The 112,234-nt window shown below is 68.8% G+C and carries 102 protein-coding genes (2 of these 102 cut by a window edge); 51 read left to right on the plus strand and 51 right to left on the minus strand.

Annotation, left to right across the window (positions count from 1 at the left end; all coding sequences use genetic code 11):
- Both AC3FMM_RS20550 and AC3FMM_RS20555 read left to right on the plus strand, forming a co-directional pair.
- Positions 1-211, plus strand: partial view of an arsenate reductase/protein-tyrosine-phosphatase family protein gene (locus tag AC3FMM_RS20550; RefSeq protein WP_115682084.1) — the final stretch only. It extends 293 nt beyond the left edge of the window; 211 of the gene's 504 nt are visible here — the last part of the coding sequence; its start codon lies beyond the left edge, outside the window; it ends in the stop codon at positions 209-211.
- Complete coding sequence (locus AC3FMM_RS20555; protein WP_116313723.1) at positions 208-2,457, plus strand: polysaccharide biosynthesis tyrosine autokinase; 2,250 nt, start codon at positions 208-210, stop codon at positions 2,455-2,457. The genes AC3FMM_RS20550 and AC3FMM_RS20555 overlap by 4 nt, the downstream gene beginning before the upstream one ends.
- A gap of 917 nt (positions 2,458-3,374) precedes the next feature.
- Here AC3FMM_RS20555 and AC3FMM_RS20560 read toward each other — a convergent pair.
- The 3 genes from AC3FMM_RS20560 to AC3FMM_RS20570 form a co-directional block, all read right to left on the minus strand.
- Positions 3,375-5,186 carry an alpha/beta hydrolase gene (locus tag AC3FMM_RS20560; RefSeq protein WP_488687376.1) on the minus strand — a complete coding sequence of 604 codons (1,812 nt, stop codon included), beginning with the start codon at positions 5,184-5,186 and terminating at the stop codon, positions 3,375-3,377.
- Positions 5,187-5,307: 121 nt separating this feature from the next.
- Entirely contained in the window at positions 5,308-7,650 is a 2,343-nt protein-coding gene (locus AC3FMM_RS20565) for a polysaccharide biosynthesis tyrosine autokinase (protein ID WP_115711787.1), read from the minus strand.
- A gap of 111 nt (positions 7,651-7,761) precedes the next feature.
- Positions 7,762-9,339: a mannose-1-phosphate guanylyltransferase/mannose-6-phosphate isomerase gene (locus AC3FMM_RS20570; RefSeq protein WP_116313726.1), complete on the minus strand. Its 1,578-nt coding sequence runs from the start codon at positions 9,337-9,339 to the stop codon at positions 7,762-7,764.
- Between the two features lie 392 nt (positions 9,340-9,731).
- On the opposite strand from AC3FMM_RS20570, the gene AC3FMM_RS20575 reads away from it, so the two are divergent.
- On the plus strand, positions 9,732-10,784 hold the full coding sequence (locus AC3FMM_RS20575) for a DUF1839 family protein (RefSeq protein ID WP_488687377.1): 1,053 nt from the start codon (positions 9,732-9,734) through the stop codon (positions 10,782-10,784).
- A gap of 58 nt (positions 10,785-10,842) precedes the next feature.
- Here the strand turns inward: AC3FMM_RS20575 and AC3FMM_RS20580 are convergent, their stop codons facing one another.
- The 12 genes from AC3FMM_RS20580 to AC3FMM_RS20635 all read right to left on the minus strand — a co-directional run bounded on the left by AC3FMM_RS20580 (position 10,843) and on the right by AC3FMM_RS20635 (position 19,730).
- On the minus strand, positions 10,843-11,565 hold the full coding sequence (locus tag AC3FMM_RS20580) for a Crp/Fnr family transcriptional regulator (protein ID WP_012354880.1): 723 nt from the start codon (positions 11,563-11,565) through the stop codon (positions 10,843-10,845).
- Between the two features lie 434 nt (positions 11,566-11,999).
- A complete protein-coding gene (locus AC3FMM_RS20585; protein WP_240987746.1) occupies positions 12,000-12,227 on the minus strand; it encodes a hypothetical protein in 228 nt (75 codons plus the stop codon).
- Positions 12,176-12,466: a hypothetical protein gene (locus AC3FMM_RS20590; RefSeq protein WP_488687378.1), complete on the minus strand. Its 291-nt coding sequence runs from the start codon at positions 12,464-12,466 to the stop codon at positions 12,176-12,178. The genes AC3FMM_RS20585 and AC3FMM_RS20590 overlap by 52 nt, the downstream gene beginning before the upstream one ends.
- 66 nt (positions 12,467-12,532) lie before the next feature.
- Positions 12,533-13,513, minus strand: coding sequence for a DUF1839 family protein (locus AC3FMM_RS20595; RefSeq protein ID WP_111520823.1), 981 nt, complete (start codon positions 13,511-13,513; stop codon positions 12,533-12,535).
- Positions 13,514-14,515 (minus strand): amino acid--[acyl-carrier-protein] ligase, encoded by a 1,002-nt coding sequence (locus AC3FMM_RS20600; protein ID WP_326346287.1) that lies wholly within the window; start codon positions 14,513-14,515, stop codon positions 13,514-13,516. It lies immediately after the preceding gene.
- Positions 14,516-14,525: 10 nt separating this feature from the next.
- Positions 14,526-14,654 carry a hypothetical protein gene (locus AC3FMM_RS20605; protein ID WP_277343557.1) on the minus strand — a complete coding sequence of 43 codons (129 nt, stop codon included), beginning with the start codon at positions 14,652-14,654 and terminating at the stop codon, positions 14,526-14,528.
- Positions 14,651-14,902 (minus strand): acyl carrier protein, encoded by a 252-nt coding sequence (locus tag AC3FMM_RS20610; protein WP_012354876.1) that lies wholly within the window; start codon positions 14,900-14,902, stop codon positions 14,651-14,653. The genes AC3FMM_RS20605 and AC3FMM_RS20610 overlap by 4 nt, the downstream gene beginning before the upstream one ends.
- 112 nt (positions 14,903-15,014) lie before the next feature.
- Positions 15,015-16,418, minus strand: a complete 1,404-nt coding sequence (locus AC3FMM_RS20615) for an undecaprenyl-phosphate glucose phosphotransferase (protein WP_115711782.1) — start codon at positions 16,416-16,418, stop codon at positions 15,015-15,017.
- Between the two features lie 96 nt (positions 16,419-16,514).
- Positions 16,515-17,186, minus strand: coding sequence for a phosphatase PAP2 family protein (locus AC3FMM_RS20620; RefSeq protein ID WP_488687379.1), 672 nt, complete (start codon positions 17,184-17,186; stop codon positions 16,515-16,517).
- Between the two features lie 495 nt (positions 17,187-17,681).
- Positions 17,682-17,996, minus strand: coding sequence for a hypothetical protein (locus AC3FMM_RS20625; RefSeq protein WP_116313728.1), 315 nt, complete (start codon positions 17,994-17,996; stop codon positions 17,682-17,684).
- A gap of 95 nt (positions 17,997-18,091) precedes the next feature.
- Complete coding sequence (locus AC3FMM_RS20630; protein WP_488687380.1) at positions 18,092-18,637, minus strand: DNA-binding response regulator; 546 nt, start codon at positions 18,635-18,637, stop codon at positions 18,092-18,094.
- Between the two features lie 250 nt (positions 18,638-18,887).
- Positions 18,888-19,730, minus strand: a complete 843-nt coding sequence (locus AC3FMM_RS20635) for a helix-turn-helix transcriptional regulator (protein ID WP_115711779.1) — start codon at positions 19,728-19,730, stop codon at positions 18,888-18,890.
- Between the two features lie 527 nt (positions 19,731-20,257).
- On the opposite strand from AC3FMM_RS20635, the gene AC3FMM_RS20640 reads away from it, so the two are divergent.
- Positions 20,258-21,859, plus strand: coding sequence for a phage integrase family protein (locus AC3FMM_RS20640; RefSeq protein WP_488687381.1), 1,602 nt, complete (start codon positions 20,258-20,260; stop codon positions 21,857-21,859).
- Between the two features lie 99 nt (positions 21,860-21,958).
- Here the strand turns inward: AC3FMM_RS20640 and AC3FMM_RS20645 are convergent, their stop codons facing one another.
- Positions 21,959-22,975, minus strand: coding sequence for a ParB/RepB/Spo0J family partition protein (locus tag AC3FMM_RS20645; RefSeq protein ID WP_115711774.1), 1,017 nt, complete (start codon positions 22,973-22,975; stop codon positions 21,959-21,961).
- 2 nt (positions 22,976-22,977) lie between these two features.
- Positions 22,978-23,637 (minus strand): AAA family ATPase, encoded by a 660-nt coding sequence (locus tag AC3FMM_RS20650; RefSeq protein ID WP_012354867.1) that lies wholly within the window; start codon positions 23,635-23,637, stop codon positions 22,978-22,980.
- A gap of 377 nt (positions 23,638-24,014) precedes the next feature.
- Here AC3FMM_RS20650 and AC3FMM_RS20655 point away from each other — a divergent pair, with 377 nt between their 5' ends.
- Positions 24,015-24,218 (plus strand): cold-shock protein, encoded by a 204-nt coding sequence (locus AC3FMM_RS20655; protein WP_006159056.1) that lies wholly within the window; start codon positions 24,015-24,017, stop codon positions 24,216-24,218.
- A 113-nt stretch (positions 24,219-24,331) separates the two neighbouring features.
- On the opposite strand, the gene AC3FMM_RS20660 is transcribed toward AC3FMM_RS20655, so the two are convergent.
- Positions 24,332-25,426 (minus strand): replication protein RepA, encoded by a 1,095-nt coding sequence (locus tag AC3FMM_RS20660; protein WP_012354866.1) that lies wholly within the window; start codon positions 25,424-25,426, stop codon positions 24,332-24,334.
- 1,580 nt (positions 25,427-27,006) lie between these two features.
- Positions 27,007-27,210, minus strand: a complete 204-nt coding sequence (locus tag AC3FMM_RS20665; protein WP_010811149.1) for a cold-shock protein — start codon at positions 27,208-27,210, stop codon at positions 27,007-27,009.
- Between the two features lie 426 nt (positions 27,211-27,636).
- Between AC3FMM_RS20665 and AC3FMM_RS20670 the strand changes: the two genes are divergently transcribed.
- The 3 genes from AC3FMM_RS20670 to AC3FMM_RS20680 all read left to right on the plus strand — a co-directional run bounded on the left by AC3FMM_RS20670 (position 27,637) and on the right by AC3FMM_RS20680 (position 31,632).
- Complete coding sequence (locus AC3FMM_RS20670; RefSeq protein WP_488687382.1) at positions 27,637-29,001, plus strand: NCS2 family permease; 1,365 nt, start codon at positions 27,637-27,639, stop codon at positions 28,999-29,001.
- Between the two features lie 667 nt (positions 29,002-29,668).
- Positions 29,669-30,139: a hypothetical protein gene (locus tag AC3FMM_RS20675; protein ID WP_115714172.1), complete on the plus strand. Its 471-nt coding sequence runs from the start codon at positions 29,669-29,671 to the stop codon at positions 30,137-30,139.
- A 125-nt stretch (positions 30,140-30,264) separates the two neighbouring features.
- On the plus strand, positions 30,265-31,632 hold the full coding sequence (locus AC3FMM_RS20680; protein WP_116313731.1) for a sigma-54 dependent transcriptional regulator: 1,368 nt from the start codon (positions 30,265-30,267) through the stop codon (positions 31,630-31,632).
- Positions 31,633-31,777: 145 nt separating this feature from the next.
- On the opposite strand, the gene AC3FMM_RS20685 is transcribed toward AC3FMM_RS20680, so the two are convergent.
- The 3 genes from AC3FMM_RS20685 to AC3FMM_RS20695 all read right to left on the minus strand — a co-directional run bounded on the left by AC3FMM_RS20685 (position 31,778) and on the right by AC3FMM_RS20695 (position 33,143).
- On the minus strand, positions 31,778-32,194 hold the full coding sequence (locus tag AC3FMM_RS20685; protein ID WP_240987748.1) for a hypothetical protein: 417 nt from the start codon (positions 32,192-32,194) through the stop codon (positions 31,778-31,780).
- Positions 32,195-32,293: 99 nt separating this feature from the next.
- The gene (locus AC3FMM_RS20690) at positions 32,294-32,515 is read right to left on the minus strand and encodes a hypothetical protein (RefSeq protein ID WP_240991384.1); all 222 of its coding nucleotides are present in this window, start codon (positions 32,513-32,515) and stop codon (positions 32,294-32,296) included.
- Between the two features lie 430 nt (positions 32,516-32,945).
- A complete protein-coding gene (locus AC3FMM_RS20695; protein ID WP_240987750.1) occupies positions 32,946-33,143 on the minus strand; it encodes a hypothetical protein in 198 nt (65 codons plus the stop codon).
- Positions 33,144-33,347: 204 nt separating this feature from the next.
- On the opposite strand from AC3FMM_RS20695, the gene AC3FMM_RS20700 reads away from it, so the two are divergent.
- Together AC3FMM_RS20700 and AC3FMM_RS20705 are read left to right on the plus strand one after the other, a co-directional pair.
- Positions 33,348-34,316: a YihY/virulence factor BrkB family protein gene (locus AC3FMM_RS20700; protein ID WP_414249250.1), complete on the plus strand. Its 969-nt coding sequence runs from the start codon at positions 33,348-33,350 to the stop codon at positions 34,314-34,316.
- Between the two features lie 219 nt (positions 34,317-34,535).
- Entirely contained in the window at positions 34,536-36,137 is a 1,602-nt protein-coding gene (locus AC3FMM_RS20705) for a peptide chain release factor 3 (protein WP_488687383.1), read from the plus strand.
- 85 nt (positions 36,138-36,222) lie between these two features.
- On the opposite strand, the gene AC3FMM_RS20710 is transcribed toward AC3FMM_RS20705, so the two are convergent.
- On the minus strand, positions 36,223-38,400 hold the full coding sequence (locus AC3FMM_RS20710; RefSeq protein ID WP_488687384.1) for a TonB-dependent receptor family protein: 2,178 nt from the start codon (positions 38,398-38,400) through the stop codon (positions 36,223-36,225).
- A 321-nt stretch (positions 38,401-38,721) separates the two neighbouring features.
- Between AC3FMM_RS20710 and AC3FMM_RS20715 the strand changes: the two genes are divergently transcribed.
- The 3 genes from AC3FMM_RS20715 to AC3FMM_RS20725 all read left to right on the plus strand — a co-directional run bounded on the left by AC3FMM_RS20715 (position 38,722) and on the right by AC3FMM_RS20725 (position 42,305).
- Positions 38,722-39,969 (plus strand): MFS transporter, encoded by a 1,248-nt coding sequence (locus tag AC3FMM_RS20715; protein ID WP_115682062.1) that lies wholly within the window; start codon positions 38,722-38,724, stop codon positions 39,967-39,969.
- A gap of 181 nt (positions 39,970-40,150) precedes the next feature.
- Positions 40,151-41,029: a helix-turn-helix domain-containing protein gene (locus tag AC3FMM_RS20720; protein ID WP_115714168.1), complete on the plus strand. Its 879-nt coding sequence runs from the start codon at positions 40,151-40,153 to the stop codon at positions 41,027-41,029.
- 316 nt (positions 41,030-41,345) lie between these two features.
- The gene (locus AC3FMM_RS20725; RefSeq protein WP_115714167.1) at positions 41,346-42,305 is read left to right on the plus strand and encodes a mechanosensitive ion channel family protein; all 960 of its coding nucleotides are present in this window, start codon (positions 41,346-41,348) and stop codon (positions 42,303-42,305) included.
- On the opposite strand, the gene edd is transcribed toward AC3FMM_RS20725, so the two are convergent.
- The gene (edd, locus tag AC3FMM_RS20730; RefSeq protein ID WP_116313736.1) at positions 42,302-44,149 is read right to left on the minus strand and encodes a phosphogluconate dehydratase; all 1,848 of its coding nucleotides are present in this window, start codon (positions 44,147-44,149) and stop codon (positions 42,302-42,304) included. The two genes, AC3FMM_RS20725 and edd, sit on opposite strands and share 4 nt — an antisense overlap.
- A 217-nt stretch (positions 44,150-44,366) precedes the next feature.
- Between edd and zwf the strand changes: the two genes are divergently transcribed.
- From zwf to AC3FMM_RS20760, 6 genes are all read left to right on the plus strand, one after another.
- Complete coding sequence (gene zwf, locus AC3FMM_RS20735; RefSeq protein ID WP_115682058.1) at positions 44,367-45,824, plus strand: glucose-6-phosphate dehydrogenase; 1,458 nt, start codon at positions 44,367-44,369, stop codon at positions 45,822-45,824.
- 34 nt (positions 45,825-45,858) lie between these two features.
- Positions 45,859-46,539: a 6-phosphogluconolactonase gene (gene pgl, locus AC3FMM_RS20740; RefSeq protein WP_488687385.1), complete on the plus strand. Its 681-nt coding sequence runs from the start codon at positions 45,859-45,861 to the stop codon at positions 46,537-46,539.
- A gap of 45 nt (positions 46,540-46,584) precedes the next feature.
- Positions 46,585-47,598 (plus strand): glucokinase, encoded by a 1,014-nt coding sequence (gene glk, locus AC3FMM_RS20745; protein ID WP_488687386.1) that lies wholly within the window; start codon positions 46,585-46,587, stop codon positions 47,596-47,598.
- Positions 47,599-47,600: 2 nt separating this feature from the next.
- Complete coding sequence (locus AC3FMM_RS20750) at positions 47,601-48,314, plus strand: response regulator transcription factor (RefSeq protein WP_326346294.1); 714 nt, start codon at positions 47,601-47,603, stop codon at positions 48,312-48,314.
- Positions 48,314-49,639: a sensor histidine kinase gene (locus AC3FMM_RS20755; protein WP_488687387.1), complete on the plus strand. Its 1,326-nt coding sequence runs from the start codon at positions 48,314-48,316 to the stop codon at positions 49,637-49,639. Before AC3FMM_RS20750 ends, AC3FMM_RS20755 begins: the two co-directional genes overlap by 1 nt.
- Positions 49,640-49,997: 358 nt before the next feature.
- Positions 49,998-50,453 carry a YccF domain-containing protein gene (locus AC3FMM_RS20760; protein ID WP_115682052.1) on the plus strand — a complete coding sequence of 152 codons (456 nt, stop codon included), beginning with the start codon at positions 49,998-50,000 and terminating at the stop codon, positions 50,451-50,453.
- 4 nt (positions 50,454-50,457) lie between these two features.
- Here the strand turns inward: AC3FMM_RS20760 and AC3FMM_RS20765 are convergent, their stop codons facing one another.
- From AC3FMM_RS20765 to AC3FMM_RS20775, 3 genes are read right to left on the minus strand one after another with little or no spacing between them, the layout of a single operon-like run.
- Positions 50,458-50,931, minus strand: a complete 474-nt coding sequence (locus AC3FMM_RS20765) for a MarR family winged helix-turn-helix transcriptional regulator (RefSeq protein WP_414249256.1) — start codon at positions 50,929-50,931, stop codon at positions 50,458-50,460.
- Entirely contained in the window at positions 50,928-51,152 is a 225-nt protein-coding gene (locus AC3FMM_RS20770; RefSeq protein ID WP_414249257.1) for a hypothetical protein, read from the minus strand. Before AC3FMM_RS20770 ends, AC3FMM_RS20765 begins: the two co-directional genes overlap by 4 nt.
- Complete coding sequence (locus AC3FMM_RS20775) at positions 51,142-52,830, minus strand: FAD-dependent oxidoreductase (RefSeq protein ID WP_414249258.1); 1,689 nt, start codon at positions 52,828-52,830, stop codon at positions 51,142-51,144. Before AC3FMM_RS20775 ends, AC3FMM_RS20770 begins: the two co-directional genes overlap by 11 nt.
- A gap of 191 nt (positions 52,831-53,021) precedes the next feature.
- On the opposite strand from AC3FMM_RS20775, the gene AC3FMM_RS20780 reads away from it, so the two are divergent.
- The 3 genes from AC3FMM_RS20780 (at position 53,022) to AC3FMM_RS20790 (ending at position 56,704) form a co-directional block, all read left to right on the plus strand.
- Positions 53,022-54,815 carry an OPT/YSL family transporter gene (locus AC3FMM_RS20780; RefSeq protein WP_488687388.1) on the plus strand — a complete coding sequence of 598 codons (1,794 nt, stop codon included), beginning with the start codon at positions 53,022-53,024 and terminating at the stop codon, positions 54,813-54,815.
- Positions 54,816-54,943: 128 nt separating this feature from the next.
- The gene (locus AC3FMM_RS20785) at positions 54,944-56,101 is read left to right on the plus strand and encodes an acyl-CoA dehydrogenase family protein (protein ID WP_115699299.1); all 1,158 of its coding nucleotides are present in this window, start codon (positions 54,944-54,946) and stop codon (positions 56,099-56,101) included.
- A gap of 30 nt (positions 56,102-56,131) precedes the next feature.
- A complete protein-coding gene (locus AC3FMM_RS20790) occupies positions 56,132-56,704 on the plus strand; it encodes a hypothetical protein (RefSeq protein ID WP_115682046.1) in 573 nt (190 codons plus the stop codon).
- Positions 56,705-56,815: 111 nt separating this feature from the next.
- Here AC3FMM_RS20790 and AC3FMM_RS20795 read toward each other — a convergent pair whose 3' ends face one another.
- Complete coding sequence (locus AC3FMM_RS20795) at positions 56,816-57,190, minus strand: PHA-granule associated protein 4 (RefSeq protein ID WP_115682045.1); 375 nt, start codon at positions 57,188-57,190, stop codon at positions 56,816-56,818.
- Positions 57,191-57,374: 184 nt separating this feature from the next.
- Complete coding sequence (locus AC3FMM_RS20800) at positions 57,375-60,227, minus strand: M16 family metallopeptidase (RefSeq protein WP_116313742.1); 2,853 nt, start codon at positions 60,225-60,227, stop codon at positions 57,375-57,377.
- 119 nt (positions 60,228-60,346) lie between these two features.
- On the opposite strand from AC3FMM_RS20800, the gene AC3FMM_RS20805 reads away from it, so the two are divergent.
- Genes AC3FMM_RS20805 through thpR form a run of 3 tightly spaced genes read left to right on the plus strand, consistent with a single transcriptional unit; the run spans position 60,347 to position 62,923 of the window.
- Positions 60,347-61,828: an AlkA N-terminal domain-containing protein gene (locus tag AC3FMM_RS20805; protein ID WP_115714157.1), complete on the plus strand. Its 1,482-nt coding sequence runs from the start codon at positions 60,347-60,349 to the stop codon at positions 61,826-61,828.
- Positions 61,825-62,325 (plus strand): methylated-DNA--[protein]-cysteine S-methyltransferase, encoded by a 501-nt coding sequence (locus AC3FMM_RS20810; protein ID WP_115682042.1) that lies wholly within the window; start codon positions 61,825-61,827, stop codon positions 62,323-62,325. Before AC3FMM_RS20805 ends, AC3FMM_RS20810 begins: the two co-directional genes overlap by 4 nt.
- 16 nt (positions 62,326-62,341) lie before the next feature.
- Positions 62,342-62,923: an RNA 2',3'-cyclic phosphodiesterase gene (thpR, locus tag AC3FMM_RS20815; RefSeq protein ID WP_116313743.1), complete on the plus strand. Its 582-nt coding sequence runs from the start codon at positions 62,342-62,344 to the stop codon at positions 62,921-62,923.
- On the opposite strand, the gene AC3FMM_RS20820 is transcribed toward thpR, so the two are convergent.
- Entirely contained in the window at positions 62,907-63,530 is a 624-nt protein-coding gene (locus tag AC3FMM_RS20820) for a LysE family transporter (protein WP_488687389.1), read from the minus strand. The genes thpR and AC3FMM_RS20820 overlap by 17 nt on opposite strands.
- 132 nt (positions 63,531-63,662) lie before the next feature.
- Between AC3FMM_RS20820 and AC3FMM_RS20825 the strand changes: the two genes are divergently transcribed.
- The 3 genes from AC3FMM_RS20825 to AC3FMM_RS20835 all read left to right on the plus strand — a co-directional run bounded on the left by AC3FMM_RS20825 (position 63,663) and on the right by AC3FMM_RS20835 (position 66,765).
- Entirely contained in the window at positions 63,663-64,544 is an 882-nt protein-coding gene (locus tag AC3FMM_RS20825; RefSeq protein ID WP_116313744.1) for a LysR family transcriptional regulator, read from the plus strand.
- 208 nt (positions 64,545-64,752) lie between these two features.
- Positions 64,753-65,505, plus strand: a complete 753-nt coding sequence (locus tag AC3FMM_RS20830) for a flagellar brake protein (RefSeq protein ID WP_240991383.1) — start codon at positions 64,753-64,755, stop codon at positions 65,503-65,505.
- Positions 65,506-65,589: 84 nt separating this feature from the next.
- Complete coding sequence (locus AC3FMM_RS20835) at positions 65,590-66,765, plus strand: NAD(P)/FAD-dependent oxidoreductase (protein WP_473704212.1); 1,176 nt, start codon at positions 65,590-65,592, stop codon at positions 66,763-66,765.
- Between the two features lie 25 nt (positions 66,766-66,790).
- On the opposite strand, the gene AC3FMM_RS20840 is transcribed toward AC3FMM_RS20835, so the two are convergent.
- The 4 genes from AC3FMM_RS20840 to AC3FMM_RS20855 form a co-directional block, all read right to left on the minus strand.
- The gene (locus tag AC3FMM_RS20840; RefSeq protein ID WP_115682036.1) at positions 66,791-67,639 is read right to left on the minus strand and encodes an IclR family transcriptional regulator domain-containing protein; all 849 of its coding nucleotides are present in this window, start codon (positions 67,637-67,639) and stop codon (positions 66,791-66,793) included.
- A 94-nt stretch (positions 67,640-67,733) separates the two neighbouring features.
- Positions 67,734-68,159: a DUF6691 family protein gene (locus tag AC3FMM_RS20845; protein WP_115714151.1), complete on the minus strand. Its 426-nt coding sequence runs from the start codon at positions 68,157-68,159 to the stop codon at positions 67,734-67,736.
- Positions 68,160-68,162: 3 nt separating this feature from the next.
- Positions 68,163-68,597, minus strand: a complete 435-nt coding sequence (locus AC3FMM_RS20850; RefSeq protein ID WP_473704213.1) for a YeeE/YedE family protein — start codon at positions 68,595-68,597, stop codon at positions 68,163-68,165.
- Positions 68,598-68,835: 238 nt separating this feature from the next.
- Positions 68,836-71,133 carry a patatin-like phospholipase family protein gene (locus tag AC3FMM_RS20855; protein ID WP_116313747.1) on the minus strand — a complete coding sequence of 766 codons (2,298 nt, stop codon included), beginning with the start codon at positions 71,131-71,133 and terminating at the stop codon, positions 68,836-68,838.
- Positions 71,134-71,381: 248 nt separating this feature from the next.
- Here AC3FMM_RS20855 and AC3FMM_RS20860 point away from each other — a divergent pair, with 248 nt between their 5' ends.
- From AC3FMM_RS20860 to AC3FMM_RS20870, 3 genes are all read left to right on the plus strand, one after another.
- Positions 71,382-71,603, plus strand: a complete 222-nt coding sequence (locus AC3FMM_RS20860; protein WP_488687390.1) for an oxidoreductase-like domain-containing protein — start codon at positions 71,382-71,384, stop codon at positions 71,601-71,603.
- 11 nt (positions 71,604-71,614) lie between these two features.
- Positions 71,615-72,487 (plus strand): NAD-dependent protein deacetylase, encoded by an 873-nt coding sequence (locus AC3FMM_RS20865; protein WP_326346525.1) that lies wholly within the window; start codon positions 71,615-71,617, stop codon positions 72,485-72,487.
- 379 nt (positions 72,488-72,866) lie between these two features.
- Positions 72,867-73,775 (plus strand): DMT family transporter, encoded by a 909-nt coding sequence (locus AC3FMM_RS20870; protein WP_473704214.1) that lies wholly within the window; start codon positions 72,867-72,869, stop codon positions 73,773-73,775.
- A 47-nt stretch (positions 73,776-73,822) separates the two neighbouring features.
- On the opposite strand, the gene AC3FMM_RS20875 is transcribed toward AC3FMM_RS20870, so the two are convergent.
- The 3 genes from AC3FMM_RS20875 to AC3FMM_RS20885 all read right to left on the minus strand — a co-directional run bounded on the left by AC3FMM_RS20875 (position 73,823) and on the right by AC3FMM_RS20885 (position 75,203).
- Complete coding sequence (locus AC3FMM_RS20875; RefSeq protein ID WP_115714328.1) at positions 73,823-74,377, minus strand: DUF1439 domain-containing protein; 555 nt, start codon at positions 74,375-74,377, stop codon at positions 73,823-73,825.
- A gap of 102 nt (positions 74,378-74,479) precedes the next feature.
- On the minus strand, positions 74,480-74,683 hold the full coding sequence (locus AC3FMM_RS20880) for a SlyX family protein (protein WP_115682029.1): 204 nt from the start codon (positions 74,681-74,683) through the stop codon (positions 74,480-74,482).
- A 94-nt stretch (positions 74,684-74,777) separates the two neighbouring features.
- Positions 74,778-75,203, minus strand: coding sequence for a VOC family protein (locus tag AC3FMM_RS20885; protein WP_012357054.1), 426 nt, complete (start codon positions 75,201-75,203; stop codon positions 74,778-74,780).
- A 247-nt stretch (positions 75,204-75,450) separates the two neighbouring features.
- Between AC3FMM_RS20885 and AC3FMM_RS20890 the strand changes: the two genes are divergently transcribed.
- The gene (locus AC3FMM_RS20890) at positions 75,451-76,398 is read left to right on the plus strand and encodes a LysR family transcriptional regulator (protein WP_116313750.1); all 948 of its coding nucleotides are present in this window, start codon (positions 75,451-75,453) and stop codon (positions 76,396-76,398) included.
- Positions 76,399-76,421: 23 nt separating this feature from the next.
- Here the strand turns inward: AC3FMM_RS20890 and AC3FMM_RS20895 are convergent, their stop codons facing one another.
- The 3 genes from AC3FMM_RS20895 to AC3FMM_RS20905 are packed head-to-tail and all read right to left on the minus strand — an operon-like array spanning position 76,422 to position 79,381.
- Positions 76,422-77,198 (minus strand): enoyl-CoA hydratase, encoded by a 777-nt coding sequence (locus AC3FMM_RS20895; RefSeq protein WP_488687391.1) that lies wholly within the window; start codon positions 77,196-77,198, stop codon positions 76,422-76,424.
- A gap of 15 nt (positions 77,199-77,213) precedes the next feature.
- On the minus strand, positions 77,214-78,173 hold the full coding sequence (locus AC3FMM_RS20900; RefSeq protein WP_115714142.1) for a Bug family tripartite tricarboxylate transporter substrate binding protein: 960 nt from the start codon (positions 78,171-78,173) through the stop codon (positions 77,214-77,216).
- Positions 78,174-78,217: 44 nt separating this feature from the next.
- On the minus strand, positions 78,218-79,381 hold the full coding sequence (locus AC3FMM_RS20905) for a CaiB/BaiF CoA transferase family protein (RefSeq protein ID WP_488687392.1): 1,164 nt from the start codon (positions 79,379-79,381) through the stop codon (positions 78,218-78,220).
- 335 nt (positions 79,382-79,716) lie between these two features.
- Between AC3FMM_RS20905 and argG the strand changes: the two genes are divergently transcribed.
- The 4 genes from argG to AC3FMM_RS20925 all read left to right on the plus strand — a co-directional run bounded on the left by argG (position 79,717) and on the right by AC3FMM_RS20925 (position 84,475).
- Positions 79,717-81,042 (plus strand): argininosuccinate synthase, encoded by a 1,326-nt coding sequence (gene argG, locus AC3FMM_RS20910; RefSeq protein WP_063237605.1) that lies wholly within the window; start codon positions 79,717-79,719, stop codon positions 81,040-81,042.
- A 232-nt stretch (positions 81,043-81,274) separates the two neighbouring features.
- Positions 81,275-82,630, plus strand: a complete 1,356-nt coding sequence (locus AC3FMM_RS20915; protein ID WP_488687393.1) for an MFS transporter — start codon at positions 81,275-81,277, stop codon at positions 82,628-82,630.
- 17 nt (positions 82,631-82,647) lie between these two features.
- Entirely contained in the window at positions 82,648-83,241 is a 594-nt protein-coding gene (locus AC3FMM_RS20920) for an RBBP9/YdeN family alpha/beta hydrolase (RefSeq protein WP_115714139.1), read from the plus strand.
- 70 nt (positions 83,242-83,311) lie between these two features.
- Complete coding sequence (locus AC3FMM_RS20925) at positions 83,312-84,475, plus strand: porin (protein WP_116313752.1); 1,164 nt, start codon at positions 83,312-83,314, stop codon at positions 84,473-84,475.
- Positions 84,476-84,540: 65 nt separating this feature from the next.
- Here the strand turns inward: AC3FMM_RS20925 and AC3FMM_RS20930 are convergent, their stop codons facing one another.
- Positions 84,541-85,545, minus strand: coding sequence for an AraC family transcriptional regulator (locus AC3FMM_RS20930; protein ID WP_488687394.1), 1,005 nt, complete (start codon positions 85,543-85,545; stop codon positions 84,541-84,543).
- Between the two features lie 117 nt (positions 85,546-85,662).
- Between AC3FMM_RS20930 and AC3FMM_RS20935 the strand changes: the two genes are divergently transcribed.
- The 3 genes from AC3FMM_RS20935 to AC3FMM_RS20945 are packed head-to-tail and all read left to right on the plus strand — an operon-like array spanning position 85,663 to position 87,955.
- Complete coding sequence (locus tag AC3FMM_RS20935) at positions 85,663-86,721, plus strand: beta-keto acid cleavage family enzyme (protein WP_092315018.1); 1,059 nt, start codon at positions 85,663-85,665, stop codon at positions 86,719-86,721.
- A 57-nt stretch (positions 86,722-86,778) separates the two neighbouring features.
- A complete protein-coding gene (locus tag AC3FMM_RS20940; protein ID WP_115682020.1) occupies positions 86,779-86,970 on the plus strand; it encodes a DUF1289 domain-containing protein in 192 nt (63 codons plus the stop codon).
- A gap of 10 nt (positions 86,971-86,980) precedes the next feature.
- On the plus strand, positions 86,981-87,955 hold the full coding sequence (locus tag AC3FMM_RS20945; RefSeq protein WP_115714136.1) for a Bug family tripartite tricarboxylate transporter substrate binding protein: 975 nt from the start codon (positions 86,981-86,983) through the stop codon (positions 87,953-87,955).
- A 67-nt stretch (positions 87,956-88,022) separates the two neighbouring features.
- On the opposite strand, the gene AC3FMM_RS20950 is transcribed toward AC3FMM_RS20945, so the two are convergent.
- The 3 genes from AC3FMM_RS20950 to AC3FMM_RS20960 are packed head-to-tail and all read right to left on the minus strand — an operon-like array spanning position 88,023 to position 91,538.
- On the minus strand, positions 88,023-89,669 hold the full coding sequence (locus AC3FMM_RS20950; protein ID WP_488687395.1) for a fatty acid--CoA ligase: 1,647 nt from the start codon (positions 89,667-89,669) through the stop codon (positions 88,023-88,025).
- 15 nt (positions 89,670-89,684) lie between these two features.
- Positions 89,685-90,533 (minus strand): TauD/TfdA dioxygenase family protein, encoded by an 849-nt coding sequence (locus AC3FMM_RS20955; RefSeq protein ID WP_488687396.1) that lies wholly within the window; start codon positions 90,531-90,533, stop codon positions 89,685-89,687.
- Between the two features lie 24 nt (positions 90,534-90,557).
- Positions 90,558-91,538: a quinone oxidoreductase family protein gene (locus AC3FMM_RS20960; RefSeq protein ID WP_115714133.1), complete on the minus strand. Its 981-nt coding sequence runs from the start codon at positions 91,536-91,538 to the stop codon at positions 90,558-90,560.
- Between the two features lie 204 nt (positions 91,539-91,742).
- On the opposite strand from AC3FMM_RS20960, the gene AC3FMM_RS20965 reads away from it, so the two are divergent.
- Positions 91,743-92,741: an AraC family transcriptional regulator gene (locus AC3FMM_RS20965; RefSeq protein WP_488687397.1), complete on the plus strand. Its 999-nt coding sequence runs from the start codon at positions 91,743-91,745 to the stop codon at positions 92,739-92,741.
- A 12-nt stretch (positions 92,742-92,753) separates the two neighbouring features.
- Here AC3FMM_RS20965 and AC3FMM_RS20970 read toward each other — a convergent pair whose 3' ends face one another.
- Both AC3FMM_RS20970 and AC3FMM_RS20975 read right to left on the minus strand, forming a co-directional pair.
- Positions 92,754-93,884, minus strand: a complete 1,131-nt coding sequence (locus tag AC3FMM_RS20970) for an oxidoreductase (protein ID WP_414249267.1) — start codon at positions 93,882-93,884, stop codon at positions 92,754-92,756.
- Positions 93,881-94,279: a RidA family protein gene (locus tag AC3FMM_RS20975; RefSeq protein ID WP_488687398.1), complete on the minus strand. Its 399-nt coding sequence runs from the start codon at positions 94,277-94,279 to the stop codon at positions 93,881-93,883. The genes AC3FMM_RS20970 and AC3FMM_RS20975 overlap by 4 nt, the downstream gene beginning before the upstream one ends.
- 154 nt (positions 94,280-94,433) lie before the next feature.
- On the opposite strand from AC3FMM_RS20975, the gene AC3FMM_RS20980 reads away from it, so the two are divergent.
- The 3 genes from AC3FMM_RS20980 to AC3FMM_RS20990 all read left to right on the plus strand — a co-directional run bounded on the left by AC3FMM_RS20980 (position 94,434) and on the right by AC3FMM_RS20990 (position 97,053).
- Positions 94,434-95,321: a LysR substrate-binding domain-containing protein gene (locus AC3FMM_RS20980; protein ID WP_116313759.1), complete on the plus strand. Its 888-nt coding sequence runs from the start codon at positions 94,434-94,436 to the stop codon at positions 95,319-95,321.
- Positions 95,322-95,388: 67 nt separating this feature from the next.
- On the plus strand, positions 95,389-96,345 hold the full coding sequence (gene pip, locus AC3FMM_RS20985) for a prolyl aminopeptidase (RefSeq protein WP_115714129.1): 957 nt from the start codon (positions 95,389-95,391) through the stop codon (positions 96,343-96,345).
- A gap of 54 nt (positions 96,346-96,399) precedes the next feature.
- Positions 96,400-97,053 (plus strand): glutathione S-transferase family protein, encoded by a 654-nt coding sequence (locus tag AC3FMM_RS20990; RefSeq protein WP_414249268.1) that lies wholly within the window; start codon positions 96,400-96,402, stop codon positions 97,051-97,053.
- On the opposite strand, the gene AC3FMM_RS20995 is transcribed toward AC3FMM_RS20990, so the two are convergent.
- Entirely contained in the window at positions 97,011-98,318 is a 1,308-nt protein-coding gene (locus AC3FMM_RS20995) for an SGNH/GDSL hydrolase family protein (RefSeq protein ID WP_488687399.1), read from the minus strand. The two genes, AC3FMM_RS20990 and AC3FMM_RS20995, sit on opposite strands and share 43 nt — an antisense overlap.
- A gap of 143 nt (positions 98,319-98,461) precedes the next feature.
- On the opposite strand from AC3FMM_RS20995, the gene AC3FMM_RS21000 reads away from it, so the two are divergent.
- Positions 98,462-99,367, plus strand: coding sequence for a LysR family transcriptional regulator (locus tag AC3FMM_RS21000; protein WP_488687400.1), 906 nt, complete (start codon positions 98,462-98,464; stop codon positions 99,365-99,367).
- 27 nt (positions 99,368-99,394) lie between these two features.
- Here the strand turns inward: AC3FMM_RS21000 and AC3FMM_RS21005 are convergent, their stop codons facing one another.
- From AC3FMM_RS21005 to AC3FMM_RS21020, 4 genes are all read right to left on the minus strand, one after another.
- Positions 99,395-100,612, minus strand: coding sequence for a cation:proton antiporter (locus AC3FMM_RS21005; protein ID WP_488687401.1), 1,218 nt, complete (start codon positions 100,610-100,612; stop codon positions 99,395-99,397).
- Between the two features lie 49 nt (positions 100,613-100,661).
- On the minus strand, positions 100,662-101,393 hold the full coding sequence (fabG, locus tag AC3FMM_RS21010) for a 3-oxoacyl-ACP reductase FabG (RefSeq protein WP_115714124.1): 732 nt from the start codon (positions 101,391-101,393) through the stop codon (positions 100,662-100,664).
- A 58-nt stretch (positions 101,394-101,451) separates the two neighbouring features.
- Positions 101,452-102,681 (minus strand): NAD(P)/FAD-dependent oxidoreductase, encoded by a 1,230-nt coding sequence (locus AC3FMM_RS21015; RefSeq protein WP_115714123.1) that lies wholly within the window; start codon positions 102,679-102,681, stop codon positions 101,452-101,454.
- Positions 102,682-102,825: 144 nt separating this feature from the next.
- The gene (locus AC3FMM_RS21020; RefSeq protein ID WP_115714327.1) at positions 102,826-104,142 is read right to left on the minus strand and encodes an MFS transporter; all 1,317 of its coding nucleotides are present in this window, start codon (positions 104,140-104,142) and stop codon (positions 102,826-102,828) included.
- Positions 104,143-104,310: 168 nt separating this feature from the next.
- On the opposite strand from AC3FMM_RS21020, the gene cyoA reads away from it, so the two are divergent.
- From cyoA to AC3FMM_RS21055, 7 genes are all read left to right on the plus strand, one after another.
- A complete protein-coding gene (cyoA, locus tag AC3FMM_RS21025; RefSeq protein WP_488687414.1) occupies positions 104,311-105,333 on the plus strand; it encodes a ubiquinol oxidase subunit II in 1,023 nt (340 codons plus the stop codon).
- A 70-nt stretch (positions 105,334-105,403) separates the two neighbouring features.
- On the plus strand, positions 105,404-107,407 hold the full coding sequence (cyoB, locus tag AC3FMM_RS21030) for a cytochrome o ubiquinol oxidase subunit I (RefSeq protein WP_115682004.1): 2,004 nt from the start codon (positions 105,404-105,406) through the stop codon (positions 107,405-107,407).
- On the plus strand, positions 107,400-108,080 hold the full coding sequence (gene cyoC, locus AC3FMM_RS21035) for a cytochrome o ubiquinol oxidase subunit III (protein WP_240987754.1): 681 nt from the start codon (positions 107,400-107,402) through the stop codon (positions 108,078-108,080). The genes cyoB and cyoC overlap by 8 nt, the downstream gene beginning before the upstream one ends.
- Complete coding sequence (cyoD, locus tag AC3FMM_RS21040) at positions 108,077-108,481, plus strand: cytochrome o ubiquinol oxidase subunit IV (protein ID WP_488687402.1); 405 nt, start codon at positions 108,077-108,079, stop codon at positions 108,479-108,481. Before cyoC ends, cyoD begins: the two co-directional genes overlap by 4 nt.
- Complete coding sequence (locus AC3FMM_RS21045; protein ID WP_116313765.1) at positions 108,478-109,326, plus strand: SURF1 family protein; 849 nt, start codon at positions 108,478-108,480, stop codon at positions 109,324-109,326. The genes cyoD and AC3FMM_RS21045 overlap by 4 nt, the downstream gene beginning before the upstream one ends.
- Before the next feature lie 64 nt (positions 109,327-109,390).
- Positions 109,391-110,428: an aldo/keto reductase gene (locus tag AC3FMM_RS21050; RefSeq protein WP_116313766.1), complete on the plus strand. Its 1,038-nt coding sequence runs from the start codon at positions 109,391-109,393 to the stop codon at positions 110,426-110,428.
- A gap of 228 nt (positions 110,429-110,656) precedes the next feature.
- Positions 110,657-112,234, plus strand: partial view of a transglycosylase domain-containing protein gene (locus AC3FMM_RS21055; RefSeq protein ID WP_488687403.1) — the 5' portion only. 1,698 nt of this gene lie beyond the right edge of the window; the window shows 1,578 of its 3,276 coding nt (coding positions 1-1,578); its start codon is at positions 110,657-110,659; its stop codon lies beyond the right edge, outside the window.

Here is a 112,234-nt window from a genome sequence, read left to right on the forward strand (position 1 = left end):
GCAGCGCGAATGGCTGGAGCAGCGCTACCCGCGCGCGCGCGGCAAGACCTTCCGCCTGTGCGAGGCCGCGCAGGCGGATATTCCCGATCCCTACGGCGGCTCGCAGGCGATGTTCCTGATCGTGCTGGGGTTGATCCGCGAGGGCGTGCAGGCATGGGCGGCACAGATTCAATCCGAAGCACAGGCAACCCGCTACGGGGAGGCAACATGAGCAACATCAAGAACCTGCGTGACTACGAGGCCCAGGCTCCCGAAGGCGACGAGCAGTCGTCGGACCTGACTTCGTATGTCGACGTGCTGATCCGTTACCGCTGGACCTTCCTCGCGGTCGCCGCGGCGGTGATGGCCGTGGGCCTGCTGTTCGCGTTGCTGTCCAAGCCGGTCTACCGCGCCGACATCCTGGTGCAGGTAGAGGACCAGAACGCCGGCAACGTCAACAATACCAACAAGCCCACCGCCACGGTGTCGCCGGTATACGACGCCAGGCCCGCCCCTTCCACCGAGATCGAGCTGCTGCGCTCGCGCATGGTGGTGGGCAAGGCGGTCGACGCGCTGCAACTGGACATATCCGCGTCGCCGTACTATTTCCCGGTGATCGGCGGGGCCGTGGCCGGCTTTAACCGCGAGCTGTCGCAGCCGGGGCTGTTCGGCCGGGGCGGCTATGCGTGGGGCAGCGAAGCGATCACGGTATCGCGCCTGGAGGTGCCGCCCGCGATGGAGCGCCGGCTGATCACGGTGACCGCGCAGGGCAATGACAAGTACCGGCTGGCCTTCGCCAGCGACGATGTCGTGGCCGAAGGCCGCGTCGGCGTGCCGTTGACGGTGGCGACCCGCAGCGGCAAGGTCACGATCGAGCTGAGCCAGCTCGAAGGCCGCCCCGGCGCGGTGTTCCATGTCTCGCGCGTGCCGCGCGCGGTGGCCATTGCCGACCTGCAGAGCCAGCTGATGATCACCGAGCGCGGCAAGCAGAGCGGCGTGATCGGCGTGGCGCTGGAGGGCACTTCGGCAGAAAAGACCGCCGCCATCCTGAACGAGATCGGCAACGAGTATGTCGAGCAGAACCTGCGCCGCAAGGCCGCCGAGGCCGAGAAGTCGCTGGCCTTCCTGGAAGCGCAGCTGCCGCAGCTCAAGCAGCAGCTGGAAAGCGCCGAGTCGCGCTACAACGCCATGCGCAACCAGCGCGGCACCATCGACCTGAACGAAGAATCCCGGCTGGTGCTGGCGCAGTCCGTGGCTGCCCAGACCAAGCTGGCGGACCTGCGCCAGCGGCGCCAGGAACTGATTGCGCGCTTCACGCCCAACCATCCGGCAATCGAGATCATGGACAAGCAGATCGCCGACGTGAACGCCGAGATCGGCACCGTCGGCGGCAAGATCCAGCGCCTGCCGGATATCGAGCAGAACGTGCTGCGGCTGATGCGCGACGTCCGGGTCAGCACCGAGATGTACCAGTCGCTGCTGAACGACGTGCAGCAGCTCAGGCTGGTCAAGGCCAGCAAGATCGGCACGGCGCGCCTGGTGGACCCGGCCGAGGTGCCGATCCGCCCGGTCAAGCCCAACCGCAAGCTGATCGCCGCGGCCTCGGTGTTGCTGGGCCTGCTGGCCGGCACGGCGGTGGTGGTGCTGCGCCGGCTGTTCGATGGCGGCGTCGCCGACGCGGACGAGATCGAGCGCGAGACCGGCATGACGGTGTACGCGACGGTGCCCTACAGCGCGGAGCAGTCGCGCCTGCGCGGCGGGCGCGATATCGACAAGCTGCTCGCCCGGCGCATGCCGGACGACCCGGCGGTGGAAAGCCTGCGCAGCTTCCGCACCTCGCTGCAGTTCGCGCTGCTCAACAGCGACAGCAACAACGTGGTGGTGATCACCGGGCCGGCGCCCGAAGTCGGCAAGTCCTTCATCTCGGCCAACTTCGCCACGGTGCTGGCCACCGCCGGCCGTCGCGTGGTGCTGGTCGACGCCGACCTGCGCCGCGGCGGGCTCAACCACCATTTCGGCAAGCCGCGCGTGCCGGGACTGACCGAGCTGCTGACCGGCACGCCGCTGGAGCAGGTGCTGCAGCGCGACGTGGTGCCGGGACTCGACTTCATCGCCACCGGCTCGGAACCGCCGCTGGCTGCCGACCTGCTGCAGACGCGCGGCATGGATACGCTGCTGGCCACGCTCAGGAACCGCTACGACGTGGTGCTGCTCGACACGCCGCCGGTGCTGGCAACGTCCGACGCCGGCGTGCTGGCGACCAAGGCGGGGGCGGTGTTCCTGGTGGCACGGGCCGATGCCAGTACCGCATCAGAACTCAAGGCCACGCGGCGCGCGATCGTGCAGGCGGGGAGTGATATCAAGGGGGTGATATTCAATGGCCTGAAGGTGGAGGGGCGGTGGTATCGGGCGCATTATCACTTTGGGAAGTATCGGTATATGAATCAGTATGGGGGGGCTAGTTCTAAGAGGGCATGAGGTTGTTGTTGTTGTTGGGGCCTGTTGGGCTGGTCGCTGTTGGTGACATGCTGTCGGCTGTTGAACCGCGTGGTTCCGCCCTGCTGGGCGGGTCACTTTTTGGCCGAGCGCCAAAAAGTAACCAAAAAGCGCGTTTACTGCCCTGCGGGCGGCATGTCTTATCGTAGTGTGCCTGGGGGTTTTCGTACGGGGCTGTGTTTCCTCGCATAGCGGGACTGCCTGCCGCGGGGGGCACCACCGTGGGTGGGGCGTTGGAATGATGGTTGAACGAGCCCAGAGCGCGGAGTGGTCCCTGCTGCTGGCCTTGTCGTAGGAACGCCTTCGGCTGCGCTGCGCGCCGGCCCTATCGCAGAGCTTGGGCACCGGCACTGGACGCGTCGCTGCGCTCGCTCGGCGCTGCAGGGACCACGCCCGTCGGATTCTGAATTCCGTCAGCCACGTGCAACCGGCGTAATCCTTCTGCAGGCGTCCCGGGTTGATGTTGGCGGCTGGCCTGCACACAGCACGGGAATCGGAATCACGTGCGCGCACCGCATGGGCCAAGCGAGCGCAGCGATGCGTCCAGTGCCAGGGCCCACGCCGCGCGATAGGGCCGGCGCGAAGCGCAGCCGTAGGCGTTCCTACGGGAAGGCCCGCAGCAGGGACCACCCACCGCTCTGGGCTCGTTCAACCAACACTTCAACGCCCCTGTCACCGTGGTGCACCCCTGCGGCAGGCAGTCCAGCTATGCGAGGAAGCCCAGCCCCGTACGAAAGCCCCCGGGCACACTACGATAAGACATGCCGCCCGCAGGGCAGTAAACGCGCTTTTTGGTTACTTTTTGGCGCTCGGCCAAAAAGTGACCCGCCCAGCAGGGCGGAACCAGGCGGCCCAAAAGCCGACAGCATGTCACCAACAGCGCCCAACCAAAAACCCCCTCAACACACCTTAACCCCCCGCAACAACCCCTCCCCCACCGCCTCCATCGCCCCCAATCTCGCCACCACATGCTTGACCACCTGGTCACAAAAAACCTGCCTCCCCCCCGCCAGAAACAACGCATGGTCCATACACGCATGCCGATGCACGGTGATATGCGTGAACGCCGCCAGCGCTTCCAGATCCCTGCCAAAGCGCAGCTGAGCCTCATCGAGCCCCATGTCCTCGGACCCGTACAGCATGTCCGTCCGCACCCCGCGCTCATTCAGGCTCCGCATCGCGGCCCGTGCGTAAGCCGTGGCTGACGCCAGGTCTTCGCCACCGCGCAGCCGCGTCAAGCGGAACGCCACGCGTTCGGTGGCGTGCCGGTATGCATGGCGCGCCATGGCCGCGGCGAGCGGGGCGATCCGCACCTGCCCCTGCAATACCCGCTGCCAGTTGCCGCCGCGGCGCGCGGCCGAGAGCCAGCCTTGCCACGAGCGTGCGCCCTTGCCCGCGCTCCGGTCGTCGGCGCGGTCCCAGCGGAATTTCACCAGGTTGGCGAGCACCAGGCCGTTCACGCCGGGGTTGGCCAGCGCGGCGTGCAGGCTCAGGAACGCGCCCGAGCAAACCCCCGCCAGCACGATGCAACGGAAGCCGCGCGCGCGCATCCAGTCGACCGCGGCGCTTACGTCCGCGCGCGGCCCCGGCGAGTAGATCTTGGAAATGCTCATGCTGCGTGGCGCGCGTGGGCTGTCGCCGAGCGCGGACACGTCCAGCCGCAGCGACACCACGCCCAGTCTTGCCAGCCGTCGCGACAGCGTGACGAACATGCGGCCATCGCCGACATGGTGGTTGCCGCCGGTATTCGGGAAGATCACAGCGACCGGCGCGGGCGCCTCGTCGCGCGGCATGCACAGGATGCCGAACTGGCGCCGCGCGCCGAGCCAGACCGACTCTTCGATCACGCCATCGACCGCCACGCGCAGCGACGCAGCACCGGGCAGGTGCCGGCGCGCCGCCGGCAATGCGGCCGACAGCCCGGCCACTGCGGGTATCGGCGCCAGCCACTGCACCAGCTGCCGCCACGTCTGCGCCGGCACCCCGGCAAACTCGGCCGATTGCATCATGTCGGCGTAGTCGGGAAACGGGGCCGCATCGACCTTCGCGCCGCCATCGGTGTAGTACTGCGCCAGCGCGCCGGCCGCGGAGGCGGAGCCCGGCCAGGGGTCGAGCACCAGCACGCGCGGCGCGGGGCAGTTGGCGCCGCGGTCGAGCCGCAGCGCCTCGAGGTCGCGCACGGTGTCGGCGCTGAAGCGGAAGGCCAGCACGTCGAGCGCGCCGGCCGGCGGCGGTGGCGGCGTCTCGGTCGGCCCAACGCTGTTGAGCCAGTTCAGATGCAGCGCGCGCAGCTCGCGCAGGTAGGTGCGGCCATTGACCACGGGCGCGAGCAGCACCAGCGCGGCAACGCCGCCCTGCCATGCCGGATGCGAGCGCATCGCCTCGGCGGCCTGCACCGCGAGGCTGGCACCGGCGCGCAGCCCGCACAGCACGATGTGCTCCACGCCGGCCAGCGCGCGCAGCTGCGCGGCCGCGGCGACGATGCTCGAGGCGGCGCGGCCGAGGAAATGCGCGGCCTCGCAGGCGCCGGCGGAATCGCCGGTGCAGGGATAATCAAAGCGCAGCACCGGCATGCCGGCCGCGGCGAGATCGTCGGCAAGATGCCGCCATGCCCGGTGCGACCACATTGCCTCGTGGCCCAGCGGGGCGCACAGTACCACCCCGGTCTTTCCTTGTGCCTCGTGCAGCCAGCCGGCACAGCCTTCAAACATAAGCCGCCTCATGTCGCCTCCTGGCGAGCGGATGGTCAGCCGCCGAGCCGCTGGAGCCAGACCCGCCTTTGCACGCAGAAACGGGTACGCCCAGGCGGCGCTGCCCGCTTCCGCGTCCCCCTTATTCTTTTTTCTCTTCGCGGTGCAGCGCCTGCCCGATCCGGCGCGAAATCGGTGCCGTCGCCGGCATGCCAAGGTAAGGATTCACGCTGTTGAACTCGGCCCGGTTGCTGCGCTTGGCAATCACACAGTTGAGGATGCCGCCCAGCAGGCGCGCATCGGCCCGTTGCAGACGCTTGAGCGTTTCATCGACCTGGCCGGGCAGCGTCGTATCGGCACGCAGCACCACCAGGGTCGAACCGGCCAGGTTCGCGACCAGGCTGGCGTCGGCCACCGCAAGCACCGGTGGCGTGTCGATCAGCACCAGGTCGAAGCGGGCCGCGCACTGGCGCAGCGCTTCGGCCATGCCCGGGCGCATCAGCAGTTCGGAAGGATTCGGCGGCGGCAAACCCGCCGGCAGGATCGACAGGCCGTTGACCACCGTCGGCCGCACCGCGGCGGACAGCGGCACATGCCCGGTCAGCAGTTCGGCCAGCCCGGATTCGGCGGGCTGATCGAACCAGCTCGCCACGCGGCCGCGGCGCAGGTCGGCATCGATCAGCAGCACGCGCTGGCCGGCTTCTGCGAACAGCACGGCCAGGTTGACCGATGCAAAGGTCTTGCCCGCGCCAGGGGCCGGGCTGGTAACGGCGATGACATGGTCGGGCGCGCTGCGCAGCGCGAAATGCACCGCGGCGCGGATATTGCGCAGCCCTTCCACCGCCAGCGAGTGCGGCGCGTTGCGCGCCAGCAGGAACTGGTCGTGCAGGCCCAGCCGCAGCATCCGCTCGGCGCTGTCGTCATCCTCCAGGTCTGACACGTCGATCACCGCGCTCGACGGCCGCGGCCGCTCCAGGCGCGCCGACGGCGGTGCGGCGTAGCCCGCGGCCACGCCCAGCAAAGCCTTGGCCGACACCATGCGCTCGAGCGCGGCCTGTTCGCGGCTGAAGGCAATGTCGCCCAGCATGGTGATGCCGAGCTTGTCCTCGGCGTCATTGGCGCTGGCCACGGTGGGCCGCACGCGCTGGCGCAGCGTCAGCGCCCCGACCGCCAGCAGCATGCCCAGCACGCCGCCGCCCGCGGCCGGCGTCCATGGCCCCAGCCCGACCGGCACGGTGGGCGTGAGCGCATTGTCGACGATGCGCACCTGCCCGGTGCGGTCGAGCTGCGCCAGCGACAGCTGCTCGACCTTGTTGCGCAGCGTCATGTACATGTCCTCGGCCACCTTGACGTCGCGCGTCAGCGCCACGGATTCACGCTCGGACGCCGACAGGTTCTGCATGCGCGCGTCCATCTCCTGGCGCTCGCGCGTGAGCTGCTGGATCTGGCTGTCGACGGTGCGGACCTCGTTGGCTTCGGTGGTGAAGCGCTGCAGCAGCTTGGTGCGCTCCAGCCGCAGCAGCGCGATCTGGCGCTGGTACTCCATGCTGCCGTTCAGGTAGGACTGCACGTCCTGGCTCGGCGCCAGCGAGCCCGAGCGCGAGCGGTAGCGTGTCAGCGCGCTCTCGGCGCGCTCGAGCTCGGCCTTCACGCGCGGCAGTTCGCCCGACAGGAAGGCCAGCGTCGCCGCGGTGTCGTCCTGGCGCTGCTCGGCCTGGCCCTTGATATAGGAATCGGCAATGCCGTTGACCAGCGCGGCCGCGGTGGCCGGGTCGCGGTTCTGCCAGCTGATGCGCAGCGTGGTGGCTTCGCTCGATTCGCTGTCGACGCGCAGTTCGCGCGTGACGGCATCGACTGTCAGCGTCAGGTCGCGCCGCGTGACCAGGAAGCGCGTGCCCGGGCGCGCCTCGATCCGCCCCACCAGCATCGAGATGCCACCGGCCTCGGCCACCTGGCCGGCGCGGCCCTCGACCTGCACCTCCGGCCCGCTCAGCCGGAAGCCGTTGTCGGGCAGGATCTCCAGGGTCAGGGGCACGTTGAGCAGGCGTGCCGGCACGTTCAGGCGCTCCACCGCCACCCGCTCGCCGCCCCACGCATAGCCCAGCTCCGCCGGCCACGGCCCGCGCAGCTTGCCGGGCTCGGCGAAATGGTTGACCAGGCTGCCCAGCAGCGGCGCGCGCAGCGGCTGGATCTCGATGTCCAGGTGCAGGCGCTCGACCACCGGGCCGACCACGGCGCGGCTCTTCAGCATGCCCAGGTCGAGCTGCGGCGTGGCCGTGCGGCCGGCGGCGTCGCGGGTCTGCAGCTGCACCAGCGACTTGGCGCGATACAGGTCAGGGGTGGAGAGCCACGCCAGCCAGGCAAGGGCCGCGCCGGTCAGCCCGGCGGCAAGGATCCAGCCTGCGTGGTCCAGCAGCACGCGTGCGTTGGCGCCGCTGCGCGGCGACACCTGGTCGGGTACCGGTACGGCTCCGGCAAATGACATTCTGCTCACGACATCTCTCCCGCCACACGCTGCCTCACGCCAATCACGCAGCAACCGGTGCGTGCCCGCGCGCCTGCCGGCGCCCGGGCGCATGCACTGGCCGCCGACCCCTTACTTGCGCCCGTAGTTGTCTTCGAACCTCACGATGTCGTCCTCGCCCAGGTAGGCGCCCGACTGCACCTCGATGATCTCCAGCGGCGTCTTGCCCGGGTTCTCGAGCCGGTGCAGCGTGCCGATGGGGATATAGGTCGACTGGTTTTCCGAAAGAATGCTGATGTTGTCGCCGCAGGTCACGCGCGCGGTGCCGCGCACCACCACCCAGTGCTCGGCGCGGTGGTAGTGCATCTGCAGCGACAGGCTGGCGCCGGGCTCGACCACGATGCGCTTGACCTGGAAGCGGTCGCCGCGGTCGATCGAGTCATAGCAGCCCCACGGCCGGCGCACCTTGCGATGGTTCACCACTTCATTGCCATGCTCGGAACGGATACGCTGGACGATGTTCTTCACGTCCTGCACGTGGGCCTTGTCCACCACCAGCACCGCGTCGGCGGTTTCGACCACCACCACGTCCTGCACCCCGACGCACGCGATCAGGCGGCCTTCGGAATGCGCCAGGCAAGAGCTCGCGCCATCGAACAGCACGCGTCCGCGCCCGGCATTGCCGCTGGCGTCCTTGGGCGCGATATCCCAGATCGCCGCCCATGAGCCGACGTCGGACCAGCCGGCGTCCAGCGGCACCAGCATGCCGGCGATATCCGGCAGGGTCTCGAGCTTCTCCATCACGGCGTAGTCGATCGAGTCGGACGGGCACGCGTGGAACGCTTCCTTGCCCAGGCACAGCACCTCGCCGGCGCAGGCGGCGTGTTCGCTTGCCGCGTAGGCGGCGCGGCATTGACGCGCCATCTCGGGCTGCAGCTCGGCCACCGCGCGCAGCCACACCGAGGCGCGCACCACGAAGATGCCGCTGTTCCACCAGAACTCGCCGGACTCGACATAGTGCTTGGCCAGCTCCAGATGCGGCTTCTCGACGAAGCGGTCCAGCATGAAGGCGCCCTGGTCGGCGCCGCCGGCCGCGCGGATGTAGCCGAAGCCGGTCTCGGGCGCCACCGGCTTCACGCCGAGCGTGACGATGGCACCGTGGTCGGCATGCTGGATCGCCGTGGCGATGGCCTCGCGGAACGACGCGACGTCGGCCACGCTATGGTCGGCCGGCGTCACTACCAGCACCGCATCGCCACCCTCGCCGGCAGCCGCCAGCGCATGCAGCGCGGCCACCGTCAGCGCCGGCGCGGTATTGCGCCCGCACGGCTCGGACAGCACGCGCGCCGGCTTGCCGGCGCGCTTCATCATGTCGGTGATCATGAAGCGGTGCTCTTCGCCGCAGACGACGATCTGCGCCGCTTCCATGCCGTCGGGACGGCCCGCGAGCGCGGCCACGCCGGCGAGGCGGTTGGCCGTGGCTTCCAGCAGCGTGTCTTCGGCGATCAGGTTCAGCAGCTGCTTGGGGAACTGCTCGCGCGACAGCGGCCACAGGCGCGTACCGGCGCCGCCGGCGAGGATCACGGGCTGCACCACCGGCAACGCGGCACAATGCGCCGCCCTGTCGCCCAGCCCTTGCAGCGCTGCATGGATTTCGCCGTTGACCGGCGGCGGCGTCTGGTTCTCTTCCCGGGTCCGAATTCGCATCATGCCTCCTGGCGTGTCGGCTGTTCCAAGTTTCCCGCGCGTTGCGCCCGGCCCTGCGCAACCACCGCGGCGGTCTCGCAGAAACGGGTACGCCCGGCAGCGGTCCCTGACCGCCATGACGGGGATGCCAGCCAGTCTAGGCAGGCGCCCTGGCGCAATCTGTTCGATTCCGCACACGCTACTTGCGCCGCCGCGGCAGGCCGCGCACAGGCGTGCCGCACTAGCTTGCGATCGCGCGCACTCTGTTGGAGAACGCACCGATAGCCACGGCCGCCGGCGTTGCAATACAGTGGGCCGTGCAGGCGCAGCGCCTGCGATCGCGGCCCGGCGGCATGCGTGCACTGCGGAGGAACGACATGGAGCGGGCGGTGGCAACGACGGCGACGATCGCGCCAATGGCAACGAGCACGGCAACCACGGCCACCGACCGCGGCGGCTACCACTACACGCGCCAGTCGCCGTGCCGCGTGGCCAGGCCGGTGCAGCGACGGCTGCACGATGAAGCCTCGGTCTGGCAGGAGAGCAATTGCTACATGGACCTGTGGATCGAGCTGCTGTACGGCTGGGGGCTCGACCCGCGCGCGGCGCTGGCGTTCACCGTGGCGCAGGACTACGAGGGCGACCATTTCACCTTCTTCAAGTACCCGCCGGCGGACATCGAGCTGCTGTACGGCACGGTGGTGCAGGAGATGGCGGTCTACGACACGCTCCAGGCCCACCTGGTCGAACAGGTCGGGCGCGGCCATGCGGTGCTGGTCGAGATGGACAGCTACTACCTGCCCGACACGCGCGCCACCGCCTACCGCCAGGCGCACGTGAAGACCACCGTTGCCATCGACCGGATCGACCCCGCGGCGCAGCGGCTGTGCTACTACCACAGCCTCGGCTACCACACCGCCGCCGGCGACGACTATCGCGGCCTGCTGCGGCTGACGCCCGAACTGCGCGACGGCAACATCCTGTTCCCGTACGCCGAATACGCCAAGCGCGTGCGCGCGCCGCTGCGGGGTGCGGCCGCGGCCGATGCCGCCGCGGCACTGATGCGCCAGCACCTGGGCCGCCGTCCCGCGCTGAACCCGGTCACGCGCTGGCGCGCCGACTTCGACCAGCATGTCGCGGTGATCCTGGCGCGCGGCGATGCCTACTTCCAGCACTACGGCTTCAACCTGCCGCGCCAGCTGGGGGCGAACTTCGAGATGCTGCATCACTGCCTCGCTTGGTTCGGCGAGCATGGTTACGATGTGCCTGCGCGCGTCGCACGGGCGGCCAACGGCATCGCCGCGGAAAGCAAGGTGCTGCAGTTCCGCCTGGCCCGGGCCACCGCGCGCGGCCGTCCGGACCGCTGCAGCGAGTGCCTGGACACCATGGAGTCCGCTTATGAAACGGTCATCGCCGGCCTGCTGTCGTCGTTCGGCGCCACCGATCCCGCACAGCCGGCCCGTGCCTGACGCCAACGGCAAGCACCGCTGGCGCACGGCCGCTGCCGGGCCGCGCGCCCGTGGCGCTTCAGGCGTGTGCCAGCGCAGGCAGCAGGCGGTCGTACTCGCGCTTGACCAGCTTGTAGCATTCGCAGGAATGCTTCTCGAGCCCGCAATGATCGAGGATGGTGATATGGCCGCGGCTGTGGTGGATCAGCCCCAGGTTTTCCAGCTTGCCGGCCGCTTCGGTAACGCCTTCGCGGCGCACGCCCAGCATGTTGGCGATGACCTGCTGGGTGATGACCAGCTCGTTGGAGTTCATGCGGTCGCGCGCCAGCAGCAGCCAGCGGCACAGTTGCTTGTTCAGCGAATGGTGGCGGTTGCATGCCGCGGTCTGCGCGATCTGCGTCAGCACCGCCTGCACATACAGCAGCGTGACGCGCTGCAGGGTCGGCAGATAGGACAGCTCGGCGCGCAGCGCGCGTGCGGGAATGCGGTAGGCGAAGCCCGGGCTGCGCACTTCGACGCGGCTGGGCATGGTATCGCCGCCCGTCACCACCGGAATGCCGACCAGGCCTTCATTGCCCACCGCGGCGAACTCGACCGTGGCGCCGTCCTCGAGCAGCGACAGCAGCGACACCACCGAGGTGGTCGGGAAATACACATGCACGATGCGCTGGCTGGTGTCAGTCAGCAGTTCGCCGGCACGCAGCCGGACCAGTTCAAAGTGGCGCGACAGCGTTTCCCATTCCTGCCGCGGCAGGGCATTGAGCAGATGATTGACATGCAGGTCCGACCGTTGCGTGATCATGCTGATTCTCCCCGTTGACCCGGGACCGGCACTGGGCCGCCGCTCGCGCACTGGCTGCGTGGTGCAAAGCCCGGCTGTACCGCTCCACCCGTGACTGATGCTTACCGACTTGTTGACACCGCATATGACTGACTGATGACGGCCCTGATCTGCTTTCCGTCCCGACGCGCAAGCCCTGCGGTGCGCTGTGTGCCTGCCTCGTCGTTTGACTGTATTAAGTGCTATGGCGCACTGAAGCGACAGTAGGCAGACGGTTGGTACTCGTTCATCCTTTGGTTGGTTGGTAGCAGGCCGGCGTGGCGCCCGCGGCTGGCGGCGAATGCAAGTAGCCGGGCGCCGGCATGCCGGCGTCGGCCAGGCAACCACACGCTGCCAGGCTAGTCATGACAACGGAGGAACCGGTCGGCGTTGGGGGCTGGTGGGGCCTGTACGCCCTATGCGGACGGTGCGTCGTAGCTGGCGGGCCGGTCGGCGTTGATGGCGTAGATCTCGCCCGAAGGGATGGCGCCGGCCGCCGTGGCCGCGCCGCTCTCATGCATCAGGCGGATGAGCCTCGTTTCACCGGGGCCAAGGTGGAACCAGTCCTGGTCCGGCAGGTAGACCGCCTGGCTCAGCGGCGTGCCGGTGCTGTCGTGATCGGCATGCAGGGGAGCGAGCACCACGTCGTGGGCGGGCGGCCCGAATCGGTAGGCGTAGGTGAAATCGAAGAACCGTCGAGCATCGCCGCCGCCGCGATCCGGCACGATTCGCACGGATGCAGCGTCAGCACCTGCTGGGCCTGCGCCGCCACCACCTCGCCGTCGCGCAGGCAGCGCAGCGTCAGACGCACCGTGCGCGGCTGCGCGGTTTCATTGATGACATGCACATGCAGGCCGTTCAGGCCCTCGTCGGTCAGCAGCACCTGCAGCGGCTGCCACACCGCGCGCAAGGCATGCCAGGGCGACTTGGGGCGCCGGGTCGCGCGCGCTCATGCCACGCTCGCGCCGAAGTGCGAGGCCAGCGCCGGCACCGTGCCCTGGTAGGCCTGCTCGAGCTGGTCCAGGCAGTCCTGGCAGGGGTCGGACTTGCGGCTGATCACCGCGCGCATCAGCCGGAACTGCATCACCATGGCTTCGGAGGCCATGGTGTAGCAGGCCTCGCCGATGCAATCGGGCAGCGAGTGCCCGTGCAGCACCAGCCAGCGCAGGTAGCGGCCGAGCAGCTCGAAATTGACGCCCAGCTGACGCAGCACACTCGCCGCATAGACCTGGAAGTTGGGCTCGCCGCGCGCCATCAGGTGTTCGAGATGCCCCGGGAACGCCATGCGGAACACGCTGATCGGGTTGTGCTGCGGACGACGCGACAGGTGGTGACGCAGCAGTTCCAGCGAGGTCCGCATCAGCGCGGCATCGGTCAGCGCGGCAAAGCGCCGCCGCGCCACCGACGCATGCGGAAACGCCGCCACCTCGCCATAGCCCACGGTCGCCGGGCGGAAGATGGCGGCATAGTCCTCGCCGCTGGCGGTGTGGTAGCCGTCGCCATGGAAGTAGCCGACGGCGGCCGCCTCGGGCACCAGCACGTCGATGCCGATGCACGAGCGCATATGCTGGCGGCGGTAGGTGCCGGCCGGCTGCGGCAACTGGTAGCTGTCGACTTCGAGCAGCACCACGTTGCCGCGCGCGGTCTGGGTGGCCACATGCGCCTCGAGCCGGTCATACATCGACAGCTCGTGCGTGACGATGCCGTACAGGCGCTCGAGGTCGTTGGCGGGGAAGGCCGATAGTGTGAACTGGTCGCCCTCGAAATCCTGCGCCACGGTGAACGGCAGCGCGGCAATGGGTTCCAGGTCCCAGCCCTGCAGCAGCTCGACCCACAGGTCGATCTGCTGGTTCGCATGGGACCAGACCGGATTGCCGCCATGCCAGGTGGAGCGGCCTGCGCGAACCCTGGCCCTGCCGTCGCCGTACATTTACCCCCCCCACAGCGTGTCGCGGACGGTTTGGGGCCAGCGTGCCGGATCCAGCCCGTGGTGGCGCAGCAGCGCCAGCGCCATGCGCTCGACGCCGATGCCGACACAGCCCGTGTGCGCAGTGGCGCCGTCCGCGCTGCGCAGGTCCCACATATGGCCGAAGTGGTCCATGTGGTAGTTGAAGCTCATGCACGCCGAGGGCGGCGCGCCGTCGTTGATGGGGATCAGCAGCTCGAACTTGAGCCTGAGCTCGCGCTGGCTTTCGGCGACGAGCTTGCCGCCGCGCCCGAAGAACGGATCGCTGGCGACGTCGATCTCCACCGGCAGCTGCAGCGCCGTGGCCAGCTCGGGCACGCGCTCGAGCCATTGCTCGCGGAACGCGGCGATGCGCTGCGGGGTTCCCAGGCAGACATATTCGCGCTGACGGAACAGCTGCATGCGCGTCGGCTCGAGCGAGGACTCATGGCGGAAGCAGTACGACATTACGTCGACCACCTTGCCGTCCTCGGGCAGCAGGCCGCGCCGCGCGATCACCGGGTAGACCGGATAGCACGCCGCCGGGGTCAGCACCACGCCGGTCGGCTGCTGCTGGTCGGTCCAGTCGTCCTTGTCCTCCAGACGCGCCAGCAGGCGGCGGTGGCCCTTGTCGTCGCCGCAGAAGCTGTGGACAGTGCCCGCCAGCTGCGGAAAGCTCTTCATGTAGCCGCTGGTTTCGAAATCCGCCTGGCCCATGGCCGGCGGGAAGTGCAGCGTTTCCGCGCCAAGGCCTTGGCCCAGGTGCGTCATGACGTTGTTCATGCCTTCGCAGATCGATTCGAAGGTGGTGTTGCGGCCATACAGACCGGGCACGCCGGTCGGGATCATCAGGCCCTCGGCCACCAGCTGCTCGAGGAACGTGGGGCCCGATGCGTGCGGCACCGGCTTGCCGTGCCGCGTGGCGGGGCCGGGCTCGGCCGCGGCGCCACCCTGGGCGGTGCCGTCGGTCAGGGTATGGAGGTCCATGCGATCTCCCTCAGGAACGATCGGCCAGCAACAGATTGGCCGTGTTGGTCAGGATGCGATCGTTGTTGATCATCAGCGGCGCCGACCACAGATCGCGCAAGTGGCGGCCCAGGCGTGCCACCCTGGCCACGGCGATCATGCCGCCTCCTGCTGCTGCCGGATCTGCTCGACCGCGGCGGCCAGGGAATCGATGCTGCGGAACAGCTGGCGCGTCAGCATCTGGTCCGGGATCTCGATGTCGAAAGCGTTCTCGAGCGCGAGCATCACGTGCACGGTGGCCAGCGACGACAGGCCGGCGGCATACAGGTCATCGCTGTCTGCCAGGTCGGCGAGCGGCACATCGAGCCGGGCAACTTCGCCCAGGATGCTGCGGATGGTTGCTTTCATGGAACACCTCCGGTTTTTATGAGTGCGGCCTATTGCACGCTTAACCGGCTGCGGCTTCGGTACGTTTGCGCACCAATCCGTGCGCCCCCCGGGTACCGCCGCAGCTGCCCCCTCAATACGCACTGGCGCCGGTCCAGCCGTGCAGCGCGGTGCGCAGGATGATCTGCAGGTCGAGCTGGAACGACCAGTGCTGGATGTAGTAGATGTCGAACTCGATACGCCGGCGCATCTTCTCGACGGTATCGGTCTGGCCGCGCAAGCCGTTGATCTGGGCCCAGCCGGTGATGCCAGGCTTGACCCGGTGCCGCAGCATGTAGCGGTCGATCAGCTCCTTGTAGAGCTCGTTGTGCTCCATCGCATGGGGGCGCGGGCCCACCACCGACATCTCGCCGCGCAGCACATTGAAGAACTGCGGCAGCTCGTCCAGGCTGGTGCGGCGCAGGAAGGCACCGATCCGCGTCACGCGCGCATCGCCGCGTACCGCCTGCGTCACGCCCACGTCGGCGTGCTGGCGCATGGTGCGGAACTTGAAGACGTCGAACGGGCGCCCGTCCATGCCCAGCCGCCGCTGTCGGAACAGCACCGGCCCGGGCGACGACAGCTTCACCAGCGCCGCCACCACCAGCAGCAGCGGCGCCAGTCCGATCAGCGCGGCCAGCGCGAAGGCGCGGTCGAAGCTGGCCTTGAGCAGGCCGGTGATGCCCGACACCGGCGGGCTGTTGAGGTCGATCACGGGCAGGCCCAGGAACTCGCTGAAGCGATGGCCGAGCAGCTCCACCGACATCACGTCGGGGATCCAGCGGATGTCGATCAACTCGTTGCGGAACTGCCGCACCACGTCGTACAGGTCGCGGCACGCCACCATCGGCAGCGTCAGCCAGATCTCCCTGACCGCCTGGCTGCGCACGAACAGGTTGACCTCTTCCATGGTGCGCAGCGAGACCACGCCGTCGGGCACCGCGATCGGCTCTTCATGGTAGATGCCGACCACGCGATAGCCCGCGGCGCGGATCTGGTCCACGCGCAGGTACATCTCGCGCCCCAGCGGCCCGTAGCCGAAGATCACCACGCGCTTGGCGTTGATGCCCTGCTCGCGCACATTGCCCAGCATGCGGAACATGACGGCGCGCACCCCTGCCAGCGCCAGCAGGCTGGAACCGAACCAGCCCAGCGACCAGACCCGCGACACCGCGGCGATCTGGTGCATCAGGAACGCCGTCATCAGCCCGACGATAAACACCGTGGCCCACGCGGCCAGCAGGCGCAGCACCAGGGCCGCACGGCTGCGGCCGCGCCACGATTCGTAGATGCCGAAGGCGGGAAACACCGCCAGCACCCCGATCGAACACAGCGCGGCAAGAAAGCCGTGCACCGGCGCGGCGCCGCGGATGCCCTCGGGAAAGTACAGCGCACCGATCATCACCGCGCACACGCCGACCAGCACCGCGTCGGCCAGCCGGTACAACAAGTGCAGCGCCGTGTGGCGCTCTGCCGCAAAGGTCGAACTGGATGCCATGGCTGCCCACCGCGAATGCAATGCTCGATGCAGCGATGGTTGCCGAGCCGCCCGCCAGTGTCTGTTGGCGGGCGCACACAGCCTGTGGCGGGGAAATCAGCGCGCGGCCGCGCTCAGGGAGGGGCCGGCGTGCACCTTGGCGTACCCGGTCGCGCGTCCGTACATGGCCCATTCGCCGCGCTGGAAGGGGCGGTCGCGGCCGGACAGCAGCATGGCAAGCTGCTGGATCAGCCCGTGCGAGGCGCCCACGGTGCCGGTCATCGGCATCACCAGCGCGGTAGCCAGCACCACGCTCGCCAGCACCATCGCCAGCGGACCGTGCGGGGTGGTGCGCCGCAGGATGAACGGCAGGCTCACGCACAGGCCCACGCCCAGGCCGCCCGCCACCTCAGACACCGAGTGCGCATGCAGCGCCAGACGCGACACCCCCACCAGCAACGCCAGGCCCACGCCCGCGGCCGCCGCCAGCCAGCCCAGGCGCCGCCGGGCGGCCGGCACCGCCAGGTAGAGCAGCACCGGCAGCACCGACGCCGCCATCATCGCGTGGCCGGAGAAGCCGGTGAAGTTGAGCGCCGCACTGCCGATGCCCCAGCCCATGAACGCAAGCTTGGACGCCAGCACCAGCAGCGCGGCCGCGGCGAACGCCAGCCCCCAGTGGCGCGCGCTGCCGGGCCCGCCGCGCCAGTACAGCCACAGCGCCAGGAACACGGCGCAAGGCAGCAGGTACGCGGATTCACCGAACAGGGATACGAGATGCCAGTGGCTCATGGGCAGGCGCAAGCGGTAAGCGTCAGGGTCTGGTGGGGCAGGGTACCACCGCCTCGCGCGTGGCGGCATCGACCGCTTGGTCCAGCGCCACCCGCGCGCGCGGCGCGGCCCCGGCCGGCGCCGGTCGGGGTGCAGACAGGTTGAGAGTGCATGACTGCATTGGCCGTCTGGTGGATAGAGAGTCTTTGCGCAATTCGATATGTTCAATCGGGATCGCTGCCCTTGCATCATCGGGGCAGCGTTTTCAAAGCCCGCATGGTCCCCCGGTCGGCGGGCTTCTTTTTTTGCCTGCCGGGAAGGCATGATCGAGATGGCGGCAGCAGCGGCGAGATCAGGCGGACGACACCCATGCGGCCCAAGCAATGCGGCCCATCCGTGCGGCCAACCGATGCGGCCAACCGATGCCACCAACCCAATCCGACCCGCACAAACGCACAGCGGCACCGGGCGCTCGCGCCGGGTGCCGCTGCACAACAGCTGCGCGTGCCTGGAGGTTCAGCTCACCAGTGACGGCGGCACGCGGTGCCGATGCTGCGCGATGATCAGCGCCTTGAGGCTTTCCACACGCAGCAAGGCTTCGCGCTCGCCGGCCGCGCGCGCGGCATCGGCGGCGGCCAGCTCGCAATCGAACTGGCGCCCGTGCAGTTCTCCCCGGTACAGCAGCGGCTCTTCGCTGCCGGCGGCGCCATCCGCGCCGCAACCTTGCTCATGATGGGCGGCGAGCCTGATCTCGAAGCAGCACGCCCACTTTCCCCGGCCCTCGCGCACCGCAAAGCCGCGCACCACGAGGAACTCAAGTCCGGCCTCCATACGACCCCCTTCTTCCCGGGACGGCCAGCCTGCAAATGAGGGCCAGCTTCTGCCTCCGGGCGAATCAAGCATAGGCCATCAGCAATATTGCGCCCTCATCCGGTGGTTGTAGGAGGGGTCGCACAAAGGAGGGAGGGCGCAGGCGCACGCGCCCCGCCCAGCGACAGCGCCATGCGCGGAAAACACTGGCCGCCGGCCCACACCAGCGCGGTGGCCGCGCACACCAGGTCCATCGGCGCGGGCAACGCGAGACAGCCGCTGGCGCCGAGCAGCGCGGCATGCAGGATCAGCGCGGGATCGAGGCGGTCCGACAACACCAGCCAGCGCCGCGGCGCCAGGCGCGCGTGCAGTTGGTCCAGCCATGCGCGCGGATCCCCTTCGAGGCCGCTGCAATCGATCACGGCAATATCCGCAGGATCCGGCGGCAGCTGCGCGCCAGCCTGCGTGGACGTATGGCCGGGATCGGCCTGGAGGTCGTGCGTGGCGGTCTGCGCCGGCGCAGCCGATGACGGGGCGTGCGCCGGGGCCCGCAGCCATTGCGGCGTGCGGCAGTTGATCGGTCTGGGCAGGTCGAGCGCGTGCAGGCGTCGTGCCAGCACCCGGCACATCATTTCATTGCTGGCGATCAGGTAGGTCGGCATTGACTCGATCCGGCGGCAACCCGGGCGGCCATGGCAGCGGCCGCGCGGTCGGAGCCGGGCTGCGGTCGGCCCGGCGGGGAGGGCATCGCACCAGCGCCAACCGCCGGCGTCGGTCTGTGCGGATGTCTTCCCTCAGAAGGTAGCAAGCCGCTGCCACCCCTGCCTCATGCTTTTGGCGGAGCATCACGCTGCAGAAGGATGAGGCGCGCGGGGGCGCGCGCGGCCAGCATCGCCGGCGCGCGCCACCGGCTCAGGCCGCCTGGCCTACCGGCGGCATGCGCGCCGGCGCGGCAGCCGGGTCCGGTCCCGCCCAGTTGAGCGTGGCCCCCCTTTGCAGCGCCACGTAGACCGCTTCGCCCTTGTTGCGCACATGGAGGCGCTGATACAGGGTGCAGGCATGCGTCTTGGCGGTGGCGATCGAGATATTCAGCATGCGGCTGACGGTCTTGATCGGATAGCCGCGCGCCAGCAATGCCAGCACTTCGTACTGGCGCTCGGTGATGTTGAGCAGGTGCGCGCCGGCCGACGGCGTTTCGTACGCGGTGGCGTGCGCGGCGAACTGGCGTTGCGCCACCGGCGCCGCGCTGTCGTGACCGGCATCGTCCACACCGGGGCGCAGCGTCACCACCCGGGCATCGCCGGGAGCCGCCGGCGCGAGGCGTGCCACGGCAGCGTCCGTGCCGGCGTGCCGGCCCGGCAACGGCTGGCTCGACGCCGGGAAGCATTCGCCGCCGGCCAGCACCAGCCGCACCGCCGCATCCAGCGCGTCGGCGCTGCAATGCTTGGGCACGCAGCCGCGCACCGGCTCCGGCAGGCCGGCCTCGGGCAGCGCCGGCATCGCCTGCTCGCTGAGGACCAGCACCCGCTGCGGCCGCAGCCGCTGGCACAGTTCTTCCAGCATGGACCAGCCGCTGGCCTGGTCGGACGGCAGTCCGTAGACCATCAGGTCGGCATCGTTGAGCCACAGATCGGAATCGATGGGCGCCAGCGGATCGATGTCCAGCAGGTCGCCGTCGAGGTGTGCTTGGGCCAGCAGGTGGCGCAGACCCAGGCGCAGGAGGGGGTGAGGCTCGATCAAGAGGATGGTGGCCATGGCCGCTCTCTTATTATTGCGGCAAGCGCGAACCCCGCGAAAATCCGTGCTTGCGTGTCGGACGTGCCCCGCTATCCTGCGGTTGCACCTCCCTACGATCCGCCAGTGCTCCGGGGACGCCCCACAGCCTTCCCGTCTGGCTGCAGGTCATCCTTTCCCTGGAGATACCGGATCGCCCCGGTGTGCGTGTGAAACGCTTCTGTTTCAAGAGCCTTAGATTCGGCTGAAGTCTGATCTAAGTATTTATAACTCCTGAGTTGCAGCATATGAAACGTGCCCCGCGAATGCAAGGTAATGGTGCGCTGCAGCGGGTAATCCCCAACCGGCGCTTTGCGCCACGCCCGCCGGTCTGATGCCGGCTGATTGCAGCATATGGATGAAATCGTGCTGCCGGGCCTGTGCAGCCTGCGTCATCGCGCATAGAATTATCGGCATTGCATTTTGCTATGCATTTCGGGTCGGATGATTTCTGCCTCCGCCCAGGTGCCTTATAAATCAATAAGTTAGCGATACTGCGCAAGCTGTCGATGATTCCTGCCGCCCCCCCTGTCAGCCTGACGCGAAGCGAATTCGCCGCCGTGCGTGCCTATGTCCAGGGCATGCCGGCCGCGATGGTGGTGCCCCGCTATCTCGCCGACGACACGGATGACGATGACCCCGGCGCCGAGTCGGCACTGCGCATCCTGCTGGCCTTGCGCGATCGCATGGTCCAGCTGGCCCATTTGCACGGGCGCGCGGATCTGGCCGAATTGCTGCTGGCCGGCCCCGGGCGCTCGAACCGCGGCATGGATCGTCGGGTGGAGGCGCTCGGCGAACTGGAAAGACTGGGCACGGCGGCTCCGCAGGCCCAGCACAGTGTGGAACTGTGGTTTGCTCCGGCACTGGCGCGGCGTCTGCGCAATGCCAATATTGTGACGCTTAAATCTCTTTTGGATCTGGCCAATCAGCGCGGTACCGCCTGGTGGCGAGGCGTGCCGCGCATTGGCGCGCTCGCCGGCACCACCATCAACCGCTGGCTGGGCGAGCAGCGCACGGTTTTCAAGGGTGCGGATGGCGCGCCGCTGCTGCGCGCACATGTCGGCAACCGGGCGCCGCTGCAAGCGGCGGCGCTGAGTCCGGCGCTGCGCCAGCCGTTGCCGCTCGAGTGGCTGAGCGAGGCGCCGGCGGCTGCCGGCCCCGATGATGCCTGTCCGTACAGCCACGGCGTAACGGTGGTCAAGGCCTGGCTGCGCGATACCACCGACGGCCAGGGAAGCACCTTTGCCGCGTATCGCAAGGAGGCGGAGCGGCTGTTGCTGTGGGCGGCGCTGGAGCGCGGCAAGGGGCTGTCGCAACTGGACCTGGATGACCGCCAGGCCTACCTGGGGTTCCTGGCCAGCCCCGAACCCGCAAGCCGCTGGTGCGGGCCGCGTGCGCCTCGAAACCAGGCCGCTTGGCGGCCGCTGACGGGCCCGCTGCGCGCGGCCAGCCAGCGCCACAGTCTGCGCGTGCTGGCCGCGTTGTTCCGGTGGATGCACGATAACGGCTACCCTTGCGCGGCGCGCTGGCCGGCACAGATCGGGGCCGAAATGGCGACGGCCCCGGACGCAGAGGCGGCTACGCCGTCCGTCCGCGCTCCGCTGCCGGAAGACAGCGTCGCCGCCTTCCTGTCATGGCTGACATCGCAAGCCGAGGCCAGCGATGGCCAGCGCTACCGCGCCGCGCGTGCCGCCATCCTGCTGTTGCGCGAGCAAGGGCTCAGCCTGGATCAGTTGTCATCGGCGACGCTGCAGTCGCTGTCCTTAGCCGGACCCGCAGGCGGCATGGCCATCGAATCATCAACCCTCGGCAATCACGCGCACGCGCCCTGCCCGGGCAGCGGCCTTGCGCCCGCGACACGGACGGCGCTGGCGCGCCACTGGCAGGACCGCAATCTGCAATGGGAGGGACCAGGCATGGCAGACGCATGCCTGATCGGCCCGGCGACGGCACCGCCCACGGGGCGAGCCCGTCGCAAGCGCACGGCACAACCGCTGGGCGGGTATTCGGTGCGCGGCCTGCATGCCTTGCTGTCGGCCATGCTGGAGCGCTATCGCAAGCGCTGTGATCCGGCATTCGCGGCACGTTCGCCACGGGATCTGATGGCCTGAAAACAATGGGGGCAGTGTCGCCACTGCCCCCGCATATTGTCCGCATGTCGGCGCCCGCGTCTCCGCGGCGGCGAACTGGCGGCCCCCCGTTTCAGAGTGTCAGAGCAAGGTCTTGTCGAGTCCGAAGCGAGACTTCAGGGCTTCAACCAGCGCCTCGCGCGCACTGCGGTCGGTCAGTTGCACGTCCAGCATCACGCGTCCGGAATCCCATTCCTTGATCGTGCCGAGCAGCTGGCCACTGTCAGTGCGGATCTTGTACTGGCGGCTGATCTCCTTGACCTTGCGCGCCTTGCCTTCCTGCGCCTGCTTGCGGATCGCCTCGACCTCGCGGCTGGACAGCCCGTCGTGGATGATGCGCCCCGCCAGTTCGCGGGTCCGCTCTTCGCCCGCCAGCTTGAAGTACAGCGTCAGCTCGTAGCCCGCGGCAATGCCGATCGCGCTCGGGCATTCACGCATCACGCCCAGCACCGACTCCGGCAGTCGCAGCAACGCGAGGGTCTTGTTCACGGTGCCGGCGGAAATGCCGGTCAGCTCGCAGATCTCCTCTTCCTTCTGGACTTTGCCTTCATCGAGCAGCTGGCGCCAGGCAATGGCATTGTCGAGTGCGGACTGGTCCGAGCGCTGCTCGTTCAGCATGAACGACAGGCGGTAGAAATCCAGGTCACTCAGGTCGTTCTCGACAAAACATTCCATTTCGAGCTTGCCGGCGGATGCCAGGGCTCGCTTGCGGTAATGACCGTCGATCAGGATGTAGTGGCCCGGGCGCGCCGGATCCGGCGCCGCCAGGCCCGGCGTCTTCTGGCCATGCGTGGCGATGGACGCGGCCCGCTCCTGCACAACGGCGGGATCGTAGATGCGGCGCGCATTCAGCGGGTTGTCATGCAGTTGCGCCAGCGGAATCCGGATCAGCTGCCGGCCCGCGGCGACGTCGTCGAGACTTTCAGCGCTGAAACCGGGCGACGTTTCGGCAGCCCCCCTGCCCTGCAGCAGGCCGTTGGGATGCTGGGAAATGGCCGCTTCCGCCCGCGCGAAGCGATCCATCGTATCGTTCCGGCTCTTCTCGGCCGCCATGCCGGCAAGCATGCCGGCCTTCAGGCTTTTTAGTTTGGTAGCCATGCCTATTGCTCAATCAAAGACAACACTTCATCGACCATCATGTCGACCTCCTGCACCGCCTCGCGCGCACCAGCCACGCCATGGACGGTGCAGCCGATCGCCTGGCATTCGCGAAACGCCGAACGCGAGCCGATCATCGAATTCAACAGCGGGACGTCGCCATCATCGCCAAGAATTTCGATCGCCTGGCGTGCAATCGACACCCGGCGCTGGACCATATTGGCCATGACACGGATCAGCAGCGATTCGTTCTGTACCTGCGCGTGCTGGGCCAGCGTCTTGGCGGCCACCGCCGCCCATAGGTCGGGCGGGGACGGTACGACCGGAATGATGGCGAGGTCGGAAATCAGCAACGCGCTGGATGGTGCCGCCGAATGGACTGCCGGGGGGCAATCCACAACGATGTAGTCATAATCCTGGACGAATTTGCGAACCTCGCGGTGCATGGCGCCGCCGGAAGGCGCCAGCCCGATGACCGAGGCCGGGAACGGCCGCTCGTCGCTGGCCTGGGCCGCCCATCGGGTTGCGGTGCCTTGCTCGTCCATGTCGACCAGCATCGAACGCGCACCGCGCAGACCCAGCGTGCCGGCAAGATGCATGCTGACCGTCGTCTTGCCGCAACCGCCTTTCTGGTTGAAGACCGTAATGATTTTGGCTGGCACTGCGACCTCTCTTTCAGCGCTGAAAGCGCGGTTATTTCTTAAGGCGCAACTTTAGCCAAAACCAGGTGACGCATCAACCGTTTTCCAATTTAACAAAAAATGTGTTTCATGACTGTGGGCGCGGAATTGTCCTTAAGACGGGGGAAATCACGCAAGTCGGTAAAATTGCTTGAAAATCGGACCGGAATGTGCCTAAAGTATCTGTAGTGCGCATTACGCCGCACATGACACCGTAATCCAAAGTGGTTATGATGCGCGCTACAGTCGAGTCAAGTCGTGTCACCTCGTCGGCTTCCGTTCGGTATCTACGAGAACTCAACGTGCTTGAACGGTTGTTTGCGTTGTGTACAAGAACTTGCTTCGAAAAGGAAATTCCTATGGCAACCGGTACGGTCAAGTGGTTCAACGAGACCAAGGGCTTTGGCTTCATTACCCCGGACGACGGTGGTGCAGATCTGTTCGCGCACTTCTCGGAAATCCAGGGCTCGGGCTTCAAGACCCTGAAGGACGGGCAGCGCGTGACGTTTGAAGTCAAGCAAGGCCCGAAGGGCCTGCAGGCTTCGGCCATCAAGCCGGCCTGATCCAGCCTCGGCTGACCCCTCGCCCGCCGCGACGCGTTCGCGACGGGTAACAAAAAAGGCAAGCGTTTCACGCTTGCCTTTTTTGCGTCCGGGCCGGTCCGCCCGTGTGCGAATCAGCCCAGCTTGCGCACGCTCGTGCGCGACGGCTGCAGGATCAGCGCCTTGGACGAATCGGCGTCCACCTTGGCGCCGGGGTAGACCACCAGCACGTCTTTGAGCGCCTTGCGGAACAGCGCCCGGAACTTGCGTTCGCTTTCGGTTTCCGTGCCGAACTGCATCTGCAGGGCTTCCCACGGGATCTCGGTGCGGCGCTGAATCGTAAAGAACCGATAAGTCAGCCACGAATACACGTCGAGCGCGAAGGGCGACTGCTTGAGGGCCTTCAGCGCGCGCATGTCCACCGGCACCGGCCGGTTGACCAGCTCGTTGAAGAACGGCTCGGACAGCACCACGAAGCTCTCGAACATCGACCCTTGTCCGGGCTGCATCGGATCCCACCAGGTCGACAGCTGGTCGGCCAGCAGGTAGCCCACGCGATCGATCGAGAGCGGCTCGTGGTTGGGATTCTGGTTCTGGCTCGGCGTGGACTTGTTCTGCACGATGGCAATGGTCGCCGAGAACAGGCGGATCATCTGCTGGCGTACCAGCGTCATGGTGCCGCGCTTGCCTCCGGTGGCCATCGGGATGCCGAGGTTGTACATGAACTCCGACAGCGAATTGCCAAGCGAGATGCGCCGGTCTTCCACCGTGCCGGTGAATTCGCCGCGCTTTTTCTTCGCCATGATCTCCTTGCCGATCCAGGCCAGCATCAGGCGCGGATAGGAGCCATACGGGTATCCCAGCGACACCGTCTCCGACACCAGCTTCTGGCGGCCGTTGGCGGCGCGCTCGGAGCGTTGCTGCGTGAAATAGCCCGGCTGGATCATCAGCGAGATATTGCCGCTGGTGCGGGTCCAGACCGGCGGCGCGCCCTTGGGCGCGCGATATGGCAGCGTGACCTGGACGCTGGCCCGGCTGAGGAAGCCGACCTCGCCGCTTTGCCAGGCGTCTTCGCGCTCCATGGCCTGCGCTTCGTCGAACAGGCGCTGGAATTTCTCGGACGGAACCAGGTTGTTCTCGTTGCCGGGAACAATGATGCGGGAGGGTTCGGCGTCCAGGTCGAGGACGCTTCGATCCCCCGTGGCGGCCGGGGAGCGTTTGATGGGCATAGTGGCTTGCTTCGGATTACCCGCCTTTGTACTCGAAGCCGCAAAGCTTGTCACGCAGAAACAGGTACACAAGCGACCGCATTGCCAGCGGGGTTCTTGCCAGCCGGGAGGATCTAATGGGTGGTCGCATGGTGGCGGACGGTGGGCAACCCGGCAGGGTTGTCCACGGTTCGCCAGCCATCAGCTACCAGTAAACGATACCGATACGGGTTAACTACTTGTAAACCGTATACGTGAAGCCAAGCCCATTGATTCGTAAAGGGAAATCACCGCCCCGCGAACCCGATTCTGCGGCGATCCGTACCCGATTCAGCGAAGGGCCGAACCCGTATCTGCGGCCACCCGAACCCGTATCTGCGGCTGGCGCGAACCGGATTCTGCGGGGATAACCGCCGTCGCCCACAGGCTTCTCCACAGGCAAGACGCTCCAAAGCGTACCCGATTCTGCGATATCCCCGGTCCGCAGGCACGCTGCAGCGCCGGTTCCCGCCCGAAAACGGTGGATAACTGCGCCGCCAGGCGGTTGTCCCCGCAGAAACAGGTTCGCGCCCCGGTGCACAACCGGCACCTCGAACCGCGCCCGCGTACCCATTTCTGCGAAAACCCCTGCCAAAACGTACCCGTTTCTGCGCCGACCTCAGATCGCCAGCATCTGGATTCGCTCGCGTACCTGTTTCTGCGGCGTACCCATTTCTGCGACCGGAGCTTCGCGCCCGGTACTCATCGCCAGCGTACCTGTTTCTGCGTGCCCGGATGTTGAAGCGACCCGGCAGGGCGTACCCGATTCTGCGTCAACTCTGCCACGGATTCGGGCGGATCTTCCACCAAGTTTCCATTATACATGAGCGCTACAACAAAAGCTAGTACTCACACCCAACGTATACGTGATGCGAGGGGCTTGGCAGCGGCGTACCCAATTCTGCGGCTCTGGTGAAGGGCGTCCTGCCCTCCGCGACTTGCCCCACGAAAACGCTGCGTCGATGCGTACCTGATTCTGCGAAGGCGTCTGCCAGCCCATCGGCTCAAATCCGTACCCGTTTCTGCGAGCTGCCGTCAGCGGGAGGCACCAAAGGCCCGGTTCTGCGCTGCAACACGGCGCGTACCCGTTTCTGCGGCGGCTCGCCGGAGCCTGGGATGTGGATAGGTCAGGGGTTGGACGGCGTTGGGAAGCGCAGACGGGGGCACAAAAAATTTTCACCGCGTACCCGTTTCTGCGTACTCCAGGGACGCCCAGGGTGGGCCAGCCGGCGAATGCGTACCCGTTTCTGCGTGATTATTCGGCGGAAGAGGTGAGGCTCAGGGGGATAGCCCGTACCCGTTTCTGCGTGCGCTGGCCAAGGGCCTGTCGCCCTGCGCTGCAATATTGCGTACCCGTTTCTGCGAAAGGGGATACGCGGCGAAGCGCTGCGTACCCATCAGTGCGAGACGGGTGAAAGGACGAGAAAGCGGTGGGTGAAGGGGATGGGGAAGGGGAAGGGGAACCGAGGTCGGCCCGTGATGCGACAGAAAACAAAAAACCCCGCCAGGGGCGGGGTTCTTACGCTGTGTGGCGCACACCAGGTGCGCCGTGGCGTCAAGGCTTACAGCGGGGTGATGTTCGCGGCCTGCAGGCCCTTCGGGCCATTCTTGACTTCGAACTGCACGCGCTGGTTTTCCTGCAGCGACTTGAAGCCGTCGGCACGGATTTCCGAGAAGTGAGCGAAGAGGTCGTCACCACCTGCGTCCGGCTTGATGAAGCCGAAGCCCTTGGCGTCGTTGAACCACTTGACGATACCGGTTTGCATGATTTGCTTTCCAGAAAAAGGACAAAAAAGATCGCATGACGAACACGTCATCCGACACGGGGAACTCAAGGAAAGGACACCATGGACAACCGAAGTACCAGACGGTGGCTAACGAATGAACTGTTGCCTCGTCGCTTGAATCTAGGCGCGTTTATACGGGGGATTGCGGTCAGCGTCAAGATGGGGGCGGCCCCATGCCCCTGCCGGCGCGCGCGTGCCGAACTGGCCCGCCGCGTGCGCGTCGTGGGATCATCACGCCTTTTGCATGTTGCTTATTCGTGCCCGCCGTGACGGCGCCGGGCCGGGCGGTACAGAGTACGCTTGCCGCTCGGGGCAGGCGCTGCCCCAGCCCGGCCCCGACCGGCGCCGGGACTGACCCACGGGGTCCAGTTGCCGCGGACACGATAAGACACCAGGAGACCATTCATGTCGATGCCGGATCCCGCTTCCAAGCCGGGCACGTCCACCCCCGCAGCGCCCCACGCCGCACCGTCGCTGCTCGAGCGGGTATTCAGGCTGCGCGAGCACCATACCGATGTCCGTACCGAGATCCTGGCCGGCATCACCACGTTCCTGACGATGGCGTACATCATCTTCGTCAATCCCTCCATCCTCGGCGATGCGGGCATGCCCAAGGACGCGGTGTTCGTTGCCACCTGCGTGGCCGCGGCGATCGGCACGCTGATCATGGGCTTCTACGCCAACTATCCGATCGCGATGGCTCCCGGCATGGGCCTGAACGCGTATTTTGCGTACACCGTGGTCAAGGGCATGGGCTTCCCGTGGGAAGCGGCACTGGGCGCGGTCTTTATCTCGGGCTGCCTGTTCCTGCTGGTGACGCTGTTCCGCGTGCGCGAGATGATCGTCAATGGCATTCCGCATTCGATCCGTGTGGCGATCACCGCGGGCATCGGCCTGTTCCTGGCCATCGTTGCGCTGAAGAACGCCGGCATCGTTACCGCGAGCCCGGCCACGCTGGTAACCATCGGTGACCTGCACCAGCCTTCGGCGGTGCTGGCGATCGTCGGCTTCTTCGTGATCGTGGCGCTGGACCACCTGCGCGTGAAGGGGGCCATCCTGATCGGCATCCTGCTCACCACGCTGCTGAGCTTCGCCTTCGCCGGCAACACCTTCCACGGTGTTCTTTCCGCGCCGCCGTCGCTGAGCCCGACGCTGTTCAAGCTCGATATCACCGCGGCCTTGTCGATCGGCATCATCAACGTGGTGCTGGTGTTCTTCCTGGTCGAGCTGTTCGATGCGACCGGCACGCTGATGGGCGTGGCCAACCGCGCGGGACTGCTCAAGGCCGGCAAGATGGACCGGCTCAACAAGGCGCTGATGGCCGACAGCACCGCCATCATGGCGGGCTCGTTCCTCGGCACCTCGTCCACCACCGCGTATATCGAAAGCGCCTCGGGCGTGCAGGCGGGCGGACGTACCGGCCTGACCGCGGTGACGGTGGCCGTGCTGTTTCTCGCGGCACTGTTCATCGCGCCGCTGGCGGGAACGGTGCCGGCCTATGCCACCGCGCCGGCGCTGCTGTATGTGTCGTGCCTGATGTTGCGCGAACTGCTGGAGATCGACTGGAACGACGTCACCGAGGTGGTGCCCGCGGTGATGACGGCGCTGGGCATGCCCTTCACCTATTCCGTCGCCAACGGCGTGGCGTTCGGCTTTATCAGCTATGCGGCGCTCAAGCTGCTGACGGGACGCGCGCGCAGCGTGCCGGTGATGGTGTGGATCATTGCCGCCGTGTTCGTCTTCAAGTTCTATTACCTTCCGGGGCACTGACCGGCACGCGCCGGATCAACGACCAGTCTCGTGCGCAGGGCGGCCCCAGGGCCGCCTTTTTTATCGCCGTTATGACACGCAGCGCAGCTTGCACGCAGCTGCGGCGTACCCGTTTCTGCGCGCGGCCGATGCCGCGAGGCCGGCGCAGCGTACCCGATTCTGCGTGCAGGCCGAGACAGCGATCCTGGGCTCCGACATGGTCATGTCCCTGCCGCGGTGGGGTGTCGGAGCGTACCCGTTTCTGCGTAGTATGTCCGCGTCGCATCACGCGCACGCGCGTTGCTGCGTGCCGCTGCCAGCGCTCTCGCGTGTGTGCGCGAGGGCTCATACCAATGGATGAGATTGGCTGTAAGTCACCCACACAGGGCTGGACAAACCGCCGCAAATGCACTGAACTATAGGCGTGGCAAAGAGGGGCGCGGCAAGCGCCCCTTCTTGACTCCGGTGTATGCGGCAGGGTGCCGGAGCCAGACCGAAAGCGCGTCGGCGCAATGCGCCAGGGCGGCAGTGCTTTCGGGACAGAGACCGTCAATATCAATGACGGCGCCGCCCACAATCCGGGAGCGTGCGGACAACATGCGCGCCACGCAGACAAGAAAATTCCAAGACTGAAAAGTGGTAAACGTAGACGTGCAGTGCCGGGGGATGTTGTTCAACGGGGATAATCATGACCGCAGGAGAGATCCGGCGACCCGTCATCGGGCCTGTCAGGGAGTCCAGTAACCGATCCATCCGATCTATGCATCCAGCCTGGGCTGCCGTGGGGGAAGCCGCAGGTGAAGTGCCCGCCAAACGGGCCGTGAGCGACGCGGCCACCGCCAATGTTGTCGCCCTGCTTGCCGAAGACAGCGAACTCAGCGACAGCGCCCGTGCGGCGGTGTCCAACCTGCTGCGCCGCCATCGGCTGCTCGAGGGGGAACTGGCGCGTCAGCGCACGCTGCTGCAGGAATGGATCCTGAGCCAGCTGACCTACAAGACGCTCTACTACCAATACTCCGGCCAGTCGCCGCAGGCGCCTCGCGTGGAGTTGATGCGCGAGAAGGAGGCTGTGCGGCGGCGCATCCGCGAGCAGCTCCAGCCGGGCGCGGATTACCTTGCCGCGCCTGATGAATCCACCCGCAGTCTGTCCAGCTCGTGACACCGACGTCGACCGCGGGCGCATGCCCGCAGCCAGTTCAGCCCCACCGTCCGCCACGGACGCGCGCCGCTGCGGCGGCCACGGGTGCCGGCACCAAGAACAAGCCTAACGTCCGGGAGATCGTGATGGACCGACTGTGCAAGGCGTCACGCACTGCACAGCTCGTGGTCGTGTCGCGTCATGAAGATTTTGGTTTCGACCCGTCCGTGATCGGCACGGAATGGGAAATCCGCCGTGTCGCGCAGGTCCGCGATGCCGAGCGCACGGTGCGCGCCTGTCCGCCCACGGCCGGCGTGATCGACCTGCAGTCCGACTACAGCGAGGCCGAGTTCACGCAGCTGGAACAGGCGCTGCAGTACCTGCATGTCACGTGGGTGGCGATCACCTCCGATGCGATGCTGGCCAACGAGCGCGTACGGCGGATGATCCGCGACTATTGCGTCGACTACGTGCGCCTGCCGTTCTCGATGCCGGAGTTGCTGTACACGCTGCGGCATGCGCGCGGCATGGCGTCGCTGCACGGCACGCGCCCGCAGGAAAGCGCGTCGCGCGGCACCATGATTGGCGAATGCGCGGCGATGCGGGCGATGTTCCGCTCGCTCGCCAAGGTGGCGCACAACGAAGCGCCGGTGTTTATCTCGGGCGAGTCCGGTACCGGCAAGGAACTGGCCGCGCAGGCGATCCACGATGCCTCGAGCCGGCGCAAGGGCCCGTTCATCGCCATCAACTGCGGTGCCATTCCCTCGCACCTGGTGCAGTCAGAGCTGTTCGGCTATGAAAAGGGCGCCTTTACCGGGGCCAACCAACGCAAGATCGGCTGGATCGAACAGGCCGAGGGCGGCACGCTGTTTCTCGACGAAATCGGCGACCTGCCGCTCGAAAGCCAGGTGGCGCTGCTGCGCTTCCTGCAGCAGGGCACGATCACGCGGCTGGGCGGCCATCAGTCGATCCCGCTGAACCTGCGCATCATCTCGGCCACGCACGTGGACTTGGTGGCGGCGCAGGGCGACGGGCGCTTCCGTTCGGACCTGTTCCACCGGCTGTGCGTGCTGACGCTGTCGATCCCGGCGCTGCGCGAGCGCGGCGAGGACATCCTGCTGCTGGCCAATGCGGTGCTGGCCGAGCACGGCCACGAGGCGCACCGTCGCATCCGCGGGTTCTCCGCGTGCGCGACGCAGGCGATGATGCAGTACGCCTGGCCGGGCAATGTGCGCGAACTGATCAACCGTGTGCGCCGCGCCATCGTGATGACCGACAACCGCAAGATCACCGCCGAAGACCTGCAGCTGCACAACGGCGCCGAGCTGCCGCGCAAGACCCTCGATGCGATCCGCGAAGAGGCCGAGCGTGAAGCGATCCGCACCGTGATGGCCAGCCACGGCTTTCACGTGGTGCCGGCCGCGCGCGAGCTCAACGTGTCGCGCGTGACCCTGTACCGGCTCATGCACAAGCACAACATCCGGGTGGAGAGCCACGCCTCGGCGGGGGAGTAGCGGCAGTCAACAGCTCCGGTCATGTGTGGGTTGCCGGCACGGCCGGTACCGCGGCCAGTAACACGACCAGGACAGGCGCCAGCGGGAAAGGGGAACCGGCGACGTCCGCTCGCCGGTTCCGCCTTTCCCCGTGCCGGCCGGCACGTCAGCGCACCACCCGCGGGGGCCTAGCGGCCCACTTCCCGTCCGCGAACCCGTCCGCGAACCCGCCGCCGTATGCCTGCGCGGGCGCGGGCGTGGTGGCGAGGTTCATGCTGATCTTGCCGCGCGCCCGCCGCGGCGGCTCGCAGGCATCCTGCGCTGGCCACGGCACCATGTCGCGACGGCGCTGGCCGTCGCGTGCGTGCCGCGCGGGCGGCGCCAGCGCTTCGCCGCCGGTCGTGTCCGGATCCAGCCGCAGCTCTCCCCAGGCCCAGCCGAAGCCGCGCACATAGACGTCATGACTGACCGCGGCGTGGCTGTTAGCGTCATCCGCGTCGGGGCGGTCGAACCACGCGTAGCTGGCCGCCGCCGCGCTGCCCGAGCCGATCGCCAGCGCCGTGGCGAGCATTGCAGCTTTCATGGTCGGCTTCTCCCTGTGGAAAAAAAGTGTCCGCCGGGGGACAGAACACTAATCGGCGCGGTCACGCTGGCTCGCGTCCCCGCTTGTTGTGTCAGTCCGTCACGCGCGCCGCTTGCCGGCATGACGCCGGCAGGACGGACTGGCCTGCGCCGGTCTGCGGATCGCCATGCATGCCATGCCGTGCGCGCTGCGCGCGAGTTGCACCCGCGCGCGCGGATAGGGCAGCAGCGGCGCCGACACCAGGTCCGTCTCTGACGGCGGCGGGCCGGCCAGGCGGTATGCGCGCCGGCGCGCGGTCATGCGGGAAGGCGGGTTACGCATGTGGTGATCTCCAGCGCGCAAACGACGGGTTTGACGGAACTGGCGCCAGCCTGCTGTGCGCCCTGGCCAAGCCAGAGCGACAAGTGTGCCAAGGGCCGCAAACGCTTGTGCCACGCGGCTTTGCGAGACGCTTCGCGGTACCTGGCCGTCACTGCTCGGCGGCGCTGGACCAATCGGTTTCGTCACTGCAACGCGTTGCGCTGGCGCCGTGGCGGCGCAGGCGGCGCGCTGGTGTCCGCTGGCGCGCCCTGGCCGGCGCTTTGCCGTGGGCGCGAGGCGTGGCGCTACGGCCTCGCAGCCCGTTGCACGGTTGAAACTGGCCTTACATCAGTCATGCACGCGAGTAACCGCGGTGCATCGCGCCAGCAAGACGGGGCCCGTGCGTGGCGACGCAGAAACGGGTACGCGCGGTGGCGCGGCCAGCGTGCAGTCAGCGGGGCTGGCCCGAGGTGCCAGAGGGATTGGCCGGGCTGGACGGTGTCGCGGCAGGCGCTGCCGAGGGCACGGCGCCCGATGCGGTGCCGGAGATGGGCTTGGGTCCGGGCTGGCTGCGCTCGCAGCCGGCGCAGCCGAGCACGGCGATGATTGCCAGCACGGCCGCCGGGCGTGCGCGGAGGTTGCAGGTCACGGGTGCCTCCTTGCGCCGGCGCGCGGGCAACGGATGCGCCGGCAGGTATGCCTGGTCTTACTGTAGCAGGTCGCCTGCGGCGCGCCGCGCCAGGCGCGCCTTGGGCAAGCGGCGCGATGCGCAGTATGATGAACGCAGCGCCGGCCGGGCGGGCAGGCGCAATCCATCCGCGGTCCCCGCGCCGGATCGCGCCAGCACCAGGCCGTGACTGACAAGACCGAACCTTCCTCATCGGCTGCCGCCGACGGCGTGCCGCCGCCGCGCCGGCACCGCCCCCACTGGCTGCCCGACCGCCACACCGGCGCGCGCACGCTGCGCGTGGTGGCCGCCGCGATCACCTCGTGGTTCGCGCACCGCGCCGCCAGCAAGGGCGCGGCGCTGTCCTTCTACATGTTGTTTTCGCTGGCGCCGATCCTGGTGCTGGTGATATCGATCGCCGGCCTGTTCTTCGGCGCCGAGGCGGCGCGCGGCGAGATCTTCGCGCAGCTCGAAGGGCTGGTCGGCGAACAGGGCGCCGCCGCCATCGAGGGCATCCTGGCCGCCACGCACCGCGCCGGCGGCAGCGGCATGGCCGCGCTGATCGCGACCGGCATCCTGTTCGTCGGCGCCACCAGCGCCTTTGCCGAACTCAAAAGCAGCCTGGACGACATCTGGCACGTGCCGGTGCCCGACACCGCCGGCTGGCGCCAGTTGCTGCGCACGCGCCTGCTGTCGTTCAGCCTGGTGCTGGTGCTGGCCTTCATGCTGCTGGTGTCGCTGATCGTCAATGCGGCGCTGGCGGTGGTCGAGCGCATCTGGGGCCAGCTGTGGACGCAGTCGTGGTTCGCTCCGGTGGCCGAAGCGATCTCGTCGCTGTTCTCGTTCGCGGTGGTGACCGTGCTGTTCGCGGTGATCTTCAAGATGCTGCCCAATGCGCGCATTGCCTGGCGCGACGTCACCATGGGCGCGGTCATCACCGCGCTGCTATTCTCGATCGGCAAGCGGCTGATCGGGCTGTACCTGGGCAACAGTGCCGTGGCCTCGTCCTATGGCGCTGCCGGCTCCGTGGTGGCGCTGATGCTGTGGGTGTATTACTCAGCACAGATCTTTTTCTTCGGCGCAGAGCTGACGCGCCAGTACGCGCTGCAGTTCGGCAGCCTGCGCGGCAAGCCGGCGGACAAGCTGGCCGAGTAGCGGCAGCACGCCGGAGCGGGCATGGACCAGACATGGATCGGGGTGTGGACCCGGCAGGTGACAACGCAAATCCCGTAGCGGCGCCCAAACCGGTAAAATAACGCCCCATTCCCTTCGCGTGCCCGCAGGGCCCGGCCCTGCGGCCGCCCGCGGCGCTGCCGGTCCTGGTTCCGGCCATCGCCGGGCCATCCCAATATTTCCCAGTCTGATTCCGCTGCCGTGAGCTCGCTCGTTCCTGAAATTGCGCGTCGTCGCACCTTCGCCATCATCTCCCACCCCGACGCGGGCAAGACCACCCTGACCGAAAAGCTGCTGTGGTTCGGCGGCGCGATCCAGGTCGCGGGCGAAGTGCGGGCGCGCAAGGCGGACCGCCATGCCACCTCGGACTGGATGGAGCTGGAAAAGCAGCGCGGCATTTCGGTGACGTCGTCGGTGATGCAGTTCCCCTACCGCCGCGACAGCGCTGGCGGCAAGGCGCAGGAGAACATCGTCAACCTGCTCGACACCCCGGGCCACGAGGACTTCTCCGAAGACACGTATCGCACGCTGACCGCGGTGGACTCGGCGGTGATGGTGATCGACTCGGTCAACGGCGTGGAAGCGCAGACCATCAAGCTGCTGAACGTCTGCCGGCTGCGCGACACCCCCATCCTGACCTTCATCAACAAGCTCGACCGCGAAGGTCGCTCGCCGATCGAACTGCTCGATGAAATCGAGGACGTGCTGCAGATCCAGTGCGCGCCGATGACCTGGCCGATCGGCATGGGCAAGGCCTTCCGCGGTGTCTACCACCTGATCGACGACAAGGTGCAGCTGTTCGACCCGCACGGCGACAAGGGCACGGCAGCGATCCTCGATGGCCTGGACAATCCGGAGCTGGACCGCATCCTTGGCAGCCAGGCCGAAGAGCTGCGCATCGAGATCGAGCTGGTGCGCGGGGCCTCGCATACCTTCGACAAGGAGGCCTTCCTCAACGGCAAGCAGACGCCGGTGTACTTCGGCTCGGCCATCAACAACTTCGGCGTGCAGTCGCTGCTGGATGCGCTGTGCGAACTGTCGCCGCCGCCGCTGGCCCGCAACACGGATTCGCGCGTGGTCGAGCCGCAGGAACCCAAGTTCACCGGCTTCGTGTTCAAGATCCAGGCCAACATGGATCCGCGCCACCGCGACCGCATTGCCTTCGTGCGAGTGTGCTCGGGCCGCTTCGAGCGCGGCATGAAGCTGCTGCACGTTTCGGCGGGCAAGACCGTGGCGATCAACAACGCCATCACCTTCATGGCGCAGGACCGCAACACCACCGAAGAGGCCTACGCCGGCGACATCATCGGCGTGCCCAACCACGGCACCATCCGCCTGGGCGATGTCTTCACCGAAGGCGAGCCGCTCAAGTTCACCGGCATCCCGTCGTTCGCGCCGGAATTCTTCCGTCGCGCGCGCCTGAACAACCCGCTCAAGGTCAAGCAGCTGCAGAAGGGCCTGCAGCAACTGGCGGAAGAGGGCGCCACGCAGATGTTCCGCCCGCTCGCGTCCAACGACCTGGTGCTGGGGGCCGTGGGTATCCTGCAGTTCGACGTGGTGGCGCACCGGCTCGAGCATGAATACGGCGTCGATGCCATCTTCGAATCGCATGAATGCGCCACCGCGCGCTGGCTCAAGGGCACGCCGGCCGAGATCGAGAAGCTGATCGCGAAGGCCGGGCATAACGTGGCGCTGGACGGTGCCGGCGACCATGTCTACCTCGCGCCGAGCATGGTCAACCTGCGGCTGACGCAGGAACGGTTCCCGGAGTTGCAGTTCCTGGAGACGCGCGAGATCGTCTGATCATCGTCCTCGTGCAAAGCAAAACGGCTCGCCATGGCGAGCCGTTTTGCTGTTCTGAGGGTTTGCCTGGCGCTTTTGCAGCCAATCAATACGCCAGTGATGCCTGGATATAGAACGTCCGCGGCATGCCCACATACTTGCCGGCATTGTTGTCGGTCGAGCGGGTGAAATAGCGCTTGTCGAACACGTTCTTCACGCCCACGGCCAGCTTCAGGTTCTGCGCGGCCTTGCCGAAGTCATAGCCCACGCGCAGGTTCATCAGCGCATAGCCCGGGATATCGCCCAGCGCGCCATTGGCGCTTTCCGCGGTCTGGTAGGTGGTCGAATTGCTCGGGTCGCCCGGCGAATGCTGCTTGGACTGCGCAAACCCATCGACATTGAACGACCAGCGGTTGCGCGCGTAGCGCATGCCCACCGTGGCCACGTGGCGAGAATAGAACGGCAGGTCGCGCCCGGCAAAGTTGCCCTGGTTGTAGGTGGCTTCGGTGTAGGTGTAGGTGGCGTAGGCCGACAGGCCCATCAAAGACTTGTCGAGCGCGCCGAAGTCATAGCGCAGCGACGATTCCACGCCGCGGTGAGTGGTGGCGCCGAGGTTGGTCCATGCATCCGGCGCGCCGGCGGTGCCGCCGCGCAGCTGCAGCTCGTCGTCGAAGTCGATGTTGAACAGCGTCAGCTCGCCGCCCCAGCCATTGGCGTTGAAGTGCGTGCCGATCTCGTAGGTCTTGGCCTTTTCCGGCGTCAGCCCGTTGGTGGTCTGCGCGATCTGGAAATACTGCAGCGGGCCGAACGACACGCCGGCGTTGGCGAACAGCTTCCACTGGTCGCTGACGTGGTACATCACCGCCAGCGACGGCAGCGGCTCGTTGGAAGACACGTCGCGGCGCACACCGCTGAAGTTGTCGGTCACGTACGAGCGGATAAACTCATAGCGCAGCCCGGGGGTGATGGTCCAGTTGCCGACGTTGATGGTGTCGTCGATATAGACCGCGTTGGCGGTGGTGCCGCCGGTGCGCCACTGGTAGACCGGCGAGGGCAGCGTAGTGGCATCGATAGAACCCGGCACATAGAACGCGGTGCGCGATGCCTGCTCGTCGCTGGCTTCGCGCAGGAAGCGGTAGCCGACGCTGACCTCATGGCTCATGCTGTCGCCGCGGAACAACTGCGAGTAGCGCGGCTCGATCGCAAAGGTGTGGTAGTTGCGCGGGGCCGCGGTCAGGCGGCGCCGGCCGGCCTGCGCGCCGGTGCCCTCCTGCTCGATATTGCTGCCGCGGAAGCTGTCGGTGTAGTAGGTCAGCACCTCGAACTTGCGGTCGGCGTCGTTGTGGCTGTATTTCAGGCTGAAGTCGTGGCGCCGCCCGCTGAAGTTGTCGTAGGGGCGCACCGACTGGAACGGGTCGGCCGCGTACTGCGCCGGCGTCAGGCCGCCGGGCATGCCGGCCGTGCCTTCGTAGTAATGGAAGGCGGCGCTCAGCGAGTCGGTCTTCGAGATCCGGTACGCGCCCTTGAGCAGCAGGTCGTCGATATTGACGTGGTCGTTGCTGGCGCGGTAGCCGTTGCCGTGGATGCCCGAGTACAGCAGCGCCCCGCCCAGCCCCTGCTCGTTGGTGCCGCCGATGAATGCGGTCGGGTTGGTCTTGACGTTGCCGCCGTGGCTGTAGATGTCGGTCGAGACCGAGGCATCGGCGGCGAAGGTCGCGGGGATCGGGCGCGTCACGAAGTTGATGATGCCGCCCACGTTCTGCGGGCCGTAGCGCACCGAGCCCGCGCCGCGCACCACGTCGATGGTCTCGAGGTTGCCCAGCGACAGCGGCGCCATCGACAGCTGTGGCTGGCCGTAGGGCGCCACCGCCAGCGGGACGCCGTCCATCAGGATGGTCGAGCGCGGCGACAGCCGCGAGGCCAGCCCGCGCACGCCCACGTTGAGCGAGACATCGCTGCCGCCGGTGCCGTTGTTCTCCTGCACCTGCACGCCGGGAATGCGGCGCAGCACTTCGCGCACATTGTTGGCGCCGGCTTCGGCGAAGGTCTCGCGGTCGACGATGGTACGTGCGCCCGGATGCTCCAACACCTTGGCCTCATTGGCGTTTTCCAGCCAGTTGCCCACCACGGTGACCGTGTTCAGCGTGGCTTCGGTATTGGCGGCGGTGGCAGTGGCGGGCGTTGCGGAAACCGGTTCGGCGGCGTGGGCCGGCATCGCGGCGAACTGGGCAAACAGCAGGGCGGCGCCGATGGCACCCCCGGTCAGGCGGAAAGCGGGCTGCAAGGTGAGTTCCTGGGGAGAGCGGCGCGTCCCGCTGCGCCGGAAGCGATGGTCCGGACGGTCGCGCCAATGGGCGGCGATTATAAATGCGAGTGATTCTCAAAAGCGAGAAGCCCGGCGTTGCGCCGCCAGCGCGTGTCGCGTCTCTGCATCATTGTGCTGACAAAGAGGCAAGATTCGCGCTTCATTCCGCACATTCCGAATAACCGGTGTGCAGGCGTGGGCATTTGCATGCAGCAATTAAACGCACGCTTTAGAATCTGCCCTTTGCGCACGGCGAACCCGCTTCCCGGGCGCAAGCTCCGCTCCCTTCCTGCCCCGTCCATGTCTTCCCCTGCCACCGTTCCGGCCGCCGAGCCGGACAGCGTCTTCCGTGATTCCGTCTTTCGCCGCTACTGGTTCGCGCGGCTGTGCACCACCATCGGCTACCAGATCTTTACCGTGGCGGTGGGCTGGCAGATGTACGACCTGACGCGCGACCCGCTGATGCTGGGCATGGTCGGGCTGGTGCAGTTCCTGCCGTCGGTGGCGCTGATCCTGATGTCGGGCCACGTGGCGGACCGCTTCGACCGGCGCCGCATCGTGCGCACCTGCCAGTCGCTCGAGGCGCTGCTGGCCGCCGGCATGGCCGCCGCCAGCCTGGGCGGCTGGATCGACAGCCACCACATCTTTGTCTTCGTCGCGCTGATCGGCGCCACGCGCGCGTTCGAGAACCCCACGCTGCAGGCCTTGCTGCCCAGCGTGGTCACGCCGCGCCAGCTGCCGCGCGCGGTGGCGCTGGCCAGCTCGGCGGGGCAGGCCGCCATCATCATCGGCCCGGCCATCGGCGGCTTCGCCTATGTGGCCGGCCCGGGGGTGGTGTACACGCTGAGCGCGACGCTGTTTGCGATCGCCGCGCTGCTGGTGGGCGGCATCACGCTGCGCCAGGCGGCGCAGCGGCTGACCGCGCCGGTCAGCGTGCGCACCGTCTTTGCCGGTTTCGCCTATATCCGCAGCCGCCCGGTGCTGCTGGGCGCGATCTCGCTGGATATGGTGGCGGTGCTGCTGGGCGGCGCCGCGGCGCTGTTGCCAATCTACGCGCGCGACATCCTGCATACCGGACCGTGGGGGCTGGGGCTGCTGCGCTCGTCGCCGGCCATCGGCGCGTTGGCGATGGCGCTGTGGCTGGCGCGCCATCCGCTGAACCGGCGCGCCGGACGCGTGATGTTCGCCGCGGTGGCGGTGTTCGGCGTCGCCACGGTGGTGTTCGGGGTCTCGACCTGGCTGCCGCTGTCGATGGCGGCACTGGTTGTGCTGGGTGCTTCCGACATGATCAGCGTGGTGGTGAGATCCACGCTGGTCCAGCTCGATACGCCCGACGACATGCGCGGGCGCGTCGGCGCCGTCAATTCGGTGTTTATCGGCGCTTCCAACCAGCTGGGCGAGTTCGAGTCAGGCGTCACCGCCGCGCTGTTCGGCCCGGTGGGCGCGGTGGTCCTGGGCGGGGTCGGCACGCTGCTGGTGGTGGCGGTGTGGATGCGTTTGTTCCCGGCGCTGGCGGCGCGCGACAAGCTGCACGAACATCCCGCCTGAACGGCCGCATGGCGCGTGCGGGCCTGCATGGCGATGCCCGGAGCGTACCCGTTTCTGCGTGCGCGGCGGCGGGGCTGACGGCGGTATAGTGATGCCTCGCGCGCCAACTTTCGTCGCTGAAAGTCGCGCCCGACTGTTGCCGCTCGCATCACCGCCCGCATCCCGCCACGCCTTGCGCCACATGACCTTGCCGACCGATCCGCTCCAGCGCCACGCGGTGTTCGCCGCGCTCAGCGGCTCGCGCGCTTCGCTGGAGCGCGCCGCCCCGTTGGGCGACGGCCTGGGCGTGGCGCTGTGGCGCAACCGGAACGACAGCACCGGCTATGCGCGGCCCGGCCACCACACCATGTCGGTCTACCTGCAGGGCGGCCACGCTACCTACCGGCGCGACCAGCCCGGCAACAAAGGCGCCCCGGGCAGGCTGTGCCTGTTGCCGGCCGACCATGAGTCGCGCTGGCATGTCGGCGGTCCGCAGCGCTTCCTGCATCTGTATTTCCGCCCCGAAACCCTGGCCTGGCACTGCGTGCGCCTGCTCGACCGCGAACCGCGCTCGGTGGCCTTGCGCGACCTGACCTTTGCCGACGATCCGCGCCTGCATGCGCTGAGCCAGCATCTTGCCGCGCTCGACTGGCGCTTGCCCGAGGCCCGCATGGCCGGCAACGCGCTGGCGCACGAGGCGCTCAGCCACCTGGTGCTGAACCACGCCGGCCGCGCCGCCCCGACCGACTGGCGCGGTGGCTTGTCCGCGCAGGCGCGGCGGACCGTGCGCGACTGGATCGAAAGCCATCCCGACAGCAACCCGACGCTGGGCGATCTGGCGGCGCTGGCGGGCCTGTCGGAATTCCACTTCGCGCGCATGTTCCGGGTGTCGTTCGGCATGCCGCCGCATGCGTGGGTGCTGCAGACCCGCCTGGAGCGGGCGCAACGGCTGCTGGCCGATCCGCGCCGCCCGCTGCATGAAGTCGCCGCCCGCGCCGGGTTTGCCTCGGCCAGCCATCTCAGCCGTCGTTTCCAGGCCGCGTTCGGCATGACACCCGGTGCCTGGCGCGCGGGCGCGTAGCCTTTCTGGTTGCGGTCGGACCGGCGCCAGCCGTTGCAGCGCAAGGCCTGGCGCCCACAGCACACAAATCCGCGTCCGAGTCCTGGGAACCCGCTGCCGCTTCGCTTGTCCCCTCATATGTGTCGTGTTTCCGGCTTTGTCGGTGATCGTCTGACATCTTGCGTTCAATGCTCATCAATTTGTCAAACGTGAACCGCTGTCCAGCGTTCCGGCAAGTCCGCCCGGGCATCGCACGGCACGCAGAAACAGGTACGCATCGCCGTCCCAGGCCAGCACCGTCGACAACCTTACAACAACCGCAAACGGAGCCGCTCCCATGGATCTCAACTTCATCGATGCCGACCAGCTTGAGGCGGGCTGGTCCTACCTGGTCCGCTTCGGCATCAACCAGGGCATGAACTGCCTGGCGGCCATCCTGATCCTGATGATCGGCTGGTGGCTGTCGGGCCGCGTCGGCACTGCGGCGCGCGCTGCGCTGGCCCGCACCCATGTCGACGCCACCATGCGCCCGCTGCTGGCCAATGCGCTGCAGTGGATGGTGCGCGTGCTGACCATCGTGCTGGTGCTGTCGCAGTTCGGCGTGCAGACCGCCAGCATCATCGCCATGCTCGGTGCCGCCGGCCTGGCGATCGGGCTGGCGCTGCAGGGCACGCTGCAGAACATTGCCGCCGGCATCATGCTGGTGCTGCTGCGCCCGTTTCGCGTGGGCCAGTACATCGACGCGCAGGGCGTGGCCGGCACCGTGCGCGAGACCGGGCTCTTCATGACCGAGCTGACCACCTTCGACGGCGTCTGCCTGCGCGTGCCCAACGGCAAGCTGTGGGGCAGCGCCATCACGAATTACAGCGAGAACGCCACGCGGCGCGCCGACATCGAGGCCACGGTGACCTTCGACAGCGACGTGCAGCGCAGCCTGGAAGCGCTGCGCGCGATGCTGGCGCGCGAGCCGCGGCTGCTGGCCGAGCCCGCCCCCGAAACCATGGTGGTCAACTACACCCAGCAGGGCATTACGCTGAACGTGCGCTACTGGACCTCGAACGACGATTACTGGAACGTGCGCTTCGCCTTCTACGAGCGCATCAAGCAGGTGCTGGAGCAGGCCGGCAGCAAGCTGGCGGTGCCGATCCAGGAGCTGCACGTGCCGGGCGCGTCGTCGGTGCCGGGCGTGGTGAAGGTGGCCGACAGCGCGCCGTCGGCAGCCTCGCGACCGGCCGCGCCGCAGTCGCACCAGCCGTCGCACCAGCCGACGCGCCAGCCCGCGCGCCAACCGGGCTAGCCGCGCGCGTCCTGCGCCTCGCCCTCGTCCGAGAACAGCGTGCAGGCCCCGCTTTCGGCCGTGCTGACCTGGCGGCGGAAGCTCGCGAACAGGTCGCGGCCGACGCCATGGCGATTGGCGCTCAGGTCCGGGCGCGCTGGCGTGCGTGCCTGCCATTCGTCGTCGGGCACCAGCACGTCGAGCGTGCCCGTGGTCGCGTCGACGCGCATCATGTCGCCGCTGCGCACGCGCGCGATCGCGCCGCCGCGCAGCGCTTCCGGGCAGACGTGGATGGCGGCCGGGACCTTGCCCGATGCGCCCGACATGCGCCCGTCCGTCACCAGCGCCACATGGAAACCTCGGTCCTGCAGCACCGTCAACGTGGGCGTGAGCTTGTGCAGCTCCGGCATGCCGCACGACGCCGGGCCCTGCCACGGCAGCACCGCAATGAAGTCGCGTTCCAGCTCGCCGCGCTTGAAAGCGTGCAGCACATCGTCCTGATGCTCGAACACGATCGCCGGCGCCTGCACCACCTGGTGCTCGGGCTTGACCGCCGAGGTCTTGATCACCGCGCGGCCCAGCTTGCCGTCGAGCAGCTTGATGCCGCCGTCCGGCGCAAAGGGCGCGTCGGCGGCGCGCACGATGCTGTCATCGAGCGGCGCGGCCGGGCCATCGATCCACGTCAGCTGGCCGTCGCGCAGCACCGGCTCGCGCGTGTAGTCTTGCAGGCCCTGGCCGACGATGGTGGTGACGTCGTCGTGCAGCAGACCGAGTGCGAGCAGGCCGCGGATCACCACCGGCAGCCCGCCGGCGGCCTGGAACTGGTTCACGTCGGCCTTGCCGTTCGGGTACACGCGCGCCAGCAGCGGCACCACTGCCGACAGTTCGTCGAAATCGTCCCAGCTCAGCACGATGCCGGCCACCCGCGCCATCGCGATCAGGTGCAGCGTGTGGTTGGTCGAGCCGCCGGTGGCCAGCAGCCCGACGATGCCGTTGACGAAGGCGCGCTCGTCCAGCACCTCGGCCACCGGCGTATAGCGCTCGCCGCCGTGCACCAGCTTCAGCGCCTGGCGCGCGGCCTCGCGCGTCAGCGCTTCGCGCAGCGGCGTGTTGGGATTGACGAAGGCCGTGCCAGGAAGATGCAGGCCCATCATTTCCATCAGCATCTGGTTGGAGTTGGCGGTGCCGTAGAAGGTGCAGGTGCCCGGTCCGTGGTAGGAGCGGGTCTCGGCCTCGAGCAGCTCCTTGCGGCCGATCTTGCCTTCGGCGTAGAGCTGCCGGGTATGCGCCTTCTCGTCGTTGCTGATGCCGGTGGTCATCGGCCCGCCCGGCACGAACACCGCGGGCAAATGGCCGAAGGACAGCGCCCCCATCACCAGCCCGGGCACGATCTTGTCGCACACGCCCAGGTACAGCGCGCCATCGAACATCTGGTGCGACAGCGCCACCGCCGTGGCCAGCGCGATCACGTCGCGCGAGAACAGCGACAGGTCCATGCCGTCCTGGCCCTGCGTGACGCCGTCGCACATCGCCGGCGTGCCGCCGGCAAACTGCGCGGTGCCGCCGGCGTCGAGCGCGGCTTCCTTGAGCCATTGCGGGAACGCGGCCAGCGGCTGGTGCGCGGACAGCATGTCGTTGTAGGCCGAGACGATGGCCAGGTTGGGCCGCTCGTCGGCCTTCAGCCGGATTTTGGCGGCGTCCGGCATGGCGGCCACCGCGTGGGCGAGGTTGGTACAGGAAAGCTGCGCGCGTTCGACCTTCTGCCCGGCCATGGCGCGGGTGCGGTCAAGATACGCCTGGCGCGAGGCGGTGCTGCGGGAGACGATGCGGGCGGTGACCCGCTCGAGCACTGGATGACGTGGCATGGGGTTCTCCTGCGGGGGAGCTTTCAGCCTAGCGTACTTTGCCGGGGCCTGCACGGCGGAGGGTGCTTGATGGCCCGCCCCCGGCCTACGCCAACCACGCAGAAATGGGTACGCTTGCCTCGCCAAGCCGTAGCGACTCACGTAAACTGGCCGCTACCCGGCCGGCCATCGCGCGCTGGCCGCGACAACTCGAATCCTCAAGGAGCGCAGGGTGAGCATGCCTGATTTCGACATGGTGCTGTTTGGCGGCACCGGCGACCTGGCGCGGCGCAAGCTGCTGCCGTCCCTGTTCGATGCGCACCACGCGGGGCTGCTGCATCCGGCCGCACGCATCCTCGCCACCGGCAGCCAGCCGATGTCGAGCGCGGACTACATCGCCTCGCTGGAACAGAGCGTGCGGCCCGCGCTGGCCCATGCGCCGCCCGAGTCATGGGACAGGTTCTGCGCACGCATCGTCTACGTGCAGGCCGATGCACGCGTGCCGGCGCATTTCGATGCGCTGGCCGAGCAGCTGCTGTCGCGCAAGCCCGAGGTGGTGGTGTGCTATCTCGCCACCGCGCCGCACCTGTTCGTGTCGATCTGCGAGCAGCTGGCGCGCACCGGCCTGAACACGCGCCACGCGCCCAACGTGCGCATCGTGCTGGAAAAGCCGCTGGGCCATGACCTGGAATCGAACGAGGCCATCAACTCCGCGGTGGCGAAATTCTTTGCCGAAGAGCAGATCTACCGCATCGACCATTACCTGGGCAAGGAGTCGGTGCAGAACCTGATGGCGATCCGCTTCGGCAACGCGCTGTTCGAGCCGCTGTGGCGCCGCGAGTGGGTGCAGGACGTGCAGATCACCATTGCCGAAGAACTCGGCGTGGAAACGCGCGGCGACTTCTACGACCGCACCGGCGCGCTGCGCGACATGGTGCAGAACCACCTGCTGCAGCTGCTGTGCATGGTGGCGATGGAGCCCCCGGCCAGCTTGAGCGAAGACGCCATCCGCGACGAGAAGATCAAGATCCTGAAGGCGCTCAGGCCGATCACGCCGCAGGACGTGGCCGAGAAGACCGTGCGCGGCCAGTACCGCGCCGGCGCGATCGGCGGCAAGCCGGTGCCCGGCTACCTGGAGGAAGAAGGCATCGCGCCGGACAGCCGTACCGAGACCTTTGTCGCGATCAAGGCCGAGATCGCCAACTGGCGCTGGGAAGGCGTGCCGTTCTACCTGCGCACCGGCAAGCGCATGCAGTCGCGCGTGGCCGAGATCGTGATCCACTTCCGCGACGTGCCGCACGCGATCTTCCCGCGGCCGCTGACGCAGTCGCCGCAGAACCGGCTGGTGATCCAGCTGCAGCCCGAGGAAAGCATCCGCCTGTACTGCCTGGTCAAGCAGCCCGGCGATACGCTGGAACTGACGCCCACCTCGCTCGACCTCGACTTCGCCAACTCGTTCAAGGTGCGCCGCGCCGGCGCCTATGAACGGCTGCTGCTGGACGTGATCCGCGGCCGGCTGGGCCTGTTCGTGCGCCGCGACGAGCAGGTGCAGGCGTGGCGCTGGGTCGAGCCGATCATCGACACCTGGGAAGCCAGCACGGTTCCGCCCAAGCCCTATACCGCCGGCACCTGGGGGCCGGCGGCGTCGTCGGCGCTGATGTCGCGCGATGGCGGCCTGTGGCACGAGGAAGCCTGAGCCATGGGCTCGCACCCCTGTAAAGGAAGCCGCCATGCGCCTGTTTGAACATCCCACGCCGATGGACCAGGCCGAGGCCCTGGCGATCTCGATCGGCAATGCGCTGGAGCTCGCCGTGCGCGTCAAGGGCTGGGCGGTGCTGGCGGTCTCGGGCGGGCGCTCGCCGGTGGCGATGTTCGAGCGGCTGCGCCACCGGCACGTGCGCTGGGACGCGGTGACGATCACGCTGGTCGACGAACGCGTGGTGCCGCCCGACCACGCCGACAGCAACGCCGCACTGGTGCGCGCCCACCTGCTGCGCGAGGCCGCGGCCAGCGCCGCCTTCGTGCCGCTGATTGCCGACGCGCACGACGCCGCCGCGCCCGCACAGGCGGTGGCGCGCGCCAACGCCGCGTTCCGCCAGCCCGACGTGGTGGTGCTGGGCATGGGCGAGGACGGCCATACCGCCTCGCTGTTCCCCGATGCGCCCGAACTGCAGAGCGCGCTGAGCGAGCCGCAGCCGGGCTACGCCATCACCCATCCGTCGGTGGCGCGGCATGCGCGCATCACGCTGAACCTGGCCGCGCTGCTGGCCGCCGAGCGCGTGTTCCTGTCCGTCTCCGGCGCGGCCAAGGCCGCGGTGCTGGAGCGCGCGCTGCAGGGCCCCACGCCGTCGTTGCCGGTGAGCCTGGTGCTGTCGCGGCACCGGCACGGGTTTGACGTGTTCAAGACCTGACCGCCCCGCTTGCCCACCTTTGCGCAAGGAACGAGATCCGCTGCCATGGCCACTACCGCATCCTTCTCCGCTGACTTCCCGCGCCTGCTCGGCGATGTAGGCGGCACCAACGTGCGCTTTGCGCTGGAGACCGCGCCCATGCGGATCGGGCCGGTGACGGCGCTGAAGGTGGCGGATTTTCCGTCGCTGGAGGCGGCGCTGCGCCAGTACCTCGACGGCCTCGCCGGCTCCGGCCAGCCCACGCCGCATCACGCCGCGATCGGCCTGGCCAATCCGGTGACCGGCGACCGGGTCCGGCTGACCAACCACAACTGGACCTTCTCGATCGACGGCATGCGGCGCGCGCTCGGGCTGCAGACGCTGGTGGCGATCAACGACTTCACCGCGCTGGCGCTGGCGCTGCCGCACCTGCCCGCCGACGGGCTGGCGCAGGTGCGCGCCGGCACCGCGGTGCGCACCGCGCCGCTGGCGCTGGTCGGGCCCGGCACCGGCCTGGGCGTTTCGGGACTGGTGCCGGCGCCGGGCGGGCAGGCCGTGGCGCTGGCCGGCGAAGGCGGCCATATCGAGCTGATGCCGGACACCGACGACGAATGGATCGCGTGGCGCGCGGCCCATCGCAACGTCGGCCGGGTCTCGGCCGAGCGGCTGCTGAGCGGCAGCGGCCTGTCGCATATCCATGCCGCGCTGGCCGCAGAAACGGGTACGCTTTTGCTGGCGCCGCTGCAGCCGGCGCAGGTCACCGCAGGCGCGTTCGAGCGCAACGACCCGCTGTGCCAGCGCGCCATGGCGGTGTTCTTCGGACTGCTGGGCTCGGTCGCGGCCGATATCGCGCTGGTGATCGGTGCGCGCGGCGGCGTTTATCTGGGCGGCGGCATCCTGCCGCGCTTCGTGCCGGCGCTGCGGGACTCGGTATTCGCCGAGCGCTTTGTCGCCAAGGGTCGCATGCGCGGCTGGCTCGAGGCGGTGCCGGTCCATGTCATCACCGCCAGCCATCCGGCGTTGGCGGGGCTGGCGCAGGCGCTGGCCGAACGCCTCGGCGGCGCGGGCGGGAACGGTTAGCCATGCGCGTGCTGCTGGTCGAAGACGATGCCATGATCGGCGAGAGCGTCAAGCTGGCGCTGCGCCAGGAAGGCTTTGCCGTCGATTGGGTGCGCGACGGCGATGCGGGCCTGGCCGCGGCCAGCACCGCCGCGGACGGCCAGGCGTGCTACGACCTGATCCTGCTCGACCTGGGGCTGCCGCGCCGCCCCGGCCTGGAGGTGCTGCGCGCGCTGCGGGCGCGCGGCGTGCCCACGCCGGTGCTGATCCTGACCGCGCGCGACGCCGTCGCCGACCGTGTCGCGGGGCTCAATGCCGGCGCCGATGATTACCTGGTCAAGCCCTTCGACCTGCAGGAGCTGGCCGCGCGCATGCACGCGCTGGCACGCCGCGCCGCCGGGCGTGCTGAACCGCTGGTCACCTACGGCGACATCGTGCTCAACCCCGCCACGCGCGAAGCCACCTGCCGCGGCGAACCGGTGCGGCTGTCGGCGCGCGAATTTGCGCTGCTGTCGGCGCTGATGGCGCGCCCGGGCAAAGTGTGGTCAGTGCCGCAGCTGCAGGAGCGGCTCTATGGCTGGGACGACGAGGTCGGCAGCAATACCGTCGAGGTCTACATCCACGCGCTGCGCAAGAAGTTCGGCGCGGCGCTGATCCGCAATATCCGCGGCGTGGGCTATGTGGTGCCGCGCCTCGACAGCGAAGCAGCGGCCGATGGCGAGGAGGAGGGCAGCTGATGCGCTCGATCCAGCGAACGCTGCTGGCCTGGCTGGCGGCCGGCCTGATAGCCGGGATCGCCATCGCCACCGCGCTGATCTACGGGCAGGCGCGGCAGGAGGCCAACGCGCTGTTCGACTACCAGATGAAGCAGATGGCCGCGGCGCTGCCGAGCCAGTTTCCCAACCCGGTGGCGCCGCCCTTCGTCGGCGCGCCCGGCGACCTCGCGCACGCCGACGAGGATGTGGTGATCCATATCTGGGACGGCTCCGGGCGCAGCCTTTACCTGTCGCACTCGCATCCGGCACTGCCAGCGCGCGCCGAGCTGGGGTTCGCCAACGTGACCACGCAGCAGGGCGAATGGCGCCTGTACAGCATGCAGCTGGGGCCCGCCGTGGTGCAGATCGCGCAGCCGATGAGCGCGCGCCGCACGCTGGCCGCGCGCATGGCGCTGCGCACGGTGGCGCCGCTGCTGCTGTTGCTGCCGCTGCTGGGCTGGCTGGTGTGGATGGCGGTGGGCCGCGGCCTGCGGCCGCTGCGCGAGATCGCCACCGAGGTGCGCGCGCGCGATGCCAACGCGCTGGCGCCGCTGGCGGTGCGCCCGATGCCCGACGAGATCGCGCCGCTGAGCGCGGCGCTGAACCAGCTGCTGGCGCGGCTCTCGCATGCCATCGACACCCAGCGCGCCTTCGTCGCCGATGCCGCGCACGCGCTGCGCACGCCGCTGACCGCGCTGCAGCTGCAGGCACAACTGGTCGAGCGTGCCGACGACGGCGCCGCGCGCGACGAAGCCATCGCCAAGCTGCGCCAGGGGCTGGAGCGGCTGACCCACCTGGTGACCCAGCTGCTGACGCTGGCGCGGCAGGAACCGGGCGCGGCCGTGCCCCCGCACGAACCGGTGGAACTGCATCAACTGGCCGCGGCCGTGGTCGCCGAGATGGCCCAGGCCGCGCTCGATCGCGACATCGACCTGGGCCTGGACGGCAGCGCCGACACTACCCCCGCCGTGGTACGCGGCGACGCCGATGCGTTGCGCATCCTGCTGACCAACCTGCTGGACAATGCGCTCGCATACATCCCCGCCGGCGGCCGCATCGACGTCGCGGTGCGGCGCAGTGCCGACGGCCGTAGCGTGGAACTGGTGGTCAGCGACAACGGCCCGGGCATCCCCGCCGCAGAGCGCGCGCGCGTGTTCGACCGCTTCTATCGCGTCGCCGATGCGCCGACCGGCGGCAGCGGCCTGGGCCTCGCCATCGTCGCCGAGATCGCGCAGTCGCATGGCGCGCGGGTGGTGCTGGAGGATGCCGGGCCGGGGTTGCGGGTCAGGGTGGTGTTTCCGGCTTAGCCCGCGTCAGCAAACATTGCGGCCTGCGCGCTGCGCAACTGGCTGAAGCGGGAGCGCAAATCCAGTTGGTCTTCTGCCCTGCGCAAGGCTTGCCAAAAACGACAACCCATCGATCGACACGCAGAAATGGGTACGCTTTGCGCCCGCAGGCCGGGAATGCGACGCGGTTGCGTGCGCTGGCTACGCAGCTAAATCATGCGTTATTGCCGACCCGAAGGCGCCGCGGCATGGCTTTGACTGGACCCGCCGCGGCACGCAGAAACGGGTACGCTTTTACGGCGCAGGCCGTTCAGCGCCATGCCGGCGCGACGCCATTGCGTATCATGCGTGTTCCTCTCCTCACTGGTGCAACGACAGCATGCGCGCGATCGGCAACTTCCTCTGGTTCATCCTTGGCGGCGTGGTGATGGGCCTGGCCTGGTGGCTGGCAGGGCTGCTGGCCTTTATCTCGATCATCGGCATTCCCTGGGGCAAGGCCTGCTTCGTGATCGGCAGCTTCACCTTCTTTCCGTTCGGCAAGCAGGCCATCAGCCGGCGCGAACTGACCGGGCGCGACGATGTCGGCACCGGAGCGCTCGGGCTGGTGGGCAATGTGCTGTGGTTTGTCGTTGCCGGCGTGTGGCTGGCCATCGGCCATGTCATGGCGGCGCTCGCCAACTTCGTGACCATCATCGGCATCCCGTTCGCGATCCAGCACCTGAAGCTGGCCGGCATTGCGCTGGCACCGATCGGACAGACCGTGGTCAGCAACGAGATGGCGGACGCCGCGCGCCGCGACGGCGCCCGCGCGCAGGTGGACAACCTGCGCCGCTGAGCGCTCAGGCGTCCGCGTCGTCGTCGTGGCCTTCCGCGTCCTGCTGGCCGGCGTGCGCCACCAGCCGGTCGAGCAGGCTGCCCAGCAGCGCCTGCTCGGCTTCGCTCAGGCAACCGAAGATCTCCTCATTGCGCCGGGCGATCATGGCGATCGCCTGCCGGTACAGCGGCTTGCCTTGCGGGGTCAGCGACAGCACCACGCCGCGCCCGTCGGCCGCGCTGGCTTCCTTGCTGACCAGCCCGCGCGCCACCAGCGCCTGTGCCGAGCGGCTCGCCTGGCCCTTGGTCAGGTTGGCGCGCTGCGCCAGGGCGTTGACCGACAGCGGCGCGAAGGCCCCGATCGCCGCCAGGCAACGCCCCTCGCTGAGCAGCAGCCCGCATTGCTCCAGGTAGGCGGCGGCGCTGTCCTTGTCGCTGAGCTTGTTGACCTGGTGCAGGCGGTAGGTCAGGAACTGTTCGAGGCGTGGCAGTGGCTTCATGGCGTTTCCGTTTCGGGCGTCGGCATTGTAGAGCCGCCATGGCCTTGCCGGCTGCGTGCCTCGGCCTCGTCTATCAGCGCCATCACCGGCGCCAGCGCTTGCTGCCGGCTCATCAGGCCCAGGCACACCATCGCCAGCAACAGCGGCGCACGCGCTTCGCCGGTGCGGCCCATGGCTTCGCACAATCGGGTATAGGCCTGGTCGAGTTCTTCAGCTTGCATGGCGGGTTCCGGTCTGCAGCAGGGGGGCGAGGGTGGCGCGCACGGCGTCCCATGACGGTTCGCGCCAGCGTGCCAGCACATAGCCATCGGGACGGATGAGATACAGGGTGCCAGGGCTGGCACCATAGCGGGCGTGGGCCTGGCCGTCGACGTCGGCCAGCGCGGCGGCGCCGGTCGGGGCGCCGGTGACCACCTGGTACGCTTGCAGGGCTTGTGGATATTCCTGTACGAGCGCGGCCAGCGGTTCGGGCAGCGCCGGCCGAGCGGCGCCATGCCGGAACCAGAGCAGCGTGAAGCGCTGCCCGAAGCATTGCGTCAGATGCCGGATGCCGTCCGGCCCGTCCACGCGCAACTCCGGCGCGGGCACGCCTGGTGCCGCGCCCGGGCAGTCGTCGCCGAAGTCGCTGGGACCGTTCAGCGCCGAATCGACATAGGCAATCGGTGCCGACTGGCGCGGATTGACCAGCGAACGCACCGCCGGCTCGGATGGCGCCAGCCGCAGCGTGGCCTCGCGCATCAGCTTGAAGGCGAAGTCGGGCGGCGCCATGAACTCGGTGCTCTTGGCGCCGTAGGCAAGGTTCTGGCGCGTGGCGTGCAGGCGCTCGGCGGAGTAGGTGTCGAGCAGGCTGTCGCCGGCCTGGCCGCGCAGCACCCAGGCCAGCTTCCAGGCCAGGTTGCCGGCATCGTCCAGCCCCGAATTGAGCCCGCGCACGCCGAAGATCGGCACCAGGTGCGCGGCGTCGCCAGCGAACATGACGCGGCCATGGCGGTAATCCTGCAGGGTCAGGCACTTGGCGTTGTACATCGAGATCCACAGCGGCCGCCACGGCTCGGTCTCGCCGATCATGTCGAGGTGGCTCTGCACGCGCGGCAGCACGTTCTCGGGCCTGATCGCCTCGTCGGGATCTTCGTCGTCGCGGATCTGGTAGTCGATGCGCCAGACATCGTCGGGCTGCCGGTGCATCAGCAGGGTCGAGCCGGGATTGGAGGGCGGGTCGAACCAGGCCAGCCGCTCCACCTCGCGCCGGGTTTTCTGAACGATGTCGACGATCACGTAGCGGCCTTCGTACTGCGTGCCTTCCATGCGCAGGCCCAGTTGCTCGCGCACCGTGCTGCGTCCGCCGTCGCACGCCACCAGCCATTGCGCATCGATCTCCACCGCGCCGTCGCCGGTCTCGATCTCGGCGACCACGCCGCCGGGGTGCTGGCGCAGCGTCCGCAGGCGCGCGCCGAAGCGCACGTCGGCGGGCGACGCGCCGCGCAGCGCAGCATCGTGGGCGAAGGCCTCCAGGTAGTACTGCTGGATATTGACCATCGGCGCAAAGCGCTCGCCCGGCTCGCTCGGCATCTGGAAATGCAGCACTTGCGTATCGCGGTAGTAGCTGCGCCCGCCGACCCACGGCAGGCCGGTTGCTACCGTGGCCCGGTCGGCGCCGGCCCAGCCCAGGATTTCGAGCGAGCGCCGCGCCATGCAGATCGCGCGGCTGCCGGCGCAGTAGCCGTCGTCGGCTTCCACCACCAGCGTGGCAATGCCCTGGCGCGCCAGCAGTGCGGCCAGCGTCAGGCCGACCGGGCCGCCGCCGGCAATCAGCACCGGGATGCGCTGCGGCCAGGGACGGGACGAATCGGGCGGTGGTGCGGGCGGCACCGGCAGGTGAGGCGCGTGGGGATCTGGCATGACGGGCGATAGTTTGTGCAAGATGGTTGTGGGCGCAACTATATCGGCCATATAGTTGCGTGCGAAACTAGTGTAAACCCCTCCGGCCACGGCCGGCACTGCGGTAGCGCAAACCAGCCGCCGCCGCCGCGCTCCTTCCCCTGTGCTTCGCCTATGCTTCGCAACAGGCACACTGCTGAAGGGGCCGCGCCATGCCCGTCCTGCCCTCCGATGCCGCGCCGCGCGTGGCCTGGCTGCCATCGCCCGGCAGCTGGCGATACCACCTGATGCTGGGTGCGGCCGGCATGCTGGTGCTGGGGCCGCTGGGTGGCGTCGCCGCGGCGTACATGAATTTCTCGCTGGGGTTCTTTGTTGGCGGACAGGTGCTGGCGGGCATCCTGGGCTCGGTGGTGACGGCCGGCTATGGCGCATCCGGCCGCCATGGCGCCAACTACATCCAGACCGCGGCGGCGTCGGTGGCGGGCATGGGCGGCATGGCGGTGGTACTGCAGGCGATGGCGTGGCTGGGCATGGCGCAGCCGCCGCTGTGGCAACTGCTGCTGTACCTGCTGTGCATCGGCATGTTCGGGGTGGGCGTGGGCATGCTGTACACGCCGTTGCTGGTGGACCGCATGCAGCTGACCTTTCCGTCGGGGCTGGCGGTGGCCAACATCCTGCGCGCGCTGACCGACCCGGTGCTGTTGCGGCGCTCGGTGGCGCGCCTCGGCGGCGGTATGGCGCTGGGCCTGGCCAGCGGGCTTGGGGCCGGGCGCGTGCCGGGGCTGGCCGTGCTGGACCTGTCCGCTGCCACCTTCGGCGCCGGCATGATCGTCGGCGCGCGCGTGGGCGTCGCCGCGCTGGTGGGCGGGCTGGCCGGATGGGCCATGACGCCATGGTTCGTCGACGCCGGCTGGCTCGCGCGGGGCGAGCCCTACCGCAAGGCCACATTCCTGGTGGCGCTCGGCATGATCATGGGCGCGGCCGTGGTCGACCTGGCGCAGTTGCTGGCGCAGTTGTCGGTGCAGGCATGCCGGCGCTGGCGGGCACGGCGCCAGCCGCAACCGCCCGCGCCGCGGCGCGGGCCGGGCATGGGCTGGGTGGCGGCGTGGGCGCTGCTGTGGGGTGCGGCCACCGTGGCGGCGGGCGTGCTGTGGTTCGGGCAGCCGCTGGCCTTCCAGCTGATTGCCGTGCTGCTGGCGCTGGTGTTCGCGCTGGTCAACGGCATCTCGGTCGGGATGGTCGACCAGAATCCGATTTCATCGGCATTCGTGCTGTCGGTGATCCTGATGGCGGCCGCCGGCCTGCGCGCGCCCGAAGTCGGCCTGATCGCCGCCACGGTGCTGCTGGTGGCCACCGCCGAAGCCAGCGACATGCAGCAGGACCGCTCCACCGGCTGGCGCCTGGGCAGCGACCGCATGGTGCAGTTCGGCTACCAGGTGGCGGGCATCGTGGTCGGCGCACTGGTCGCGGTGGCGATGGCGCGCCTGTTCCTGCAGGCCTATCCGGTGCTGGCGCTGGACCAGACCAGCCTGCCGGCCGACCAGCAGCCGGCGCGCTGGACCTCGGCCATGACCTACAAGATCGTGGGCGTGCTCCATGGCTTGTCGCAGGACCGGACCGGCCAGTATCTGGCGGTCGGAGCGGGACTGCTGATCGGGCTGGCCACGGCGCTGTTGCGCCGCGCCATCCTCGGCCACCCTGCGTGGCAGCGCTATGCGCGTTCCGGACGAGGCGGGCAGGCGGCGGATTTCGTGCTTGATGCCGTGATCCTGCCCTCGCCTTATGCGTCGTCGTTCGGCGGTTTCGTCAACCTGACGGCGGCGGCATGGATGGCGGCAGGCGGTGTGCTGGCCAGCGTGGGCGCCGCAGTCGGCGCGCGCGGGACGCGCGGGCAAGGCTTGCCGCGCGACATGAACACCGCGTCGCTGCTTGGCGGGGGCTTGATTGCCGGCGACGCACTGGCGGCGCTGGGCATCGGCATGGCCGGCCTGCTCTCCGTCAGCTGAGAGGTCGGGGCGGCTGATTGTCAAATTTTGTTGACGCTTCTGTCCAAGATCCAGTGGATTGTCAAATCCCGCCACCGGCGTACCATAGGCGGCCAGACTGACGTACTGGCTTGACCCGGAGAATCACCATGGCCCTAGACCAAGAATCCTTTGCCCTGCTGCGCGCCTCGGTGCAGCGCTTCATCGACGAACGCCTGAAGCCCGCCGAAGACACGCTGGAGGAAACCGACGACGTGCCCGCCGAGATCGTCGCCGACATGAAGGAGATGGGGCTGTTTGGCATCTCCATCCCCGAGAACTACGGCGGCATCGGCCTGTCGATGTCGCAGGAATGCGATGTGGTCTATGACCTCGGCCATACCGCGTTCGCCTTCCGCTCGGTATTCGGCACCAACGTCGGCATCGGTTCGCAGGGCATCCTGATGGATGGCACCGAGGAACAGAAGCAGCAGTACCTGCCGCGCATCGCCAGCGGCGAGATGATCATCTCGTTCGCGCTGACCGAGCCGAACGCCGGCTCCGACGCGGCCTCGCTGCAGACCCGGGCCGAGCTGGACGGCGACCACTATGTCATCAACGGCACCAAGCGCTTCATCACCAATGCGCCGCGCGCGGGCGCGTTCACGCTGATGGCCCGCACCGGCGGCCCGGGCGCCGCGGGCATCTCGTCGTTCATCGTGCCGGCCGACACCCCGGGCATCTCGCTGGGCAAGCCCGACAAGAAGATGGGCCAGCGCGGCACCAAGACCTGCGACGTGGTGCTCGAGAACGTGCGCGTGCCGGCCGCCAACATCATCGGCGGCGTACCGGGGGTGGGCTTCAAGACCGCCATGAAGGTGCTGGACCGCGGCCGCCTGCACCTGTCGGCTTTGGCCTGCGGCATGGCGCACCGGCTCATCACCGACGCCGTGGCGTATGCCAAGGAGCGCAAGCAGTTTGGCCGCCCGATCGGCGACTTCCAGCTGATCCAGGCGATGCTGGCCGACAGCCAGGCCGAGCTCTACGCGGGCCTGTCGATGGTGCGCGATTGCGCGCAGCGCTACGATGCCAAGCCCGCCGGCAAGAGCGATCCGGAAGTCAGCATGCTGGCTTCGTGCACCAAGATGTTCTGTACCGAGATGGTGGGCCGCGTCGCGGACCGCGCGGTGCAGATCCACGGCGGCGCCGGCTATATCGCCGAGTACAAGGCCGAACGCTTCTACCGCGATGTGCGCCTGCTGCGCCTGTATGAAGGCACCACGCAGATCCAGCAGATGATCATCGCCAAGCATCTGCTGCGCGACTGACCCCCAACGGCCCGCGTGGCAGGAGTCGACATGGACACGATGCAGTATCGCGGGCGCGACGGTGCGCCGCAGGCAGGACATGATGACGGCGCGCCGCACCGGCTGCGCGCGGTGGTGGCGACCTATCGCCCCACGCTGCAGGCGTACACGCTGGCGGTATCGCCGGCCGAGCTGATGGCGCTCTCCGCGCTGCCGGCACAGATGGCGGCCAGCGTCGGCGCCGCCCCGGACCCGCGCGTGCAGGCGCACCTGGCGCGGTTGCGTACCAAGGTGCAGGACAGCGGCATCGCCTTGCCCGGTGCCATCGTGGTGGCGGTCAGCGGCGGTAGCATGCAGTGCGAGTGCGACCACCTGTTCACGCTTACGCTGCAGCCGCGCCATGGCGACCGCCTGATCGTGATCGACGGCTACGAGCGCCTGCTGGCGCTGGCGCATGGCGAGCGCCGCCAGTGCAAGACGCTGGTGTCGGCGGTGCTGTGGCGCACCGCGCTGGAGACTGCCGCGGCGACACCGGCCGACGATGCCGCCAACGACATCATCGACGCGCCGGTGGCGCAGTCATGCGCGGCGCGCTGGGCCAACGCGACCCGGCTCTGGCATTGATCCGCGTGATTGGCGTGACCGGCGTGACCGGCGCAACGTAACGGAAGCCGCCTGCAGGGCGGCTTCCTTATTTTCTGGTGATCGCAGGCGCGCTTACGTAGCTTAGGCCGCTTACTGCGGCCACACGCCATCGACCTCGCGCAGCAGGTGGCCGGCGAGAATATAGTCCCCGAGCCGCGTGGCCTTGGCTTCGAGGTCGAGCAGTTCATGGTCCGCCAGCGTGCCAAGATCGAACTGGCAATAGAGATTGCGTTGACGGAATGTGCCCTTGGGTTTGGCCAGCCCTTCGATCAGGGCTTCGCGGGAACGGACGGCGATGCTTTCTTGTCCGCGATACTGCACCTTGATACCGCGCTTTTCTCCGAGCCTGCCGAGTTCGACGGCGTCCTGCCATCCGGTCTCGTAGTCCAGCTCAAGCGCCAGCACGCCTTCGGAGGCCAGAAGCCTGAGCGCTTCTGCCTTGCTGCCAGCTCGCACGATTGACATCCACACCTCTTGTATCGACTTATACTGTACGAATATACAGTCAACCCGGGGTCGGGGCAAGGCCCCTGGCGCGGCGCGCATCGGACCAGCCGCGCACCATCGCCGCAAAGACGCCGGGTCGCCCGCGCTCGCGGATGGCGCCACCGCCCGGCGAGTATGGTTGCCGATGTATTTCAGGGGCATGTCAGAGGCGCGCGGGCGGCGTGTCGCCGGCTTCGTTGCCGCCGGCGGTCGGACCGGTCGACGTGCTGGCGGGCGTGCCCGCCGCCTGGCCGGTTGCCGCGCCCTGCGCCGCTGCGCCGGCGAAGTCGCCGGCATAGGCGCGCGACAGCGTGCCAGGTTGCATATAGCGGCGGATGGCGGCGTTGACCGCTTCCGTGGTGGCGTCGCGCAGGCGTTGCTCGAGTTCAGCGGTAAAGGCCATGGTGCGGCCCAGGTAGAGCTGGCTGGCCAGCGCGCCGGCCAGCGCGGCGTCGTTGCTGCGGCTGACCATGCCCTGCTGCAGCAGGCCGCTGACGGCCTCGGCCAGTTCCTGCGCGGTAATGCCGTCGCGCACCAGCCGCTCCAGTTCCTCGCTGACGGCGCGCTGTACCCGCGCCAGGCTCTGCGGCGCATATTGCGCGCGCACGCCGAAGCGGCCGGCGCGGTCGAGCGCGCCCACCTGCACCCAGCTGCTGGCGCCATAGCTCATGCCTTCGCGCTGGCGCAGCCGGTCCGCCAGCCGGCTGCGCAGGCTGGCACCGCCCAGTACGCGGTTGGCAATCATCATCAGCGCGTAGTCAGGCGCATCATTGGTCAGGTCGATCGGGGCGGTGGCCAGGTACACGGCGTTCGCCTTGCCCGGCGTGGGCAGCGTGAACTCGGCGGCCGGGATCGGCACGAACGGCCGCTCGACGCGCGCATAGGGCTGCGGCGCGGTCCAGTCGCCAAACAACGCGGCCGCCTGCGCGGCGGCAGCCGCGCCATCGAAATCGCCCACCAGGCTCAGCTGCGCATGGCTCGTGCCGTAGAAGCGCGCATGGAAGTCGCGCACCTGCGCCAGCGTGGCCGCGCGCAGGTCGGCGATATTCTCGGCGATGGTGCGCGCGTGGCGCGGGTCGCCCGCGGGGTAGGGGTCGCCGTGCCGGCCCAGCGCATTGGCAGCCAGCACGCCGGGCTCGCGCTGCACGCTTTCGAGCTCCGCGATGCTGGTCTGGCGCAGGGTCTCGAACTCGGCTTCGGGGAAGGTCGGCGCGCGCAACAGGTCGCGCAACAGCGCCAGCAGCTCGGGCAGATGCGCGCGGCGCGTCTCGAAGCTGACCGACACCTGCTCGGAGCCGCCCGAGATGCCCACGCGCGCGCGCAGGGCCTCGATGCGGTCGGCGATCTGCTGGCGGTCCATGCCGGCGCTGCCGCGGCGGAGCATCGCGGCGGTCAGCGCGCCCACCGTGGTCAGCCCCTGCAGGCTGTGCGCGCCGCCCATGCGCAGCACCAGCACGCCGTGCACCACTTCGCCGCGCGCGGGCTTGGGCAGCAGCGCCAGCTGCATGCCGTTGGCGAGCGTCTGGCGCGTGGTATGGGCTTCGATGTTGGCGGGACTGGGATCGAATGCCGCCACCGCGGGCAACGCCGGCCGGCCCTGGTAGCCCTTGACCATGGCCGCGATGTCGGGCACCTCCGGCACTTGCGCGCGCTGCGGTTGCTCGGCCGGCAGGAACACGCCCAGGGTGCGGTTCGAGGCCTGGAAGTAGTTCAGCGCCACGCGCTGCACGTCGGCCAGGGTGGTGGTCTCGATGCGGTCGCGCGCCAGGAAGAACAGGCGCCAGTCGCCCTTGGCGATGGCCTCGGAAAGGGCAATCCCCAGCGCGCCGGGGTCGTTCATGTACTGCTCGTAGGCGTTGCGCATGCGCACGCGCGCACGCTCCAGTTCGGCCTCGGTCACGGGCGCCTCGGCAAAGCCCTCGATCTGCGTGATCAGGCCGGCACGCGCGGCCGCGAGCGGCTGGTCTTTCGACGCCTGCGCCATGAACAGCAGCGCGCCGGGGTCCTTCATCGCATAGAACGCGCTGCCGATCGACGTAGCCTGGCCGCGCTCCACCAGCGCCTTGTACAACCGGCCGCCGGGGGTGTCGCCCAGGATGATGGTCAGCAGCGACAGCGCGGTGGTGTCGGGGTGCGCGCCGGGGCTGACATGGTATTGCGCGGCCACCAGGCGGGTGTCGCCGGGGCGCATCACTACCAGTTCGCGCGCGCCTTCCTGCGCGGGCTCGACGGTGGGCTCCGGCGGCAGCACGCGCTGCGGGCGCGGAATCGGCCCGAAATAGCGCTCGATGCGCGCCAGCGTGGCGGCGGGATCGAACTTGCCCGCCACCACCAGCACCGCGTTGTCGGGCTGGTAATAGCGGCGGTAGAACGCGCGCAGGTTGTCGAGGCTGACGTTCTCCACGTCGCTGCGCGCGCCGATCGGGGCCTTGCCGTAGTTGTGCCAGCGGTAGGCGGCGGCCATGGTCTGCTGCATCAGCATGCGTCCGGGGCTGTTCTCGCCCATCTCCATCTCGTTGCGCACCACCGTCATCTCGCTGTCGAGGTCGGCGCGCGCGATCACGCTGTTGACCATGCGGTCGGCCTCCATGCGCAGCGCCCAGTCGAGGTTGTCGTCGCTGGCGGTGAAGGTCTCGAAGTAGTTGGTACGGTCCTGCGCGGTGGTGCCGTTGACGCTCATGCCGCGCCGCGCGAACTCGCCCGGGATGGTCTTGCCCGGCAGCGACGGCGTGCCCTTGAACAGCAGGTGCTCGAGCAGGTGCGCCATGCCGGTCTCGCCGTAGTTTTCGTGGCGGCTGCCGACCAGGTAGGTGATGTTGACCGTGGTGGTGGCCTTGGCGGCATCGGGCGCCAGCACGATGCGCAGGCCGTTGGGCAGGCGGTGTTCGGTAATGCCTTCGACCGATGCCACCTGCGTCGCCTGCACTGCCTGTACCGGCGCTGCCGAAGGCTGCGCCAACGCCGGGGGGCAGGCCAGCGTGGCAAGCAGTGACAGGTGCAGGGCGGTGCGGCGCATGGGGTCTCCGATGGGAAAGATAAGGGCAGGGCAACTGTGCCCCAACCGATCCCCGCGCGCCAGAGGGAAATGTCCGAAAGCAGCGGATGCGCGCCGGCATCTGGCGGTAGCATGCCGTCATGAACCTCGATCCCGACACCTGCTACAAGGCCGTGGCCTCGCACGACCGCCGCTTCGACGGGCGCTTCTTCGTGGGCGTCTCGTCGACCGGCGTGTATTGCCGCCCCGTGTGCGCGGTACGCACTCCCAAGCGCGAGAACTGCTCGTTCTATGAAAGCGCCGCCGCGGCCGAGAAGCATGGCTTTCGCCCGTGCCTGCGCTGCCGCCCGGAACTGGCGCCGGGGCATGGCCTGGCCGATATTTCCGGCCGGCTGGCGCAGGCCGCCGCCACGCTGATCGACGAAGGCTTCATGGCCGACGGCAGCGTGGCCGCGCTGGCGGCGCGCATCGGCGTGACCGAGCGCCACCTGCGGCGGCTGTTCGACGCGCAGTTTGGCGTGTCGGTGCTGGAGTACGCGCAGACCCAGCGCCTGCTGCTGGCCAAGCGGCTGCTGGCCGATACCGCGCTGCCGGTGACGGACGTGGCGCTGGCGGCGGGCTTCGGCAGCGTGCGCCGCTTCAATGATGTGCTGAAGACCCGCTACGGCCTGACGCCGCTGGCGCTGCGCCGGCGTGCCGCCGAGGGCGTGGCCGACCGGCTGGTGTTCGAGCTCGGCTACCGGCCGCCCTTTGCCTGGGACGCATGGCTGCGCTTCCTGGCCACGCGCGCGGTCGACGGCATCGAAGCCATCCGCGATGGCGCCTACCTCCGCACCTTGCGCGTCGAAGCCGGTGGCAGCGCCCACCTCGGCTGGGTCCGCATCGAGCATGTGCCGCGCCGGCTGGTGCTGCGCGTGACCCTGTCGGCGTCGCTGGCGCGCGTGATTCCGCAAGCGCTGGGCAAGGTGCGCCGGCTGTGCGACCTGGGCTGCCGCCCCGACGTGGTGGACCGGCACCTGGGCGACCTGGCCGAGGCGATGCCGGGCGTGCGCCTGCCTGGCTGCGTCGACGGCTTCGAGATCGCGGTGCGCGCGGTGGTCGGGCAGGTGATTTCGGTGGTGCAGGCACGGCGCATCCTGGCCGCGCTGGCACAGTGCGCGGGGCAGGCGCTGGACGGCGCGCCGCCTGACGGCTTGCGCTACACCTTCCCGAGCGCGGCCGCGCTGGCGGCGTTGCCCGAGGCTGCGCTGCGCCAGGCGGGCGTGTCGCCAGGCAAGGCCCGCACGCTACAGGCGCTTTCCCGCCGCGTCGCCGACGGCACGCTGGTGCTCGACCCGCATGCGGCGCCGGAGCAGGCGGTGGCGGCGCTGCGCGGGATCGACGGCATCGGCGACTGGACCGCGCAGTATGTCGCCATGCGCGCGCTGGGCTGGCCCGATGCCTTCCCCGGCACCGACTATGCGCTGCGCAAGGTGTTGGGCGTCAGCACCGTGCGCGCGATGCACGAACGCACTGCGCAATGGGCGCCGTGGCGGGCCTACGCCGCAATCCACCTGTGGCACCGCTATGAAACGATGAAGGACACGCCGCCGGCCGCGGCGCAACCGGAGACCCTCCCATGACCAGCTATCGTCATATCGACAGCCCGCTGGGCACCGTGCTGCTGCGCGCGCGCGACGGGCACCTGACCGGCCTCTTCTTCGCGGGACAGAAGTACCATCCCGCCGGCATTGCCGACAGCCGCGACGTGCCTGCGGCCGACGCCGCGGTGCTGGACCGGGCCGCCGCCGAGCTGGCCGAGTATTTTGCCGGCCGCCGCGACACCTTTACCGTGCCGGTGCGCTTTGCCGGCAGCCCGTTCCAGCAGCGAGTGTGGCAGGCGCTGCTGGAGATCCCGTGCGGCGTCACCGCTTCGTACGGCGAACTGGCGCGCACGCTCGGGCTGCCGCCCACGCATGCACGCGCCGTGGGCGGCGCGGTCGGCCGCAACCCGCTGTCGGTGATCGTGCCCTGCCATCGCGTGCTGGGCAGCGCCGGCGCGCTGACCGGCTATGCCGGCGGCATCGAGCGCAAGCGCGCCCTGCTGCGGCGCGAGGGCATCGCTGCCGCGACGGGCTGAAGCCGGCCACGCAGCGATGGCACGCCTGTTCATCGCGGTGGAAGTGCCGCCCGCACAGGCGGTGGGGCTGTTGTCGACGCTTCCTGCCGTGCCCGGCGTGCGCGCCGCGACACCGGCCCAGGTCCACCTGACCCTGCACTTCCTCGGCGAAGGCCTGGGCGAGGCGGCACAGGCCGTCGAAAAGCTCGCTGCCGCGCTCGCGATGCTGCGCACCCCTGCGTTCACGCTGCAGGCGTACGGCACCGGGCGCTTTCGCAGCGGCCCGGGATCGGTGCTATGGGCCGGCCTCGCGCCCGGTCCTGGACTGGACGCGCTGCGCGCCATGCACGCCGAGGTAGGCGAGGCACTGGCGCAAGCCGCCGGCTTCCCGCCGGAGCGGCGGCGCTTCCATCCGCACGTGACCCTGGCCCGCTGCAAGCCGACCGTGCCCGAGAGCGCGCTGCGCGCGTGGCTCGATGCGCACCGCACCCTGGCCAGCGCGCCGTGGCGCGTCGCGCGGCTGGTGTTGTTCGAAAGCCGGCTCGGTCCGCAGGGCCCGCAACACTTGCTGCGCCAGGCCTGGCCGCTGACGGCGCAAGGCCCTACGCCAGGTTGCTGAAGCCCAGCGCCATGCCCAGCCCGCACAGGGCCGAGCCGATGGCGCGGTCCAGCAGCCGCTGGCGCCGCAGCATGGCCGCGCGCAGCGCCGGCGCGGTGAACACCCACGCCACCACGCTGAACCACGCCAGGTGCGCCACCGACATGAATCCGCCATAGGCCCATTGCACCGGTACCGGGGTGTGGACGTCCACCACCTGGGTGTAGGTGCTGACGACGAACAGCGTGGTCTTCGGGTTCAACGCATTGGTCAGCAGGCCCATGCGCAGCGCCGCCAGCGGGGCCAGCGCGCGGCCGCCGCGCAGGTCTACCGTCAGCGCGTCGCGCCTGCGCAGCGTCTGCAGGCCGATCCAGACCAGATAGACGGCGCCCAGCGCCTTCACCACCGTCAGCACGCCATGCGCGTGCGTCATCAGCAGCGATACCCCGAACATCGTATAGAGCACATGCACCTGCACGCCCAGGGCGATGCCGGCTGCACTGAGCAAGCCGGCACGGCGGCCGTACAGGTAGCTGTTGCGGGTGACCATGGCGAAGTCGGGGCCGGGACTGATCACGGCCAGCACGGTCACCGTGGCGACCGCCAGGGATTCGGCGAGAGGGGGCATGTTGCGTCAGGATATGTTGTGTTTTCCGGCCGATCCCCACTCGTGGGGGTCGAAGCGTACCCAATTCTGCGTGCCGCTAAAGGCCCACACAACCGATATATACTCGCGCGATTCCGTGAGAAAAACTGACCGATGCACTGGCTGGGATGGATCCGATTCTTCGAGGCCGCGGCGCGCCATGAGAGCTTTGCCCGCGCGGCGCAGGAGCTGCACCTGACCCATGGCGCGGTCAGCCGGCAGATCCGGCAGCTGGAGGACACGCTTGGCGTGGCCTTGTTCGAGCGGCGCAACCGCGGCGTTTTCCTGACCGAGGCGGGGCGCTCGCTGTTTGCGGCGGCGACGCAGTCGATGGAGGGTCTGGCCGCCGCCGCCGCGCGCATCCGCACACAGCCCGCGGAGCGGGCGCTGGTGCTGTCGTGCGAGCCGACCATCGCCATGCGCTGGCTGATCCCGCGGCTGCCGCGTTTTGCCGCGCGCCATCCCGACATTCCGCTGCACCTGATGGCGGCGGGCGGGCCGATCGACTTTGCGCGCAGCGGCGCCGACCTGGCGCTGCGGCGCAACGACTTTGCCTTCGACGTCCGCTGGCATGCGCGCGAGGTGGTGCAGGAGCGCGTGGGCCCGGTGTGCCGGCCACAGTCGGCCGAGGGTGCGGCGGTGGCGCCGGTGCGATTGCATACGCGCACGCGGCCGCAGGCCTGGCAGCGCTGGCAGGCGGCGTGCCCCGATGACGCGGGCCGGCTGCGCCTGGACGGCGACGCCTGGTACGAGCATTTCTATCTGAGCCTGCAGGCCGCGGCGGCGGGCCTGGGCTGGGCCATGGCTTCGCAGCTGATGGCTGCCGACGAGATCGCCGACGGCCGGCTGGCGGCGCCGTTCGGGTTTGCGGCCGACGGCTCGGCCTACCACCTGCTGTCGCCCGCGCCGTTCGAGCACGACACGCGCCGGCTGGCCCTGCTGGCATGGCTGCGCGAGTGCGCGCACGCCACGCTCGCACCACCGCTGCAGGCCTGAAAGGCACGCAAGCGCTACCCCCCGGAAGTCTGTCCTCAAGTTCTGCCACAGATTTGCCGAAGTGAGATCATCGGTCTTGCCGGCCTATGGTGCAGGCGCTTAACATGCGGCGCGCGGCCGGCAGGCCGGTGCCGCCGACGGGCTCACGGCTGGTCCGCGGCTGTGCCATGGCCGTCGCTCCCAGCCCCTCCAGATGTTGCGTGAACCTATGAACCAGCACGACGCCCCCGGGCCCGCCGATCACGATGCCGAAGCCGACCCGGCGGACGAGCGCTATCGCCTGACCCACAACTCGCAGATCGGCACGGTGCTGCGCGACCTGGCGTGGCAGAAGTGCATGCTGAGCGTGCGCACCCGCACCGCGCACCAGTTCGTCACCTCGATCCTGCATGTCGACCCGGTCAACCGCACCTTCGTGTTCGACTGGTGCAATGCCGAGCCCGAACGGATGTCGCTGATGACTTCCGAAGAGAACGCGTTCTCCGGGCTGCTGCGCGGCGTGCCGGTCAACTTCGTGGTGGGCCAGCCGGCGGCCACGCGCTATGAAGACGGCCCCGCCTTCGTGGTCGAGTTTCCGGACAAGCTCTATCACTTCCAGCGCCGCCGCCATTTCCGCGCGCGCACGCTGGTGACCAAGGGCTACCGCTGCGAGATGCCGATGCCGGACAAGACCGTGCTGGGCCTCGATATCGCCGACCTGTCGCTTTCCGGCGTGGGCCTGCGCTCCAGGACCGTCACCGCCGAGCGCCTGCCGGTTGGCACCACGGTGGCGAAGTGTCGGCTGGACTTCCGCGAGCTGGGCAAGCTGGAGGTGGACATGCAGGTGGTCGGCCACTGGCTGGTGGGGCACGACGACAGCGCCATCCACCACTTCGGCTGCGCCTTCGTCAATCCGGACGGGCGCATGGAAAACTTCCTGCAGCGGCTGGTGTTCTCGCTCGAGCTGGCGCACCGCGGCTGAGGCGCCGCCTCCGACCCGGCGCAGTACGCGACCGGTTTACGCTACATTGCCCGCCAGTTCGCATGACACGGGAGGCACACGGCAATGGTCCACAGCGACCCGGCTCCGGCCGGCGGCAAGCAGTTTTCGGCTGACTACCTAGTCATCGGGGCCGGCATTGCCGGGGCCTCGGTGGCGTACTGGCTGGCGCGCGCGGCCAGCGTGATCGTGCTCGAGCGCGAGGCGCAGCCGGGCTACCACGCCACCGGCCGTTCGGCCGCGCTCTACCTGGAAAGCTACGGCACGCCGCAGGTGCGCGGCCTGACCATGGCCAGCCGCGCCTTCCTCGATGCCCCGCCCACGGGGTTTGCCGACCATCCCGTACTGTCGCCGCGCGGCGCCATGATGCTGGCGCGCCCGGGCGAACAGGACCAGCTCGACGCGCACTGGCAGGTGCTGGCCGGCATGGGCGCACGGGCGCAGCGGCTGGACCAGGCCGGCGCGTGCGCGCTGGTGCCGGTGCTGCGGCCGGAACTGGTGCTGGGCGCGGTGCTGGAGCCCGATGCCGCCGACATGGACGTGCATGCCTTGCATCAGGGCTACCTGCGCGGCGTGCGCCATCACGGCGGGGTGATCGCCTGCGGCGCCGAGGCCGGCGTGATCGAGCGGCGCGACGGCTTGTGGCACGTCCATGCCGGCGCCGGCATCTACCGCGCGCCGGTGCTGGTCAACGCGGCGGGCGCGTGGTGCGACGTGGTGGCGGCGCGCGCGGGCGTGGCGCCGGTGGGGCTGCAGCCGTGCCGGCGTTCGGCCTTCGTCTTTGCCCCGCCCGATGGCATCGAGGTCTCGCGCTGGCCGATGTTCTACGGCTTCGACGAGACCTGGTACGTCAAGCCCGATGCCGGCATGCTGCTCGGCTCGCCGGCCAACGCCGACCCGGTGCCGCCGCACGACGTGCAGCCCGAGGAGCTGGACATCGCCACGGGCATCCACCAGATCGAGGCCGCCACCACGCTGACGATCCGCCGCCCCGCGCGCACCTGGGCCGGACTGCGCTCGTTCGTTGCCGACGGCGACCTGGTGGGCGGATTCGATCCCGAGGCGGAAGGTTTCTTCTGGGTGGCCGCGCAAGGCGGCTATGGCATCCAGACCTCGGCGGCGATGGGTGAGGCCTGCGCCGCGCTGGCGCAGGGCCGGCCGCTGCCGGCGCATATCGCTGACCATGGCGTGACCGCCGCCATGCTCAGTCCCGCGCGGCTGCGCGCACAGGCGGGTTGGTAAGCCCTGGCGCCGGCCAGCGGCAGGATCAGGAGCCGATCATCCGGCCAATCGCCGCGGCGGCCTCGCGCATCGGCGCCAGCAGCCGCGTGATCATGTCCGCTTCGGAAACGCGCGCGGCGCGCACGCTCACGCTCAGCCCCGCCAGCACGATGCCCGAGGCCGAGCGCACCGGCACGGCCATGGCGCGCAGGCCGGGCTCCAGCTCTTCATCGACGATCACATAGTCCACTTCGCGGGCACGCTCGAAGCAGGCTTCCAGTTCCTGCCGCGAAACCTTGGTCTGCAGCGTGCGCGGGCGCAGTTCGGCATGCTCGAAAAAGCCGTCCAGCACGGTTGCGGGCTGGTGCGCCAGCAGCAGCCGGCCGTTCGAGGTGCAGTAGGCCGGCAGGCGGCTGCCCATGCCGAGCGAATAGTTCAGCACGCGCTGCACCTCGGAGCGCACCAGGTACAGGATGTCGGTGCCGTCCAGGATCGCCAGCGTGCAGGTCTCGTGGATGCGCGCGCTCAGGTTGTCCAGGATCGGCTGCGCCAGCGACACCAGCGAGGTCGACGAGAAATACGCGTGCCCCAGGTGCAGCACGCGCGGGCGCAGCGCGAACTGCCCGTCCTGCTGGCTGACATAGCCGAGCTGTTCCAGCGTGTACAGGCAGCGCCGCACCGACGCGCGCGAGAGCTGGGTGCGCTGTGCCACCTGCGAGATCGTCAGCGGGCGCTTGCGCTCGGAAAACGCTTCCAGCACGGTCAGCCCGCGCGCCAGCGACAGCATGAAATTGGGATCGCCGGCAAAGCTGCCGAGCAGGTCGGCCTGGGGCCGGGCAACGCGGACGGTGTCGGCCTGGGCATGGCCAAGACCGATGGGGCGGAGGACATCCATGGGAGGCTGGGAGTGGTCTACGGTCGTTCGATAATCGCGCAATGTTAAACCGCTCCGGCGCCGCGGGCCAGCATTGCTTGCATGCTGCACTGCGTCATCGGCGACGCCGGGTCACCGCTTCCGCCACCTCGAACAGTGCCATGCCCGCGAGCATCGCCGCGACAAAGCCCCACGCCTTGGCGTAACCCGCACCCAGCGCGACCAGCGCGGGGCCCGGGCAAAAGCCGGCCAGGCCCCAGCCGGTTCCGAAGGCGGCACTGCCCAGCAGCAGGCGCGGCGTGACCGCGGCCAGCGCCGGCCACTGCATCGGCAGCCCAAGCCAAGAGCGCTGGCGCCGGCGTGCCAGCGCAAAAGCCACCACGCCGACCCCGATCGCGCCGGCCATGACGAAGGCAAGCGACGGGTCCCACATTCCCGCGAGGTCGAGAAAGCCCAGCACCTTGGCCGGGTTGGCCATGCCGGAGAGGATCAGGCCAATGCCGAACACCAGTCCGGCCAGCAACGCCAGCAACGTGCCCATGGTTCAGCCTCCCAGTACGTGGCGCTGCACGAGCACCGTCAGGAAGCCGGCCGCCATGAAGGTCACGGTAGCCGCCAGCGAACGCACCGAACCGCGCGACAGGCCGCACACGCCGTGGCCGCTGGTGCAGCCGCCGGCGTAGCGCGTGCCCACGCCGACCAGCAGCCCGGCCACCAGCACCTCGGTCCAGCCCGCGTCGATGCGCGCCGCGGGCATGGCATCGAACGCGAAGGCCAGCCATGGCGACAGCAGCAGCCCGATGACAAAGGCGGCGCGCCATGCGGTGTCGCCTTGCGGCAACCGCAGCACGCCGCCGACGATGCCGCTGATGCCGGCGATGCGGCCCAGGCCGAGCATCATCAGCGCCGTCGCAAGGCCGATGACAAGCCCGCCGGCGAGCGAAAGCCACGGCGTGAAATGCTGGAAGTCGATCTGCATCAAGGGTGCGCGCGGAAGCTGGCGCGGAGAACGGCCGCAAGTGCAGCCCAAGGCAGGGATTATAGGCGCGCCAAGGTCGGCCAGGCGCCCATAAAAAAGTCGCCGCTGGGGAAGCGGCGACCGGGGAAGGTTGTCATTCAAGAGGGGGTCTTGGTGACAGGGAAAAGTATAGACATTTGAATTAAGACATTACATACAACTTTGGAGGGGTACGGCAGGCGCACATTGCCGCGCCGCGTCAGAACGGTTTGCCCAGATACAGGTAGAAGCTGAACACGCCGGCCGCCGCGCGGCCATAGGCCAGGTACAGCGGCCCGAGCGGGCTGTCGAGCGCCAGGAACAGCGAGCCGGACTTGAGCAGCCCGGTCGGGCTGCCCGGCACCAGCGGATCCCCCACGCGGCCAGCCTCCAGCGAGAAGCCGGCGTAGACGCCCTGCAGCAGGGTCTGCCGCGCCAGCTTGTTGTAGTACACCAGCCGCGCAAACTGCATGTTGGCGCCCATCAGCTGCCCGGTCGCGTAGCCGGACTGCTGCAGGAAGCCGCCCCACTGGAACTGGTCGTAGTTCGGCAGCGGCTTGCCGCCGGGGTTGCCGCCGACCTTGAAGCCGAACGACAGCGTATGGTCGCCGAACGAATGGGCATAGATGCCGTCGGCCTGCGCCTTGATATAGGTCTGGTCGGCTCCGAGCCCCGGTTGCGAGGCGTAGATCCGCACCCCGCCCGCATAGCCGAAGCGGGGGAAATCCACGCTGTCGAGCTGGTCGAAAAACAGCCGCCCAGTGATGGCCCCGCGCCGGATGCTGCCCGGACCCGGCGCCAGCGACGCCGGGCCGGTGCTGAGCGTGGCGTGCTCCGAGCCGGCCTGCACCCCGACGCGCAGCTCGCCGTACTTGGTGAACTGGCTGCCGACGTCGAGCGCCAGGTCGAAGCGGCGCACGTCGTAGGTGGCGATGCGCGTGCTGCCCTGGAACACATTGACCGGGCGCCGTTCCAGCTCGATGCGCGGGGCGATGAAGAAGAACTGGCGCGTATCCAGCGGCTGGTAGAACTCGCTGCTCAGCGCCGAGGTCTGCCCCGCCTGTGCGTCGGTGCGCCATTCCGCCCCCAGCGCATTGAGCCAGGTGCGCCGGTAGCTGCCGACCAGGTTGAAGTACGCATCGCCGCGGAAGTCCGAACTCAGTCCCAGCCCGAAGCGCAGGTAGTCGGGGCCCCACGATTTTTCCACGGCATTGACCGTCAGCACGCGCCGGCCCGGTTCTTCCAGGATGCCGTAGTTGACGTGCTCGAAGTCGCCGGTGCCGAACAGGCGGCGCATGTCCTGGTCCAGCGCGGCCTGGTCGATCGGCTCGCCCGGGCGGGTCTGCATCACCGCCCTGGCATAGTCGGGATTGACGCGATGCAACGGCGCCAGCCGGATTTCGTCGACGGGGCGGGTGTCAGGCGGCTGCACCGCCTGCTGGGCCGCGCGCAGCTCGGCATACTGCGCCGGCGGCAGCGCCAGCGGCGCGAGGCGGTCGGCGACCTTGCGCGCGGCGGCCTCGCCGATCGGGATGGTGGTCGCCAGGTGGTCGAAGTCGGTCGCGGAAAAGTCGCCCAGCGCGGGCTCGATCAGCACGTCGGTGGGCCGCAGCGAGGCCAGTGAGGCGCGCACGTTCTGCTCGGTCAGGATGTTGAGCATCTGGCCGGTCACGCCGATCACCGAGGTCAGCGCCTCGCGCTTCATCAGTGGCGTGCCCAGGTTCACGGCGATGACGATATCGGCGCCCATGCTGCGCGCCACGCCCACCGGCAGGTTGTCGGTCAGCCCGCCGTCGACCAGCAGCCGGCCCTCGTATTCCGCCGGGGCCACCGCCCCCGGCACCGACATGCTGGCGCGCATCACGTTGGCCAGCTCGCCCTCGCTGAACACCACCGCCGTGCCCGCCACCAGATCCGTCGCCACCGCCCGGTACGGGATCGGCAAGCGGTCGAAATCGCGGTAGCCCGGGGTCCTGGCCAGTTGGCGCAGCACTGTCTCCAGCTGCACGCCGGAGACCGCGCCCTTCGGCAGCAGCACGCCACTTGCCTGCAAGCCGATCTCCGGCGTGAACAGGTTGGTGAAGTCGTCCTGCTTGCGCCGCACGGACAGGTCCTGGCGCGGCGGCCGTTCCTTGAACAGCTTGTTGGTGCTCAGGCCGCTGACCAACTGTTCCATTTCAGCAGGCCCCATGCCGGTAGCGTAGGCGCCCCCGACCAGCGAGCCCATGCTGGTGCCGGCGATGCAGTCGACCGGAATACGCATCGCCTCCAGCACCTTGATCACGCCGATATGCGCGGCGCCGCGCGCGCCGCCGCCCGACAGCACCAGGCAGATGCGGGGGCGGCCGGCCGCGGCGGGCGGCGCGCCCGCAGCGGCGGCAAGGTCCGCGGCAGCGCCGGCGTCGTGGCCGGGCGCCGGGGGCTCCGCGGCCGTCGCGGCGCCGGCGCCCAGCGCGATGGCGGCAAGCAGGCGCATCATGCCGGCGCGGCGCAAGCAATGGTGTGGAGCTGCCTTCATGGCTCGATCAGGGTCGCAATCCGCCACCAGGCCGGTTGCCGTGGGGGAAGTCCGGCTATCTTCCGGCAAAACGTGTTGTGCGGGCGCCGCGCCGCGCCGTGCGCAAAAACAATTCAACACGCGGCTCGGAAGCATTCAGATCGGCTCCGGGCGCTGCCAGGTGGGGCGGCGGGGCCGCCGGACGCCGGCGAGCGCGCCGGAATATACTGGGGGCTGGTCTGCCATGGCGCCGCGCGCGCGATCTGCAAGTGTCTCAAGTGTCTCCCGAAGTTCCCGTCGCCGGTTCCACGCTTACCCCTGACGACCCCCGCCCGGAGCCGCCGGAGCGGCCCGCCGATGGCGAGTGCTGCGGCTCCGGCTGCGATCCCTGCATCTTCGATTACTACTACCAGGAGCTGGACCGCTACCGCGAGGCGCTGCGGGCATGGGAAGCGCGCCATGCCGAGGATCCGGCCAGAGCACACACCTGAGCGTCCCGGCCATGCAGCCATCGCAGCCATCGCAGCCCTCCCCGGCAGCCGGGGCGGCGCTGTTCGATTTCGTGCAGCGCCACCCGCGCCTGTTCGTGCTGACCGGCGCCGGCATCAGCACCGATTCCGGCATTCCCGGTTACCGCGACGCGCGTGGCCAGTGGCAACGCTCCCCGCCGATCACGCTGCAGGCCTTTCTCGGCTCGCACGCCGGGCGTCAGCGCTACTGGGCGCGCAGCATGCTCGGCTGGCCGCTGGCGGGGCAGGCGCGGCCCAACTATGCCCACCACGCGCTGGCGCGGCTCGGCGCGCAGGGCCGGATGACGGCGCTGGTCACGCAGAATGTCGACGGCTTGCACCAGCGCGCCGGCAGCCAGGACGTGATCGAATTGCACGGCAGCCTGGCCAGCGCCATCTGCCTGGACTGCGGCGCCAGCCACGACCGCGCCGCCCTGCAGGACTGGCTGGTGTCCCGCAACGCCGCGCTGCGCGACGTGATCGCGCCGCCCGCCGCCGACGGCGACGTGCATTTCGAATCGCCGCTGTTCGCGCAGTTCCAGGTGCCCGATTGCAGCCATTGCGGCGGCATCCTCAAGCCCGACGTGGTGTTCTTCGGCGAATCCGTGCCGCGCACGCGTGTCGACGCCGCGCGCGCGGCACTGGCCGGCGCGGATGCGATGCTGGTGGTGGGATCGTCGCTGATGGTTTATTCGGGCTACCGCTTCTGCGTCTGGGCCGGCCAGATGGGCAAGCCGGTGGCCGCGCTCAACCTGGGCACCACGCGTGCCGACGCCATGCTGGCGCTGAAGGTCGAGGCCGGTTGCGCGCCGGCGCTGCAGGCGCTGGTGTCGCGGCTGGAGCAGGACACGGCAGGATCCCGTTGACGCGAGCGCCGTCCAGGCATAGCATCGCCACACCACTTTGATCGACGCCGGTCGATCTTTCTTCAAGGCTTCCGCTTCCCACCATGACCGCAGACCGCCAACGCCCCGTCATCGCCGCGCCTCCGGGCCGCGCGTTGCCGTGCCCGCGTCGCCAGCCTGCGTTCACATCTGTCGCGCCGCCGCCGCTGTTCTCCGGCGGTGCGCACCCGCCGCCGCGCGGCTGACGGGCACGCGCCCCAGCCCTTCTCGTCTCCGGTAATCCCGCCTTTGTGCGCCCGTGCGCACGGCCGCCGCACGCCCGTGCGCGCTGTCGCCGTGCCGTGGCCGCATGCCGAAGCGGGTTGCCGGGGCCCGCCAAGCTGACGACAGATGACAAGCCATGACCAACCAAGAAGATTGCGCGGAGTGCTTCGACGCCGCGCGCAACACGCTTACCACGCGTACCGCTTCCTCCGCCCTCTGGGCCACGCCGCTGTTCGTGCTGCTATGGAGCAGCGGCGCCATCGCCGCCCGGCTGGCGCTGGACCACGCCACCCCGTTCGCCCTGCTGACCTTGCGCTTCGCGCTGGTCTGCGCCGTGCTGGGCGCGATTGGCCTGGCGCGCAAGCGCCTGCTGCCGCCGCGCGGCGAGCGGCTGCACACGGCCGGCGCGGGCCTGCTGCTGATCGGCGGCTACGCGGTCTTTTACTTTCTGGCGCTGGACCACGGCATGACGCCCGGCGTGCTGGCCACGGTGCTGGGCGCGCAGCCGATGCTGACACTGCTGCTGACCGAGCGCCGCGCCAGCGCCGCGCGCCTCGGCGGCCTGGCGCTGGCATTCGCCGGGCTGGCCATGGTCGTCGCCGACAGCCTGCTGGTGGCCCGGCTGTCACCGGCGGGCGTACTGTGCGCGCTGGCCTCGCTGGCCAGCATGACCGTCGGCGCCATCCTGCAGAAACGCAGTCCGCGCCCGCCCGCCGAAGTGCTGCCGCTGCAGTACGGCGCAAGCCTGGCGGCCTGCCTGCTGTGCCTGCCGTTCCAGCCCTTCGCCTTCGAAGCGTCGCTGGCGTTCGCCGCACCGCTGCTGTGGCTGGCGCTGGGGATTTCGATCGGCGCGACGCTGCTGTTCTACCGCCTGATCCACGCCGGCAACCTGGTCAACGTGACCAGCCTGTTCTACCTGGTGCCGGCGGGCACCGCGGCGCTGGACTACTTGCTGCTGGGCAACCGCATGGCGCCGCTGGCGCTGGCGGGGATGGGGGCGGTGCTGACGGGGTTGGGGTTGGTGTTCCGCGGCACCAAGCGCTGATGAAGCGGTAGGTGGAGCAGGGGGAGAGGCGCGGCCCGAAGGCGCGCCTACCGCTGCTTCACCTCCACCCGCACCTCATCCTTGCCCACCGTGATCGCCCCCGGTTCCATCTCCTTGCCGCCCACGCGCAGCTCCTCCGGCTTGAAGGTGTAGATCGGGTAGTCCTTCAGCAGCTGCTGCGCGACCACGGCGCCGATGGCGTTGAGCTGTTCGCGATAGGGCCCCATGCCGGCGACTTCGACCTGCTGCACGGTGGGGTTGTCGAGCAGCACTGCGCGCCGGCTCGCGTCATAGCGGATGCCGCTGTTCAGGGCGAGCTTGCCGTCGACCGGAGGCGAAGGCAGCAGGGCATTGGTCAGGCGCGCGTCGACATGGGTGGTGATGCGGTTGCTGGCTTCATCCAGCACCAGCCGCGGGTGGCTGAGCTGGACGCTGACGACTTCGGCGTAGCGCAGCGTGGCGGGAAAGCGCTTGTCGAGTTCGGTCTGCAGTTCCTGGCGGGTCAGGGAATATTCGCCGGTCCAGATGTTGTAGCCGGCCAGGGCCGGAGCGGAGCCGGCGATGCAGGCGGCGGCAAGGAGCAGGCAAGGCGTCAGGCGCATGTGGCGGGTCGGGCGCGCCATGGGGCGCCGCGATAAGTGGGATCAGCCTGTCAGACCGCGCGGCCGGGGCTTGCGTTCCGTCACATCGGCCAGGGTGCCGGCTCAGTAGTGCGGCGGAATTTCCTGCAAGGGGTCGGCGTCGGCCGCGGTGGTGGCGGCGCTGCGCACCTGCTGGTACAGCGCGCGGAACTGCTCCTGCAGCAGGTCGATCTGCTGCTGCTGGCGCGCCACGGTGCTGTTCAGGGTATCGAGCAGGTCTTCCTGGAAGGCGAGCTTGATTTCGAGTTCGTTGATGCGATCGTCCATGGCAAAGTTTCTCCGGCGGGCGGCGCGCATTGTAAACCCATCCCCGGGCTGTGGCCCGAAGCGCGCGCCGCTGGCCGGGAACCTGCGCCCCGGCTTACTTGGGCGCGGTCAGCAGCATCCACATGATGCCGAAACGGTCGGCCACCATGCCGAACTGCTCGGCGAAGAAGGTCTTGTCCAGCGGCATCAGCACCTGGCCGCCTTCCTTCAGGCCGTTGAACGCCTTTTCGACCCCGGCTTTGTCGGGAAACGTGATCGCCAGGCCGAAACCCTGGAACGCGGGCTGGTTCGAGCACTGTCCGTCGGAGGCCAGGATGATGCTGTCGCCGACCTGGAATTCCAGGTGCATGACCTTGTCCTGCGCGCCCGCGCCGGGCTGGCAGCCTTCGCCGCCCTTGCCGGCATCGGGGTTGTCGGCGAAGGTCATGCGGGCGTTGACCTTGGCGCCGAGGGTTTGCTTGTAGAACTCGACCGCTTCGTCGCAACGGCCTTCGAAAAACAGATAGGGCTGGACTTGCATGACAACTCCTGTGAAGGGGCGGCCTGTGGGGCTGTAGGGGCCGCGGGGATCTCGGCAAAATGGCGACACGCTTTGTGTACGCCGTCCACAATACCTTAGCAAAGAAAATGGACGTCGTCCACATTAAACGCGCCGGCGGCGCGGTGAGGGGGCTGCCGGAACGCCGGCGGAGGTGCACTAGAATGGCCGGCGAGAGCGCCCGCCCGGCGCCAACCGTTTCGACTGCCGCGGCCCGAATGGAGTTGCCTTGCGTTACGAACTGACCGACCTGCGCCTGTTCCAGGCCATTGCCGATGCGCAAAGCCTGTCGGGCGGCGCATCGGCCACCCACATTACCGCGTCGGCGGCGAGCTACCGGCTGAAGAACCTCGAGCACGCCATGGGCACGCCGTTGTTCGTGCGCACGGCGCGCGGCATGGAGCTGACGCCGGCCGGCGAAACCCTGCTGGTCCATGTGCGCGAACTGCTGCTGGGCGTTGAGCGCATGCATGGCGAGGTCGGGCGCTTCTCCGCCGGGCTGAAGGGCAATATCCGGCTGCTGGCCAACAGCAGCTCGCTCAACGGCTTCATCATTCCCAGCGTGAGCCGCTTCCTGCTGGCCAATCCGGATGTGAACATCGACCTGGAGGAGCGCGCGAGCCAGGCGATCCTGGCCGCGGTGGCGGCGCATGAGGCCGATGTCGGCATCCTGGCGGGAGATTTCCATACCGGCGACGAAGCCGCCGGCGTGCGCTCGGTGCGCTACGCGCGCGACGAGCTGATCCTGGTGATGGCGGCCGAGCATCCGCTGGCGCGCGAGCCGGAGGTGCGCTTTGGCGCGGCGCTGGCGTTCGACTTTGTCTGCATGAGCCGCACCAGCAGCAACTTCCTGTTCCTGCGCGAGATGGCGCAGCGCGCCGGCAAGGGCCCCAATGTACGCCTACATGCGCACAGCTTCGATGCGGTGCTGTCGCTGGCCGAGGCCGGCGTCGGCGTGGCGCTGGTGCCGCGCAGTGTCGCGGCGCAGGCGCTGCGCGAGGCGCGCGTGGCCGGGGTGCGGCTGGCCGAGCCGTGGGCCTTGCGCGAGCTGAACCTGATCGTGCGCGCCGACGGCAAGCTGCCGGCGTTTGCCGAGGCCTTTGCGCAGTTCCTGCTCAACGATCCGCGCGTGGTAGCCACGCGCGAAGGCGGCGCCGTGGCGGCCACGGCATCGTAACTGCCTGTCCCACGCTTAGCCCGTCAGCGCTTGCGGTTCAGGAAGGTGGCCATGTGCTGCTGCGGCTCGCCGGTGTCGAAGGCGCTGCCGAACTCGGTCACGCTGTTGCCGATCGAGACCTCCAGCGGCGCGTCTTCCCACTCTCGCAGCAGGCGCTTCTGCTGGCGCACCGCGACCGGGCCAAAGCCCGCCAGCAGCGCGGCCACGCGCTCGACTTCCTGATCCAGTTCGGCCAGCGGCACCACGCGGTTGACCAGCCCCCACTGCAGCGCCTCGGCCGCGTTGGAGATCTCGCCCGTCAGCAGCATCCACGCGGTGCGCGCATTGCCGATCAGGCGCGGCATCAGCGCGGCATGGATCACCGACGGGATGCCGACCTTTACCTCGGGCATGCCCAGCTGCGCGGTGTCGGCGGCGATGCGCAGGTCGCACGCCAGCGCCAGTTCCAGCCCCCCGCCCAGGCACCAGCCCGGCATGCGCGCGATCACCGGCACCGGCAGGTGGCGCACGGCATCGCACAACCGGCGCAGGCCGCTGATAAAGGCCTCGGCGCTGGCCCGCTCGAGCGCGGCCATCTCCTTGATGTCGGCGCCGCCGATGAAACCCTTGTCGCCGGTGCCGCGCAGCACCAGCACGCGCAGCGCGTCATGGGCGGCCAGCGCTTCGATCGCGCGCGTAAGCGAGGTGATCACCGGCGTGCTCAGGATATTGAGCGAGCCGGCCTCGCGGATGGTGACGGTGGCAATGCCGCGCGCGTCGATCTCGACGCCGGCGTGCGGTTCCTGCTGAAGTGTGCTCATGTCGGTCCTCTGGGCTTACTGGAGCTTGGTGAAGTGGATGGCCTCGACCACCTGCTTCCAGTGCGCGTTCTGCCCACGGATCAGGTCGCCAAAGGCCTTGCGCGAGGTCGGTGCCGGGATCGCGCCCTGTTTCTCGATGGCGGCGACCACCTCGGGCTCGGCCAGCACCTTGCGCACCGCGTCGTTGAGCTGGTCGAGGATGGCGGCGGGCGTGCCCGCCGGCGCGCCCAGGCCGAACCACGACGGGTTGTTCATCGCCGGCAGCCCGGCCTCGGCATAGGTGGGCACATTGGGCAGCACCTTCAGCCGCTCTTTGGCGGCCACCGCCAGCGGCTTGAGGCGGCCACCCTGGATCAGCCCGGACGACGACGGGATATTGTCGAACACCACCTGGATCTGCCCGGCCACCGCATCGTTGAGCGCCGGGCCCAGCCCCTTGTACGGCACGTGCAGCATGCGCGTGCCGGTGGTATTCATGAACAGCTCGCCGTTCATGTGGCTGAGGCCGCCGTTGCCGGACGAGCCGAACGAATATTTGCCGGGATTGGCCTTGAGCTGCTTGATGAAGGATGCCAGGTCCGTCGCCGGGAAGGCGGGATTGACCACCAGCACGTTGGGCACGTCGGCCAGGTTGCTGATCGGCGCGAAGTCCTTGACCGGGTCGTAGGCGGTCTTCAGGTAGACGTTGGGGTTGACCGCGTGCGAGCTTTCCACCTCCATCACCAGCGTGTAGCCGTCGGGCGGCTGCTTGGCCGCGTAGGCGCTGCCGACCGCGCCGCCGGCGCCGGGGCGGTTCTCGATCACCACCGGCTGGCCCAGCACCGGGCCCAGGCGGGTGCCGACGATGCGGGCGATGATGTCGGTGGTGCCGCCGGCCGCGTAGGGCACGATCAGCTTGATCGGCCGCTCGGGATAGGCGGCGTGCGCGCTGCTGGCAACGCCGAGCAGGGCCATGGCGAAAAGGGTTGGCTTCATCGGGATGTCTCCGGGTCGGGGTTATAGATGTCGTGGCAGAACGGTCAGCGCTGGGGGCTGTGTTCGCCCAGCAGCGGGGGCGGTGCCGGCGGGGCCTCGTGCCCGGCCAGCATCGGGTTGCGCACCATCGGCACGCGCCCCATCACGGGGTGCTCGGCCACCTGCATCAGCTTGCGGTGCCTGACCTGCGGATGGGCGAAGACTTCGTCCATGGTGTGGATCGGGCCCCAGGGCACGCCGGCGGCGTCGAAGGCCTCGGTCCAGGCGGCACGGGTGCGGGTGGGAAAGAGTTCGGTCAGCCGCGCGCGCAAGGCGTCCAGGTGTTCGATGCGCGCGGAATTGGTGGCGTAGCGCGGGTCCTGCGCAAGATCCGGCATGCCGGCCACGGCGCAGAAGCGCGCGAACTGGCTGTCATTGCCGATCGCCAGGATCAGGTGGCCGTCGGCGCAGCGGAACACTTCATACGGCGCGCAGTTGGGATGGGCGTTGCCGCTGCGCCGCGGGTTCTGGCCCGAGACCAGGTAGTTGGCGGCCTGGTTGGCGTTCAGCGCCACCGCGACATCGAGCAGCGCGATGTCCAGGTGCGCGCCCACGCCGGTCGCCTGGCGCTGGTACAGCGCGGCCAGCACCGCGGAGGTGGCATACATGCCGGTGCTCAGGTCGACCACCGCGACGCCGGTGCGCAGCGGGCCGGCGCCGGGCGTGCCGTCGGGCTGGCCGGTGTAGCTCATGAGCCCGCCCATGCCCTGGAACACATAGTCGTAGCCGGGCTTGTCCGCCATCGGCCCGCTCTGGCCGAAGCCGGTGATCGACAAATAGACCAGGCGCGGGTTGATGGCCTTGAGCGTGTCGTAGTCCAGCCCGTAGCGGCGCAGCGTGCCGACCTTGTAGTTCTCGACCAGCACGTCGGCCGTGCGCGCCAGTTCACGCACCTGCGCCGCGCCTTCCGGCGTGCCGTAGTCGATCGCGAGCGAACGCTTGCCGCGGTTGCAGCAGATGAAGTAGCCGGACAGGCGCGGGTCGCCTTCGGTGCCGGCCGGTGCGTCGAGATAGGGCGGCCCCCAGCCGCGGGTATCGTCGCCGCGTTCGGGGTGCTCGACCTTGGTCACCTCGGCGCCCAGGTCGGCAAGGTTCTGGGTACACCAGGGACCGGCCAGGATGCGCGACAAATCCAGGACCCGGACACCTTCCAGGGCGCGATGCAGCATGACGACTCCGCTTTCCGACAACAGTGCGGCGCAGTATAGGGAGGGGTATCGGGCCGAACCAGTCGAGAGTTTTGAAAGGCGCGTTCGCCGGATTTGAACGGTGCGGCAGCGGTCGCGCGTGCGGGCCGCCAGCACGGGCACGGGTGGCGCCGGCGCCCCCGCCGGCGCCCCGCGTTTGGCGCGTGGGCGCTGCCGTGTCACAATTCGCGTTTGGCACTGACTCGGCACGTGACTCGGCCGGCCGCGTCGCCGTGCTTCCCGCCGCCCCGGCCGCTTGCGGTCGCCGCAGTGGAAGCCCGCCCAAGAGCCGACAAATTCACATTGATTTTCTGGCGATGACTACCATCCTGCAGCACATTCCTACCGGCGAGCGCGTCGGTATCGCCTTCTCCGGCGGCCTTGACACCAGCGCGGCACTCCTCTGGATGCGCCAGAAGGGCGCTGTTCCGTACGCCTACACCGCCAACCTGGGCCAGCCGGACGAGCCCGACTACGACGACATCCCGCGCCGCGCCAAGGCCTATGGCGCCGAGGAAGCCCGCCTGGTCGACTGCCGCACGCAGCTGGTGGCCGAGGGCATCGCGGCGCTGCAGTGCGGGGCCTTCCATATCTCCACCGCCGGCATCACCTACTTCAACACCACCCCGATCGGCCGCGCCGTCACCGGCACCATGCTGGTCGCCGCGATGAAGGAAGACGGCGTCAACATCTGGGGCGACGGCAGCACCTTCAAGGGCAACGACATCGAGCGCTTCTACCGCTACGGCCTGCTGACCAACCCCGGCCTGCAGATCTACAAGCCGTGGCTGGACCAGCAGTTCATCGACGAACTGGGCGGCCGCGCCGAGATGTCCGAGTTCATGCGCCAGAACGGCTTCGACTACAAGATGTCGGCCGAAAAGGCGTATTCGACCGACTCCAACATGCTGGGCGCCACCCACGAGGCCAAGGACCTGGAGCACCTGGATTCGGGCATCCGCATCGTCCAGCCGATCATGGGCGTGCAGTTCTGGCGCGACGACGTCGAAGTCAAGCGCGAGGAAGTCACGGTGCGTTTCGAGGAAGGCCAGCCGGTCGCGCTGAACGGCCAGACCTTCGCCAACGCCGTCGACCTGTTCATGGAAGCCAACCGCATCGGCGGCCGCCATGGCCTGGGCATGAGCGACCAGATCGAGAACCGCATCATCGAGGCCAAGAGCCGCGGCATCTACGAAGCCCCGGGCCTGGCGCTGCTGTTCATCGCCTACGAGCGCCTGATCACCGGCATCCACAACGAAGACACCATCGAGCAGTACCGCGACAACGGCCGCCGCCTGGGCCGCCTGCTGTACCAGGGCCGCTGGTTCGACCCGCAGGCCATCATGCTGCGCGAAACCGCCCAGCGCTGGGTCGCCGGCGCCATCACCGGCGAAGTCACCATCGAACTGCGCCGCGGCAACGACTACTCGATCCTGAACACCACTTCGCCCAACCTGACCTACAAGCCGGAACGGCTGACCATGGAAAAGGGCGAGTCGATGTTCACGCCGCTGGACCGCATCGGCCAGCTGACCATGCGCACGCTGGATATCGTCGACACGCGCGAGAAGCTGCAGACGTATGCCAAGACCGGCCTGCTGTCGACGCAGGTCAGCGCTTCGCTGCCGAAGCTGGAAGACTGAGCTTCGCGCTTCCCCGCCTGACGGCGGGGCCCGCCAGAAACCGGCACCTCAGGGTGCCGGTTTTTTTTGTCTCGGCGTTTTCCCCACCTGTCACGTAATGTCAAGCGAACGTCCCGGAATATCAAACCGCGTAGTCCCGATCGCCAGATACTGGCTGCGCTCACCCGCCACTCCGCGCGGGTACTGAACACACGGCGGCGCCAAGACCGCCGGCCGGCTTCCGGAGACGCCCATGCCCAGATCCCGCCTTGCCCTTGCCGCCGCATCCGCCGCGCCCACGCCGGCCGCGCCCGCGGCTGCCGGACCGCGCTATGCGTGGCTGGTGTTTGCGCTGACCTTTGCGCTGCTGCTGTCGGACTACATGTCGCGCCAGGTGCTCAATGCCGTGTTTCCGCTGTTGAAGGCCGAATGGCAGCTGGGGGATACGGAACTGGGCGCGCTCGGCGGGGTGGTGGCGCTGATGGTGGGGCTGCTGGCGCTTCCGCTGTCGCTGCTGGCCGACCGCTGGGGCCGCGTGCGCAGCCTGATCCTGATGGCGACGCTGTGGAGCCTGGCCACGCTGGGCTGCGCGCTGGCGGGCAGCTTTGGCCAGATGTTCCTGGCGCGGCTGTGCGTCGGCATCGGCGAGGCCGCCTACGGCAGCGTCGGCATCGCGGTGGTGGTGTCGGTGTTCCCTCGCCACCTGCGCGCCAGCCTCAGCGCCGCGTTCATCGCCGGCGGCGCGTTCGGCTCGGTGCTGGGCATGGGACTGGGCGGCACCCTGTCCGCGCATTTCGGCTGGCGCATGGCTTTTGCGGGCATGGCAGCGTTCGGACTGGCGATGGTGGCCTGCTATGCGCTGACGATCAGCGAGCAGCGGCTGCGCCGGTTGCAGCAGCGCCTAGGCGATGCCAGCGCGGACGGCAACAGCGACGCGGCCACGGCGCGCCAGCTGGCGCCGCGCCGGATCGTGCGCGAACTGCTGACGCTGCCCTCGATGCTGTGCGCCTGTGCCGGCAGCGCCTTGCAACTGCTGGTGATGGCCGCGCTGCTGGCGTGGCTGCCGAGCTTCCTGGCGCGCGCGTACGGCATGGCCACCGGCCGTGCCGGCGTGGTGGCGGCGCTGCTGGTGCTGGTGGCCGGCGCCGGCATGGTGGCCTGCGGCGCGCTGACTGACCGCGTCGCGCGGCATGCACCCCGCCGCAAATGGCACATGGCCATCGCCTACAGCCTGGCGTGTTGCGTCTTGCTGATGGCGGCGTTCCGGCTGCCCGCCGGCACGGCCCAGCTGGTGCTGATCGGCGCGGGCATGCTGGTGGTGGGCGGCTGCGCCGGCCCGGCCAGCGCGATGGTGGCCAACCTGACCCGGCCTGCCATCCACGCCACCGCGTTTGCCACGCTGACGCTCATCAACAACCTGCTGGGCCTGGCGCCAGGCCCGTTCCTGACCGGCGTGCTGGCCGACCGCATCGGACTGACCGGCGCGCTGCAATGGATTCCGCTGGCCGGTGCCGCCGCCACGCTGCTGTTCTGCATCGGCCGCCGCCACTATGCCGCGGACCTGCGGCGCCTGGATGGCCAAGCCGTGCCTCGCGCCGTTCCTGTCTGACTTTTTCCGATCCCCCCATGACTGCTACCCCTTCGCCCACCATCCTGATGGTGCCGGGCTTGCGCGACCACGTCGCCGAGCACTGGCAGACCCTGCTCCAGGCCGAGCTTCAGGCACAAGGGCATGATGCCCGCTGCGTGCCGCCGCTGGAGCACGACAAGCTCAGCCGCACCGCCCGTGTCGCCGCGCTCGATGCCGCCCTGGCGGACATCGACGGGCCGGTGGTGCTGGTCGCGCACAGCGCCGGCGTGATGATCACCGTGCATTGGGCGGCGCTGCACCGCCGCCCCATCCGCGGCGCGCTGCTGGTGACGCCGCCGGACTTCACGCAGCCGCTGCCGCCGGGCTATCCGGCGCAGCAAGCGCTGGCGCAAGCCGGCTGGCTGCCGACGCCGCTGGCGCCGTTGCCGTTTCCCAGCCTGGTGGCGGCCAGCCGCAACGATCCGCTGGCGAGCCATGCGCGCGTCACTGAAATGGCCGCCGCGTGGGGCAGTGGGCTGGTGGACCTGGGCAACGTCGGCCACCTCAACCCGGCCGCCGGCTACGGTCCCTGGCCGCGCGCCCATGCCCTGCTGGCAGAACTGGACACGCTGGTCGTGCAGCAGGCCTGAGCGCGCCGCAGCGCGCGTCACGACAAGAACATCCGGCCACCAAGGCCGGGCCAACAAGGAGGAGAGAGAGATGAAAACCAGAAACACCGTCATGGCCCTGATACTGGGGTGCCCGCTGGCGGCCGTCGCGCAATCGTCGGTCACGCTGTATGGCGTGGCCGACATCAACGTCGAATATGTGAACCGCGTCGGCGCCGTACCGGTCGCCGCGAATGGCTTCAACCGTGGGCCGGGCGACAAGGTGTTCCGCATGGACTCGGGCGGCCTGTCCGGCTCGCGCTGGGGCCTGCGCGGCATGGAGGACCTGGGTTCCGGATGGCAGGCATCGTTCGTACTGGAAAGCGGCTTCGGCGTGGACAACGGCGCGTTGCAGCAAGCCGGGCGCCTGTTCGGTCGCCAGGCCTTTGTCGCCGTGCGCCACGCCGGCATGGGCCAGCTCAGCCTGGGCCGCCAGTACACCTCGATTTTCGAAGCCCTGGCGAATTTCTCGCCCACGGCCTACGCCACGCAATACGAACCGGTGGTGCTGCAGGCGGGCCCCAACTTCCGCGAGGACAACACCGTCAAGTACACCGGCCAGTTCGGCCCGCTGACGGCGCGTGCGCACTGGTCGTTCGGTGTCGGGCTGGCGCTGCCGCAGACGGTCGGCGTCGCCACGCCGATCGGGGGCAACGGCGAAGTGCCGGGACAGTTCCGCCGCGATACCGCCTATGGCGCCTCGCTGGCGTATGCCGCCGGACCCTTCGGCGCCACCGTCGGCTACGACCAGTGGAATCCGACCATCGGCACCAGCAACGGCACGCTGCGCAAGGCTGTGGTGGGCGCCAGCTACACCTTGGGCCCGGCCAAGATCATGGGCGGCTATCGCTGGGGGCAGAACAAGAACGCCGCCGACGTGGTGATCCAGCGCGACGACTTTTACTGGATCGGTGCCAACTACCAGGTCACTCCGGCCGTGGGGCTGACGCTCGAATACAACTACGACAACGTCAGGAGCCTGTTCGGCGACACGCAGGTGGCCAATCCATGGCAGGTGGCCTTTATCGCCAACTATGCATTCTCGAAACGCACCGACGTGTACGTGTCCACCGCCTATGCGCGCAATGCCGGGCTGATGCTGGAATCGCTGGCCACGGTCTATGCCAACAGCCTGTCGCTGGGCAACAGCTATGCCGCGGCCAACGGGCAACGCAGCATGGTGGGCGTGGCGCTGGGGATCCGGCACAAGTTCTGATCCGGGCCTTGCTGCCAGACGGGGCTCGTTATGGCCGCCGCGCGTGGTTGCGCAGGCGGCTTTTTTTACTGTCCGGACTGCGCCCGCCAAGCCGACACGCTGCGACCGAAGCGTGCGCTGAACCAGCGCGAGAACGCGCTCAGCGACGAAAACCCCAGCAGCGCCGCCACTTCCGACAGCGGCCGCTCGCGGTTCTCCAGGTAGCGGATCACCAGGTCGGCGCGGGCTTCGGCCAGGATGTCGGAGTAGCTGGTATGCGCCTGCTCCAGGCGCCGGTGCACGGTGCGGCGGTCGACGCTGAGATGCTGGGCCACGCGCTCCACCGAGCACAGCCCGGTCGGCAGCAGCGCATAGACCAGCTTGCGCACCATGTCCGGCATGGTGGCCGCGGTCGACTGCGCCAGCAGCGTGCCGAGATATTGCTTCACCTGCTGCGCCATCACCGGGTCGTACGACGGCAAGGGCGCTTCCAGGTCCGCCGCCTGGCAGACAATGCCGTCGAAATCCTGGTTGAACGAGCCGGCCATGCCGAACACGCGCGCATACGTCGCCGTGCTGGGCGGGGCCGGATGCGTGAAGCAGATACTGCGCGGGCGCCATGATGGCCCCAGGAACAGCTTCAGCATGCGGAACATCACGCCCACCGCCAGGTCGGTCGCCTGCCGCAACGTGCCCGGCGCTTCGCTGAGGACCTGCAGCCGGATCATTACCAGGTCGTCGCTGTCTTCGACGCGCATCGCCAGCGCTTCATTCTGCAGCCCCATGTAGCGGACCATCGACTCCAGCGCGCGGCGCAGCGTCGGTTCCTCGCGCACCACGAAGGCCAGCGGGCCGAGATTGGAGAACTCGCGCAGCTCGGCCATGCGCAGGCCGAAATCCTCGGCCCCGGCGGCGCGCGCCGACGCATCCAGCAAGCGACCCACCGAGGCCGCCGGGATGCGGATGTCAGGGTCCAGCAGCACCGAGCGGTTGATCTTCGCGGCCCTGAGCTGCTGGTACGGGTCCAGCCCCAGCGCACGCGCGACTTCGACGTAGTTGGTCAGGCTGGCACTGCGCAGGTAGTAGGACATGACAGCGGCTTCCGGGCTTTCCCTGAGTGTCCCGAAATGTAAATCGGTTGTCCCGGATCGTCAAATCGCGGCGGTCCGTTGACCGATACTCCAGTCACCAACCAACCGGAGCGATCTATGCAATTCCTCGACGATTCCCTGCACCCCGAGAACATGGACAAGGTGGTGATCACCGTGGCCCCGTATGGCCCCGAGTGGATGCCACAGGACTTCCCCGAGGACATCCCGGTGACCATGGAGGAGCAGGTGCAGAAGGCGGTCGATTGCTACAACGCCGGCGCCACGGTGCTGCACCTGCATGTGCGCGAACTCGACGGCAAGGGCTCCAAGCGCCTGTCCAAGTTCAACGAGCTGATCGCCGGCGTGCGCGCCGCGGTGCCGGACATGATCATCCAGGTCGGCGGCTCGATCTCGTTCGCGCCGGAGGATGACGGCCAGGAGGCCAAGTGGCTGTCCGACGACACCCGGCACATGCTGGCGGAGCTGCAGCCCAAGCCCGACCAGGTCACCGTGGCCATCAACACCACGCAGATGAACATCATGGAGCTGCTCTATCCGGAGTACCTGAAGGGGACTTCGCTGGAGCACCCGGCCTACCAGGCCGCCTACCGCGAGATGACGGTGCCGGCGGGCCCGGGCTGGGTGGAAGAGCACCTGCGCCGGCTGCAGGCGTCGGGCATCCAGCCGCATTTCCAGCTGACCGGCATGCACGCGCTGGAAACGCTCGAGCGGCTGGTGCGCGCGGGCGTCTACACCGGTCCGCTGAACCTGACCTGGATCGGCATCGGCGGCGGCTTTGACGGCCCCAACCCGTTCAACTTCTTCAACTTCGTGCACCGCGCCCCGGACGGCTGCACGCTGACCGCCGAGTCGCTGCTGAAGAACGTGCTGCCGTTCAACATGATGGCCATGGCGATGGGCCTGCATCCGCGCTGCGGCATCGAGGACACCATCATCGACCAGCACGGCAAGCGCATGACCTCGGTGCAGCAGATCGAGCAGTGCGTGCGCGTGGCGCGCGAGCTGGGCCGCGAGATTGCCTCGGGCCAGGAAGCGCGCGAGATCTACCGCATCGGCACCTGGTACGACAGCGCCGAGGCCACGCTGCAGGCCAACGGCATGGCCCCCAACCGCAAGTCGGGGCAGAAGAACCTGCCGCTGCGCGCGGCCGCCTGACGGCCGTGGGCGGGGCCGGCCACGCGGCCGGCCCGCGCCAGCCACCCGGAGCCGCCGATGCATCACCACGACGCCCTCGCCAATCCCTGCATCAACATCTGCCGGATGGACCTGGCCAACCGCTATTGCCAGGGCTGCGGCCGGACCCGGCTGGAAATCGGCCGCTGGCTGCGCATGAGCGAGGCCGAACGCGCGCAAGTGCTGGCCGCGCTGCCGGCACGCCGCGCAAGCAGCAGCCATACTAGATAACGGAGACAACATGACCACCCGACCCGCCTTCCTGCTGCGCATCGCCGCCGCGGCGGCCACCCTCGCGCTGGCCGCGCCCTCTGCCATGGCCTGGACCAGCAAGCCGGTCCGCATGCTGGTGCCGGCTCCGGCCGGCGGCACCATGGACGTGCTCGCGCGGCTGCTGGCGGACCAGCTGTCCGCGGACCTTGGCCACCCCGTGGTGGTCGACAACAAGCCCGGCGCCGGCGGTGGCATTGCCATCACCACCATGCTGGCCGCGCCCGCTGATGGCCAGACCATCATGGTCACCGCCAGCAATGTGCTGACCGAGATCCCGCATGTGCTCAAGCAGCCGTTCGACCCGCTGAAAGACGTCAGGCCCGTCGCCGCCGTGGCGCGTTCGCGCATGGTGATGATTGGCGCGCCTGGCCTGCCGGCCAAGGACCTGAAGGGCCTGGTCAGCTACGCCCGGGCCAATCCGGGCAAGCTCAGCTTTGCCTCGTACAGTGCCGGCACCGCTTCGCACTACGCCGGCATGATCATGAACCAGAAGGCCGGGCTGGACTTGCAGCATGTGCCCTTTGCCGGTTCCGCGCCGGCGCTGACGCAGGTGATGGGCAATCAGATCGCGGTAATGTACGACGGCATGGTGACCTCGCTGCCGATGATCCGCGCCGGCAAGGTGCAGGTCTATGCCGTGGCGTCGAAGAGCCGCTCGGCGCTGCTGCCGCAGGTGCCCACCTTCGCGGAAATGGGTTACCCCGACATGGAGTTCAGCAACTGGGTGGGCGTGATTGCGTCGTCGAAGCTGTCGCCCGAACTGGCCGAGAAGATTCACGCGGCTGCCTACAAGGCTGCGGCTTCTGCCAAGGTGCGTGACCGGATGGAGGCGCTCGGCTATGAGCCGCTGCCGGCGCAGCCCCTGCCGCAACTGAACGAATCGGTGCGCACGGAGTTCGAGCGCAATGCCGGCATCGTCAAGGCGTTCAATATCCAGCAGTAAAGCCCTGCCTGGCAATGCAAAAGGGCAGCCTCGGAAGAGGCTGCCCTTTTGCTTTCCTGCCGCCCGTTCAGGCGCCGGTGGCGCGCAAGCGCTTCTTGTCGATCTTGCCGACGCTGGTCTTCGGGATCTCGTCGACAAACAGGATGCGCTCGGATTCCGGCACCGCATACTTGCTGAGCCGGTTGGCCTCGACGCGCGCCAGCAGCGACGCGCGAATCGCTTCCGCGGTGACGGTGGCGCCAGGCTTGCGCACCACGTATGCCACCGGCCGCTCGCCCCAGCGGGCGTCCGGCACGCCGATGACCGCGCACTCCTGCACGCCCGGCACCTGCGTGACCAGGCCCTCGACCTCGATCGACGAGACCCACTCGCCGCCGGTCTTGATCACGTCCTTGATCCGGTCGACGATCTGCACGAAGCCGTCGGCGCCCATCACCGCGATGTCCTGCGTATGCAGGTAGCCGCCGGCCCACAGCTCGGCCGATGCCTCGGGTTTGCCGTGATAGGCCCGGGTCAGGAACGGCGCGCGCAGCACGATCTCGCCGCGCGCCGTGCCGTCGCGTGGCACGTCGTGCATGGACTCGTCCACCAGGCGGAAGTCCACCATCGCCACCGGACGGCCCGTCGAGCAGCGCATGCGCACCTCGGTCACGCGATCGGCATTGGCGTGCCCCGGGGGCAACTGCGCCAGCGCGACGATGGGGCCGGTCTCCGACATCCCATAGCCGGCAAACACATCCATGCCGCGCTCGAGCGCGGCCTCGCACAACGCCGGCGGCAGCGCCGAGCCGCCGATGATGAGCTTCCAGCCCGACAAGTCCTGGCCGCTTGCCTGCGCTGCCTGCAGCAGCATCTGCAGCAAGGTCGGCACGCAGTGCGAGAACGTGACCCGCTCGGTCTCGCGCAACTGCAGCAGGACATCCGGCGCGTAGCGTCCCGGCAGCACGATGCGCAGCCCGAGCATGACCGCGACATAGGGGATGCCCCAGGCCAGCACGTGGAACATCGGCGTGATCGGCATGTAGACGTCTTCGCGGTGCAGGCGCTGCCCTTCGCGCGGCGCGCACAGGCTGGTGGCCGAGGCCAGCGCATGCAGCACGATGTCGCGATGGCTGTAGCACACGCCCTTGGGGTCGCCGGTGGTGCCGGTGGTGTAGAAGGTGGCGGCGCGGGTGTTCTCGTCGAACTCGGGGAAGTCGAAGTCGGGCGAGGCCGCGCACAGCAGCGTCTCGTACTCGCCGCAGAAGGGCAATGATGTCGGCGGCACGTGCTGGCCGTCGGCCAGCAGGACAAAGCTGCGCACGCTGGTCAGCTGGTCGCGGATCTCTTCCATCACGGGCAGGAAGTCCGGATGCAGCAGCACCACCTCGGCGCCGGAATCGTTCAGCGTGTACAGGATCTGCTGCGCCGACAGCCGCACGTTGACCGTGAACAGCGTCGCGCCCATCATCGGCACGCCGAAATAGCACTCCAGGTAGCGATGGCTGTCCCAGTCCATCACCGCCACGGTGGTGCCGTGCGCCACGCCCTGCGCAGCCAGCGCGGAAGCCAGCCGGCCAACGCGCTGGCGGAATTCGCGGTAGCTGTGGCGCAGCTGTCCGCGGTACGTGATCTGCTGCTCGCCGTACAGCGACAGCGAATTGAGCAGCAGCTGCCGGACCAGCAGGGGATAGGCATAGGCCTGCGGTGCCGCAGGCACAAGGTGTGAATGCATGTGTGTCTTCCTCCGTCAGAACGGCACGTCGCCGATGATGCCGGCACGCTCCATCTTGCGTACCGTGGGCGCATAGTCCTGCACCGCGTAGTGCTGCGTGCAGCGGTTGTCCCAGATCGCCACGCTGTGCTTCTTCCAGCGCCAGCGCACCTGGTACTCCGGGATCTCGGCCTGCGCGCACAAGTAGTGCAGCAGGTCTCCCGCGCCGGGCATGAAGTCCTTGCCGAAGCGGATCACGTCGCCGCGGTGGTAGTTGGCGAAGTGCGAGGTGAAGGCGTTGACGAACAGGATCTTCTCGCCCGTTTCCGGATGGGTGCGCACCACCGGGTGCTCGACCATCGGGAATTGCGCCGCCAGCGCCGCGCGCTTCTCCGGCGCCATGTTGGCGCCGAAGGTGTGTTCGATGCTGTGCTTGGCGCGCAGTCCTTCGATGCGCGCCTTGATGTCCTGCGGCAGGCGCCAGTAGGCTTCGCCCATGTTGACCCAGATGGTGTCGCCGCCGACCGCCGGCGTTTCCACGCAGCGCAGCACGCAACCCATCGGCGGCGCTTCGCGCCAGGTGGCGTCGCAATGGAAAGAATTCTCGTAGTGCTCGACCTTGCTGTCGGGCGACTTGTAGATCTGTACCAGCCCCGGATGCTCCGGGTCGCTGCCCACCACCGGGTGGTCTTCCAGTTCGCCGAAGCGGCGGGCAAAGGCAACGTGTTCGGCGCGGGTGATGTCCTGGTCGCGCAGGAACAAGACCTTGTACTGCAGCAGCAGTGCCTTGATTTCAGCGAACAGGCCGGCGTCGCGCGCGGCATCGGCCAGGCTGACGCCGCTCAGTTCGGCGCCGATGGTGCAGGTCAGTGGTTCTGCATGCATGGGGTGTCTCCTCTTGGTTGGTGTTCAGATGACGAAGATCGATGATCCGGTGGTGCGGCGCGCTTCCAGGTCCTGGTGCGCCTGGACCGCGTCTTCCAGCGCATAGCGCTGGTTGATGCCGATGTGGATGCGGCCCGCGGCGACATGGCCGAAGACTTCGTCGGCCAGCGCCTGCTTTTCCGCGGGATCGGCGATGTAGTCGGCCAGCGCGGGGCGGGTCAGGAACAGCGAGCCCTTCCTCGCCAGCAGCGCCGGGTCGAACGGCGGCACCGGGCCCGAGGCGGTGCCCACGCACACCATGGTGCCGCGGCGGCGCAGCGAATCCAGCGAGCCCATGAAGGTGGTCTTGCCGACGCTGTCGAACACCACCGCCACGCCCACGCCATCGGTCAGCTCGCGCACGCGTTTGGCCACGTCCTCGCGGGTGTAGTAGATGATGTGGTCGCAGCCGTGCGCGCGCGCCACCTCGGCCTTGGCCTCGGTCGACACCGTGCCGATCACGGTCAGGCCCAGCAGCTTGGCCCACTGCGACACGATCAGCCCGACCCCGCCCGCCGCCGCGTGCAGCAGGATGGTGTCGCCCGCCTGGAACGGATGGATGCGGCGCATCAGGTAGGCCGAGGTCAGCCCGCGCATGGTCATCGCCGCCGCGGTTTCGAAGGCGATGCTGTCGGGCAGGCGGATCAGCGGCGCGGCGGGTACCAGGCGCTCGGTGCTGTACGCGCCCAGCGTGTTGACGAAGCCGGTGTAGGTGACGCGGTCGCCCGGCGCCACGTTGGTCACGCCCGGGCCGACGGACACCACCACGCCGGCGGCTTCCACGCCCATGCCGCTGGGCAGCGGCACGGGATAGGTGCCGTTGCGGAAATAGGTATCGGCGTAGTTCAGGCCCACCGCGACGTGGCGGATGCGGACCTGTCCCGGCCCGGGCTCGCCGACTTCCATCGGCTCGTAGCGCAGCACTTCGGGGCCGCCGGTCTCATACATGCGGACGACATTTGCCATGATTCTGTTCTCCTTGGAATGTGCGTTGGTGCAGAGTGCGCTGCACATGCCTGCTACTGTAGGCAGCGCGGCCCGGACCGGCTTTGCATTGGCTACCGACGACTTTGCATTTCATGCCAGGAGGCCTATGATCCTGCTGCGGCGGGCCGTCGGTTACCCGCCACGGCGCAGGACATTGCCAACGCATCGCAACGCAAGACCGGTTTGGAAACGCTCATACGTGCCGCCGCACTGACCAACTTCCTGGAGGTATCGCGCGACCTCGGCCTGGACCCGCTGCCGCTGCTGCGCCAGGCGCGCTTGCGCCGCGCCTGGCTGGGCGATCCCGACCAGCGGGTGCCGCTGGGCGCCTGCGTGGCGCTGCTGGAAGCCGCCGCGCAAGCCTCGGACTGCGAGACGTTCGGGCTGCGCATGGCGGAGTCGCGCCAGCTGTCGGATTTTGGCGTGATGAGCCTGCTGATCAGCCAGCAGCCCACGCTGCGCGCCGCGCTGGCCACCACCATCCGCTATCGCCACCTGGTCAATGATTCGGTGGCGCTGCTGCTCGAAGCTGCCGGCAGCGCGGTGCTGATCCGCCAGGAGGTGCTGAGCGACGCGCCCTCGCGGCAGGCCACCGAGCTGGCCATCGGTGTCGTGTTCCGCATGTGCGCGCTGCTGCTGGGGCCGCGCTGGCAGCCGATCGGGGTGAGCTTCACGCATGCGGCGCCGGCCGACCTGCGCGTCCATCGCCGGCTGTTCGGCTGCCCGCTGGAGTTCAATGCGGACTGCAATGGCATCGTCTGCCGCGCCGCCGACCTCGACGCGCCCAACCCGGGCGCGGATCCCGTCATGGCGCGTTATGCGCAGCAGTTCATCGATACCCTGCCGCGCGCCAACCCCCAATCCATCGGCCACGAAGTGCGCGCCGCCATCTACCTGATGCTGCCGATGGGCCGCGCCACCTCCGAGGCCGTGGCCGAGGGCCTGGGCCTGAGCCTGCGCACCATGCAGCGCCAGCTCGACGACGCGGGCGAGACCTTCACGGGCATCCTCAACGACGTGCGGCGCGAGCTGGCGCGACGCTATGTCGAGAATCCGCGCTACTCACTGCTGCGCGTGTCGCAGCTGCTCGGCTATGGCTCGGCCAGTGCCTTCACGCGCTGGTTCTCGGCGCAGTTCGGCACCGCGCCGGCCAACTGGCGCCGGGACCACGCGGGGCGGTAGGGCGGTCAGGCGTCAGCCCGCCAACGCTGCCGGTGCTTCGCGCAGCGCCAGTTCCGCGTCCTTGATGCCGGCCAGCGGCGCCAGTACCGCGGCATCGAACGGCCGCACCGGTTCTCCCGCACGCACCCGCGCCGGCCAGTCCGGATTCGCCAGCGCCCCGCGTCCGAGCGCGACCAGCGTCGCGCCTTGTTCGAGCATGCCGGCCGCGCGCACCGGATCCGTCAGGCTGCCGTTGGCGACGATGGCCAGGCCCGGCGCCGCGCGCCGGGCGTGCTGCACCAGCGACGCATCACCGTCGGCGAAGGCAGGCTGCCAGGCTTCATGCTCGGTCACATGAAGGTAGTCGACGCCACTTGCCGCAATGCCGGCAAACACCGCGGCCGCATCTTCGGTGCCTTCGGGCCACTGGTAGGTGAAGTCATTGACCTTGGCCTGCGAGATGCGCACGCCGACGACGACATCGCTCCCCACCGCCGCGCGCACCGCGCGGATCGTTTCCAGCAGCAGGCGCATGCGCTGCGCGATGCCGCCGCCCCAGGCGTCCTGGCGCTGGTTGGTATGGCCGTTGAGGAACTGGTCGAGCAGGTAGCCGTTGGCGCCGTGGATCTCGACGCCGTCGAAGCCGGCCTCGCGCGCCCGCCGCGCCGCTTGCGCAAAGTCGTCGATGGCCTGCAGGATCTCTGACTCTTCCATCGCGCGCGGCACGCGGAAGGCGCCCGTGCCGCCATACGCTGTCAGCTGCCGGCCCCTGGGCTGCACGGCCGAGGGCCCCACCGTATCGTCGCGGAAGCGGTTGGCCTGCGACAGCGCCCCCGCATGCATCAGCTGCGCGACCATGCGCCCGCCGGCCTGGTGGACCGCGTCCACGATCCCGTGCCAGCCCTGCGCCTGCTGCGCGTCGGTCAGCCCCGGCTGGCCGGCATAGCCCTGCGCATAGGCGCGGTCGGTATAGATGCCCTCGCTGACGATCAGGCCAAAGCCGCCGCGGGCAAAGCCCTCGTAATAGCGGCGCATGGCATTGGTGGGGACGCCGGTGTCGGTGGCGCTGATGCGCGTCATCGGCGCCACCACCAGGCGGTTGCGCAGCGGCACGCCGTTCAGCGCCGGCGTATCGAACAGCGAAGGCGCGGCGGGCGTCGTCATTGCGCGCCCTCCGCAGTCAGCGCGATGGCTTCGATCTCGATCATCGCGTGCGGCGAATACAGGGCCGAGACCTCGACGATGGTATCGGCCGGATAGGGCGCGGAAAACCACTTGCGCCGCAGCGCGACGATCTTCGGGAAGTATTCCATCGACGTCAGGAAGATCGTGACCTTGGCCACGCGGTCCAGCCCCGAGCCGCCCGCCTGCAGGGCACGCCTGAGGTTGCTGAACGCCTGCTCGGCCTGCGCGTCGAAGTCGCGGCGGCCGACGATGGCGCCGTCGTCGCCCACCCCGGCCTGGCCGGATACGAACAGCAGGTTGCCGGCCCGGATGGCTTGCGACAGCAGGTAGGGGGCATAGGGATCGGGTTGGGTGTGGACTTGTTGCAGGTGCATCGCGGACTCCGGTAATGATTTAGTAAAATTCACCTTGTTTTCGGCTGATCGTCTTTCGGGTCAGCCGGCATTCCAAGTATCGGAGCCGGCATCGACCGCGACAAATGGTCGCTTTTCAGTCGATGCATGAGATCGATTCATCTATGGAGTACCCTTGCGCAAACTGCCTCCCCTCGGCGCCCTGCGCGCCTTCGAAGCCGCCGCCCGCCGCGCCAGCTTCAAGCACGCCGCCGACGAACTGCACGTCACGCCGACGGCCATCAGCCATCAGATGCGCGCGCTGGAAGAGAGCCTGGGCGTGCGTCTGTTCGAACGCCAGACCCGCAAGGTGCGGCTGACGGCGGCCGGGCATCAGCTGTTCCCCGCGGTGCGGGACGGCCTCGATGGCATGGAGCGCGCCGTGCAGGCGGTGCAGCGCAGCGGCCGCCCGCACGTGGCGACGCTGACGTCGACGGTGGCGTTCATGGCCAGGCGGCTCGCGCCGCTTGCCGGGCAGTTCCGTGCCGCGCATCCCGACTGGACCTTGCGGCTCGATGCCTCGGACCAGATCGTCGACCTGGACCACGATGCGGACGCGGCGATCCGCTACGGCAGCGGCAGCTATCCGGGCCTGGTGGTCGAGCCGCTGTTCCGCGACCGCTTTGCGCCGGTTTGCAGCCCCGCCCTGAAACTGGCATCCATGCAGGACCTGGAGCACGCCACGCTGATCCACTTCGAATGGGGCGCCGCCGCGCGCGATGACGCGCGCGCGCCGGTATGGCACCGGTGGCTGGCGCAGGCCGGCGTCGACGTGGCCGATCCGCAGGCCGGCCTGCGCTTTACCGACGAGATCCACGCCGTGCAGGCCACCATCGCCGGACAGGGCGTGGGCCTGCTCAGCCTGACGCTGGTGGCTGAGGAACTGGCGTCCGGCGCGCTGGTGCGGCCTTTTGAACTGTCGCTGGAGAGCTTTCGCTATGACCTGGTCTACAGCGAGCGGGCGGCGCAGCGTCCGGCTACGCGGTTGCTGCGGGATTGGGTGATGGGGGTGTTTGCGCGCTAGCCTTGGCACCGACCAGGGTGTCCACCGCCGGGCGTACACTGTGCCTCCCGAATCCGGAGCCTCGCCCATGCCCGCCTTGCGCACCCTCTACCCCGAAATCGAGCCCTATGAAACCGGCACGCTGGATGTCGGCGACGGGCATGTCGTCTACTACGAGCGCGTGGGCACGCCGGGCGCCAAGCCCGCGGTGTTCCTGCATGGCGGGCCCGGCGGCGGCATTGCGCCGGACCACCGGCGGCTGTTCGATCCGGCGCGCTACGACGTGCTGCTGTTCGACCAGCGTGGCTGCGGGCGCTCTACGCCGCATGCGGGGCTGGAGGCCAACACGACCTGGCACCTGGTCGACGATATCGAGCGGCTGCGCGTGCTGGCGGGCGTGGAGCGCTGGCTGGTGTTCGGCGGCTCGTGGGGCTCGACGCTGGCGCTGGCCTATGCGCAGAAGCACCCGCGGCGCGTGAGCGAGCTGGTGCTGCGCGGCATCTACACGGTGTCGCAGGCGGAGCTGGACTGGTACTACCAGTACGGCGTGTCCGAGATGTTCCCCGACAAGTGGGCGCGCTTCCAGGCGCCGGTGCCCGAGGCCGAGCGCGGCAACATGATGGCGGCCTACCGCAAGCTGCTGACCGGCCCCGACCCCGACAAGCAGGTGGAGGCGGCCCGCGCCTGGAGCGTGTGGGAAGGCGAGACCATTACCTTGCTGCCGGATGCAGGGAACAGCGCCAGGCATGACGACGGGCACTTCGCGCTGGCCTTCGCCCGGCTGGAGAACCACTACTTCACGCACCGTTGCTGGCTGGAGGAGGGGCAGCTGCTGCGTGACGCGCACAAGCTGGCCGAAATCCCGGGCGTGATCGTGCATGGCCGCTATGACATGCCGTGCCCGGCGCGCTATGCCTACGCGCTGCACCAGGCGTGGCCGCAGGCGGAGTTCCACCTGATCGAAGGCGCCGGCCATGCATGGACCGAGCCGGGCATCATGGACCAGCTGCTTGCCGCAACCGATCGCTTCGCCGCGCAGCGCTAGCCCCGCTCGCCGGGGCTCCAGCCTTACCGCACATGTTCACCACCGGAGATCACGATGGAGCTGTACGCGCACCCGTTTTCGTCCTATTGCCAGAAGGTTCTCGTGGCGTTGTACGAGAACGCGATTCCTTTCGAATTCCGCATGCTGTCGCCCGACCACGCGCAGCACATGGACGAGTTCGGCAGGCACTGGCCGCTGCGGCGCATGCCGATGCTGGTCGATGACGGCCGCGCGGTGTTCGAGTCCAGCATCATCATCGAATACCTGGACCAGCATCACCGCGGCCCGGTGCGCTGGCTGCCTGAGTCGCCCGATGCCGCGCTGAAGGTGCGCCTGCTCGATCGCTTCTTCGACCAGTACGTGATGACGCCGATGCAGCGTATCGTGGCCGATTACTTGCGTCCCGAAGCGAACCGCGATCCCTATGGCGTGGCCGAGTACCGCAAGCTGCTGGACTCGGCCTATGCGTGGCTGGAGACCGAACTGGCGGCGCGGCAATGGGCCGCGGGCGATGCCTTCACGCTGGCGGACTGCGCCGCTGCGCCATCGCTGTTCTATGCGGACTGGGTGCAGCCGATTCCGCCGTCATGCGGCAACGTGCGCGCCTATCGCCAACGGCTGCTGGCGCGGCCGTCGTTTGCGCGCGCGGTGGACGAGGCGCGGCCCTATCGCCCGCTGTTCCCGCCGGGCGCGCCGGAGCGCGACTGACCGGCAAGCGCGGGCAGGCTCAGGTCGAACTGCGCCGCCATGGCGCGATAGCCGGCGTCGCCGGGATGCAGGTGGTCGCCGCTGTCGAAGGCCGGCAGCAGCGCCTGCGGGCGGGCAGGGTCGCGCACGGCCGCGTCGAAATCCACCACCGCGTCGAACGCGCCGCCATGGCGGATCCAGTGGTTGACCGCCAGCCGCACGGCTTCCTTGCCCGCGCTGTCATAGCCGCGGATCGGCGTGTCGCGTAACGCGCCGGCAAACGGCGTGATGGTGGCGCCGATCACGCGCACGCCGCGCGCATGCGCACGGGCGATCAGGCGCCGGTAGCCCTCGATCAGTTCGCCGGCCTGCGGCACGGCGTCGTGTGGCGCGAAGGTCGAGCCCGGCCAGGCGATATCGTTGATGCCGATGGCCGCGATCACGGTGCGGACATGCGGCTGGCTCAGCACGTCGCGGTCCAGCCGCGCCAGCGCGGACACGCCCATGCCGTCGCGCAGCAGCCGGCCGCCGGAGATGCCGGCGTTGAGCACGGCCACACCGTCGCCGGCCAGCCGCTGCGCCAGCAAGTCCGGCCAGCGCCGGTTGGTGTCGGGCGTGGAGCCGTTGCCTTCGGTGATCGAATCGCCGATCGCGACTACGGCACCGGCCCCCGTCGCGGCTTCGACCTGCACCTCGCTCAGCAGGACCCGCGCGCTGAACGCCTGCGGCGCAGCCAGCATGGCCTGCGCGGTCGCGTTGCCCGCAGCCAGCCACGCGGTCTGGCGGCCATCCCAATGGAACGATTCGATCGCGGTGCGCTGCGGCAGGTAGAGGCTGAGCGCGAGTTCACCGAGTGCCGGCGCATCGAGGACGACCGCATCGCTGGCCACGGACTGGCCAGCCGGAATGGTCACCGTTGCGCTGCCCCCGAAGGTCACGGCGCGGCTGCCGGCGAGGTCGATGCGGCCGCCGCCGGCATGGGGTGCCAGTTGCGTCGCGCCAACCACGAGTGGTTGCCGGCCATAGGGGTTCGACAGCACCACGCGCAGCCGTTGACCGCCCACGCTCAGCCGCACCACCTGGCGCACCGTCTGGTCCGCCAGCACCGCGGGCACGCCGGTCGGCAGCGGCAGCGCGTCCGGTTGCCACACCGGCTGCTGGCTGGCCATCCAGCTGGTCAGCCAGGCCCGGTCCTGCACCGGGCTGGCGAGCGCTGTGCTGCCGGCGATGGCGCCGGCAAGGGTCAATGCCGCGACGCGGCGCAGGAAACGAAGATCGGAAAACATGGATGGGTCCTGGTAGGTGGACCGGCAACGTTGCCGGCATGGGGCCAAGTTAGGCCATTCCGCTCATGCCAGGTAGCAGGCAAAATGGCATATTGCTCATTCCAATCCGGAATGACGGGTATGACGTAATGCAAGGGAGCGGCATGGACACCATTCGGGCAATGCAGGTTTTCGTGCGCGCGGTGGAGCTGGGCAGCCTGTCGGCGGTGGCGCGCGAGCAGCAGTCGACGCAGCCGACCGTCAGCAAGATCGTGGCCGCGCTGGAGCGCGACCTGGGCGTGCGGCTGCTGGCGCGCAGCACCACCAGCCTGTTGCCGACCGAGGCCGGGCGGCGCTTCTACGAGCGCGCGCGGCGGGTGCTGGACGAATACGGCGAGGCCGTCAGCGATGCGCGCGGCAAGTCCGGCCAGCCGGCGGGCCGCGTGCGCGTGAGCGCGCCCGCCAGCTTCGGCGTGCTGCGGCTCAACGCGCTGGTGCTGGCATTCCAGCAGCGCTATCCGGAGGTCGAGGTGGAATTGCTGTTCGACGACCGCTTCGTTGACCTGGTCGAAGCCGGGGTCGACGTGGCGGTGCGCCTGGGCGCCACATTGCCGCCGCATGTGGTGGCACTTCGAATCGCGGTGTCGCCGCGCCTGCTGGTGGCCGCGCCGGACTACCTGGCGCGGCACCCGAGGATCCGGCAGCCGGCGGACCTGGCGCGCCATCAGATCCTGCGCTTTACCTGGCTCGCCAGCGGCGACGACATCGTGCTCGACGGGCCGGGCGGGCAGGCGCTGGTGAGTGCGCCGTGCCGCTACCGCGTCAACAACTCGCTGGCGATGCGCGAGAGCTTCCTGGCCGGTGCCGGCTTCGGCATGACGCCGGCGTGGCTGGTGCAGGACCTGCTCGACAGCGGCGCGCTGCGGCGGGTGCTGCCGCGCTGGCAGGGCCCGGCGCAGGAAGCGATCCTGGTCTGCCCGACGCGGCGCTACCAGCCGGCGCCGGTGCGGGTGCTGCTGGAGTTCCTGGCGCAGGCGATTGCGGAGCTGCCGGGATTTGCGCGGGTGTGATGCCCCAGCGGCCCGGCGGCCCGGCGGTCAGGGCAGCCGGTCCCGTGCCACCAGCATCGTCAACGGCCGCGCCAGCAGGGTACTGGCCAGCGCCATCAGCAGCAGGCCGGAAAACGCCGCGGTGCTGATGATGCGCGCGTCCAGCAGGACGGTGAGGACCACCACCTCGACCAGGCCCTTGGTCTGCAGCAGCGTGCCCAGTGCCAGCGCATCGCGCCAGTCCAGGCCGGCGCGGCGTGCCGGCAGCACGACGCCGGCCATCTTGCCGGCGATGGCGACCGCTAACGACAGCGCGGCGATCCAGAGCGTCATGGGGTGATTCAGCGAGATTTCGGTGCGAAGTCCGGCGGCCAGGAAGAAGAAGGGCAGCAGTGCTACCACCGTGACCGGTTCGAGCTGCCCGCGCACGCGCTGCGCTTCGCGCGCGGGCCATACCAGTCCGGCCACAAAGCCACCCATCACATGGTGCAGGCCGGCCAGCTCGCCCAGGAATGCCGATACCAGCACCAGGCACAAGGCGATCGCCAGCAGCAGCTCGATCTCCGGCGCAAGCCGGCGCAGCAGCCACGCCAGGGCAGGGCGCACCGCCAGGAACATGAGCCCCAGGTAGGCGGCGGCACGGGCCGCCACCGTGACAGCGCCGGCGCCGTCGTGGCCGCCATGCTGCAGCAGCACCAGCGTCAGGAACAGCCAGACCCAGGCATCGTTGACGGCCGCGCAGCGCAGCGCCAGCTGGCCCAGGGGCGTGCCGGTCAGGCGCATCTCGCGCAGCAGGGCACCCAGCACCGGCAGCGCCGTGACGGCGGTACAGATGCCCAGGGCGCAGGCGAACCAGCCCGGACTGGCCAGCTCGCCGGCAACCGGCCAGCCGACCGTGACCATCCACCAGCCCGCCGCGGCGCCGAGCGCGAACGGCGCCGCAATGCTGCCCAGCGAGATCTGCATGGTGGCGCGCCACTGCGCGGGCATGCCGCCTTCGCGCAGGTGCAGCCCGGTCAGGAAGCAGAACAGCGTCACGGCCAGCCACTGCAGGCCGGACAGCATCGGCAGGCGCTCGGGCCCGAACAGCGCGGTCCAGCCCTGCGGCGCCAGCGTACCGAATACCGACGGTCCCAGCGCGATGCCGGCGAGCACCTGCACCCCGACCAGCGGAAACACCGAGCGCAGGCCGGCCCCGCGCCACAGCAGATAGGGCAGCGCCACCACCAGCATCGCCTGCAGGAAGAAAATGCTGACCCCGTTCATGGGCCCACCGGCGCGCCGATGGCGCCGGACCCGCTCATGACGGCGTGTGTCACCCGAACATGCCCCCGTTGACCGAGATCACCTGGCGCGTGATATAGCCCGCGTCCGGCGACAGCAGGAAGGCCACCGTGGCGGCGACTTCCTCGGGCGTGCCCATGCGGCGCGCCGGGATCATGCGCAGCGCTTCGTCGCGCACGTGCGGCTCGACCATGTCGGTGTCGATCAGGCCCGGCGCGACGCAGTTGACGGTGATGGCGCGCTTGGCCAGTTCGATCGCCAGCGCCTTGGTGGCGCCGATGATGCCGGCCTTGGCCGCGCTGTAGTTGGCCTGGCCGCGGTTGCCCACCAGCCCCGACACCGACGACAGCGTGACGATGCGGCCCGGCTGGCGGCGCTGCACCATCGGCATCACCACCGGGTTGAGCACGTTGTAGAAGGCATCGAGGTTGGTGTGCACCACCTCGTCCCACTCGGCGCCGGTCATGGCGGGGAAGGCGGCATCGCGTGCCAGGCCGGCGTTGCAGACCACGCCGTAGTAGCAGCCATGCGCGGCGATATCGGTCAGCAGCGCGCCGGCAGCGTCTTCGCGCCGGGACACATCGAAGCACAGCACGCGTGACTTGCGTCCGCACGCGCGCACGGCGTCGGCGACCGAGTCGGCCTCGTCACGGCGCGAGCGGCAGTGCACGACGACGTCATAGCCGTCGCGGGCCAGCCGCAGGGCAATGGCGCGGCCGATGCCGCGCGACGAACCCGTGACCAGCACGGTCGGATGGCTCATGGTGGTTGTCCTTGCAGAACCGCCTGCGCCAAGGCAGGCTGGCATACGGTGAGGCGCATCAGACCTTGCAGAACTCTTCCAGCACCGCCAGCCGGCGGCGCGGCTCGGTGACGAAGGGGTTGTCGCGGTCCCACGCATAGCCGGCCAGGATCGCCGCGATCATGTCGCGGATTTCCGAGGTGGCGTTGGGATGGAAGATCAGCTTCTGGAAGCGGCCTTCATACCAGGCTTCGACGAATACGCGGAAGCAGTCGACGCCGGCCTTGAGCGGCCGCGCGAACTCGTGTTCCCAGTCCACCGGCTCGCCGCGCAGCTGGCGCACCAGGCACTGCGCCGCCAGGCTGGCCGACTTGAATGCGATGGTCACGCCGGACGAGAACACCGGGTCGAGGAACTCGCCGGCATTGCCGAGCAGCGCATAGCCGTTGCCCCACAGCGATTTCACGTTGGCCGAATAGCCGGCGATCTGGCGCGCCGGGGTGTCCCATTGCGCGTCGGCCAGCAACGTGGCCAGGCCCGGCTCTTCCGCGACCAGCGCCTGCAGCCGCTCGGTCTCGGTGCCGGTGTAGCGGTCCAGGAACGCCTTCTCGGCCACCACGCCCTGCGAGCAGCGCCCGTCGGAGAACGGGATGGTCCAGTACCAGACGTCCTGGTGCTGCGGATGCACGCTGATCAGGATCTTGTTGCGGTCGAAGGTGCCGGTCGGAATGCGGTCTTCCACATGCGTGAAGATCGCGCTGCGCACCGGAAAGCCCGACGGCGTTTCCAGCTGCAGCAGGCGCGGCAGGATGCGGCCGAAGCCGGAGGCATCGAGCAGGAACTTCGCACGTACCGTGTACTGGCTGCCGTCGGGCGCGCGCACGGTGACTTCCGGCTGCGCGCCGCTGACATCGACGTTCTCGACCACATGCGAGAAACGCACCTCGGCGCCCTGGCGCTCGGCCTCGCGGATCAGCACGTGGTCGAACTGCGCGCGCTGCACCTGGTAGGTGGTGCCCCAGCCGGGCGAGTACTTCTGGCGGAAGTCGAAGGCGGTGCGCTGCGTGCCGCGCGCGAAGGCGGCGCCGTTCTTGTACTGGAAGCCGGCTTCCACCACCGCGCGCAGCATGCCGGCTTCCTCGAGATAGGCCATGCTTTGCGGCAGCAGGCTTTCGCCGATGGAGAAGCGCGGGAAGGTTTCTTTCTCGATCACCAGCACCGGAATGCCGTGCTTGCGCAGCAGGCCGGCAGCGACCGAGCCCGCAGGCCCTGCGCCGATGATGACGACGTCCGTGGTTTCCGTTTTCATAAGCTTCGGCTCCGGAATCACATCCGGAACGACGGGAATTTGGCGGGCGTCAATTGTACTCAGAACACTGCCTGGCACCGGCAAAACCGGCCCCGGCACTGTTCGGGACTCACGGCGATCGCTGCGCGGGGCGCGGCGCGCCCGTCAGACATGCGTGCCCAGCGCCCGGTTGATCCGCAGCGCCAGCAGCGTGCAGGCGACGCCGGAAAGCAGGTAGCCGCTCACCGCGATCAGGCCGAATTCCGCCGATAGCCCCAGCGCCACCAGCGGCGCGAAACCCGCGCCGAACAGCCACGCCATGTCGGTGGTCAGCGCCGCGCCGGTGTAGCGGAAGCGCCGCTCGAAGTTGGAGGTGACGGCACCGGCGGCCTGGCCGTAGGACAGGCCCAGCAGGCCGAAGCCGAGCAGGATGAACAGGTCCTGCGCCAGCGGGCCGCCGCCCATCAGCCAGGGCGCGAACAGGCTGAAGATGCCGATCAGGATGGCCATCAGTGCCAGCGTGGTGCGCCGCCCGATCCGGTCCGCGATCACGCCCGAGGCAATGGTGCCGAGGATGCCGATGAAGGCGCCGGCAATCTGCACGGCCAGCACGTCCGTGACCGGTTGCGAGCCGTTGAGCGCGACCCACGACAGCGGAAACACCGTCACCAGGTGAAACAGCGCAAAGCTCGCCAGCGCGGCGAACGCGCCCAGCAGCAGGTTGTAGCCCTGCTTCCTGACGATCTCGGCGGTGCTGATGGGTTCGAGCTCGTCCTCGTCGAGCAACTGCGTGTATTCGTGCGTCACCACCAGGCGCAGCCGCGCGAACAGCGCCACCACGTTGATGGCGAACGCGACATAGAAGGGATAGCGCCAGCCCCACGCCAGGAACTCGCGCGGCTCGAGGCTGAGGTTGAGGAACAGGAACAGCGAACCGGCGACGATAAAGCCGGTGGGCGCGCCCAGCTGCCCCAGCATCGCGTACCAGCCGCGCCGCTGCGCGGGCGCGTTCAGCGCCAGCAGCGAGGGCAGCCCGTCCCACGAACCGCCGAAGGCCACGCCCTGCAGCGTGCGGAACACCGCCAGCAGGATGATGGACGCCGGGCCGAGCGTGGCATAGCCGGGCAGGAAGGCGATGCCGACGGTGGCCGTGCCGAGCAGGAACAGCGACGCGGTCAGCTTGACGCCGCGGCCCCAGCGGCGCTGGATGCGCATGAACAGCGTCGTGCCGAAGGGCCGGCCGATAAAGGCCAGCGCGAAGATGGCGAAGGCATAGAGCAGCGCGTCGAGCCGGTCGGCGAACGGAAAATAGACCGCCGGGAACACCAGCACCGAGGCGATGCCGTAGACGAAGAAATCGAAGTACTCCGAGGCGCGGCCGATGACCACGCCGGTGGCGATTTCCGCGGGCGCGACATGCGCGGCGCCGGGTGCGGGAGGTGCTGTAGGAGACGCCCGGTGCTGGTGGGTCGCGGTGGTCATCGGCATACCTCCCTGTCTGTGAGCGAGGGCGCTGCAAATTGCACCATGAAGAATGGCACTTGAGCGCCTACACTGCCATAGTTGCTCAGACCAGTCTAAGTCACTTGCGCCGCGGCGTACAAATGGCGCGACCCGAAAGCTATGCGATCTTCCGGTCAGACAATGTCAATGCACCGCCCGATGCGCTGGTTATTGCTGCCAGTCGTGCTGCCAGTCGTGCTGCCAGTCCTGCTGTCGCTGGCCGGCTGCAACGCCGTGCTGCTGTCGCCTGCCGGCGATCTTGCGGTCCGGCAACGTGACCTGATCATCATTTCCACCGGCCTGATGCTGCTGATCATCGTGCCGGTGATCGTGCTGACGCTGGTGTTCGCGTGGCGCTACCGCGCCGCCAACGCCGATGCGCACTACAACCCCGACTGGGACCACTCCACGGTGCTGGAGCTGCTGATCTGGTCGGCGCCGCTGCTGATCATCATCGCGCTCGGGGCCATCACCTGGGTCAGCACCCACAAGCTCGATCCCTACCAGCCGCTGACCCGGCTCGACGAAAGCCGCCCGCTGCCGCCGGGCACGCAACCGCTGACGGTGGAGGTGGTGGCGCTGGACTGGAAGTGGTTGTTCGTCTACCCCGAGCAGGGCATCGCCACCGTCAACGAGCTGGCCGCCCCGGTCGACCGGCCGATCCGCTTCAAGATCACGTCCACCACCATGATGAATTCGTTCTTCATTCCCGCGCTGGCCGGCCAGGTCTACGCCATGCCGGGCATGGAAACGCGCCTGCATGCGGTGGTCAACCGGGCGGGCGTCTACGAGGGCTTCTCCGCCAACTACAGCGGCGCGGGCTTTTCGCACATGCGCTTCCGCTTCCATGGCCTGAGCGACGATGAATTCGGCCGCTGGGTGCAGACCGTGCGGGCCGCCGGCGCGCCGCTGAGCCGGGCCACCTATACGCAGCTGGCGCAGCCCAGCGAACGCGAGCCGGTGCGGCGCTACGGCAGTGTCGACGCGAACCTGTTCGATGCCATCGTGAACCGCTGCGTGCAGGCCGGGCAGGTCTGCCAGAAGGACCTGATGGTCCGCGATGCGCAGCGCGCCGCGGGCCTGGGCGCGGCCGTCTGCACGGCCAGCAACACGCTGGGCGAACCCCTGTTCGGGACCGGCGCGTCCGGTCCCGGCGAGGTGCTGCGCTAGCGCCTCGCGTCGGTGGCAGGCGCTGCGCAGGAGCGTGACCTAGAACGCCGTTGTTGTCCTGGAGATCCACATGCCGGAGCGATCCGAACTCGCCACGCAACTCTTCGGCCGCCTGAGCTGGGAGGCCATCCCGCTGCATGAGCCCATCCTGATCGCCACCTTCGCGGTGGTGGTGCTCGGCGGGCTGGCGCTGGCCGGCGGTGTCACGTATTACGGCAAGTGGGGCTACCTGTGGCGCGAGTGGTTCACCAGCATCGACCACAAGCGCATCGGCATCATGTACATGATCCTCGGCATCGTGATGCTGCTGCGCGGCTTTGCCGATGCCATCATGATGCGCATCCAGCAGGCCATTGCCTTTGGCGACAACCTGGGCTACCTGCCGCCGCACCACTATGACCAGATCTTCACCGCGCACGGCGTGATCATGATCTTCTTCGTCGCCATGCCGCTGGTCACCGGCCTGATGAACTTTGTCGTGCCGCTGCAGATCGGCGCGCGCGACGTGGCGTTTCCGTTCCTGAACAACTTCAGCTTCTGGATGACGGTGGGCGGCGCCGTGCTGGTGATGATGTCGCTGTTCGTCGGCGAATTCGCGCGTACCGGCTGGCTGGCCTATCCGCCGTTGTCCGGCATCCTGCAGAGCCCGGACGTGGGCGTGGATTACTACCTGTGGTCGTTGCAGGTGGCGGGGGTGGGCACGCTGTTGTCCGGCATCAACCTGCTGGTCACCATCGTCAAGATGCGCGCGCCCGGCATGACACTGATGCGCATGCCGATCTTCACCTGGACCGCGCTGTGCACCAACGTGCTGATCATCGCCGCGTTCCCGGTGCTGACCGCGGCGCTGGCAATGCTGGCGGTCGATCGCTACCTGGGCATGAACTTCTTCACCAGCGACCTCGGCGGCAGCGCCATGATGTACGTGAACCTGATCTGGATCTGGGGCCACCCCGAGGTCTACATCCTGATCCTGCCGGTGTTCGGCGTGTTCTCCGAGGTGGTGGCCACCTTCTGCCGCAAGCGCCTGTTCGGCTATGCCTCGATGGTGTACGCCACGGTGGTGATCACGGTGCTGTCGTACCTGGTGTGGCTGCATCACTTCTTCACGATGGGCTCGGGCGCCAGCGTGAATTCGTTCTTCGGCATCACCACCATGATCATCTCGATCCCCACCGGGGCCAAGCTGTTCAACTGGCTCTTCACCATGTACCACGGGCGCATCCGTTTCGAGGTGCCGATGCTGTGGACCGTGGGCTTCATGGTGACGTTCGTGATCGGCGGCATGACCGGCGTGCTGCTGGCGGTGCCGCCGGCGGATTTCTCGCTGCACAACAGCCTGTTCCTGGTCGCGCATTTCCATAACGTGATCATCGGCGGCGTGCTGTTCGGGCTGATGGCCGGCATCACCTACTGGTTCCCCAAGGCCTTCGGCTACCAGCTGGAGCCGTTCTGGGGCAAATGCTCGTTCTGGTTCTGGCTGGTCGGCTTCTACGTGGCGTTCATGCCGCTCTACGTGCTGGGGCTGATGGGGGTGACCCGGCGCGTCAGCCATTTCGAGGACCACTCGCTGCAGATCTGGTTCCAGCTGGCGGGCGTGGGCGCGCTGCTGATCGCGCTGGGCATCGGCTGCTTCCTGGTGCAGCTGGTGGTGAGCTTCCTGCGCCGCGAGTCGCTGCGCGATGTCACCGGCGACCCCTGGGACGGCCGCACGCTGGAGTGGTCAACCTCGTCGCCGCCGCCGCCGTACAACTTTGCCTTCACGCCGCTGGTGCACGACACCGACGCCTGGTGGCAGATGAAGGCGCACGGCTACCAGCGCCCGGCGCAGGGCTTCATCCCGATCCATATGCCAAAGAATACGGGCGCCGGCATCATCCTGGCCGGGCTTAGCACGCTGTGCGGCTTCGCGCTGATCTGGCATATCTGGTGGCTGGCGGCGCTGGCCTTCGCCGCCACGCTGATCACGGCGATCGGCCATACCTTCAATTACCAGCGGGATTTCTACATCCCGGCCGACACGGTCCACCGCACCGAGGCAGAGCGCAACGCGCTGCTGGCGAGCCATGGCTGATACCGTCGCTCCCTTTACCGCCGAGGGCGCGCGCCCGCACGAGGCCCCGCCGCAACGCGCGCCCGTGCCCGCGCAGCCGGCCGAGCTGCGTTTTTACCTGACCGAGGAATACCACGTGCCCAACGGCACGCTGCTCGGCTTCTGGCTCTACCTGATGAGCGACTGCCTGATCTTTGCGTGCCTGTTCGCCGCCTACGGCGTGCTGGGCCGCAACTATGCGGGCGGGCCGTCCGGTGCCGAGCTGTTCGACCTGCCGCTGGTGGCGCTGAACACCTCGTTCCTGCTGCTGTCGTCGATCACCTATGGCTTTGCCATGCTGGAGACGCAGCGCGGCCGGCTGGGGCCGACGCAGGGCTGGCTCGCCGTGACCGGCCTGCTGGGCGCCGCTTTCCTCGCGGTCGAGATCTACGAGTTCGCGCACCTGGTGGGCGAGGGCGCGGGGCCGCAGCGCAGCGGCTTCCTCACCTCGTTCTTCGCGCTGGTTGGCACCCACGGCCTGCATGTGACCTTCGGCATCGTGTGGCTGGTGACGCTGGTGGCGCAGCTGCGCCGCCACGGGCTGATCCCGGAGAACAAGCGCCGCCTGATGTGCCTGTCGATGTTCTGGCACTTCCTGGACGTGGTCTGGATCGGTGTCTTTACCTTTGTCTACCTGATGGGAGTGCTGCCATGAGCGCGCACGACGACACGCTGGCCCACGGTCATGGAGACGGACATGGCCACGGCCATGGCCATGGCGAAAGCGAGATCCATATCTCGCTCGGCGGCTACGTGACCGGCTTCGTGCTGTCGGTGATCCTGACCGCGATCCCGTTCTGGCTGGTGATGGGCCGGGTGTTCGAGCAGTCCTCCACCACTGCGATGGTGCTGCTGGCGCTGGGCGCGGTGCAGATCGTGGTGCACATGGTCTACTTCCTGCACCTGAACGCCAGGTCCGAGGGCGGCTGGAACATGCTGGCGCTGATCTTCACGCTGGTGCTGGTGGTGATCACGCTGACCGGCACGCTGTGGGTGATGTTCCACCTGAATTCCAATATGATGCCGGGCATGCATACCACCAAGACCCTGCCTTGACCGGTTCCACGGACGACCGCGCGCCGGTCGAAAAATTGCGCTCCGCCCACGCCAACCAAGGCGCCCCTGAATCCCCGCGCCCGCTGTCGACAGTCTGGCTGACCGCACTGGCCCTGTTTGCCGCCGCGGCCATCGCCGGCCTGGTGGCGCTGGGCAACTGGCAGGTCGAGCGCCGCGCCTGGAAGCTCGGCCTGATCGCCCAGGTGGCCGAGCGCGTCCATGCGGCGCCGGTGGCGGCGCCCGCGCCCGCGCAATGGGCGGGGCTGACCAGGGCCAATGCCGAGTACCGGCGCGTGCGCGCCAGCGGCACCTTCCTCGACGAGCGCCAGACCCTGGTGCAGGCCGTGACCGAGCAGGGCGGCGGCTACTGGGTGATGACGCCGCTGCGGCTGGCCGACGGCAGCACCGTGCTGGTCAACCGCGGTTTCGTCGCCGAGCCGTTCCGCGCGCGCGTGGCCCCCGCCGGCAGCGGCCCCAGCGAAGTGGTCGGCCTGCTGCGCATGAGCGAGCCGGGCACCGGCCTGCTGCGCCACAACGACGCGGCGCGCGACCAGTGGTTCTCGCGCGACGTCGCGGCGATCGCCGCGCACCGCGGCCTGGGGCAGGTCGCGCCGTATTTCATCGACGCCGCGGCGGTGCCGCCGCCGGCCGGGGCGGATCCCAAGGCCTGGCCCGCGGGCGGGCTGACGGTGACGGCCTTTACCAACAACCACCTCGGCTACGCGCTGACCTGGTACGGGCTGGCGCTGATGGTGGCTGCCGCCGCCGCGTACGTGGGGCGCGAGGAATACCGCAAGCGCCGCGGCGCCCGCGCCGCCGCAGCCCATTCCGGTCCGCGCGCCTGAGGCGGCGCCGGCAAGCCTGGCCGGGTGGCGGCACAATGTGGGCTGTCCCAACCAAGGAGCCGCCATGCCAGACCTCTCCATGCCGTACCGCCGCCTCGGCGCCAGCAACCTGCGCGTCTCGGCGCTGTGCTTGGGCACCATGATGTTCGCCGACCAGACCGACGAGGCCGAGGCCGGGCGCATCGTCGCCAGCGCGCGCGACCACGGCGTGAACTTCATCGATACCGCCGACGTGTACAGCAAGGGCGCGTCCGAGCAGATGGTCGGGCGCCTGCTCACCGCCAACCGCCACGACTGGGTGCTGGCCACCAAGCTTGGCAACGCCATGCAGGCGGCGCCCAACCACGGCCACTACTCGCGCACGTGGATCACGCGCGCGGTCGAGGACAGCCTGCACCGGCTGGCGACCGACTACATCGACATCCTCTACCTGCATCGCGACTATCCCGGCGCCAACCTGGAAGAGGCGGTGCGCGCCATGGGCGACCTGGTGCGCAGCGGCAAGATCCGCTACTGGGCGGTGTCGAACTTCCGCGGCTGGCGCATCGCCGAGATCGCGCGGCTGTGCGGCGAGCTGGGCGTGCCGCGTCCGGTGGCGTGCCAGCCGTACTACAACCTGCTGAACCGGCTGCCCGAGGTAGAGATCCTGCCCGCGTGCGAGCACTACGGCCTGGGTGTGGTGCCCTACAGCCCGGTCGCGCGCGGCGTGCTGACCGGCAAGTACGCGCCCGGCCAGGCGCCGGCCGAAGGCACGCGCGCGGGCCGCGCCGACCGCCGCATGATGGAGACCGAGTTCCGCGAGGAATCGCTGGTCATCGCCCAGCAGCTCAAGGCCCATGCCGAGGGGCGCGGGCTGACTCCCGGCCAGTTCGCCACGGCCTGGGTGCTGGCCAACCCGATCGTGTCGTCGGTGATCGCCGGCCCGCGCACGCTGGCTCAGTTCGAGGATTACTTCGGCGCGCTCGCTGCCGCGATCACGCCCGAGGAAGAGGCGATGATCGATGCGCTGGTGTCGCCGGGCCATGCCTCTACGCCGGGCTACAACGATCCGGGCTATCCGCTGATCGGGCGGCCCGTGAGGCGCGCGGAGGCTGGCCGATAATTCGGCCCCGCCTTTCGGACGCACTGCAAGTGGCGCTCGCGCTGCCTGGAGTGACGTCCGTTCACAACGGCACGCGGCCGGCGCGCGAGCATGATGCACCCGGGCGCGACTCCTACTAATATCAATACAGGCAGGCGCGCGTGCGGCGCGCCCTGCGAAAACATCGCGCTTCGAGCCGGCGCATGAACCATTCTGCGCGCTGCGCCGGCCCACCAAGGAAGCCCAAACGTGTCGCGTCGTGCCTGGATTTTCGCTGGCTTGGCGGTCGCCCTCACGGGCGGCGCCTATGTCGTGTATAGCGTTGTCGCAAGCGAGGTGCGCAACTCGCACTGGCAGGCGCGGCTGATCGGCAGCCTGGGCCAGCGGCTGACGTTCGAGATCCAGCCGGGCGCCAGCGACAGCATCCGCTTCCCGCATTCCGGACCCTATGACGCCCGCATGGGCTACGGCAGGCTGCCGCTGTTCGCGCAGCGGCTGGAGCAGCGCGGCTATGTGCCGGCCGAGCAGGCGCGCATGTCGCCCGACATGGTGCGGCTGATCGACGAAGGCCTGTTCACGCCCTATCGCGAAAAGAACCAGGCCGGCCTGCTGCTGCGCGATTGCAACGGGCTGACGCTGGCGTTCGAGCGCTACCCGCAGCGCCAGTACGCCGAATTCGGCGCGGTGCCGCCGGTGCTGGTGAGCGCGTTGCTGTACGTCGAGAACCAGGGCCTGCTCAATCCGGAATACCCCAACATGAACCCGGCGCTGGACTGGCGCCGGCTGTCGCGCGCGGTGCTGGACCAGATGATCCGGCTGGCCGACAAGTCGCACGACGCGCCCGGGGGCAGCACGCTGGCGACGCAGATCGAGAAATACCGGCACTCGCCCGAGGGCCGTACCGCCTCGATCCCGGAAAAATTCCGGCAGATGGCGTCGGCATCGCTGCGCGCCTACCTGGACGGCCCCGACACCCAGCGCGCGCGCGAGCGCATCGTGGTCGACTACCTGAACACTGTGCCGCTGTCGGCGCGCGCCGGCTTCGGCGAGATCAACGGCATCGGCGATGCGCTGTGGGTCTGGTACGGCGAGGATTTCGGCGAGGTCAACCGCCTGCTCAAGGAGATGGACCAGCGCGCGCCCGACCCGCGCCAGGCCCAGGCCTTCAAGCGGGCGCTGTCGCTGATCATCTCGCAGCGCCGCCCGTCGTACCACCTGCGCCGCGACGACACCAACCTGGACGCGCTGACCGGCAGCTACCTGCGCCTGATGGCGGCCAACAACATCATCACCGCCGAGCTGCGCGACGCGGCGCTGGCGCAGCCGCTGGACAAGGCGTCGGCGCCGCAGCGCCCGCCGCAGGAGCCCTTTGTCACGCGCAAGGCCGTCAACCGCGTGCGCGCCGACATCACCCGGCTGACCGGAGTCGAGAGCCGCTACGACATGGACCGGCTCGACCTGACCGTGGACAGCACCATCAACCGCGAGGCCCAGCGCATCGTCGTCGACACGCTTCAGCGCGTGAACAACAAGGCCGACGCGCGCGCCATGGGCCTGTATGGCCACAACCTGCTGCGCGATAACGACGATCCGTCCAGGCTGATGGCCAGCTTCACGCTGTACGAGCGCGTCGGCAATGCCAGCGTGGTGCGGATCCAGGCCGACAACATCGACCAGCCGTTCGACATCAACAGCGGCGCGCGCCTGAACCTGGGCTCCACCGCCAAGCTGCGCACGCTGGTGACCTACCTCGAGATCATCAGCGAACTGCACGCGCGCTATGCCGGCATGACCAGCGCCGAACTGGCCGCCGTGCCGCTGGCGCGC

It is taken from the genome of Cupriavidus sp. 207A1 (assembly GCF_057798955.1).

Excerpts from the sequence above, each read along its gene's own strand:
- AC3FMM_RS20920 (WP_115714139.1), top strand. The coding sequence starts at position 82,648 with ATGACTGCTACCCCTTCGCCCACCATCCTGATGGTGCCGGGCTTGCGC.
- AC3FMM_RS20885 (WP_012357054.1), bottom strand. The coding sequence starts at position 75,203 with ATGCAAGTCCAGCCCTATCTGTTTTTCGAAGGCCGTTGCGACGAAGCG.
- AC3FMM_RS20640 (WP_488687381.1), top strand. The coding sequence starts at position 20,258 with ATGATTCCTGCCGCCCCCCCTGTCAGCCTGACGCGAAGCGAATTCGCC.
- AC3FMM_RS20795 (WP_115682045.1), bottom strand. The coding sequence starts at position 57,190 with ATGTCAATCGTGCGAGCTGGCAGCAAGGCAGAAGCGCTCAGGCTTCTG.
- edd (WP_116313736.1), bottom strand. The coding sequence starts at position 44,149 with ATGCCACGTCATCCAGTGCTCGAGCGGGTCACCGCCCGCATCGTCTCC.
- AC3FMM_RS20835 (WP_473704212.1), top strand. The coding sequence starts at position 65,590 with ATGGTCCACAGCGACCCGGCTCCGGCCGGCGGCAAGCAGTTTTCGGCT.
- AC3FMM_RS20855 (WP_116313747.1), bottom strand. The coding sequence starts at position 71,133 with ATGAAGGCAGCTCCACACCATTGCTTGCGCCGCGCCGGCATGATGCGC.
- AC3FMM_RS20575 (WP_488687377.1), top strand. The coding sequence starts at position 9,732 with ATGGCAACGAGCACGGCAACCACGGCCACCGACCGCGGCGGCTACCAC.
- thpR (WP_116313743.1), top strand. The coding sequence starts at position 62,342 with ATGGCACGCCTGTTCATCGCGGTGGAAGTGCCGCCCGCACAGGCGGTG.
- cyoA (WP_488687414.1), top strand. The coding sequence starts at position 104,311 with ATGCACCGCCCGATGCGCTGGTTATTGCTGCCAGTCGTGCTGCCAGTC.
- AC3FMM_RS20715 (WP_115682062.1), top strand. The coding sequence starts at position 38,722 with ATGTCTTCCCCTGCCACCGTTCCGGCCGCCGAGCCGGACAGCGTCTTC.
- AC3FMM_RS20570 (WP_116313726.1), bottom strand. The coding sequence starts at position 9,339 with ATGATGCGAATTCGGACCCGGGAAGAGAACCAGACGCCGCCGCCGGTC.
- AC3FMM_RS20930 (WP_488687394.1), bottom strand. The coding sequence starts at position 85,545 with ATGTCCTACTACCTGCGCAGTGCCAGCCTGACCAACTACGTCGAAGTC.
- AC3FMM_RS20970 (WP_414249267.1), bottom strand. The coding sequence starts at position 93,884 with ATGACGACGCCCGCCGCGCCTTCGCTGTTCGATACGCCGGCGCTGAAC.
- AC3FMM_RS20900 (WP_115714142.1), bottom strand. The coding sequence starts at position 78,173 with ATGAAGCCAACCCTTTTCGCCATGGCCCTGCTCGGCGTTGCCAGCAGC.
- AC3FMM_RS20635 (WP_115711779.1), bottom strand. The coding sequence starts at position 19,730 with ATGGCCACCATCCTCTTGATCGAGCCTCACCCCCTCCTGCGCCTGGGT.
- cyoD (WP_488687402.1), top strand. The coding sequence starts at position 108,077 with ATGAGCGCGCACGACGACACGCTGGCCCACGGTCATGGAGACGGACAT.
- pip (WP_115714129.1), top strand. The coding sequence starts at position 95,389 with ATGCCCGCCTTGCGCACCCTCTACCCCGAAATCGAGCCCTATGAAACC.
- AC3FMM_RS20975 (WP_488687398.1), bottom strand. The coding sequence starts at position 94,279 with ATGCACCTGCAACAAGTCCACACCCAACCCGATCCCTATGCCCCCTAC.
- AC3FMM_RS20880 (WP_115682029.1), bottom strand. The coding sequence starts at position 74,683 with ATGGACGATCGCATCAACGAACTCGAAATCAAGCTCGCCTTCCAGGAA.
- AC3FMM_RS20905 (WP_488687392.1), bottom strand. The coding sequence starts at position 79,381 with ATGCTGCATCGCGCCCTGGAAGGTGTCCGGGTCCTGGATTTGTCGCGC.
- AC3FMM_RS20915 (WP_488687393.1), top strand. The coding sequence starts at position 81,275 with ATGCCCAGATCCCGCCTTGCCCTTGCCGCCGCATCCGCCGCGCCCACG.
- AC3FMM_RS21015 (WP_115714123.1), bottom strand. The coding sequence starts at position 102,681 with ATGAAAACGGAAACCACGGACGTCGTCATCATCGGCGCAGGGCCTGCG.
- AC3FMM_RS20620 (WP_488687379.1), bottom strand. The coding sequence starts at position 17,186 with ATGAGCCACTGGCATCTCGTATCCCTGTTCGGTGAATCCGCGTACCTG.
- AC3FMM_RS20875 (WP_115714328.1), bottom strand. The coding sequence starts at position 74,377 with ATGCGCCTGACGCCTTGCCTGCTCCTTGCCGCCGCCTGCATCGCCGGC.
- AC3FMM_RS20605 (WP_277343557.1), bottom strand. The coding sequence starts at position 14,654 with ATGATCGCCGTGGCCAGGGTGGCACGCCTGGGCCGCCACTTGCGCGAT.
- AC3FMM_RS20595 (WP_111520823.1), bottom strand. The coding sequence starts at position 13,513 with ATGTACGGCGACGGCAGGGCCAGGGTTCGCGCAGGCCGCTCCACCTGG.
- AC3FMM_RS20655 (WP_006159056.1), top strand. The coding sequence starts at position 24,015 with ATGGCAACCGGTACGGTCAAGTGGTTCAACGAGACCAAGGGCTTTGGC.
- cyoC (WP_240987754.1), top strand. The coding sequence starts at position 107,400 with ATGGCTGATACCGTCGCTCCCTTTACCGCCGAGGGCGCGCGCCCGCAC.
- AC3FMM_RS20725 (WP_115714167.1), top strand. The coding sequence starts at position 41,346 with ATGGATCTCAACTTCATCGATGCCGACCAGCTTGAGGCGGGCTGGTCC.
- AC3FMM_RS20950 (WP_488687395.1), bottom strand. The coding sequence starts at position 89,669 with ATGCATTCACACCTTGTGCCTGCGGCACCGCAGGCCTATGCCTATCCC.
- AC3FMM_RS20830 (WP_240991383.1), top strand. The coding sequence starts at position 64,753 with ATGAACCAGCACGACGCCCCCGGGCCCGCCGATCACGATGCCGAAGCC.
- AC3FMM_RS21050 (WP_116313766.1), top strand. The coding sequence starts at position 109,391 with ATGCCAGACCTCTCCATGCCGTACCGCCGCCTCGGCGCCAGCAACCTG.
- AC3FMM_RS20870 (WP_473704214.1), top strand. The coding sequence starts at position 72,867 with ATGACCAACCAAGAAGATTGCGCGGAGTGCTTCGACGCCGCGCGCAAC.
- pgl (WP_488687385.1), top strand. The coding sequence starts at position 45,859 with ATGCGCCTGTTTGAACATCCCACGCCGATGGACCAGGCCGAGGCCCTG.
- AC3FMM_RS20825 (WP_116313744.1), top strand. The coding sequence starts at position 63,663 with ATGCACTGGCTGGGATGGATCCGATTCTTCGAGGCCGCGGCGCGCCAT.
- AC3FMM_RS20940 (WP_115682020.1), top strand. The coding sequence starts at position 86,779 with ATGCATCACCACGACGCCCTCGCCAATCCCTGCATCAACATCTGCCGG.
- AC3FMM_RS20665 (WP_010811149.1), bottom strand. The coding sequence starts at position 27,210 with ATGCAAACCGGTATCGTCAAGTGGTTCAACGACGCCAAGGGCTTCGGC.
- AC3FMM_RS20685 (WP_240987748.1), bottom strand. The coding sequence starts at position 32,194 with ATGAAAGCTGCAATGCTCGCCACGGCGCTGGCGATCGGCTCGGGCAGC.
- AC3FMM_RS20610 (WP_012354876.1), bottom strand. The coding sequence starts at position 14,902 with ATGAAAGCAACCATCCGCAGCATCCTGGGCGAAGTTGCCCGGCTCGAT.
- AC3FMM_RS20630 (WP_488687380.1), bottom strand. The coding sequence starts at position 18,637 with ATGCCGACCTACCTGATCGCCAGCAATGAAATGATGTGCCGGGTGCTG.
- AC3FMM_RS20625 (WP_116313728.1), bottom strand. The coding sequence starts at position 17,996 with ATGGAGGCCGGACTTGAGTTCCTCGTGGTGCGCGGCTTTGCGGTGCGC.
- AC3FMM_RS20935 (WP_092315018.1), top strand. The coding sequence starts at position 85,663 with ATGCAATTCCTCGACGATTCCCTGCACCCCGAGAACATGGACAAGGTG.
- AC3FMM_RS20820 (WP_488687389.1), bottom strand. The coding sequence starts at position 63,530 with ATGCCCCCTCTCGCCGAATCCCTGGCGGTCGCCACGGTGACCGTGCTG.
- AC3FMM_RS20790 (WP_115682046.1), top strand. The coding sequence starts at position 56,132 with ATGGACACGATGCAGTATCGCGGGCGCGACGGTGCGCCGCAGGCAGGA.
- AC3FMM_RS20690 (WP_240991384.1), bottom strand. The coding sequence starts at position 32,515 with ATGCGTAACCCGCCTTCCCGCATGACCGCGCGCCGGCGCGCATACCGC.
- AC3FMM_RS20760 (WP_115682052.1), top strand. The coding sequence starts at position 49,998 with ATGCGCGCGATCGGCAACTTCCTCTGGTTCATCCTTGGCGGCGTGGTG.
- fabG (WP_115714124.1), bottom strand. The coding sequence starts at position 101,393 with ATGAGCCATCCGACCGTGCTGGTCACGGGTTCGTCGCGCGGCATCGGC.
- AC3FMM_RS20675 (WP_115714172.1), top strand. The coding sequence starts at position 29,669 with ATGACCGCAGGAGAGATCCGGCGACCCGTCATCGGGCCTGTCAGGGAG.
- AC3FMM_RS20765 (WP_414249256.1), bottom strand. The coding sequence starts at position 50,931 with ATGAAGCCACTGCCACGCCTCGAACAGTTCCTGACCTACCGCCTGCAC.
- AC3FMM_RS20720 (WP_115714168.1), top strand. The coding sequence starts at position 40,151 with ATGACCTTGCCGACCGATCCGCTCCAGCGCCACGCGGTGTTCGCCGCG.
- AC3FMM_RS20555 (WP_116313723.1), top strand. The coding sequence starts at position 208 with ATGAGCAACATCAAGAACCTGCGTGACTACGAGGCCCAGGCTCCCGAA.
- AC3FMM_RS20840 (WP_115682036.1), bottom strand. The coding sequence starts at position 67,639 with ATGGATGTCCTCCGCCCCATCGGTCTTGGCCATGCCCAGGCCGACACC.
- AC3FMM_RS20565 (WP_115711787.1), bottom strand. The coding sequence starts at position 7,650 with ATGTCATTTGCCGGAGCCGTACCGGTACCCGACCAGGTGTCGCCGCGC.
- AC3FMM_RS21005 (WP_488687401.1), bottom strand. The coding sequence starts at position 100,612 with ATGAACGGGGTCAGCATTTTCTTCCTGCAGGCGATGCTGGTGGTGGCG.
- zwf (WP_115682058.1), top strand. The coding sequence starts at position 44,367 with ATGCCTGATTTCGACATGGTGCTGTTTGGCGGCACCGGCGACCTGGCG.
- AC3FMM_RS20960 (WP_115714133.1), bottom strand. The coding sequence starts at position 91,538 with ATGGCAAATGTCGTCCGCATGTATGAGACCGGCGGCCCCGAAGTGCTG.
- AC3FMM_RS20615 (WP_115711782.1), bottom strand. The coding sequence starts at position 16,418 with ATGGCATCCAGTTCGACCTTTGCGGCAGAGCGCCACACGGCGCTGCAC.
- AC3FMM_RS20945 (WP_115714136.1), top strand. The coding sequence starts at position 86,981 with ATGACCACCCGACCCGCCTTCCTGCTGCGCATCGCCGCCGCGGCGGCC.
- AC3FMM_RS20670 (WP_488687382.1), top strand. The coding sequence starts at position 27,637 with ATGTCGATGCCGGATCCCGCTTCCAAGCCGGGCACGTCCACCCCCGCA.
- AC3FMM_RS21000 (WP_488687400.1), top strand. The coding sequence starts at position 98,462 with ATGGACACCATTCGGGCAATGCAGGTTTTCGTGCGCGCGGTGGAGCTG.
- AC3FMM_RS20925 (WP_116313752.1), top strand. The coding sequence starts at position 83,312 with ATGAAAACCAGAAACACCGTCATGGCCCTGATACTGGGGTGCCCGCTG.
- AC3FMM_RS20810 (WP_115682042.1), top strand. The coding sequence starts at position 61,825 with ATGACCAGCTATCGTCATATCGACAGCCCGCTGGGCACCGTGCTGCTG.
- AC3FMM_RS20995 (WP_488687399.1), bottom strand. The coding sequence starts at position 98,318 with ATGTTTTCCGATCTTCGTTTCCTGCGCCGCGTCGCGGCATTGACCCTT.
- cyoB (WP_115682004.1), top strand. The coding sequence starts at position 105,404 with ATGCCGGAGCGATCCGAACTCGCCACGCAACTCTTCGGCCGCCTGAGC.
- AC3FMM_RS20750 (WP_326346294.1), top strand. The coding sequence starts at position 47,601 with ATGCGCGTGCTGCTGGTCGAAGACGATGCCATGATCGGCGAGAGCGTC.
- glk (WP_488687386.1), top strand. The coding sequence starts at position 46,585 with ATGGCCACTACCGCATCCTTCTCCGCTGACTTCCCGCGCCTGCTCGGC.
- AC3FMM_RS20800 (WP_116313742.1), bottom strand. The coding sequence starts at position 60,227 with ATGCGCCGCACCGCCCTGCACCTGTCACTGCTTGCCACGCTGGCCTGC.
- AC3FMM_RS20775 (WP_414249258.1), bottom strand. The coding sequence starts at position 52,830 with ATGCCAGATCCCCACGCGCCTCACCTGCCGGTGCCGCCCGCACCACCG.
- AC3FMM_RS20785 (WP_115699299.1), top strand. The coding sequence starts at position 54,944 with ATGGCCCTAGACCAAGAATCCTTTGCCCTGCTGCGCGCCTCGGTGCAG.
- AC3FMM_RS20660 (WP_012354866.1), bottom strand. The coding sequence starts at position 25,426 with ATGCCCATCAAACGCTCCCCGGCCGCCACGGGGGATCGAAGCGTCCTC.
- AC3FMM_RS20680 (WP_116313731.1), top strand. The coding sequence starts at position 30,265 with ATGGACCGACTGTGCAAGGCGTCACGCACTGCACAGCTCGTGGTCGTG.
- AC3FMM_RS20600 (WP_326346287.1), bottom strand. The coding sequence starts at position 14,515 with ATGGACCTCCATACCCTGACCGACGGCACCGCCCAGGGTGGCGCCGCG.
- argG (WP_063237605.1), top strand. The coding sequence starts at position 79,717 with ATGACTACCATCCTGCAGCACATTCCTACCGGCGAGCGCGTCGGTATC.
- AC3FMM_RS20850 (WP_473704213.1), bottom strand. The coding sequence starts at position 68,597 with ATGCAGATCGACTTCCAGCATTTCACGCCGTGGCTTTCGCTCGCCGGC.
- AC3FMM_RS20805 (WP_115714157.1), top strand. The coding sequence starts at position 60,347 with ATGAACCTCGATCCCGACACCTGCTACAAGGCCGTGGCCTCGCACGAC.
- AC3FMM_RS20770 (WP_414249257.1), bottom strand. The coding sequence starts at position 51,152 with ATGCAAGCTGAAGAACTCGACCAGGCCTATACCCGATTGTGCGAAGCC.
- AC3FMM_RS20955 (WP_488687396.1), bottom strand. The coding sequence starts at position 90,533 with ATGCATGCAGAACCACTGACCTGCACCATCGGCGCCGAACTGAGCGGC.
- AC3FMM_RS20865 (WP_326346525.1), top strand. The coding sequence starts at position 71,615 with ATGCAGCCATCGCAGCCATCGCAGCCCTCCCCGGCAGCCGGGGCGGCG.
- AC3FMM_RS20780 (WP_488687388.1), top strand. The coding sequence starts at position 53,022 with ATGCCCGTCCTGCCCTCCGATGCCGCGCCGCGCGTGGCCTGGCTGCCA.
- AC3FMM_RS20580 (WP_012354880.1), bottom strand. The coding sequence starts at position 11,565 with ATGATCACGCAACGGTCGGACCTGCATGTCAATCATCTGCTCAATGCC.
- AC3FMM_RS20845 (WP_115714151.1), bottom strand. The coding sequence starts at position 68,159 with ATGGGCACGTTGCTGGCGTTGCTGGCCGGACTGGTGTTCGGCATTGGC.
- AC3FMM_RS20560 (WP_488687376.1), bottom strand. The coding sequence starts at position 5,186 with ATGTTTGAAGGCTGTGCCGGCTGGCTGCACGAGGCACAAGGAAAGACC.
- AC3FMM_RS20755 (WP_488687387.1), top strand. The coding sequence starts at position 48,314 with ATGCGCTCGATCCAGCGAACGCTGCTGGCCTGGCTGGCGGCCGGCCTG.
- AC3FMM_RS20645 (WP_115711774.1), bottom strand. The coding sequence starts at position 22,975 with ATGGCTACCAAACTAAAAAGCCTGAAGGCCGGCATGCTTGCCGGCATG.
- AC3FMM_RS20895 (WP_488687391.1), bottom strand. The coding sequence starts at position 77,198 with ATGAGCACACTTCAGCAGGAACCGCACGCCGGCGTCGAGATCGACGCG.
- AC3FMM_RS20990 (WP_414249268.1), top strand. The coding sequence starts at position 96,400 with ATGGAGCTGTACGCGCACCCGTTTTCGTCCTATTGCCAGAAGGTTCTC.
- AC3FMM_RS21020 (WP_115714327.1), bottom strand. The coding sequence starts at position 104,142 with ATGACCACCGCGACCCACCAGCACCGGGCGTCTCCTACAGCACCTCCC.